Genomic DNA, 92,928 nt, shown 5'->3' with positions numbered 1-92,928 from the left:
ATTTGCCCCAACGCCCCTGCGCCCGCCTTCACCGGCCCGCGCAGGGGCGTTTTGTATTTACAAGCCCCCACTTCCCCGCTTACCCCCGCCGACAACCGGGCGCCGCGGCGCATGGGGCAAGGGTAATTACTTGCCCATGCAATTAATCTTAGAGTATGTGGCCACTTTGCCGGGCAAAAATGGCAGGGACTTTTTTATATCTAGCTTTCTTATCCCTAATGAAATTGGAAGCTCTAGTGTATAAATCATAAGAGCAGGATATATCCTAATTGCCAGCGCTAATATAGTTTGGTGACAGTACCTACTTGCAGCGAAGAAACCATGCATGTCAAGGCTTTTTGAAGCAGAGTGATGGTGCTGGAGCTTTGTAGTAATTACGTCGTTTCTGGTGCTGTTTTCTGCTGGTTTTGTAAGGATGACTGCAAATGGAGGTATTCTGTTTCCAGTTTAACATAGTTAAACTGTTTCAGCATCTTCAATCATTTAGACGAAAAAAAACCCGCGCCAAGGGTGCGGGTCTTTCTGAGCTATGAAAACAAACTTAGTTGTCGGCAGCAGTGGCTACTAGCGAGCTGCAACCGATAACCGAATCAAAGGTGGGGCATTTCGCAATTGGATAAAGGCGCATTTCGGTGAGTTGAGGGATTGGCACGGCGAACGGTAACTTTATCTGGATGCAAAGCACAACACTGACTTTCCGTTATTAAATGGTTTACACCAGATTCAAGCGGCCCAATAGCCCGGCTTTATAGGAACTGCCGATGGGAACCCGTACCGGCGTACGCGATAAACTCGTGTCCCGTACGCCGTCTAGCAGAGCCGAATCTGCTTCAATGGTCATGATGCGGTCGAGGCGGACAATGTATTTACGGTGCACGCGGGCAAAATCCCGGACGGGTAGTTTGGTTTCGAGGTCCTTCATGGTGCCGTAAACCGTAAACCGCTCGCGGGTTGTATGTAGGTTGACGTAATCCCCCAAAGCTTCCACATATTGAAGGTCGGCAGTGGCAATGCGCACCAACCGCTGGTCTTGCTTGACGAAAATTTCCGTGCGGTTATTGGCATAAAGTGCATCGCCGTCGTTGTTGGCCATGCGCAGAACCCCATCCAGCTTTTGTCGCTCATCTTCGAGTTGAATGCGAATGCGGCGTAGTTCCAGATGGGCCATGACTTGCCGGGCCAAGATGCGCAGGGCTTCGCGCTGGTCCTCGGTGAGCTCGCGTGGTACCGTGTCTAGCGCGCACAGGGTGCCCAAGGGCTGGCCTTCGGGCGAGAGCAATGGCGCGCCAGCATAAAAACGAATGTTTGGGTCGCCGGTAACGAGTGGGTTTTGGGCAAAACGTTCGTCGAGTGCGGCATCTGGTACTTCATAGATGTCGTCGGCCCGCATGGCGTATTGGCAAAAAGCGTACTCGCGGGGCGTTTCTTTGGCCTCCAACCCTACTTTGGCTTTAAACCATTGCCGTTCGCCATCGATTAGGGATACCAACGACATGGGTGTGCCGCAGATGAAGGCGGAAAGTTGCGCCAAGTCGTTGAAGACTTGTTCGGGGTCGGTATCCAGCACTTGGTAGCTGTGAAGCGCCTCCATGCGTTCTGGCTCATTTACTTGGCGTAGGGTGGCGTCGGCCGGCGTCGTGCGCATCGATAATTTCACAGCGTATTTAGAAGTGTAGCGGTTTAGTTCTGACCCAATTAAGGCAAGAAAGCACTCGATGGGAGCTTAGCAAAACTACGTGATGAATTGAAGGCAGAGGGAATATATTGGGCCGAACTGCAAACCTAGCCCTGCCAACAGGGTCAATTTCCCGGTTAATGAACGTGCAAGCCCTGCTAAAACCTTACTAAAGGGTATCTTTGGAACTCCAAAAGACGTTCGACTTCGTATACCTTCCTTTATCAACCTAACCGGGCCCCATGCCCTTCTCCTCATGCTTCATTCGTTGTTTCTAATTGGCAGCTTCGGTACAACTGAAATTCTGCTCATCGTGTTTGTAATTGTGTTGTTATTCGGGGCTAAACGCATTCCGGAGCTGTTTAAGGGCATGGGGCAGGGCGTGCGCGAGTTTAAGGACGCCAGCAAGGTGGCCGAAAACGAGCAGCCGCAGTACCGCGACCAGCCCGTGGCGCCGCCCGTGCAGCCCCCTTACCAACAGCCCGGTGCGCCCCAGCAGAGCTACCAGCAGCCGGTGCCTCCCGTGTACAACTCCAACGACCCCAACAACCAGCCGCGCTAATCCGCGCATTCCTGACTCATGCAAACCCCTTTCATCCTGTTTTTAGGCGACATCGGCGGCTCGGAGCTCATGCTCATCATGGTCGTCATCCTCATTTTTTTTGGGGCTAATAAAATTCCAGAGCTGGCGCGGGGCTTGGGCAAAGGCATCCGCGAGTTCAAAGACGCCAGTACCGAAATCCGGCGGGAGTTTGAGCAAGCCGGCCAGCCCGCACCTACGAACTATGCCCAGCAGCAACAACCCGTTTATGATGCGCACAACCAACCAGCGAGTTCGCTGCCTTCGGCTCCGGTAGCGGAAGCGGGCTCGGGCTTTGACCCGTGGGCGGCACCAGCTACCGCCTCGGTATTGCCCACCGCCGATGCGGATTACGCCGCCGTGCCCAACAACCAAGAGCCCGCTCCTCCCGTTGCGCCGACTTTGCCCCCCAACTTGGCGCCGGAAGGCACCCAGCCCCGGCAGCCGTACATTCCGGCTGCTCCGAGTCCTAACGTATAATTAATGCCGTATCGGGCACCTAATCTGCAAAACAGCTTGAAGCGTTTTCATTCTTTATCCGAAGTTCGTAACGAGCTGGCGGCGGGCACCACGTCCTGCCGTCAGCTCGTTGAGTATTACCTGGGCAACATCGAGCGCCAGCAGCACCTCAACGCATTCTTGGAGGTATGGCCCGATGAGGCCCTCGCCCAGGCTGACGCTGTTGATGCCAAGCTGGCGGCCGGCACGGCTGGGCCGCTGGCGGGCATGGTCATCGGCCTCAAAGACGTGCTGGCTTACGCGGGACACTCGCTACAAAGCAGTAGCCGAATGCTGGACGGTTTCAAGTCGCTCTTCACGGGCACGGCCGTGCAGCGCCTGCTCGATGCCGACGCCATTCTTATTGGCCGCCAGAACTGCGACGAGTTTGCCATGGGCGGCTCGAACGAGTCGTCCTTTTTTGGGCCGGCCCGCAATGCGGCCGACCCCGAGCGGGTGCCCGGTGGGTCGTCGGGTGGCTCGGCTGTGGCCGTGCAGGCTGATATGTGCTTGGCGTCTATCGGGTCCGATACGGGCGGTTCGGTGCGCCAGCCGGCGGCTTTTTGTGGCGTCATCGGCTTCAAGCCCACGTACTCGCGCATTTCCCGCTACGGCTTGGTGGCTTTCGCCTCTTCCTTTGACCAGATTGGGCCCATCACCCGTTCGGTGCAGGACGCTGCGCTGTTACTGGAGGTAATGGCCGGTCCCGACGGCATGGACAGCACGGCCAGCCAGCGCGAAGTGCCGGCCTACAGCCAGCAGCTCACGCCGGCGGCGCATTACCGCATCGGCTACATTGCCGACGCCATCGACAACGAGGGCTTGAATCCGGAAATCAAGTCGGCTTTGGAAACCCAGCTTGATATACTGCGCGGCCAGGGCCACGTGGTGGAAGCGGTGGATTTCCCTTACCTGGATTTCATGATTCCGACGTATTATATTCTCACCACGGCCGAGGCCAGTTCGAATCTGGGCCGCTTCGACGGGGTGAAATACGGCTACCGGGCTGCAGACGCCACCGATTTGGAGTCGTTGTATAAGAAAAGCCGTTCCCAAGGTTTTGGCGCGGAAGTGCAGCGTCGCATTTTGCTCGGCACGTTTGTGCTCAGTGCGAATTACTACGATGCCTACTACACCAAAGCCCAGCGCGTGCGACGCTTAATAAAGGATAAAACCGACGAGCTATTGCGCCAGTTCGATTTCCTAGTGCTGCCCACCACGCCGACCACCGCCTTTAAGATTGGCGAGAAGCAGGACCCGGTTTCGATGTACTTGGCCGATATTTTTACGGTGCAGGCCTCGCTGGCGGGCGTACCCGCTATTTCCGTTCCGATAGGGGAGGACTCGGCCGGCTTGCCCATCGGCTTGCAGGTAATGGCCGGCGCTTTCCGCGAAGCCGATTTGCTGGCCTTTGCCGGCGTGCTGACGGAGGAAGTGGTAGCTTAATAAGCAGGTAAGATACCGCCAACAGCAGGGCCTCCTACAAATAGAGGCGGTCCTGCTGTTGGCGGTATTTGCATGTTGTTTCTGCTATTTCTCATCTGCGATACACGGCCTAAAGGTGTTTGAAATCGTGGCTGACGGCGGCTTTTGGGTACTGGCTCCATCGGAAATCGGCGAGAGCCTAAACGTTTGGCTTCCTTCGTAATTCAAAACGGGTTTGACGTGCAAGGACTGCCTCGGTATATCCTTTTCTCTAGAAACATCAATCGTTACCTATACAAGTTCTTTACCCTTGCGCTATCTTAGTGCTATGAAGCAAGGGATTAAGCATGTAAAAACCTCCCGGCACAGACGGCTTTGGCTGGTGCTGGTGCTGCCTTGGCTGCTGTTTAAAACGACAGAGAGTAAGGCCCAAGGGGTACCGGAATCCAAGTCGGCAGACCCGGTAAATTCCACAATGCCAGCTTTGTTGGGCGACACGCTGCGTGTGCGATTGGAGTTGCAGCCCGATTCGTTGGTGGCCGTGCCAGTAGACCCCATGGGCATTGATTCGGCCCGGCTAGAATGGCTGCGAACGCCACCTACCCTGCGCGACTTAGTCTGCGACCGGGTGAGCTGCTTCGAAACCGACGTGCCCCACCAATTCAATAATTCGGTGATGGCCTACGTGACGCTGTTCACGGCTCGCAACCGGAGCTACATGCAACGCGTGCTAGAGCGTGAGAACTTGTACTTCCCCATTTTTGAGAAATACTTGGCGCAGTATAATCTGCCCATCGATTTGAAATACTTGGCCGTGGTGGAATCGGCCCTGATTCCGACGGCGAAGTCGCCAGTGGGCGCAACTGGCCTTTGGCAGTTTATGGGCCCCACCGCCGGCGACCTGCGCCTGAAGCGGGACGAGTGGGTGGACGAGCGCATGCACCCAGAAAAGGCTACCGAAGCCGCCTGTAAGCACCTGCGCTACCTCTACGGCGTGTTTCACGATTGGGAGTTGGTGCTGGCCGCCTACAACTGGGGCGCCGGCAGTGTACAGCGCGTGATGCGACGTACTGGCAAAAAAACATTCTGGGAGTTGTACCCCCATATGCCGGCCGAGACGCGCAACTATGTGCCCACCTTCACGGCTATCATGTACAGCATGAAGTACGCCGAATCGCACGGCCTGCGCACCGATAACTTAAACTACCAGCACGCGGAGCCGATGGATACGTTGGGCTTACGGGGCCAAGCCTTTGACTTGCGGCGCCTGAGCCAGGCCTGCGGCTACGACGATTCGCTGTACCTCGCCCGTTTCAATCCGGAGTTGCGGCGGGCGGCTCTGCCCGCTGGCTATCGGCCCTACGTGGTGCGGTACCCGGCGGCGGCGGCCGTACATTTGGGCGATGTGGACCGCGCGACGCTGCTTGATTATTGCCAGCCCGCGGCCGCTTTGCCGCAGCAACTGGCGTTTATGCCGCCGCGTTTGGACGGTGTGGAACCTTGGCTGAGCCGGCCGCTTCTGGCGGCTACTGAAGGGCCACGCACCCGCAGCGAGGCCGAAGCACCACGCTTTCGGCGGGTGCCGCACAAGGTGCGGCGCGGCGAAACCCTAGCCGGTTTGGCCGAGCGCTTCGAGGTGAGCCAGGCCCAGCTGCGCCGCTGGAACGACCTGCCCAAAGGCCGCGCGCTGAAGCCAGGGAAACAACTCGTGATATTCGTGCCGCAGCCAGCAGCGGCGCCGAGCAAGCAAATGGTCCCTGCGGAAGCGCCAGCTGCAATTGCCGTGGTGCCGCGCTCTGTGCGGCCCACCATAGCTCCTGAGGTGGCTGCCGCTCGCCAGGCCCAGGCCGATGCCAATGCCCGGGAAGTAGCGCGGATGCAGGAAATAGCTCGCCAGGAAAAAAATCAGGAGGCCCGCCTGACAGCAATTCGTCAGCGCCAAGCTATTCACCAAGCGGCGGCGGAAGCGCAAGCCCGCGTGGCTGCCCGTCGCTTGGCGCAGGTGCAGGGCGCCGAAACCAAACGGAGTGAAACCAAAGCGGCCGCTGAGGTGGCTGGCGAAGTGGCCAGCGAGCCCGCGTCGGCTACGGGGAATGAAGAAATGACGTACACCGTGCGCAAAGGCGACAACCTCACCAAACTTGCCCGCGACCACAAAGTGAGTGTGGCGCAAGTAACGGAGTGGAACGGCCTTGATTCGGAAACCTTAGTTGCTGGCCAGCGGCTGGTGTTCCACGCGCCGGCTGAAAGCGATGGCGTGCCGGAGGTAGCTGCCCGAAAGAAACCCAACGCCACCACCAAAACCGCCGCCGCGCCCCGCGCTACGGAGTTGGCCAAGGAATTGGCGTCGCCAAAGGTGCACTTGGTGCAACGCGGCGATACGCTGTTCAATATTTCGCGCCGCTTCGGCGTGAGCGTGAAAATATTGCGCGAAGTCAACCACCTTACTTCCGACGAAGTGAAGCTGGGCCAAAAGCTGTTGGTGCCCCAGGGATAAGAAAAACACGACGGCCGGCGACCTCCGTACTACCGCTTGGTCGACTGGCTTATGAGGCACGTCGCAGCAACTGGAGATAAAATAAACACGGCCTTGCTGCGCATTTCGCGCTAATTTCGCCTATACGGCCGCGCTGCCTGCGCGGCCGTTTCTCTTTGCCACGCTTTTCGATGCTGAAAACAAGCCAACAAGACGCCCTCAACTACCACTCCCAAGAGCCCGCGGGCAAGCTGGAAGTGGTGCCCACCAAACCCATGAGCACCCAGCTCGATTTGGCGCTGGCTTACTCGCCCGGCGTCGCCGAGCCGTGCAAGGCCATTGCCGCCAATCCGGATGACGTGTACAAGTACACGGCCAAAGGCAACCTAGTGGCCGTGATTACCAACGGAACCGCGGTGCTGGGCTTGGGCAACATTGGGCCGGCGGCATCCAAGCCGGTGATGGAAGGCAAAGGTGTGCTGTTCAAGAAGTTTGCCGGCATTGACTGCTTCGATATTGAGATTGACGCCACCGACCCCGACGAATTTATCCGCATTGTGAAAGCCCTGGAGCCCACGTTTGGCGGCATCAACCTGGAGGACATCAAGGCGCCGGAATGCTTTCGGATTGAAACCGAGCTGCGGGAAAAGATGAACATCCCGCTGATGCACGACGACCAGCACGGCACGGCCATCATCACCTCGGCGGCGCTGTTGAACGGGTTAGAAATCGTGGGCAAGAAAATCGACGAAATCAAGCTCGTGGTGAGCGGCGCGGGCGCGGCGGCCGTGTCGTGCCTGCGGCTGTACCTGGCCCTGGGCCTGAATAAGGACAATGTGGTGGTGTTCGACAAAGACGGCATCATCAACGCGGCCCGCACCAATCTGGACCCGATTCAGATGCAGTTTGCCACCACCCGCACCATCACCACGCTGGACGAGGCGATGGAAGGCGCCGACGTCTTTCTGGGCTTGTCGGCGGCCAACGTGTTGCCCGCCGGCCTGCTGCTGCGCATGGCGGGGCAGCCCATGGTGTTTGCCCTGGCCAACCCCGACCCCGAGGTGAGCTACCAACTGGCCATGGCCACGCGCGACGACCTGATTATGGCCACCGGCCGCTCCGACCACCCCAACCAGGTGAACAACGTGCTGGGGTTTCCCTACATTTTCCGGGGAGCCTTGGACGTGCGCGCCACCGAAATCAACGAAGCCATGAAGCTGGCCGCCGTGCATGCGCTGGCCGAGCTGAGCAAAGAGGCCGTGCCCGAGATGGTGAACAAGGCCTATGGCGACAACACCCTGGCTTTTGGCCCGAACTACTTGATTCCGAAGCCGCTCGACCCGCGGCTCATTACCACCATTAGCCCCGCGGTGGCGCGGGCGGCCATGGAAAGCGGCGTGGCCCGTTTGCCCATTGAGGACTGGACGGCCTACGAAGACCAGCTCCGTGCCCGCCTCGGCGTGAACCAGAAGCTGATGAACCGCATGACGTCGGCGGCCAAGGCCAACCCCAAGCGGGTGGTGTTTGCGGAAGCCGACAACTACAAAATCCTCAAAGCAGCCCAGATTCTGCGCGACGAGGGCATTGCGCATCCCATTTTGCTGGGGCCGCAGGAAGCCATCGAAACCATTGCCCGCGCCAACAGCCTGGATTTGGAGGGCTGCGAAATCATCAACATCCTGAAACAGGACGAGAAGCGCGCCGAGTACGCCGCCCTGCTGTACCAGAAGCGCCAGCGGCGCGGCATGACGCTGTACGAAGGCCGCCGCCTGATGCGCGAACGCAACTACTACGCCGCCATGATGGTGGAAACCGGCGAGGCCGACGCCTGCATTACCGGCCTGACCAAGGACTACGGCAAGAGCATCATTCCCTCGCTGCAGGTCATTGGCACCGAAGAAGGCGTGCGGCGCGTCGCGTCGATGTACATCATTCAGCACAAGAAAGGCCCTTACTTCTTCGCCGATACCACGGTGAACATCAACCCCACGGCCGAGGAAATGGTGGAGATTATCGGCCTCACGGCCCGGGCCGTGCGTTTCTTCGATGCCGAGCCGCGCATGGCGGTTATCAGCTACTCCAACTTCGGCTCCAACTCCGGGGTGCTGCCCGAGAAAACCCGCCGTGCGACGGAACTGGCCAAGGCCCGCTTCCCGGACCTGCTGATTGACGGCGAGATGCAGGCCAACGTGGCCCTCAGCCCGCAGCTGCTACAGGAGCATTATGGCTTCAGTCCTTTGGCCGAGAAAGGCGCCAACACACTGATTTTCCCCAACGTGGAATCGGGCAACATTGCCTACAAAGTGCTGCAGGAAATCAGCGGCACCGAAGTCATTGGGCCGGTCCTGATGGGCATGCGCAAGCCGGTGCACATTCTGCAGCTGGGCGCCTCGGTGCGCGACATCGTGAACATGGCCGCCATTGCGGTGGTGGATGCGCAAATGGGCAGCAAGGCGTTGTAGTATCGTTGCATAGCTTGGATTGAATGTCCTACTTTGCAGGATGAAGAAAATCGTTTTGCGCACACTGGCGGCCTTGCTGGTCGTTGTGGTCGTTTTGGTAGTGAACACCGTTTGGTTTAAGCCCTTTTTCATTCGGGCTTTCTATGAAAAGGTGTTTGCCCAAGTCGCCTTCGACTCGCCGGAGATGCTCTCGTCGCTGCGGCTGGTTGAAGGCCTCGGCATGCAGGGCCACAACCAGAAGTTGGACGACGCCTCCGATGCCAAAGACACCGAAACGCTGGCCCGCCTGCGCGAGGACTTGGCCACGCTGCACCGCTACGACACCACCGGCCTGCGGGGCCAGGACCGTCTCAACTACCGGGTACTCGATTGGTACATGACCAACGCGGCGGCGGGCGAGGCATTCCGCTACAACAATTACCCCGTCAACCAGATGTTTGGGGTGCAGAATGAGTTTCCGGCTTTCATGGCCAACGTGCACCAGGTGCGCAACCGCCGCGACGCCGACTACTACAACCAGCGGCTGGCGGCGATGAAAGTCAAGTTTGCGCAGGTGCTGGAGGGGCTGAAAATCCGGGAGCAGCGCGGGGTAGTGCCGCCCACGTTCGTCATCGACAAGGTGCTGGCCGAAATGTCGGGCCTAGTGGCGCAGCAGCCGGAACAGAGCATTCTGTACACCTCGCTGGCCGAAAAGCTGAAAAAAGCTGACGGCCTGGACGCGGCGGCGCAGGCCGAGGTGCTGGCCGAAACCAAGCGCCAGATTCAGGGCAGCGTGTACCCGGCCTACCAACGGTTGATAACCTACTTCACGGCCCTGCGCCCCCGCTCCACCAACGACGCCGGGGTGTGGAAATTCCCTAATGGCAAGGCCTTCTATGCCCACTGCCTGCGTAGCAGCACCACCACCAACTTCAGCGCTGCGCAGATTCACCAACTGGGCTTGCAGGAAGTAGCGCGCATCACGGCCGAAATGCGGACCATTTTGCAGGCCCAGCGCGTGCCCGGCGCCGACAGCGTGGGGCCCACCATGGCCCGGCTGGGCGAGGAAGCGCGGTTCACGTACCCCGATACCGAAGCAGGACGCACGCAGATTCTGGCCGACTACAAAACCATTCTGGCCGAAGTAGACCGGGGCCTGAGCAGTGCCTTCCGCATTCGGCCTAAGGCCGAGCTGGAGGTGCAACGCGTGCCCGAGTTCAAGCAGAAAACCTCGGCTGGCGCCTACTACGATAGGCCTGCCCTCGACGGTTCCCGGCCCGGCGTGTTCTTCGCTAACCTCTACGATGTGAAGGCCACCCCCAAATTTGGCATGCGCACGCTGGCTTACCACGAGGGCATACCGGGGCACCACTTCCAAATAGGCGTGGCGCAGGAACTCAAAGGACTGCCCACGTTTCGAACCCTGATTCCCTTCACGGCTTACAGCGAAGGCTGGGCCCTGTACGCCGAACGAGTGGCCGCGGAGCTGGGCTTTGAGCAAGACCCGTACGACAAGCTGGGCGGCTTGCGGGCCGAGTTGTTTCGCGCGGCCCGGCTCGTAGTCGACACCGGCCTGCACGACCAGCGCTGGACCCGCGAGCAAGCCATTCGCTACCTGCGCCAAACCACCGGCATGGCCGAAACCGACGTGACCGCCGAGGTGGAGCGCTACATCGTGATGCCCGGCCAGGCCTGCGCCTACAAAGTGGGCATGCTGAAGATGCTGGAATTGCGCGAGCGGGCCAAGCAGCAGCTTGGGAGTAAATTCGACCTGCGCGACTTCCACGACGTGGTGCTGCAGAATGGGGCGCTGCCGTTGGAGGTATTGGAGCAAGTGGTGGACGAATACATTGTCGCTCAAAAAGCCAGCGCATAGCCCGCCCACCCGGCCAGAAGCTTCGCGGAACCATTGCCCCGGTGCCAGCACACCCGGGCGATGGTTCCTTTTTTTAACCAATTTATTTGGCCAAAAAGCCAGTAGATTTGGGATAGAAACTGGCGGCTGTGACGTTGAGTGAGCGGGCCAGTTCCGGCTTTTTGTCTGTACTTCGGGCGCAGTTTCCGCGCCGGCCGCTTCCTGTCGGAAGCCGCCGCTTGCTTCGCTTTTATCAATTCCCTGCATGATTGCCTACCTCGACGGTAAACTCGCTTACAAAGACGCCACCCAGGCCATTGTTGACATCCTGGGCGTGGGCTACGAAGTCCGGATTTCGCTCGCCACCTACTCCAAGCTGCCGGCGGAGGGCGCGGCCACCAAAATTTACACCTACCAGCACATCAAGGAAGACGGGCAAACGCTCTACGGCTTTCTCGACCCCAGCGAAAAGGCGCTGTTTATGCAGCTGATTTCGGTGTCGGGCATCGGGCCGGGCACGGGCATTGTGATGGTGAGCAGCATGAGCGTGGGCGAAATCCGCGAGGCCATCGTGAACGAGAACGTGCGCGCCATCCAGAGCATCAAAGGCGTGGGCCCCAAGACGGCCCAACGGGTGATACTGGAGCTAAAGGACAAAATGCGCAAAGACGAACTGCTGGCCAAGGCCGGCGTGGACACCGTGCCCTTGGCCCGCCAGCACAATACCCGCCGCTCCGAAGCGTTGCAAGCCCTGGTGACCCTGGGCTTTGCGCGGGCTGCCGCCGAAAAGCAACTCGACCAGATTCAGCACAAGCACGGCGGGGAGCTGACCGTGGAGGAATTGATTAAATTTGCTTTGAAGTCGCATTAAGCCGCGGCGCCGCTTTTTTGATGCGCGCCGTCGCAATGGTTCTGCTTGGGCGCTCGGTCCCGATTACTTGCCTTCTATATAATGCCGGACCCGCCGCACGCTGTCGGGGCCGCGCCACTATCCACTTATCTGCTTGAAATTCGGTCAGAATCTACTTCCTGCGTCGGTTGTTGCAGTTGCGTCTTTGCTCACGTGGTGGTCCCAGGCCACCCCATTGGCTAGCGCCCGCCTCACCAACGCGTGGCTACGGGCCAGCCACGTGCTGGCGGCCGATACTCCGGAGCCCGTGGGCGCGGTAGTGGATACCACGGGACCGTACACGCCCAGCCGCCGGCCCCGGGTGCGGGCCCAGGACCGGCCGGGTAACCCGTTCGGGCCACGCCGCCGCGAATCGCCGCTGATTCTGCCCTTGCCCAGCAACGTGAAGCTGGACGTGACGGTTGACGACAGCCTGAAACAGTTCGACGTGAAGGAGAAAGTCGGCACCGACATTGACTACCGCGACCCCAGCGTGCTCAGCTACGAGCAATACGAGGAGTTCCAGCGCCGGGAGGCCGTGCGCGAGTACTACCGTCAGAAAGCCAAGGGCGGCGTAACCGGGCCCGCGGCGGCGGCGGGCACGCCCCAGGCCCAGCGCCTCATCCCCAAAATTTACCTCGGTCCGATAGCCAACCGTATTTTCGGCGGCAGCTACGTCGATATCCGGCCCGCGGGCTCGGTTTCGCTCAAGTTTGGCGGGCGATACAACAAAAACGAGAACCCAGCCCTGACCCTGCGCCAGCAGAGCGTGGGCGACTTTCTGTTCGAGCAGAACATCAACGTCAACCTGACCGGCGCCATCGGCACCAAGCTCAAGCTGGTGTTCAACTACGACACCAAAGCCTCGTTCGACTTCGACAACCAAATGAAGTTCGACTACGCGGGCGAGGAAACGGACATCATTCAGAAAGTCGACCTCGGCAACGTGAGCCTGCCCCTGACCAACTCGCTGGTGCAGGGCGGGCAGAACCTGTTCGGCATCAAAACCCAGCTGCAGTTCGGCAAGCTGGGCGTGACGGCCGTGGCCGCCACCGTGCGCGGCACCGCCGACGAGGTGCGCATTCAGAACGGCGCCCAGAGCCGGCAGTACGAAATCAAGGCCAGCCAATACGAGCGGGACCGGCACTTTTTCCTGTCCCAGTTTTTCCGGGAACGGTACGACCAGGCCCTGCGCAACCTGCCCACCATCCAGAGCGGCGTGACCATCACGCGCCTGGAAGTGTACGTGACCAACGACAACCGCACCACCGAAAACCTGCGCAACGTGGTGACGCTGATGGACCTGGCCGAGCCCTTGCGCCTCTACCAAGACAAGTACCGCAATGGCAGCCCAACCCCGCGCGTGCCGGCGGCTAACGAGGCCAACCTGCTCTATCAGCGGATTATTGCCGGCGGCCCATCGGCCCGAGACAATCTGGGCGTCGATAACTTCCTGCAGATAACCGAGGGCCTGGCCAAGAACATCGACTTTGAGCGGGTGCGGGCTCGAAAACTCGACCCGCGCGAATTCACGTTCAACCCGCAGCTGGGCTACGTGTCGCTGAACACGGCCTTGCTGCCCGACCAAGTGCTGGGCGTGAGCTTCCAGTACCTCTACAACGGCACGACCTACCAAGTAGGCGAAACCCAGGACGAGTACGGCAACCGGAAACAGGACGACGTGGTGTTCCTGAAAATGCTGCGGGCCAGCAACCCCGGCGTGGGCGTGGCCGACCCCAGCCGCAACCCGCAGAACCCAAACCTGCGCACCCTCAACACGCCGACCTGGGATTTGATGATGAAAAACATCTATCCCCTGAACGCCTCGCAGCTGCAGCGCGACAATTTCCAGCTGCAGATTGTATACAAGGACGACGAAACCGGGGTCGACTTGATTTCGCTGAAAGAGGGCATCAAAATCGCCAACCGGCCGATTATCGAGGTGCTGAACCTCGACAACGTGAACCCCAACAACGACCGCAACCCGGACGGCAACTTCGACTTTTTTCCCGGCGTCACCATTGACCCGGAGTTGGGCAAAATCATCTTCCCGAACGTGGAGCCGTTCGGCTCCTACCTGCGCACGCAGTTCGACCCCAGCGAAACCGAGCTGATTGACAAGTACGTGTATTCGGAGCTGTACAATCAGACCCAGAGCGACGCCCAGCAACGGCAGGAAAAAGACAAGTTTTTCCTGCGCGGGCGCTTCCAGGGCGGGGCCGGCTCCGACGAAATCAACCTGCCCGGCATTGGCATTGCGCAGGGTTCGGTGCGGGTGCGCTCGGGCTCTACTTTGCTCACCGAGGGCGTCGATTACCAAGTGTTTTACGACCAGGCTAAGGTGAAAATCCTGAACCCGGCCTACCTGAATTCGGCCAACGAGCTGCGGGTGGAATTTGAAAAAAATGCCCTAGTGCAGGTGCAGCCGCGCCGGCTGGTGGGCGTGCGCCTCGACTACCGCCTGAACAAGGACGTGAATATTGGCGGCACGGCGCTGCACTTGCTCGAGAACCAAGCCCCGGGCATCAACCGCGTAAACATTGGCGACGAGCCGGGCAACAACACCATTGTCGGGATTGATGGCAGCATTCGGAAAGACAGCCGGGTGCTCACCAAGTACCTCGACATGCTGCCTTTTGTGTCGACTAAGGAGATTTCCACCATTTCCTTCGGCGGTGAGTTTGCCAAGCTGCTGCCGGGCCGCTCGCAGCTCGGCAACGGCGAAAACGGGGTGTCGTACATCGACGACTTTGAGAATGCTCGCACGCCCTACACGTTGGGCGGTCTGGCTTCTATTCCGGCGTGGCGGCTGGCCTCGACGCCGCTGCCCGTGGGCGGCAGCACGGCGGTGGGCTTGCCCTTCAACTACCAGCGCGCCCGGCTGGCTTGGTACACCGTGGACCAGAGCTACTACACCGGCGGCCCCAACGTGCCCGGCAACATCGGCGCGGCCGACCTGACGAACCACTACATCCGCGGCATTAAGCGCGACGAGGTATTCCCGAATAAGGACTTGGGCGCCACGGGAAACGGGTACGAGTACACGTTCGACATGGCGTACTACCCCGGCGAGCGTGGCCCTTACAATTACAACCCGAACATCGACGCAGCCGGAAAGAATTTTACGGCCGCAGAGCGGCCCCAGGATAAGTTCGGCGGCATCAGCCGGGCAATCACCTTCGATACCGACTTTGACAACGCCAACGTCGAATACCTCGAGTTTTGGATGATGGACCCCTTCCTGAAGGTGACCAACCCCAGCGCGCCCGACGCGCGGGTGAACGTGACCGACCAGGACGGCAATGACGTGGCAAATACCACCGGCGGCGACCTGGTCATCAACCTCGGCAACGTGAGCGAGGAATTGCTGCGCGACAACAACCAGCACGAGTTCGAAAACGGCCTGCCTACTACCGACGACCCTTTGGAAATTGCCGAAAACAGCACCCCTACGGTGTGGGGCCGGGTCACGCGGCAGCAGTTTCTCACAGATGCTTTTAACGCCTCGCCCGGCGCCCGGCAGCGCCAGGACGTGGGCCTTGATGGCGTGAACGACGCCGCCGAAAAAGTACAACCACAGTTCGGGGCACCATTCACTGCCCTGCCCGACCCTTCGGCCGACAACTTCCGCCATCACCTCGACCCGAGCTACGACCAGAGCAACACCAAGCTGCTGGGCCGCTACAAAAACTACAACGGCTACGAAGGCAACTCTGCCGAAAACAGCCAGCTCAGCTCCACCGCTTTCCCCGACAAGGAAGATTTGAACCGCGACAACGTGGTGCAGGAAGTGGAGCGCTACTACGAATACCGCATGTCGCTGCGCCCCAGCACCGTGCCCGGCGGCGGGCTGGAAGTAGGCCAGAACTTCATCATAGATAAAGTAACGAATAAGGACGAGCGCACCAGCGGCGACGTAGTGACGTGGTACCAGTTCCGCATTCCAATTCGGGAGGGCTACACCGTGCGCGGCGCGTCGCAGGAGTTCGGCTTCAAGAACATCCGCTTCCTGCGCATGTACATGACCGGCTGGCAGCAGCCCGTGGTGGTGCGCCTGGTGCAGCCGCAGTTTGTGGCCAACCAGTGGCGCCGCTTCCTCTACCGCATTGTGGATGCCCGCCAAGGCACCCAGCCACCTGTGGGCCAGCTCACCGATGCCGATGCGTTCAGCGTTTCGACGGTGAGCATTGAGGAAAACGGCTTGGCGGCGACGGGAGTCACCGGCAAAATTCCCTACCTGTCGCCCCCCGGTATTTTGCGCGATAAGGAGTATGGCAGCACGAGTACCTCGCGCCTGCAAAACGAGCAGAGCCTGCGCCTGTCCGTCACCAACCTGCGCGACGGCTACGCCAAGGCAGCCTACAAAAATCTGAGTATTAATATGCTGCGCTACAAGCGCCTGCGCCTGTTCCTGCACGGCGACAGCGAAGACGAGAGCCTGAATAATGGCGACGTGCAGGCCTTCATCCGCATCGGTACCGACTACACGCAGAACTACTACCAGTATTCGCTCCCGCTGGCCATCACCCCGCCCAAAGCCGCAACGGCCGACGAAGTTTGGCCGGCCGCCAACCGCATCGATATTTCCTTTCAGGATTTCATCGACGCCAAATCCGAGCGCAACAAGCGGACGCCGGTTAATTTCCAAGTGCCCTATACCAAAACGCTGCCCAACGGCGCCACCATTACTGTGGTGGGCAACCCCGATTTTTCGGCGGTGCAGGGCGTGATGATAGGCATGCTGAACCCCACGGCCGACATCAACAACGGGAATACGAATGCGATTTCGGCCAATCTGTGGGCCGATGAGTTCCGGGTGTTTGACTTCGAGCAGCAGGACGGTTTTGCCGCCACGGCCCGCCTCAACGTGAAAATGGCCGACCTGGCCAACATCACCGCCACGGGCAGCTATACCAGTGTGGGCTTCGGCGGCTTGCAGGACAAAGTGCAGCAGCGCTCCCTCGACGACGCTTTCCGGGGCGACTTGCAGGCCACCGTGGCGGCAGAGAAGTTCCTGCCCGAGCAGTTCCAGCTGCGCGTGCCGGTGCTGCTGCAAATCGGCCACGAGAGCCGCACGCCCCTCTACGACCCCCTGGACCCCGATACCAAGCTGAGCCAAAGCCTGGAGAAATTCACCGACGCCAACGGCGACCTCAACCGCACGGCCCAGGCCGAGTACCGCAAGGAAGTCATCGACCAAACCACCAGCCGCAGCATTTCGGTGCTGAATGTGCGCAAGGAGCGCGGCCCCGGCAAGCCCGGAGCGGCCCCCGTCACGCCCAAGCCCTGGGACATTGAGAACGTGGCCCTGAGTTATTCCCTCACCGACCGCCTGCACACCGACATCCGCACCGACCGCGACTACACCAAAGCCTATACCGGCGCCGTGGCCTACGTGTATCAAACTACGCCCAAGAACTACACGCCGCTGAGCAAGATTAAGGCCCTGGACAATCCGTATCTGAAGATTTTTCAGGAGGTGAACTTCACGCCATTGCCGTCGCGCTTCTCGTTCCGGACCGACATCGACCGGCGCTACAACGAGCGGTTTCTGCAGCGCATTCTGGAGCCGGGCACGGTGCCCAGCTCGGCGGGCATCGCGCCGGTTATTCAGAAGTCGTTTTTCATCAGCCGGATTTACGACCTGAAATGGGACCTGACCAAAAGCCTGATTTTTGACTATACCGCCAACAACCGCGGCGTGGTGGACGAAGGCCGGGGCCGCACCATCGGCGTCAGCGACGAAGCCATCCGCAACCGCGACCTGCTCAAGGATAACCTGCTGCGGGGCGGCCGCACCACCAACTTCAACCAAGTGGCTGCCCTCACGTACCGGCTGCCGCTCGACAAGTTTCCGCTTACCGACTGGATAAGTGCCGACACCCGCTATTCGGCCAGCTACACTTGGCAGGCGGCGTCGGCCTCGTTGCGGGCGCCCCTGTTTCCCGTGCCCACCGGCGACGAGGCGCGGGACACCCTCACCACCGAGCTACGCCTGGGCAACACCGTTCAGAACAACGCCGAAATCAGCGCCAACGGCCGCATCGATTTGGTGAAGCTTTACAACAAAGTGAAGTTTCTCAATATCATCAACAACGCACCGCCGCCCACGGCACGGCCCAAAAAAGACGCTTCGGCGCAGGCGAAACCCGGGCAGCCGGGCGAGGTCTCGGCCGCTGACACCACGCGCGAAACCAATCGGTTTGTGAAAGCCGTGCTCCGCTCGCTGATGACGGCGCGGTCGCTCAACTTCACCTACGTGCGCACCAACGGCACGCTGCTACCTGGCTACCTGCCCAAAACCCACCTCTTTGGCCTCGACAACGACCTGACGGCGCCGGGCCTGCCCTTCATTTTGGGCCGGCAGTACGAGCTGCCCGACTTGTACAACCGCGCTATTAGCAACGGTTGGTACACCCAGAGCAGCGAGTACTTGAATACCCCGCTGAGCTCTTTGCTCACCGAAACCCTCACGCTCCGCACCGCCCTGGAGCCGTTCCGTGGCTTCAACATTCAGGTAGACGCCCGCCGGCAGCTGGCCCGCAACAAGGAGGTGTATTACCGCAATTTGCTGGACGAAGCAACCCTGGAGGTGGTACCCGACCCCTCAAATCCGGGCCGCTTCCTGCAGGCGCCCAGCCCGTTGCTCGGCACCGGTTCCTTCCAAACCTCTACCGTTACCATTCAAACCCTGTTTGGTGATTTGGGGGCCAACGGCGAGACGTCCAAAGCCTTCGACCGCTTCGTGCGCAACCGCGCCTTCGTGCGCCAACGCCTGGCCACGGCCAACCCCTCGCCGGGGTCCAATCCGGAAGTCGGCTACGGCTTCAACTCGCAGGAAGTGCTGGTGCAAAGTTTCATTGATGCCTACCACGGCCGGTCGTCGGATGGGTACGAGGCCGAGAAGTTCAATCCCTTCGACAAGCTGCCGTTGCCCAACTGGCGCGTCGACTACAACGGGTTTGCTGATTTGCCTTTCGTCAAACAGTACTTCACCTCCTTCACGCTCAACCACGCGTATTCGTCTACCTACAGCGTGGGGAGCTACACCACCTCCACGCTCTATGAGCCCACTTTTAACCCCGAAACCCAGTTCCCGACCCTGACCAATACCGCCGGGCAGTTTCTGCCTTACTACGTGGTGGGGCAGGTGAGCATCATCGAGCGTTTGTCGCCGCTCATCGGCATCAATTTCCAGACCGTGAGCCGGGCCACCGGCCGCCTCGAGTACCGCACCGACCGCGCCGTGGTGCTGAACACCACCAACTCGCAGGTGACTGAGCTGTACACCAACGAAATCGTGGTGGGCCTCGGTTATGCTACCAACAGCCTGCGGCTTCCCTTCAAGGTAGGCGGCGAGCAGCGCGTGCTGCGCAACAACCTCACCGCCCGCCTCGACCTGAGCATTCGCGACAACATCACCGTACAGCGCAGCATCCTCGATGTGGTGGATTTTGGCGACCCCCAAAACCCGAACCCCTCCGAAGGCCGCCCCGAAGGCCAGGTGACCAACGGCTCGAAAACCTTCCAGCTGCGGCCCACCATCGACTACCTGCTCAATACCCGGCTCAACTTGCAGCTGTACTACAGCCAGACCATCAGTACGCCGCGCATCAGCAACGCCTTCCGCAACTCCACCACCGAGGGCGGGGTGCAGCTCCGCTACAGCCTCACGCAATAGCGGCCGCCCGCAAAGAGGGGGGTAATTGCAAAGAAGCTCGGGCAAGGTTGCTTCTGGTTTAAAGAATTCGGGCTAAGCAGCCTTCCCCAAGCAAGTATTGCCTAATTTTGGTCTGGCTACCAATCCACCACCTTACCCAACCAACCCTTGCTTATGAACCTGCCCGCCACGCTGCATTATACCAAAGACCACGAATGGATTCGCGTTGAAGGCGATGTTGCCTACGTCGGCATCACCGACCACGCTCAGAAAGAGCTTGGCGACATTGTTTATGTTGACATCGATACGCTGGACAAGGAAGTAGCCCAGCACGACGTGTTTGGCACCGTGGAAGCTGTGAAGACGGTTTCGGACCTCTTCAGCCCCATCACCGGCACCGTGCTGGAAGTAAACGCCAAGCTGGCCGACTCGCCCGAAACCGTGAACTCCGACCCCTACGGCGACGGCTGGATGGTGAAAATTTCCATCGCCAAGCCCGAAGAGCTCGAAGAGCTGCTGTCGGCCGAAACCTACGGCGAACTGGTTGGCGTGTAAAGCCCCAATTCCTGCTTTCGCTTGTGCGCCGTGATGCCAGACCTCTCTCCTCACAAGCCTAAGCCGGGGCAGCCAGTGCTGCGCCCTTACGCGGCGTTGCCCCTGTTATGGGCCGCCATTGTGCTGGTGCTCACGCTCACGCCCGCCCAAGACATGCCACGCACGCCCGCTTGGGAGCTGTTGTCGTTCGACACAGCGGCCCACGCGGGCGTGTTTGTTGTTTTGGCTGGCCTCAGTTGGGTTTCTTTTTCACGGCAGCGTCGGTGGCCCCATGTGGCCCGGCACGCGGGGCTGGTAGTGCTGGTGGGCACCATTCTCTTTGGTGGGCTGATTGAAATTCTGCAACACACCATGGGCCTGGGCCGGCACGGTGACTGGACCGACTTGCTCAGCGACGCCATTGGCGCCGCCGTGGCTGTCGGCTTGGCCTCCGCCTGGGCTTGGGGTCGTAAGCGCCGGGAACGGGTGCTGGCGCCAGTGGTGTGGGCGGGCTTGGTAGGCGCTACCCTTGGGTTGAGCACCATGCCACTGCCCGGCCACGCGCAGGATATGCCGCGGGTGCGCCGCACCATTGAGAAGCTAGGGTCGCCCGCCCTGCACGGCCGGGGCTACGTGAAGCAAGGTGAACGCAAAGCAGCCGATTACTTGCGCAAGCGCTTAAAAAAACTGAAGCTGGAGCCGTTGGCGCCTGATTATACCCAGCCGTTTACGCTGGATGTAAACACGTTTCCGGGGAAAATGCGGCTATCAGTTACGCATAAGAGCGGGTCAAATAAGTCTATTATATATGAATTAATACCGGGCCATGATTTTATTGCCGCACCTGAATCTAAAGCGGCATCGCTACTGGACTCAGGTATTGCAATACTTTTTGATACGCTGTGTTTTAGCTCCTTAAGCGAACGGCAGGCTCTGCAGACACAGGTTCGCCGTTTAATGGCTAAAGATGCTGAAGGTTCGTTTCTCGTTGTCGCTGCTCGCGACGAGAAACGGTTAACTTCTCTACCCGTCACCGTTCGCCAAACCTTGGACTCATTGCCAAACCGTATAGTGTTGCGTCCTAGACTTACTGCTTCACTTGCTTCATTTCAGGCTGCGGGTGTTCGCATCGAAGCGCTGGATGAATCTGCTGTGTGGTATCCTCAAAATGAAATTATTGCGCTCCAAATTGACGCTCAACTCCAGCGCAACTACCAAACCCAGAACCTCGCGGCCATCATCCGCGGCACCGCGCAGCCCGATTCCTTCCTCGTGGTTACTGCCCATTACGACCACCTCGGCCTGATGGGCAAAAAGGTTTACTTCCCCGGGGCCAACGACAACGCCAGCGGCGTGGCTATGCTCCTGGAACTCGCCGCGCACTATGCCCGTCCCGAAAACCGACCGGCGTATTCGGTCGTTTTCCTGCTTTTCGGGGCCGAAGAGGCTGGCTTAGTCGGTTCGAGCTACTTCGTGGCCCATCCGCTGGTGCCGCTCAAACGCATCAAGTTTTTGGTGAATCTGGACCTGCTGGGCACCGGCGAGCAAGGCGCCACGGTGGTAAACGGCCGCGTGCTGGAATCTCCTTTTCGCCGCTTGGTGGCCCTCAACGAGGCGCACCGCTACCTGCCGCAGCTGGCCGCACGCGGCCGCGCCGCCAATTCCGACCATTTTCCCTTTTCCGAAGCCGGGGTACCGGCGTTTTTTATCTACACCCGGGGCGGGAGCGCCGCCTACCACGACGCGAACGACCAACCGGCGGCGTTGTCCCTGGTAGGCTTTACTGGGGCTTTTGGGCTGGTACGGGACTTTCTCAACGACCTCGGCGCGGCGAAATAAGGCGCATAAAAAAGCCTCCGCATTCAGTGCGGAGGCTTTTTTATAAGCAAAACCAGCGGGTTAGCTTAGCCTTTGGATTTCAGCGACAGCATGATTTGCTTGGCGATGGGCTCCCACTCGGGCTTCTGGCGGTCGGCGCAGTTGAAGGTGCAAATCATCAGTTTGCCTTCAACATCGGTGAAGAACACCAGCGTGTACACTTCATGGCCCATTTCCGGCTTCATGAATTCCAAGTAGCCAACCTTGCGGTTGTTGATGTTTTTGATGCCGTCACCAAACCAGGTAGCGTCTTTGTACTGCTTGTGGTAGGTCTTGCCAAACGACGCGGCGTAGATGTCAACCATGTCCTGGTCGGCATCGTTGTCGCTGTAGTTGAAGGCGAGGCTAATGAGGTTGTTGTTCGTGAAAATCACGCTCGGACGGCTCTGGGCCTTGGCGTAATTGAAGTCCATCTGCTGTTCGGTCATTACCTCGAAGCCCTTGGGAATCAAGATTTCAACCCGCTCACTGAGCACGCGCTTTTTTACCAGCTCTATTTCAGACGCCGGGTGGGCAGCCGTCAGCATTAATCCAAGAATACAGAGTAGAAATGTAAGTTTCATGCTAATGAGGATAAGGGGGTGAGTAACTAAAAAGCTATTTGATAAACCCAAGTTAGATACAATAATTAAGTATCCAACTTTCGGGTTACAAATATTGCGATTTATTTTTAAACGGTCCGAGTTAAGCCAGCCGATTCAGCAATAACTACCTAAGATTCGACCGGTTGAGAAAGTTAAATCGAACATGTTTTTACACTTCAAAACTCCTGCCAAAATGCTTTACGCAGTTGATAGTGGATGGGAAACAACGGCAAAATCCAATATCAGATTGTTTTTTTGCTCAAATTGCATCCCGAAGGGTTTGGCCAGGGGTAACGAAAGAGTTCAATAATAGACTTTTAAAGAATATTATTTAGCTGCTCTTTAATTTTCTCTAATTCTTCCTTCATGCCCACCACGAGGTGCTGCACAGTAGCATCGTTGGCCTTGGAACCGATGGTGTTGATTTCGCGGCCAATTTCCTGGGCCAGAAAACCGAGCTTTTTACCTACGGCCTCATCGGGCTGATGGATTGCTTGCTCGAAGTATGCCAAGTGGGCGGCCAGGCGCACTTTCTCCTCGGCAATGTCCAGCTTCTCGATGTAGTAGAGCACTTCCTGTTCGAAGCGGGTGGCGTTGAACTGCTCGTGGCTGGTGAGCTCGGCCAGGTGGCCGGCCAGGCGCTGGCGCACGTGCTCGATGCGCGCGGGGTCGTGCGCCTCCACGGCTGCCAGCTGCTGGCGAATGGTGGCGATGTAGCTCAGGATTTCGATGGTGAGGGTGGTGCCCTCGTCCTGCCGGAACTGCTGCATGGCGGCCAGGGCCTCGGTGAGCAGCGGCTGCAGCTCGGGCCAGGTGATTTCTTCGGCCGCGGGCTCGGCGTCGCGCACTTCGGAGGCGCTGGGGATTACGCCCGGCAGGCGCAGGGCGGCCAACAGGGTATCTTCCCCGGTGGGCAGGCCCAGGCTTTGGGCAATTCCTTTCAGCTCCTGGAAGGCAGCAATTAAGGCCTCTTTGTTGAGCGTGGCGGCGGCGCGGGCGGCCGCGGGGCGCACAAAATCTAAGTTCAGGTTGACTTTGCCGCGCAGCAACGCTTTGGCTACGGCGTTGCGGATTTCCAACTCGTGCGGCATGAGGAAGCGCGGCAGGCGCAACGTCAGGTCGAACGTTTTGGAGTTGACGGACCGGAGTTCCACGGCGGCGGTGTAGGTATCGGTTTCGCGGTGGGCCTGGCCGTAGCCGGTCATGGAAAGAAGCATCTGCGGGGGAGGGGGCTGGTTGAGGCCACAAAGAAACGACCGAAGCGGCGCGGGCGCTTGGCCGAACCATCATGCTCTGTGGCAGCGAGGGAAGCTGCGGCAGCGTGGCGCTCGAGAGCGCTGCCGCAAAGCGTCGAAACGCGGTTTGCCTGCAGGGCAGGTTTTTTGAAAAAAGCCGCAAAAGTAGGGGTTGTCTTTCCGTTCTGGAACGCCTGAGAACCTCCGTAACAATAGCATAATTCACTGGCTATGTTGCCGTAATAGGCCCCCGGTAATTTTGTGGCGTGAAACCAACTACTCGTTTTATGCGCCTCACCCTACTGGGCTTTTTAGTATTGTGGCTGAATACGTTGGCTTTTGGCCAACAGGGCACCCTGGCGGGAAAAGTGACCGATAAAAAGGCTGGCGAAGGTGTAATTGGGGCCACGGTGCTTGTCACCGGCACCACCCAGGCAGCCCCCGTGAATGTGGACGGCAGCTACACGCTGCCGCTCGACCCCGGCACCTACAACATCACGATGACCTACGTGGGCTACCAGCCGCTCACCTTCCCCGGCATTGTGATAACCAGCGGCCAAACCACCACCCTCAACGGCGTGATGGAGGAAAGCGCCACCAGCCTCACCGAAGTGACCGTGACCGGCGTGAAGCAAACCGGCACCGAAGTTGCCCTGATACAGGACCTGAAACGGAGCGAAGTGGTGGTGAGCGGCATGAGCAACGACCAGATTGTGAAATCGCTGGACCGCGACGCGGCCGAAGTCGTGAAACGCATTCCGGGCGTGACAGTGCAGAGCAACAATTTTATTGTGATTCGCGGCCTGGCCGAGCGCTACAACACGGTGCTGCTGAACGACGCCCTCACGCCCTCGGCCGAAGTGGACACTCGTTCTTTCTCCTTCGATATTCTGCCCAGCTCGGTGATTGACCGTGTGTTGATTTTCAAGTCGGGCTCGCCCGAGTTGCCGGGCGAAATGGGCGGTGGCGTGGTGAAAGTGTACACCAAGAACAGCGTGCTGGAAAATGCCACCACGGCCAGCGTTTCGGGCTGGTACCGTAGCGGCACCACCTTCAACGACTACCTGAGCAGCGCACGCTCCGGCACCGACGCCCTGGGCTTCGACGACGGCAAGCGACAGTTGCCCACCGGTGGTTCCGAAAACGAAATCGCGCCCAAGCTGGCCAACACCTGGTTTCCGCGGAGCGTAACCGCGCGGCCCGACGTGCGGCTGTCGTTGGGCCTGAACCGCAAATTCGAGATTGGGTCCAAGTACCTCAGCAACGTCACTTCGCTGTCGTACTCCAACACCCAGGAGCGCTACGACGTGACCCGCAAGCGGGTGGAGCTTTACCAGCAGGCCCCCGAATTGATGAACCTGCGCAGCGACTACAACGACAACCGCTCCCTGGCCACCACCCGGCTGGGCATTATCCACAACTGGCAGGTGCGGCTGAACGACCGCAACCGGATTGATTTTCGCAACTTCCTGAACCAGTACGGCACCGACGAGGTAATTCACCGCACCGGCGTATTCTACCCCCAGGACCAGGAACGCGACGAGTACGCTACACACTACCAAAGCCGCACCATTTACTCGGGCCAGCTGCAGGGGCAGCACACCGTGGGCAGCACCGGCCACACCAGCCTGACTTGGTCGGGCGGCTACAACTACGTGTTCCGGGACGAGCCGGACTACCGCCGCTACCAGGGCCAGCGGGCCCGTGGCACCAACGACCCCTTTCTGGTGCAAGTGCCGCTGGCCAATGCCCCCAACCAGCTCGACGCCTCCCGTTTTTATTCGGACTTGAAGGAAAATACCTACATGCTGAGCGGGCAATGGGAGCGCCGGTTTAACGGCCGCGACACCACCAGCGTGAACCAATACAAGCTGCGGGTGGGCTTCTACGCCGAGCAAAAAGCCCGGTCCTTGAACAACGACTACTTCTCCTATACTCAAGACCGCGACACCGACCCCGCGCTGCTCGCGCTGCCCATCGACCGCATTTTCGACCCGGCCAACGTGGGGCCAACCGGCTTCAAGTTTGAGCGGGCCACCCGGCCCGAGGACCGCTACAATGCCGAAAACGACTTGGTGGCCGGCTACGTGGGCGTGGTGGCGCCACTCACCGAAAAGCTCAACGTATCGGGCGGTGTGCGCCTTGAGTACAACCGCAAGTACCTCATCAGCGGCAACGACCTGGCCTACGAGGAAAAACGGTTTATTCCGATGCCTTCGCTCAACTCGACGTTCAATTTCAACGACCGGTCCTTGCTGCGCCTCGCCGGCAGCGTGACCGTGAACCGGCCAGAGTTTCGGGAAGTGGCGCCCTACATTTTCTACGACTTCAGCACCGGCACGGCCGTGACGGGCAACACGGGCCTGAAAACGGCTTCCATTTACAACGCCGACCTGCGCTACGAGTTTTACCCCTCGCGCTCGGAGCTGATTTCGGTGGGCGTGTTCTACAAGCACTTCCGCAACGCCATCGAGCAAACCATATTGGCCCAAGGCGGTGAAGCCATCAACGTGTCGTACCAAAACTCGCCGACGGCCTATGATTACGGCGTGGAGCTGGAAGCGCGCAAAAGCCTGGTGGGCCTGAGCCAAAGCGCTTTTCTGCAACGCCTGAACTTCGTGGTTAATGCCTCGCTCATCAAAAGCGAAGTGACGCTGGGCAACGACCAGCGGCAAATCACGAACCGGCCGCTGCAAGGCCAGTCGCCGTACGTGGTGAACGTGGGCACCTTCTACCAGGACGACGAGCATCACTGGCAGGTGTCGGCGCAGTACAACGTGGTGGGGCCGCGCATTGTGCTGGTGGGCGACCGCAGCGACAACTTCTCGGTGATTGACCGCCAGCGTCACATCGTGGATTTGTCGGTGACCAAGACCGTGGGCCAGCACTTAGAAATTAAAGCCGGTATTCAGGACTTGCTTAACCAGCCCGTGCGCCAGAGCTGGGACCTGAACCGCGACAACAAAATCAACCGCGGCACCCTGGAGGAAAGCACCCACTTCGGCAGCTACAAGCGCGGCCAATATTCGACGCTGGGCCTGACTTATCGCTTCTAGGCCTGGGCCCGGAAGCAACAATAAGATAACACGTAATCAATTGAATGGTAACGCCTGGCCCTTGGGTCAGGCGTTGTTGCTTCGGTCCTTTGTGGGACCAAACATCACGTATTAATTCCCTTGGTTGCTATGAAAAAGTTTATACTGTCTGCTCTGTTGGCGGTGGCCGCCGTGGCCGCTACCCGCACCGAAGCACTGGCCCAAACAGCCTGCCCGACTTCTGTGGCTCCCATCAGCGTACCGGCCGGGGTGCTGACCGGAAACATTACCTGGTCCAACACCAACATTTACCTCATCAATGGCAACGTGGTGGTGGGCCCTGGCGCTGTGCTCACCATTCAGCCCGGCACCATCATCAAAGGCGACCGCAACAGCAACGGCACGCTCATCGTGGCCCGCGGCGGGCGGCTCGAAGCCAACGGCACCGCCACGCAGCCCATTGTGTTCACCTCCAACCAGCCGGCCGGCTCGCGGGCCCGCGGCGACTGGGGCGGCATCATCATGCTGGGCCGCTCGCAGGAGAACGTGGCCGGCGACCCGCTCATCGAAGGCGTGGCGGGCTATAACTACGGCCCGGGTTTCGTGAGCGGCACCACCGGCGCCGAAAATGCGCCGGTGCTCACCGATAACTCCGGCACGCTACGCTACGTCCGCATCGAGTTTCCCGGCATTCTCATTTCGACGGGCAACGAAATCAACGGCCTGACGCTGGGCGGGGTCGGTTCGGGCACCACCATCGACCACGTGCAGGTTTCCTTTTCCGGCGACGACTCGTTTGAGTGGTTCGGCGGCACCGTGAACGCCAAGCACCTGATTTCCTACGGCGCCCTCGACGACGACTTCGACTCCGACAACGGCTTCGCTGGCAACGTGCAGTTCGGCCTAGCGCTACGCGACCCTTCGGCGGCCGACGTCTCGGATGCCAACGGCTTCGAGTCCGACAACGACCGCAACGGCTCCAACGCCACGCCCCAAACGGCGCCGGTGTTCTCCAACATGAGCTTGTTCCTGCCCTCGGCCGGTGCCGGCCAAACCTTTGCCGAGCGCCACCGCCGCGGCGCGCACATCCGCCGCAACTCGGCGCTGTCGCTGCTCAATTCCGTGATTGCGGGCCCCTACGCGCCGCTGCTCAACATCGACGCCGCGGCCGCTACCGGCGGCGGGTTCATCACCCCCAACTCGGAAACCCAGGCCACTAACGGGAACCTGGTGCTCAAAAACAACGTGTTTGCCATTGGCGGCACGCGTGCCAGCGGCTCCACGCTCACGCCCAGCAATTTCAGCGTAACCACTGGCAGCACTTTTGATTTGGCGGGCTTTGTGAACGACGCGAGTCGTGCCAACCTCACCACCACGCTGGCAAACCTGAACCTGAATCCGGACAACTTTGGCCTCGTGGACCTGGCATCGGCTGGCAACTGCGGCTTTGCGGTCAACTGCATGCCCGACTTTAGCTTGCCGGCGGCTTCGCCGCTCGTGGCTGGCGCTTCCTTCACCGATGCCAAGGTCAGCAGTGCTTTCTTCGATAACGTGGCTTACCGGGGCGCATTCGGCCCCGCTGGCACCCCAAACTGGGCGGCCGGCTGGAGCAATTTCAACCCCCAAATCACGTGCTACAACCGCCCGGGCCTCACGCTGGGCAACCGCGAAGTGGTAGCCGCTCCCCTGCAGGCGCTCACCGTATCGCCGAACCCCACCGAAGGTGCCGCCGCTACCTTGGGCTTCGAGGTGAAAACCACCACCACCGCCACGGTGCGCATCGTTGACATGCTCGGCCGCGAAAAGGCCACCATCCTCAATGCGGGCAAGCTGGGTGCCGGCCCGCACAGCCTGGTCCTCCCCAGCAACCTGGCTCCGGGCGTGTACCTGGCCACCGTTACCACCAGCGACGCCGTGCAGTCGGTGCGCTTCGTGGTAACGCAGTAAAGCCACGAGGAGCGACAATAAATAGCGGAACGCCTTATTTCTGTGATTAGGTAAAAGCCTGCCCTCTCCAAGGGGCAGGCTTTTTCTATGGCGGCGAACCGTCGCCGTACTTTGTGCCAAATCCCACTTTCTCATTTTTCTTTCCTCATTGCAAGCGCCCCGCGTTTTGATGCTGCCCAAGTGGTATCCCAACCGCTACGACGACCAGGACGGCGACTTTGTGGGGCGCCACGTGGCCGCCATCGCGGCATTTGGGGGCGTGGAAGTGGCCGTGCTTTTTGCCGCCGTGGCCCGCGGCCCATTGCCCAGCCTGATTGATGCAGAAGAAGATTTTAGCGGGGCCTGGCCCACGTTGCGCTACTACTACCGCGCCGCACCCACCGGCCTCCCGCTACTCGACAAGCCGCTGAAACTGCTGCTCTACTTCTGGTGCCTGCTGCGCGGCTACCGCCGCATTTGCCGCCACTGGGGCAAGCGGCCCGCCTTGGTGCACGTGCACGTGCTGCTGCGCACGGGTGTATTTGCCTGGGCGCTACGTGCCATGCAAAACATCCCGTTTCTCATCACCGAACATTGGACGGCCTACCTGCCAGGCCGTGCCGAAAACCTCACCTGGGTGCGTCGCCGGCTGACGCGGGCCGTGGTGCGGCGCGCGGCGGCGCTGCACACCGTGTCGGACAACCTGCGTACCGCCTTGGCCGCCTTAGGCGCAGTCAATAACCGAACGGTAGTTATACCAAACGTGGTAGATACGGCCCTTTTTCATCCTCCGGCGCATCCGGCATGGGCGGCAAGCCGGCCGGTGCTGCTGCACGTGGCCGCCTTCAACGAAGCCGCCAAGAACCTGGGCGGGCTATTGCGGGTAGTGGCCGGCTTGCGCACCCAGATTCCCGGACTCCGGCTGCGCATCGGCGGCTACGGGCCCGACGAAGCGCACGTGCGTGCCCAAGCCGCCCAATTGGGGCTGCTGGCAGACGGCACCGTCGTCTTTCTGGGCAAGCTCACTCATGCCGAAGTCGCCGAAGAAATGCGCCAAGCGGCGTGCTTCGTGCTGTTCTCAAATTTCGAAAACCTACCCTGTGTGCTGGTCGAAGCCCAGGCCAGCGGCCTGCCAGCAGTGGCCACCAAGGTGGGCGGCGTACCGGAGCTGCTGCCCGCTGATGGCCGCTTCGGGGAGTTGGTAGCGGCCGGCGACGAAGCCGCGCTGGCCACTGCCCTCCAAACCGTGCTAGCCACCACCTACAGCGCCACCGCCTTACGGGCCAATGCCGAAGCGCGGTTTAGCGTGCCAGCGGTTGGGGCGGCGTTTCGGGCGCTGTATCAGCAGGTGTTGGGGCGGCAGGGGTAGGTGTGGTCCGAGCTTTGGCGGCGTCATTCAAACGCAGCATTTTCTGTTGTTTCGGCCCCGGTGCCGACCTTGCGGCCTGCCATGATAAAACGCATTCTCCAACACTTCGCGGCTCGGGTGCTCACGGCGGGGCTGAGCTTCGTGGTGGTGTGGCTCACGGCGCGGTACCTGGGGGCGACGGGGCGCGGGCAAGTCAGCTTGTTTTTCACCGATATGTCGGGGTTGGTGCTGCTGGCCGGGCTGGTGGGCGGTTCGTCGCTTATCTACCTGGTGCCGCGGCGCAACGCCTGGCACCTGCTGCTGCCGGCTTATGGCTGGGCGGTGGTGGTGAGTGTTTTGGGCGCGACCGCAGTGGGTCTTTTGCGGCCCGCCGGCCTAGTCTACACCCTGCATTTGGGAGGGGTGACGCTGGTGCAGGTGCTGCTTTCCATCAATTTGTTCCTGTTGCTGGGCCGGCAGCGCGAGCGGACCTACAATGTGCTCATGACCGCGCAGGCCGCGCTCCTGGCTGGGGCGCTGGCATTGGCGTTTGGCCCGGGGCAGTGGCTCAGCATCACGGCGTATTACTACGCCAACTACGTGGCCTACGGCCTGCCGTGGCTCATCAGCACGGGCCTGCTGCTGCGGCTGCCCGATGCCTGGGACCGCCGCCGTCCGCGCCGCCGCGCCGCCGCCCGCGAGCTGGCCCGCCACAGCCGCGGCGCCCACCTGTCCAACTTGCTCACGTTTGCCAACTACCGCTTCGGCTACTACGCCGTGGCGTATCTGGCCGATGCCCGGTCGCTGGGCATTCTGTCGGTGGGCGTGGCCCTGGCCGAGGCCATTTGGCTGATTCCGCGGAGCACGGCCCTTATTCACTACGTGGCCCTGGTGAACGCGGCCGACAAGCGCGGCCAGACCTACGCGGCCCTGCGGGGCAGCCGGCTCACGCTCCTGGCCACGGCGGCGGCTGTGCTGGTGCTGGCAGCCGTGCCCGCGGCGTGGCTAGCGGCCGTCTTCGGCGCTGAGTTTGGGGCGGCGCACGCCGTCATTCTCGCCTTGGCGCCCGGCATTCTCATCAACGGAGCAGGCATGCAGGCCAGTACTTATTTCAGCGGCATGGCCCGCTATGGCGTCAACAACCGCGCGGCCTTGCTGGGCCTATTTGTGGCCGTGCCCACGAGCTTGGTGCTGGTGCCGCGCTTGGGCATGGTGGGCGCAGCATTGGGCATGTCGGCCTCGTACGCGGCCAGCGCCACGTACCTGCTCTGGCAGTATCAGCGGGCAATCCACGCCGACTGGCGCGATTTGGTGCCCGGCTGGGCCGATGTGCGCGGGCTGCTGCGGCGCGGGAGCAGGACCGAAGCGCTGGAAGCCGACCAATCCGAGTCGCTGCCGGCCCGGCCTTAGCCGTTAGCGGCGCACTTCTACCCAGCCTTTCACGCGGCGGTCGTCGGCATCGCGCAGCAGGTAGTAGTAAATGCCGTTGGGTACGCCCTTGGCATCCCAGTTGTTCTGGTAGTCATTGGTTTGGTACACCCGTTGGCCCCAGCGCGAAAACACTTCCAACGACGCCGGGCGGCAGCTGAAACGGGGCCGGAAGGTTTGGTTCAGCTCGTCGTTGTTGGGCGTAATGATGTTGGGCACAAATACGTCGCCAACCACCACGGGCGCAAAGCCGGTGAGGACTTCGCAGTTGCCGTAGCGGGCCGTGAGGGTAACCTTATAGGTGCCGGGTTGCTGGTAGGTGTGAGTGGGTGTGGCCTCGCTGCTGGTGGGGGTGCCATCGCCGAAATTCCACAAGTACACGGCTTTGGAATACAGCAGCACGGGCGTCAGCACAATCTTAAAAGGGGCGAGGCCCGTGTACTGCGGCGCGGCGGCGCACACGGGCAGGTTCAGGCCCACGTCTTGGGCCGAGGTGGGCGCCAGTATCACCCGCTGCGTGGCGGCCGCCTGGCAGGCGCCATCTACCACCGTGTAAGTGATGGGGAAAACCCCGCCCCGGTTGTTGGTGTCGGGCGGCGTGAAAAAGCCCGTGGCCGAAACCCCGGTGCCGCTCCACGCCCCGCCCGCCGGCGAGCCGTGCAGCTGAAACGGCTGGCGCAGGTCGGCGCAAAGCGTGGTGTCGAGCCCCACGCTGACTGCGGGCGGCCGGCCCACCACCACCTGCTGGGTGATAACGCCGCAGCCCAGCGAATCGGAAATGGCATAGGTAAGCGTGTGCGTGCCCGCCCCGGCTGCGGCGGGATTGAAGCGCCCGCCCGACACGCCGGGCCCGCTGAATGCGCCCCCAGCCGGGGTCGCGCTGAGGGTAAGGATGGGCATGGTGGTACACTGGGGTGGCACCGGGGCAAACGCCGGTACCACGGCCGGCGCCACCAAGTAGCGCACGGCGCGCGTGCTTTGGCAGGTGCCCGTGGCCTGCACCGTGTAGTTGATAAGGTACTGCCCGGCGCCCACCGCCGACGGCACAAATTGGTAACCGCCGCCCGGTAGCGCCTCCACGCCCGGCCCGCTCCACACGCCGCCCGCCGGGCTGCCGCTCAGGCTGATGTTGCCGTCGTCCACGCACACGTAGCGGCGCGGGCCGGGGTCGGCCTGCACCACCTCGAAGTTGATTTTGAAGGCGGCGTTGTTGCAGTTGGCGCTGCCGTTGCGGGTGGAGTAGCTGCCCGCGCCCGGCGGCACCGGAAAGCCTTGCGTGCCGCTGCAGCTGGCGCACACGGCCTGGTACACCACGCCGCGCTTGTCAAAGCGCGAGGTGCCGCCGTCCACGTGCTCGCCCCGGCCGCCTTGCTGGCCATAGAAAGTGCCGTATTCGAGGCTGGTCATACCGGCGGCAAATTGGGCCAGGTAGAAGTCGCTGCCGTCGGTGGTGCCCTGCATGGCGTTGCCGGTCACGGGCAGGCCGGCGGTGTTGCCGCCCAGCCAAGCGTTGTTGGTGTTACCGCCCCAGCCGCTGATGTAAACCCGTTCGCAGTCATCGACGAGGAAGGCGGTGGGCACCAGGTTGGGGCCGCCGCGGGGCCCGGCGCGGTTGCCAAACACGGTGTTGTAAATGCTAGCCATCAGGTCGGGGTCGAGCTTTTGAATAAACTGCGTGCCGCCCACGTCCCCAAATAGCCCGTCGGGGATATCAACCTGCCCCAGCGTTTGCCCGAATAAATAGGGGTGGCCCGCGGCATCAAGCTGCAAAAAATAAGCTTGGTCGTACGAGTCCGTGCCAATAAAAGTGGCGCGTTCGAGCGTCCGTCCGTCGGGGCTGATGCGGGCAGCAAAGCCGTCGGTGCCGCCCCCGGGCGCATCCGCAAGGTAGGCGCCGGTCGTGGTGGGGAAATTGGCGGAGGTGGTGCCGCCGCACACATACACCCGGCCCTGCCCGTCGCGTTGCACAGAATAAGCCGCGTCGGCGCCGGTGCCGCCCAGAAAACCGGTCCACACGGCCGCGTCCAGGGCCGGCGTCAGCTTGCTCACCAACGCATCGGCCGGGCCGCCCCGGTACGTGGGGTTGAACCCCCGGGTCAGGCCCATCAAATTAGCGGAGCTGGTGGCCGCGGCGATGTACACGTTGCCGGCGCCGTCCAGCAGCACGTCGCTGCGAAACGCGTCGCCGTAGTTAGCCCCGATGGCCCGCGGCTGGGCCACCACGCCGTCGTTGCCCGCCCCGCCGAAGTAGGTGCTGGCCAGCAGCGCGCTGCCCGTGGCGTTGAGGCGGGTGATGACGAGGTCGGACCCGTTGGGCATGAGGTAGGGCGCCTGCCCCGAGCCAAACGGGTCGAGGGCGGTGCCGCCGCCAAACCGAGACTGCATTGCCCCGGCGGTGGTTGGGTAATTTATGGACGACGTGCTGCCCAAAATCACCAGCTCATTCTGCCCGTTTACCACCAGGCTGTGCGGAAAATCGGCCTCGTTCCCGCCCAGGTAAGTGGCCCACACCCGCGATGCCGGCCCGGTGAGCTGGGTGTTGTACTTGATAATGGCCATGTCGACCACGCTGCTGAAACTGGTGCGGTAGGCGCCCGGCGTGGCCGGAAACGTCCCGCCCGAGTTGAACACAATGCCGCCCGAGTACATATTGCCCGCGTTGTCGTAGGTAGCCGTAAAGCCCCAGTTGTCGGCCGTCGAGCCGGTGAGGGTCGAAAACTGCACCGTGGGGTCAATGGTCAGGGCGCGAGACTTGTCGTAGGGTCCCAGGGCAAAGGTGATGGTGCGGCCCGTGAGTACATAGCGGCAGGCCACGGCTTGCGGCCGGCCCGCGGCGTCGAGCTGCCAGGCCTTGGGAGCCAGCTCGGTGGTGGTGCTCACCGTGGTGCTGATGACGAGGTTGCCGGCGGCGTTCAGCGCCAGGTCGCGGGCGCCGTCGTAGCGCAGGGCCACGCGGGCGGGGTTGGCGCGGGGCGCCAGCAGCACGTCGTATTCCAGGTGCTGGGTGGCGTTTTCGTAGAGGGTGAGGTCGATGCCGGGCCAGAGCTCGGTGTAGCGCAGGCGCCGGAACGCGCCCACATGGCTGGCCCAGCGGGTGGCGTCGGCGCCCACAAAATAGTTGCGCTCGCCGGCCGTGGGCCCTTCGGCGCTGAGACGCACCTGCGGGTTGGCCCGCTCAAAGTGCACGGTGTAGGCGTGGGCTGCAATATCGGCGGTGGCGGCGCCTGCGTTAGCGCCGGCTGGCCGCGCCCGGGCGCCCTCGTGGTGCTGGCTGAGCGTGGCCGGGTCCAAAAAGGTGTACGTCAAGGCATCGGCCTGCACAAAGAGCCGGCCGGCGGGCAGCGCCGCCTGGTAGCGCACGCGGCGGTCCCACTGTCCTTTGTTCTGAATAAACTCAAGGCTGGCCGCCGTCGGCTCCGAGGCTGCCGCATGCGCCGCCGTGGCCAGCAAGGTGAACACGGGCAGCATCGCCACGAAGCATCGGCAGATAGCGCGGAAAAGTGGATTCATATATAACGACTAAGGCAGAATAGGGTAGGAGAACAATTCGGGGGAGACGCTAGGGGGCGGGTGAATTCTGACGGCTAAAAACGAGGGGCCGAAGTAGCCGCCCCAGCGCGGAGTAGCCTAGGAATCCAATCAACGCCGCGGGCATAAAAATCTGCTGTGGCGCCAGTGCCTAAAGATAAATAAACTCTGCGCTCGCGGCAGCCTTGCGCCCGTTCCGCTACCTTTGGGGCCCCTGTTGCTTGTGTCGTGCGCCGTTTGTTTGCTTTCAAAATAACCTTACTCACCCTGGCGTGGCTGCTGCTGGCCATTGCCTGCCAGCAGGTGCCGGCTAGCACGTTCTGGCCCGTGGTGTTTGGGGCGCTCACCACGCCGGTGGCCCTGGCCCTGACGGCGCTGCTGGCCCTGTACTGGCTGCGGCGCAACTGGCGGGTGGCGGTGCTGCCCGTGGCGGCCTTGGTGCTCACATGGCCCCATGTGCAGCGCGGCCTGGCCCTGCACCCCACCTACCTGGGCAAGCCAGTGAAAGAGCAAAACCAGACGCTGACGAACGGCAACACCCTGCGTTCGTCGTTCCTGGTGCCGGCCTCCAAGGCCAACGTGTCGCTGCTCTCAGCCAACGTGCGGATTTTCAACGTGTATTCCCAGCTGCGCGACCCTGACAATACCTCGTCCAAGGGCTTCATTCGCTGGCTGGCCGAGAGCCCGGCCGACGTGCTGTGCCTGCAGGAATACTACAACGAGCCCCGCGGCTCGCGGTACGACAAGGAATTGTTTCGCACCGACGACCACCTGGGCCGGGGCAGCGGCCGGCACTCCTTTGTGTCGGTCACGCTCACCAATGGCATTGGGGCGGAATTTGGGCTGGCTATTTTCTCGCGGTTTGTCATTGTGCGGCGCGGCACCATTGCCTTCGGCCGCCTCACCCAAAACCACGCCATGTGGGCCGACCTGGCCCGGCCCGCCGCCCGCACGGGCCGCGCCCGCCCCGATACCATTCGGGTGTACAACCTGCACCTGCAAAGCATGAGCATGGCCGAAACCGACATTGTGAAGGCCACCGAAAGCCGGGCCGGCCTGCGCCAGAAAGCCCCCAACCTGCTCCGGCGCTTCCGCAATGGGGCCGTGGCCCGCGCCGCCCAAATCGACACCGTGCTGGCCCACATGGGCCGCTCGCCCTATCCCGTGCTGCTGGCCGGCGACCTCAACGACCTGCCTTATTCTTACGCCTACGACCAGCTGGCCGACCGCATGCAAAACGCTTGGGCTACCGCCGGCACGGGCATCGGCGCCACGTACAACGGCAAACTGCCCGGCCTGCGCATCGACCAGCAGTTTGCCGGCCCGAAGTGGGAAGTGCTGGGCTGCCGCGTGCACCGCGAAATCAAGTGGAGTGACCATTTTCCCATCGAGGCGCTGTACCAGCTGCGCTAGTCCCCCATGCAAGGGCCGGCCTGCGTAGGAAAAGAAACGGTCAGGCGACGGGCTACTGCGCTAGGGGACGAAATTTGTTGCCCGATGGCACGGGTTATCATCCACGGGGTGCGGATTTTCGTTTCTCCGTTGTTCGCTGGCGGCACTTTGGCCCCGCCGGGCGTCGTCTTTTTACTTCTGTTCCGCCTCCGCCGCGCGCTTCTTTAGGAGGTGGGCGCTTATCGTTTTCTCCCCCGCTACCTTTGCGCCATGTCGCTCTCGCTCTACAATACGCTTACCCGTAAAAAAGAAGAATTCCAACCCGTGCACGCGCCCCAGGTGGGCGTGTACCTCTGCGGCCCTACCGTGTATAGCGAAGCCCACCTGGGCAATGCCCGGGGTCCAGTTGTATTCGACGTGCTCACGCGCTACCTGCGCCACCTCGGCTACCAGGTGCGCTACGTGCGCAACATCACCGACGTGGGCCACCTGGAAAGCGACGCCGATACCGGCGAAGACAAGATGGAGAAAGCCGCCCGCGCCGCCCGCATCGAGCCGATGCAGGTGGCCCAGCACTTTGCCAACCGCTACCGCCAACACATGCTGGCCCTGGGCTGCTTGCCGCCCGACATTGAGCCCCAAGCCAGTGGTCACATCACCGAGCAAATTGGCATGATTGCCGAAATCATCGCCAACGGCTTCGCCTACGAAGTCAACGGCTCGGTATACTTCGACGTGCCGAAGTACGACGAGGCCCACCGCTACGGGCGGCTCTCGAACCGCGGCATTGAGGACCAGCTAGGCGGCACCCGCGATACCCTGGCCGGCCAGGACGAAAAGCGCAGCCCGCTGGACTTTGCCCTCTGGAAAAAGGCTGCCCCCGAGCACATCATGCGCTGGCCTTCGCCTTGGAGCGAAGGCTTTCCCGGCTGGCACCTCGAGTGCTCGGCCATGAGCCGCAAGTACCTCGGCACGCTCTCCGACATCCACGGCGGCGGGCTGGACTTGATGTTTCCGCACCACGAGTGCGAAATCGCGCAGTGCCAGGCCAGCAACACCGGCACCGACGAGTCGCGGGTGTGGATGCACAACAACATGATTACCGTGAACGGCACCAAGATGAGCAAAAGCCTCGGCAACTTCGTGCTGCTGGGCGACATGTTCAAAGGGCCGGCCGGGCCGCTCGTGCAGGGCTACTCGCCCATGGTGGTGCGCTTCTTTCTCATGCAAGCCCACTACCGCAGCCCCGTGGACGTGAGCGATGACGCCCTGCAGGCTGCCCGCAAGGGCTACCGCAAGCTCATGAACGGCCTGCGCCTCCTCGACAAGCTGGCGCCCACCAGCGAGGGCGCCGACCTGCCCGGCGACGCTGACCTGCGCAAGCTCACGGCCGACCTCTACACCGGGCTCGACGACGACCTGAACACGGCCCGCAGCATCGCCAGCCTCTTCAACCTGCTGCGCAAGTTCAACACCCTGGCCACTACGCCGGCTGCCCTAGCCGATGTATCGGCCGCGGCGCTGGGCGAGGCCGTGGCGGCTTACCGCACCCTGGTGGCCGACATTCTGGGCCTACAGGACGAGCCCCGGGCCAACGCCGAGCAGCTGCTGGCGCTCACGCTCAGCTTTTACTCCGAAGCCAAGGCCGAGAAAGCCTACGACAAAGTAGACGTGATTCGGGCCGCGCTCAAGGGGCAGGGCATCGTCATCAAAGACACCAAGGCCGGCGTGGAGTGGGCCTACAGCGAGGAGTAGGTTGCAACGGTATTTTCGGCTGTCATCCTGAGCGCAGCGAAGGACCTTCTCACGTTTATGCTCAGTTGAGTTAGTAATCAAAGTGCCTCCTGCCGCGATAAGGTCCTTCGCTGCGCTCAGGATGACAGTTCCTTATACATGCGTCTTCGCCACCTCCGCCTTCCCCTCGCCGCCCTCGCCGGTCTCGTCCTGCTCACCGGCTGCCCGGACAAGAAAACCACCGAAACCCCCGACACCACCACGGCTCCGCCGGCCGAAGCGGCGCTGCCCCCGGCCCCGGTCTTTAATGCCGATTCGGCCTACGCCTTCACGGCCCGGCAGGTGGCGTTTGGGCCGCGCGTGCCCAACTCCAAGGCGCACGTGGCGGCTGGCAACTGGCTGGTGGCCAAGTTCAAAAGCTATGGCCTGAAAGTGATGGAACAGCCTTTCGAGGCTATGACTTTTGATGGCACCTATATCAAGGCGCGCAACATTGTTGTGCAGTACCAGCCCCAGGCGGCGCGGCGCGTGGCCATCTTCGGCCACTGGGACACCCGGCCCTTCGCCGACGACGACAAGACCAAGAAGAACGCGCCCATGGACGGCGCCTCCGACGGGGCCAGCGCCGTGGCCGTGGCTCTGGAAATGGCCCGCGTGCTCAGCCAGCAGCCCGACAGCCTGGCCCCCAACGTGGGCGTCGACTTCATTCTCTTCGACGCCGAGGACTGGGGCCACGACGCCTCCACCCAGGCCGAGGTGAAGAACCTGCTCGAAGGCAGCGGCACCGATTCCTGGTGCCTGGGGTCGCAGTACTGGGCCAAGAACCTGCTGCCGAAGAACTACAAGGCTGAGTACGGCGTGCTGCTCGACATGGTGGGCGCCAAGGGCGGCAAGTTTACCCGCGAGGAAATGTCGCGCGCCAAAGCCGGCTTTGCCCTCGACAAAATCTGGCGGGTGGCCGCCCGCCTGGGCTATTCCGACTTCTTCCGTTACGAAGACACCGGCGGCATTACCGACGACCACGTGTACACGAACCAAGCCGGCATCCCCACCATCGACATCTACCACCACAACAACAGCAACAACTACTTCCCGGAATACCACCACGCCACCGCCGACAACATGAGCATCATCGACCGCAAGACGCTGAAGGCAGTGGGCCAGACGGTGTTGCAGGCGCTGTACGTGGACTAACGATGGAAAATTGGACTACTTAGGGAGGCGGGCGGCGGCCGGAGTTGCAACGCTTTGGGCCGTGCGTGCCTCTGCTCTGGGTGATTCACCTGCTTTCTACCTCCTTTTATGAAACCCCTGTTTTTGCTTAGCGGCTTGCTCGCTCTGGTTTTTGCTGCTTCGGCACAGCCTATTAAGCAGCCTCCGGTGCGTGTGGCCGACGGCACCATGTTCCGGCAGAAGGTGGCCGTGGCGCCCTACGGCGGCCAGCGCTACCGCCTCACCATGCGGGCGCAGGCCGACACCGCGGGGGGCAGCTGGGCCAGCCTGGGGATTGTGTACTACAAAGGCGGCCGCTACCTGGCCGATGCCGACCTCTACAACCAGAAGAAGCCGCTGAACCGCGTGCGCTCGCCGCGCTGGACCACGTACACCATTGCCGGGACCTTGCCCGTGGGCACCGATACCGTGCACCTCAACCCCAACGTGCACGGCAACGGGCGCTTTGCCTTCGACGACTTCCGGCTGGAAGTGGCCCAACCCGGCGACACCTGGGTATCGGTGCCGCTGACCAACGGCGACTTTGAAGCGCCCGCGCCCGCTGACTCTTCGGCTACGCGCCTGCCGCCGGGCTGGCAGCCCTACGAGCCGCGGCCAGTGGCCGGCTACACCTACCGCGTGGCCCGCGAATCTGCCGGTAACCACTACCTGCTGCTGCGCGGCACCGGCATCGTGTCCTACGGCGACAACCGTGCCGTGGGCCGCTACCAAATGGCCAACGGCGTGCGCCTTTATTACGAAACCTACGGCCAGGGCCCGCCGCTGCTACTGCTGCACGGCAATTCCTACAGCATCGGCGGGTTCAACTACCAGATTGCCGATTTGGCCCGCCACTACCGCGTCATCGCCGTGGATACCCGCGACCAGGGCAAGTCGGCCATCACCAAAGGCGTGCTCACCTACGACCTGTTTGCCGAGGACATGGTGGCGCTGCTTGACGCGTTGCACGTGCCCGCCGCCCACGTGGTGGGCTGGAGCGACGGCGGCAACACCGGCCTGAGCATGGCCCTGCACCACCCCGCCCGCGTGCGCAGCCTCGTGACCATGGGCGCCAACCTCTACGCCGACACCACGGCGGTGGAAGCAGGCATTTTAGATGAAATCAGAGAGAACCTGCGCCGCGGCCCGGCCCGCTACCGGCGCATCACCACGCTCTTGCTGGACTACCCGCGCATGAAGCCCGCCGAGCTGGCCGCCATCAAGGCGCCGGTGCTGGTGCTGGCCGGCGAGAAAGACGTCATTAAGGAAGCCCACACGCGGCTCATCGCGGCCAGCATTCCCGGGGCGCAGGTCACCATTTTGCCCGGCCTGAGCCACTTCGCCCCGCAGGAAGACCCGGCCGTGTTCAACGCGGCCGTGCTCGACTTTCTGGCCAAGCACTGAGGCGGCTGACTGGCCCGGTCACGCTCACCTCACCCCCCTGCCCCCTCTCCCGCGGAGAGGGGGAGCCACGACGGCACATAAGGCATTTCCGGTTTTCCCTCTCCGCGGGAGAGGGGGTCAGGGGGTGAGGTGACCCGTCAGGCCGTGAGTCTTCCACCCGCTTCATCCACCGTCAGCGTCACGGTCTGCCCCACTACCAGCGCCAGGTTGTCGGCCTCGTGGCCCACCGGGAAGCCGTAGGCCACCGGGAAGTCGTACATCTGCGCATACCGGTCGATGATTTCCTCGGCCGTCACGCCAAACGGAACGGTATTGTCGCGCATTTGGGAGAAGTGGCCCACCACCAGCCCGGCCAGGCCGGCCAGCTGCCCGCTGCGGTGCAGGTGCAGCATCATGCGGTCGATGTGGTAGAGGTATTCGTCGAGGTCTTCCAGAAACAGGATGCGGCCCGCGAAGCCTGCCTGCGAGGCCGTGCCCGTGATGGTCTGGAGTAGGCTGAGGTTGCCGCCTACCAGCGCGCCGGTGGCGGTGCCTAGCCGGTTGAGGGCGTAGGGCGCGGTGGCAATGGGCTCAAACGCTTCGCCGAACAAGGCCCGGCGTAGGGTTTCGAGGGCCAATTCGCCGCCGGCCTGGTGAAACAGCACCGGCATCACCCCGTGGATGCTGGCGTAGCCCAGGGCCAGGAGGTGGCTGTTGAGCACCGTAATATCGGAGAAGCCTGCCACCCACTTGGGTGCGGCCCGGAAGCCGCTGAAGTCGAGTTCGTCCACGATGCGGGCGGTGCCGTAGCCGCCCCGGGCACAGAGGATGGCGCGGATGCTGGGGTCGTCGAGCTGCTGCTGAAAATCGCGGCGGCGCAAGGCGTCGTCGCCGGCAAACTGGTGGTGGTCGCCGGCGATGCTCTCGCCCAGCACCACGGTCAGGCCCCAGCTTTCGAGGGTGGCCACGGCGGGCGCCAACTCGGCGGCTGGGATTTTGCGGGCGGTGCTGACGATGGCCACGCGCTGGCCGGCTTGCAGGGAAGGGGGGAAGACTACCGACATGGAAATAAAAAGAAAACAGCCGCAAGTAAAGCAGGGCGGGCCAGTTGCTTGGCGGCGGGAGAATTTTAACGCCGGGCTGTTAAGTTTGGATGAGCATTGCGCTAAACCCCGGCCGGGGCTTTTACGTCAAGCCCATCGGTCGGCCTCTTCTTCCTTCACTTTTCCCTTTTTTATGAAAGCTACTTTACTGTTTGTCTGGCTGCTGCTGGGCGCCGGGTATCCGGTTTTCGCCCAAAACCCCATCGACATCACGGGCGGGCGGTACTTCGACCCCATCTTCCCCACCGTCACCGTCACGCCGGGCGTGGTGTACGGCTCGGCCGTCAACTTTGCTGGGACTACGCAGCCCCTAATCATGGACATCTACCAGCCGGCCGGCGACGTGGCGCCCGAGCGGCCGGTCATCATCTTCGCCCATCAGGGCGGCTTTGTCAGCGGCAGCCGCAGCGAACAGTACATGGTGGACGTGTGCACGCGGTTTGCCAAGCTGGGCTACGTCACGGCCAGCATCGATTACCGTCTGTTCTTTTTTCCCTTCGATGTGGATAACCTGGACCGCGCGGCCTTCCGCGGCATGCAGGACATGCGGGCGGCCGTGCGTTTCTTTCGCAAAGACGCGGCTACCGACAACACCTATCGGGTAAGCCCCAGCCGCATTGTGGTGGGCGGCGCTTCGGCGGGGGCGTTCATGGCCCTGGCCGTGGGCTACCTCGACAAAGTGAGCGAAGTGCCCGCTTCCGTAAACGTGGCCGCCATGGGCGGCATCGAGGGCATGAGCGGCAACCCCGACTACAGCAGCGAGGTGCTGGCCGTGCTCAACCTGAGCGGTGCCACCGAGCGCCCCGAGCTGATTGAGGCCGGCGACGCCCCGCTCTACAGCATTCACGGCACCGACGATGCCGTGGTGCCCTACCTGGAAGGAACCGTGGGCGCCAGCCTGCCGCCCAAGTACGTGTACGGCAGCGGTCGGCTGAACCCGTATGCGACCAGCATCGGCGTGCCCAACGTTCTGCGCACCCTGGACGACGCGCCGCACATCCCGATGTACGGCACCAGCGCGGCTGCGCTGGCGTACGCCGAAACCACCTTCCGCGACATTCGCGACTTCCTGCGCCCCCTGCTCGTGCCCGTCACGCCTACCACGTACCCCAGCCTGGTTATCAGCACGCCCACCGACGTGCTGGCCGGTACCTATCAGGACATCACCATTACCGGCAGCCAAGCCACGCTCACCGGCGCCATCACCGTGTTGGGTACCCTGACGGTGCAGAACAACGGCGCCCTGAAAACCGACTGCTCCGTGGTGGAGGGTCCCGGCAACTTCGTGCTGGAGGCCGGCGGCACGCTCCGCATCTGCAGCTCCGCGGGCATTGCGGCCAGCGGCGCCACCGGGGCCATCCAGAACACCGGCACCCGCACATTCAGCACCGATGCTATCTACACCTATGAAGGCACCGCCAACCAAGTGACCGGCTCCGGCCTTCCCGCCCAGGTGCGCGAGCTGGAAATTGCCGTGCCCGCCGCCAGCGCCGTTTCGCTGACCAATGCCGTCCGCATCAGCCAGCGGCTATTGCCCACCAGCGGCACCCTGAGCAACGCCACCCGCGCCCTCACGCTGCTATCCAGCGCGGACGGCACGGCCCTGGTCGCGCCCGGAGCCGGCACCGTGTCCAACGCCTTCACCGTGCAGCGCTACATCGACCCCAGCGTGAACCCCGGCCTGGGCTACCGCCACTTGGCAACGCCCCTGGCCGCCACCACTGCCAGCCTGGCTACCGGAACCTTCTCGCCCGTGCTCAATACTGCCTACAATACCAGCGCCCAGCCCGAGCTGGTGCGCCCCTTCCCCACGGTGTTTGAGTACGACCAGCGGCGGACGCTGACTTCGCCGGCCACCAGCTATTCCTTCTTTGATAAGGGCTGGGCCGTGCCCACGGGTGGCACAGCTACCACTACGCCGCTGGAACGCGGCCGCGGCTACGCCGTGAACACGACGGCCGACCAAACGCTGGCCTTCACCGGGCCACTGACTCGCAACAACGAAGCCATTTCCGTAACCCTCACCGCGGCGGCCACGCCTCAGGCCGGCTGGCACTTAGTGGGCAACCCCTTCGCCTCGGCTTTGAACTGGGACAACGTGCCCATACCCGCCGGCATGAGCTCAGCCATGTACATTTTCGTGAGCACCAGCCAGTATGATGGCCAGTACCGGGCCTACGTGAACGGCGTAGGGCCAGCCGCTGCGGCCACCATCCCGCTGGGGCAGGGCTTCTTCGTGCGCTCCCTGGTGCCCGCGCCCATCACTCTCACCTTCCCCGTTAGCGCCCGCATCACCGACTTCGACGCCGCCAACACGGCCACCGTGCAGCGCGGCACGGCCGATGCCCGCCCCCGCCTCCGCCTCACCGTGGCCGACGCGACCAAAGCCGCCGCCACCGACGAGACGTACCTCTACGTCGAAGCCGGTGCCACCACCGGCACCGACCTGCGCTTCGATGCAGCCAAGATGCCCAACCCCAGCGGCCTGAACCTGGCCACGGTGGCTGCGGGCCAGCAGCTGGCCATCAACGGCCTGCCCGCCCTCGCGGCAGCTACAGTGGTGCCGTTGGCGCTCACTGTGCCCCGCGTAGGAACCTACGTGCTGGCCGCCGAGCAGCTAGTCAATTTCGCCCCCGGCAGCACCATTTTCCTGAATGATGCCGTGACTGGCACTCGCACCCCGCTGGCTGCGGGCACCCAGTACCGTTTTTCCCAAACTAGCCTCACCGCCGCCGGCCGCTTCACGCTGGAGCTCACTTCGTCGCCCCTGGCGGCTGCCGGTTCGGCCCTGGCGGCGCAACTGCAAGTGTACCCCAACCCGGCTTCGGGTAGCTTCACGGTGCTGTTGCCGCGGCCCGTAGGCAGCCAAGGCCAAGCCTCGGCTCGCCTGACCAATGCCTTGGGCCAGACGGTGCGCGCGCAGCAGCTTGCGGCGGCAGCCGGCCAGCCTCTTCAGGCCGAAGTGGATGTGCGCGGCCTGGCGCCGGGCGTGTACCAATTGCACCTCACCGTGGGCAGCATCCCGCTGGTGCGTCGCGTAGTGGTGCAGTAGCCCCATGGGCAGGCTGCCGCGGTAATAGCTCACCGTCAGGCTTCCGGGCCATCGGCCTCGTGGGTTCGATGCGGTAAACAGCAGCGAGTACAAACAGAAGGGCGTCATTCGTGCGAATGGCGCCCTTCTGTTTGTACTCGCCGGCTAGCCCGTACTCGTTCAGCCTGTGAGCCGCCCCAACTCCTTCACCACTGCGACAGGGCTTGTGGCCAGCTTCTGGCTAGAGGCGTTCTTAAAAAAGAACGGCTCTGCCGAACCCCCGTAGTGAGCACACTATTTTCGTGGAAGCCAAGCCTGGCTCTCGCAACGTGACTTAATGCGCGAAGGTGGGCGCGTAGAATCGCTCCAGAAAGTGGGTGATGGCCGCCGTTTCCAGCAAAAAGCCGTCGTGTCCGTAGCGCGAATCCAACTCAGCATACATAGCGCCCGGAATATGGTTGGCCAGCTCCCGCTGCTCGCCGAGCGGAAACAGCACATCGGACGTGATGCCCAGCACCAGTGTGCGGGCGCCAATGCGCCGCAGGGCCGCGGGCACCCCGCCCCGGCCGCGGCCCAGGTTGTGGGTGTCCATGGTTCGGCTCAGGGCCACGTAGCTGTAGGCGTCAAAGCGGGCCACTAGCTTGTCGCCCTGGTAGCGCTGGTACGTGCTGGCGCGGTGCTCGCGCAGCAGCTCCTCGTCGGGGTCGGTTTGGGTTTCGCCGTAGGCCGAGTAGCTGCGGTAGCTCAGCAGCGCTATAGCGCGGGCAGCCCGCAAGCCGTCGTCGCCCCCGCCGGGCTGTCCGTGCGCGTAGGTTGGGTCGGCCTCAATGGCCAGCCGCTGCGCCTCGTTGAAGGCAATGCCCCAGGCCGAGTGGCGGGCATTGGTGGCAATCACCACGAGGTGGTCGAACAAATCGGGGCGCTGCACGGCCCATTCCAGCGCCTGCTGGCCGCCCAGCGAGCCGCCGATTAAGGTGTGGATATCGGTCAGGCCCAGGTCTTGCCGCAGGGCCTCGTGTGCCGCCACCACGTCGCGAACGGTCAGGCGGGGGAAGTGCTGGAAGCGCGCCTGGCCCGTGGCCGGGTCGGCATCGAGCGGGCTGGTGCTGCCGTAGCAGGAGCCCAGCACATTGGCGCACACGATGAACCAATCGGCGGGGTCGTAGTAGCAGCCCGGCCCTACCAGGCCGGGCCACCAGCTCAGCACGTCGGCATTGGCCGTGAGAGCGTGGCACACCCAAACCACGTTGTCGCGGTCGGGACTCAGCTGGCCCCAGGTGCGGTAGGCCACGTGGGCCCCCGCCAAAATCTCCCCGCTTTCGAGGCGCAGGTCGGGGAGATGAAATATCTGGTCTTGCATGATGGTTCGATATCAGGAGCTTTTGGCCGGCGGCCCGCCAACGGCGGGCAACCGGCCGCCGGGCTATACTTCCAAAGGCTGGGCGTGCTCCAACTCGGGCTCGCCCACTGATGCGCCTTCCGCGGGGCGGGTTGCGGTGTTGGCAACGGCCTCGAACGCCTGCTGCAAATCGGCTTTGATGTCCTCGAAATGCTCAATGCCCAATGACAAGCGCAACGACGTGGGCGTGACGCCGGCGGCCAGCTGCTCCGCGTCGCTCAGCTGCTGGTGCGTGGTGGCCGAGGGCTGAATGATGAGCGTTTTGGCGTCGCCCACGTTGGCCAGGTGGCTGATGAGTTTAAGGTTGTCGATGAATTGCGTGGCGGTTTCTTTACTGCCCTTGAGCCGGAAGCTGAGCACGCCGCCGAAGCCGCGTTGCAGGTATTTGCGGGCGATGGTGTGGTAGGGGCTGCTGGCCAGACCGGGGTAGTTCACGCTTTCTACCTGCGGGTGCTGCTCCAGCCAATTGGCGATTTTCAGGGCATTTTCGACGGTGCGGTCCACGCGCAGGCTCAGGGTTTCGAGGCCGATGAGCAACTGCCAGGAATTGAACGGGCTAATGGCCGGTCCGAAGTCGCGCAGGCCCTCTACCCGCGCCCGAATGATGAAGGCGATGTTGCCAAACGGCCCGCCCTTGCCAAATACGTCGTTGAACACCAGCCCGTGGTAGCCCTCGCTGGGCTCGGTGAACTGCGGGAACTTGCCGTTGCCAAAGTCGTAGGTGCCGCCGTCCACAATCACGCCGCCCACGCTGGTGCCGTGGCCGCCAATCCACTTCGTGGCCGACTCCACCACGATGTGCGCGCCGTGCTCCAGAGGCCGGAACAGGTAACCGCCCGCGCCAAACGTGTTGTCGACCACCAGCGGCAAGTCGTGCTTGTTGGCAATGGCGGCAATGGCTTCAAAATCGGGAATGCTGTAGCTCGGGTTGCCAATAGTTTCGAGGTAAATGGCCTTGGTCTTGTCGTCAATCAGCGCCTCGAAGCTGGCCGGATTGTCGCCGTCTGCAAACCGCACCTCAATGCCCAAGCGCTTGAAAGCCACCTTAAACTGGTTGTAGGTGCCACCGTATAGGTAGGCCGTGCTCACGAAGTTGTCGCCGGCCTGCAGGATGTTATTTAGGGCAATGAATTGCGCTGCCTGGCCCGAGCCGGTAGCCAGCGCCGCCACGCCACCTTCCAGAGCCGCCACGCGCTGCTCAAACACATCGGTGGTAGGGTTCATGAGCCGGGTGTAGATGTTGCCGAACTCTTTCAGGGCAAACAGGTTGGCGCCGTGCTCGGCACTTTTGAAGACGTAGGACGTGGTTTGGAACAGCGGCACGGCGCGGGCTCCGGTGGTGGGGTCGGGCTGCTGGCCGGCGTGGAGTTGCAGCGTTTCGAAATGCAAGGGGGAAGCAGACATAATGGGGGTATGATTAAGCGTTGAAAACCGAAAAAACAAATGGGAAAAGCGCTTAAAAGCTAGTAAAGGCCATTGTTGAGCGCCGCAAAAACCCCGAAAGCCCGTGCTGAAGGAGTGGCCCCTACCGGCCGCTAGGCGCCAAAAGGGACGGCGGCGGGCCCAGCGGGCCACCAAAAAATCCAGAAAGAGGGGAGGGGGTGCCTAAGCCGAAATCAGCTTAGCAACAACACGGGCACCAACAGCACATTCGCATTCGGGCCGGTCGCGGGGCGAGGCCGGGGCCACTTGGGGCCACAATGCAAAAAACCGAATCTGCGGCGCGCAAAGCAGCCGGAGCATTCGGCACAAAAAAAGCGGAAGAGGGAGCGTTTTCCATGGTACTCGATTCATATTCCCCGCCCTGGCCTGCGCCGGAGTGGGTAGGAATTGGCACCTTTCGCGCGGTCGAAGGTTGCCAGCGGGTCACGGAGCCTAGTCTCTCGCCGCTTCTCTATAAAACATAAAACTTCCCCGCCGCGAGCGGGGGAGTACCTTGTTGGTGAGGCAAATGTAAGCGCGAATTTTTTTTATGGGCAAGCAGCAGCCCATAAAAAAAAGTTGCTGCCGAGCTTATGGGCATGCCCACGGAGCCCGCTTGGCATGCTGCGTCCCGAAGCAACGGAACACTGCCAGACAAATTATTTGCGCTAGGGGCAACGCTGCGCCGGCTAAGTAGAGCGGGCGTACCGAGCCGCGTTCAAAACCCCTAAAACACAAAAAAGCCACCCTGAAACAGAGTGGCTTTTCTCACCTTTTTTCTGCAAAAAAGTACCTAGAGACTAGGTAGGGTCAACACCTGTCCCACTTCGATGTGGTCAGGGTTGTTGCCGATGAGGTCCTTGTTGGCCTCGTATATCTGTGGCCACTTGGCGGCGTCGCCGTAGTGGTTTTTAGCAATTTTTGAAAGCGAGTCTCCACTTACCACGGTGTACGAATTACCAGTGGCAGCCGGATTGGCAGCGTTACCAAAAAAATCGGTAGCACCGGTACCTGTTTTTGCGGCGGGCTCTACGGGCTTTTGCTCGCCTTTGTCGCTGAGGAAATCAAGAAGTCCCATGGAAAGTTTCAAATTAAATGAAAAAAATAGCCAGCCGGCACCGGCCAAGCTAACAAAGCACCTATACGGGCAAGCTGAAGCGGGGTTTCGTTGTAAACTCTTTTGCCTGTGGGCCGTAAGCCGACGAGCCCACTTTGCTGGGCTTTGTCATTCTCTTCTTTCACCAAAACCTTGTTCCAATGAAAACCCAGTCGCTTTTTTCGCTTCGTTATTTCGCCAGCCTGCTGCTGATGCTGTCGCTATTTGTTACTGCCTGTGGCAGCGACAAAGGAAAGGTAGAAGGCGTTAATATGCTATATGGCACCGATAGCAAGGTGTGGAAAACAGCCAAAGAAACCGACACCAGCGGCGACAAAGTGAAGCAGACCGATGCTCAGAAACAAGAGGAGCTACGCATTTTTGCCAACGGTACCTACAACATGACCGGGGCCAGCGGCGCAGTATCGGGAAAATACACGTTTGACCAAGCCGGCAAAACCATCACCATGACCCCCGACGGCTCGGCCACCAGCAACACGTTTGCCGTGGAAACCCTCACCGACGACAAGCTCACCCTGAAGTCGGCCGATGGCGCGGCTCTCATGCTCGAAGCTGAATAAGTAGCGGCTAAAATTTGTTTGAAAAGGCCCCGGACCGTTTTGGTTCGGGGCCTTTTTTGTGTCTTTTGCCAGCTGGTTTCTCGGTGAAAAAGCACCGGCGGGGGTAGTTTGCACTCCTTCCGGGCAAGCTCAATTCCCGGTACAACTTTTTTCTGCCGCCCATGCTCACCAATTTCAAAGGCTTTATCGGCCTTTTTTTGTGTTGCGGTCTGTTGTTTTCGGCCCGCGCCCAAGCGCCAGCTTCGCTGCCCGTGCATGTGGTGCGTAGCATCGACCCCGCCGATGCCGACTTCCAGGACCTGGAATTTCTGTTGCAGGAAATTGGCCCGGCGCGCGTGGTGATGCTCGGCGAGCCCACCCACGGCGAGGGCAACGTGTTCGAAGCAAAGGCAAGGCTGATTCGCTTCCTGCGGGAGAAAATGGGCTTCACCACGCTGGCCTTTGAGAGCGGGTTTTACGACCTGCGCAAGGCCCAGCAGGCGCTGGAGACTGGCAATTCGGCCCAGGAAGCACTGGGGAACAGCGTGTTTGGCGTCTGGACCAGCACCCAGGAATTCCAGGCCGTGCTGCCGCTGGTAGGCTCCGGCAAACTGCGCGTAGCCGGCTTCGACCCGCAGCTGTTTAGCGAAGGCTACGCCGGCGATTTGGTGGACGATTTGCAGGTATTTCTATCGAAAGAAAAGGGTGGAGCCGCGCTGCATTACGACTATCTCGAGGAAGTCATCAGCTTCATGGGCGAGCATTTCATGTTTCTGCCTTCCACGCAGTTGGCTGATTTTGAGAAGGAAATGGCCAAGGCGCAGCGCTTGGTCGACAAAGCCGCTGCCAGCACCAACGTTGCGCGCCGCGCCGATGCCGCCTTTTGGCAGCAGTGCCTGCGCAGCCTGCTGGCCCAGGCCCGCGACTACGAAGCCCACGATTCCGGTACCAAGGACGAGAAGGAATTCAAGGCCGCCGACAGCAACCCGCGCGACGCCCAGATGGCCGACAACCTGCTCTGGTACTTGCGGGCTCACCCGCAGGAAAAGGTGATATGCTGGGCCGCGCTGCCGCACCTCGCCAATAAAGTAGAGGCGCTGAATGATGTGGAAATCCAGACTTTCCGCCCGATGGGCCGCGCCGTGAAAGCGGCGCTGGGCCCCGACCAAGTCTATATTCTGGGGACGCTGGCCGGCGGCGGCACCCACGGCTTTGCCGGCATGGGCGGCTACCAGCCTGTGCCACCGCCAGCCGCCGGCACGCTGGAGGCGGAACTGCTGGCGCAGGGCGCCGAGTTCAGCTTCGTGAGCCTGAAGCACGACGCGCCCGGCCGCGCCCTGACCACTTATGCCTTTGAATACAAACCCCTGACGGGGCCGTGGAGCGAGGTAGTGGACGGCTTCCTGTTTCTGCGGGCCGTGAACCCGCCGCACGGAGCCAAACTGGTGCCCAACGCGCCCGCACCTCCCGCCGATACCGCCGCCCTGGCCCGCGCTATACCGGGGGCCATCAACCCGGCGGCGCGGCCCCAACGCGTGCGCCCCGGCACGGCTGGCCAAACGATACGCGGCACCGTGCTCGACCGCAAAACCAGTCAGCCGGTGCCCTATGCCTCGGTGTCGGTGCCCGGCCAGGGTGTGGGCACCGTGGCCGACGGGCAGGGACGTTTTGCGCTGCGAGTGATTGGGACGACGGCGCTGCAAATCAGCAGCGTAGGCTACGCCACAGCGGCGCTCACGCCCAAGCTCAGTGGCGAACCGCTCACGGTGCGTTTGGTGCCCGCGGCTTATGAACTACAAGACGTGCAGGTGCGCGGCGAAAGCTTGGACCCGCGCCGCATCATGAAAAAAGTGCTGGCCGCTTTGCCCACCAATTATGAGCAGGAGGACTATGCGGCCGAAGTATACACGCACCGCCGGCTCAGCCATTTCGATACCCTGCGCTACGATGGAGAGTACGTAAGTCGAGTTTTCGAGCCGGCCGGCCACCGCGACTTCAACGGAGGCTTTCTGATGCGCGGGCCCAGGCAGCAGCACCAAGTGCGCGAAGTGCGGGTGCGCCAGCCGCTTCCCCCGCCCGCCAAGCCGGGCGCGCTCATAAAGGGCGGCCACGGTTTTTTTACTTCCACGGCCGACCCGGTGCGTATCTCGCCGCTATTCAAAACGGGCACTTGGCGCAAATTCAACCTGCGGCTCGACAGCGTGGTGGAACGAGGCGGTGAGACGGTGTACATCATCGGGTTTGCCGTGCGGCGGCCCACCCACCGCTCCACGGGTACTTACCTGCAGTCCGGGTATTCGGGCCGGTTTTTCGTGCGCCAGCAGGACCATGCCGTCGTGCACTACGAGGCGCTGTGGGAGCTGGATACCGTGAAAATGAATGCCATTGCCCGCAAGCACCACCCGCGCCGGGATGGAATTTCCCAGCTCTACACCAGTGTGTATGCCGACGACCGCACCGACCACGTGGTGGACTACGCCCGCGGCGCCAACGGCCGCTACCACGTGAGCCGCAGTGCCGCCCAGGGCCTAAGCGTGGGCCGGGTGCTGCGCGGCAACCGCCACTTTCACACCCAGATGTCCGTTGAGCAGTATTTTACGGTGGTGCCAGCGTTGGCCCCAACCTTGGAAACTGCTCCTACTAATGCGGCTTCCGAATTTGAGCAATTGGGGCATACTGTCTACCATCCCCAGTTTTGGGACCGCTACCAACTTCCTACCCTAACTCTTAAAACTCCCGCACCAGCCGCCGCTAAACCGTAATGGTTTTGGCGGGCCGCTTGATAAACACCCGCGCCACCCAGCGGGGCAAAAACACCATGCCCAGCACCAGGTATAGGTAATACGTCACTACCCGGTACAGCAGCACCATGAAGCTGGTCATGGTGGCGGTGCCAATGAAAGAGCCAAAAAACGTGGGAAACGCGCCTTCGGCAATGCCCGCGCCGCCCGGCGTGATGGCCAGCAAGAGGATGACTTTGTAGGTGATGTTGCGGGCGAAGATGAACAGGAACGTACCCGCATCCATGGGCACAAACGCGGCAATGAGGCAGCCGATAATGGCGTAGCGGGCCGTCCAGACAAAGGCCGTGCTCACGGCGGCGTGCCACCAGTAGCGCGGCCCGTTGCCGCGCAGCTGCATCGAGGCCAGTACCATTTCCTGCCCGTGCCGGTAGGCCTTGCGGCGCCAGCGGCGCAGAATGGGGAGGGAAAACAGCCGCACCAGCAGCCGCCGCACCGCCCACGGATTAACGAAAATGGCGTACAGCATCAGCCCCGCGTAGAGCGTCACAAACACGTAGCTCACGCCAAACGCCACCCGCAGCGTGGCCACAAAGCCCGTTTGCAGCGCCTCGTGCGGGTAGAGCCCGGCCCCGGCTATCAGCACCACCAGCGGCACCATCAGCACGTAGTACAGGTTGTCGAGCAGGGCCGTAACCATGATGTAGGCCAGGCCTTTGCCCAACGGAATGCCTTCCTTTTCCAGAATAAACGGCGCCGCCGCCGTGCCGCCCTGCCCCGAAGGCAAGACGCAGGAAGCAAACTCCCAAATCATGATGACGTCCAGCGACTGCCGGTAGGTCAGCTCGTCCTCGGCAATGTGGCGAATGCGGTAGATGTAGCCCAGGTCGCGGGCCACCAGCACCAGCAAGGCCACCAGCAGCCAGCGCCAATCGGCGTTTTGCAAGGGAGCCAGCTCGCCCGGCTTGTAGCTGCGATAGAACAGAAACGCGACCACGCCCAGGCCAATAACGACGGGCAGAATGAGGCGCGACGGCCGCAGTCGCTGCAGGAAATTCTCGTCGTTTTTGGACAGAGTAGGAAGCTTATCGGGCATAGCAGGGAAAGACGGCAGCTTAGCAAAAGTAGGACGTAGCCTGCTGGAATGAATACTCAGCACGAGCTGGAAACAAGAACGCCATGCTCCGCAGCGCGGGCATGGCGTTCTTGTTTCCAGCTCCGATGCCCTTAGGGGCGGCCGCCGGTGCTGCCGGCCGGCGTGATGCCGCCGGGCGTGGTAGTACCGGGTGAAGGCGCGTTGGCCGGGTTGTTAATTGGGTTCACGGGCGTGTTCAACGGCGCGGCGGGGCGCTGCTGGGTCGCCGGGGTGGCGGGCTGTACCGTGGGCAGGGGCTGGGCCGGAACCGTGCCTGGCAGCGCGGCCGGTAGGGTTTTGGTCGAGTCCGTAGTGGTGCTGTCGGTTGGGGCAGTCAGGGGCTGGGTACCGGGCTGAGCAGTTGGCGCCGTTCCAGCAGGAGCGCCGGGAGCACCGCCTGGGCGCGTGCCGGGAGCGCCAACCGGGCGGACACCGGCCGGGGCACCACCCGCTGGACGAGCACCGCCGCCGCCACCGCCGCCACCTGCCGGGGCTTCCCCGCCACCTAAGTCACCGCCGCCACCGTCGCCTTTCAGGTCATCGTTGTTGATGCCGCGCCGGCGTCGCGGGCGCTGGTCGGCCGAAAGCTGGCCGATGCGGTAGCTGAAATTCACTTGGAAACTCAGCTGGCGCCGCTCGTTGATGCTATTTTGAGTTAGCAAGGGGGTGCGAATTTCGTTGCGAATTTTGATGGACGGGGTCAGGAAGTTTTGAGCGCCGAAGCCGAAGCTGCCTTTTTTGTTGGCGAATTCGCGCCGCACGCTTAGGCCGTAGAAGCCGAAGCCGCTCTGCTCGCCCTGCAGCTCCACCTGGCGGCCACGGTAGAAGCCAAAGGCCTGCAGGCCCCACAGGTCGGTGATTTTGTACGAGCCAAACAGGCGGCCGCTGGCCACAAAGCCCTTGTTCGAAGCGTTGTAGAGGCGGTCGGCCACGTTGTTGCGCAGCACGGCGTAGTACACGTCGATGCCGCTGTTGAGGCTCAGCTTCTTGCCGTTAAGCGAAGCAAACACGTTGCCGCCGTAGGCGTTTTCCTCGCCAATGTTGCCGAAGCTCACGAGCTGCGCCCCGGGCACCAACTGGGCTTCAGGACCCAGCTGGGCGTTGAGGGCAGTGCGCAATTCCTCGGGCAGGGGGCTGCGCACCGACTGGATAGAGCCGGTGGTGTTGCGCACAAAGGCCGAGAAGTTCAGGTTGACCTGCTTGACCAGCGTGCTATAGCCCAACTCGTAGTTGTTGGTGAATTCGGGCTGCAGCTCAGGGTTGCCCTGGCTTACAATCAGGGAGTTGGAGAACTGCGGGGCCGGGTTCAGGAACTGCAGCGAGGGGCGCTGCAGGCGGCGGTTGTAGGCCAGTTTCACCACGTTGCCGTTGGTGAGGCGCCGCGAGAGGTTCACGCCGGGCACCAGCGCCCCATAGGCGGGAATGCTTACCACCTCGTCGGTGTTGTTAAAGTCGGCCGTGATGGTCGTGTACTCGTAGCGTAGGCCGGGCTTCAGGGTGATATTCTTGGGCAAGCTCACCGTGTAAGTGGCATAGGCGGCCGCTACATTCTGCCGGTAGTTGAAGCCGTTGTTGAGGGCGCCGCCCGTGGCCCGGGTAAATGCGCCGTCGGAACCGGGTGCCGTGAACAAGGCAAAGTCGCTGCTCACCTTGCGCAAAATGTCCTTGGCGCCGAACTCCAGCAGCTGGGTTTTGCCTACCGGCGACTGGTAGTCGGCCTGGACCGTGAATTCTTCGTTGGCGCTGGGGTTTTCGTTGCGCAGCCGGCTGGTGGTGTTGAAGTTGTTAACGTCCAGAATCGAGTTCGTGAAATCGTTCTGGCGGTCGTTGCGGCTGTACTGCGTCAGCAGGCTGAATTCCTGCTGTGGCTTCTCAAACAGGTGGGTGAAGTTCAGGCTGGCGTCCACCGAATTGGACCGGTCCTCCACGTCCACGTTGCGCACATCCAGCGGCAGGCTCGACGAGGAGAGCAGGTTGGTGCGGGTCAGCCGGTCCTGCTGGGAGTTCGACGCACGCAAGCCGTAAGTGAACGACGCCTGCAGCGAATTTTGCTTATTGATGTCGTAATCCCAGGCCAGGGCGGTGCGTCCGCCGCCCTGGTTCTGGCGGTTTTGGGCCGTTTGCAGCGTCGAGCGGATGTCCGAAGGGTTGCTGGGGCTGATGGTCGTCTGGCGGTTCTCGAAGCCACCGCGGATATTGTAGCCGGCCCGGCCGCCCGCGTTCAGCGAGAAGCCCATTTTGCCGGTGCGGTAGCTGCCGTTCAGGCCCAGGTTGGCGCTGCGGGTGCCCGCGCTCACGTCCACGCCCAGCGTGCCGCCGCGCAGCGTATTGGTTTTGGTAATGATGTTGATAATGCCGCCCGAACCTTCCGCGTCGTACTTGGCCGAAGGCGAGGTGATTACCTCCACGCTCTTAATCTGGTCGGCCGGAATCTGGCGCAGCGCGTCGGCAATGCTGCTGGCCGCAATGGCCGAAGGCTTGTTGTTAATCAGCACCCGGATGTTGGAGCTGCCGCGCAGGCTCACGTTGCCGTCCAGGTCCACGCTCAGCAGCGGCACCCGGCGCAGCACGTCGGAGGCGTCGCCGCCCTTGGCGGTCTGGTCGTTTTCGGCGTTGTACACCGTGCGGTCTACCCGCTCCTCAATGAGGGGCTTTTGGGCCACCACCACCACTTCGCCCAGCTTTTGGGCCGAAGTGGCCATGCTCACCGTGCCAAGGTCAACGGGACCGCCGGCGGGCACTGCCACGCCAGTGCGCTCCTCGTTCTTGTAGCCGATAAAGCTGATTTGGACCGTGTAGCTGCCGGCCGGAATGCCCGCTAGGATAAACTTGCCGTCGTCGCCGGCTACGCCGCCGTTCACCACTTTGCCAGCGGCATCCAGCACGGCCACGGTAGCATACGACACCGGCTTGCCCGTGCCCGCCTCCGAAACGGTGCCGGTGATGCGGCCGGTAGCGGCCCGTGCAGTGGTCGGCGCCGAAGGGGCTGCCGGACGGGCGCCCGGGCTTTGCTGGCCCGCGGCCAATTGGGTGGTGCCCATTAAGGCAGCCAGCAAGACAGCAGTAGCTGGTAAATTCTGTTTCATACAATACATAGCGGCCAAAGTGCCACAATTCGAGCCGGAGGTTGCATCCGGCACCCTTCTTTTGACTTTATAAACGATGTAACCGCAAACTGGTCCATTCGGCTTGCCGATACGCAAAGGTCCCCCCGAACGCCGGCCTCAACCCCATAAACTAGATTATCAACCCGCGAACCCCGACAAACGGCCGGATTCTCCCGGTTGTCACAACCGCTGTTCGCGCCGCGTCGTACCTTTGCCGAGGTTCGCTAATCTTTTAGCGGGTCAGACGGTTACACTCCGTCACCATCCCACCGACGCTGCCCTGATGATAGTTGAACCCGGCCCGCTGCTCGCCGCGATTGATTCGCCCGACGACCTTAAAAAGCTTGCTCCTGAGCAATTAGTGCAACTCAGCACCGAACTCCGGGACTTCATCATCGATTCCGTGAGCATCTATGGCGGGCACTTCGGCGCCTCGCTGGGGGTGGTTGAGCTGTCGGTGGCCATGCACTACGTCTTCAATACGCCCTACGACCAGCTGGTGTGGGACGTGGGCCACCAGGCCTACGGACATAAAATTTTGACCGGCCGGCGTGATAAATTTCCGACCAACCGCCGCTACCACGGCATGTCGGGTTTTCCCAAGCGCAGCGAGAGTGAGTATGATGCTTTCGGGGTGGGCCACAGCAGCACGAGCATCGGCGCGGCCCTGGGCATGGCGGTGGCTTCGGACTACAAAGGGGAGAAGGACCGCCAGCACATTGCCGTAATCGGCGACGGCGCCATGACGGCGGGCATGGCTTTCGAGGCCCTGAACCACGCCGGCGTGGCCAATTCCAACCTGCTGGTTATCCTCAACGACAACTGCATGAGCATCGACCCCAACGTGGGCGCGCTCAAGGAATACCTCACCGACATCACCACCTCCCGCACCTACAACAAGGTGCGCGACGAGCTCTGGAACGTGCTCGGCAAGCTCAGCAAGTTCGGCCCCAACCCCCAGCAGATTGCCCGCAAAGTAGAGGCCGCCATGAAGGCCACCCTGCTCAAGCAAAGCAACCTGTTTGAGGCGCTGAAATTCCGCTATTTCGGTCCCGTCGATGGCCACGACGTGCAGCACCTCGTCACCATCCTCAACGACCTGAAATCCATTCCCGGCCCCAAAATCCTGCACTGCGTGACGGTGAAGGGCAAGGGCTACGCGCTGGCCGAGAAGGACCAGACTTTGTGGCACGCGCCGGGTTTGTTCGATAAAATCACGGGGGAGATTTACAAAAAGACCCCCGACAAGCCGCAGCCACCCAAGTACCAGGACGTGTTCGGCCACACCATGGTGGAGCTGGCCGAGGCCAACGACAAGGTGATGGGTGTGACGCCGGCTATGCCGTCGGGCTCGTCGCTGAACATCATGATGGCCGCCATGCCCGACCGCGCTTTCGACGTGGGCATTGCCGAGCAGCACGCCGTCACGTTCTCGGCCGGTCTGGCCACGCAGGGCCTGGTGCCGTTCTGCAATATCTACTCCTCGTTTATGCAACGTGGGTACGACCAGGTGGTGCACGACGTGGCCCTGCAAAACCTGCACGTAGTATTCTGCCTCGACCGCGCGGGTTTCGCCGGCGCCGACGGCCCCACCCACCACGGCTGCTACGACCTGGCCTACATGCGCTGCATCCCCAACATCGTGGTCTCGGCCCCGATGAACGAGCAGGAGCTGCGCAACCTGATGTACACCGCCCAGTTGCCCGAAAATGCCGGCCCGTTCAGCATCCGCTACCCGCGGGGCGAGGGCGTGATGCCGCAGTGGCGCACGCCGCTGCAGCGCGTGGCCATCGGCACGGGCCGCGTGGTGCGCGAAGGCGCCGAAGGCGGCGTGGCCATCCTCAGCATCGGTCACATCGGCAACTACGCGGTGAAGGCCACCGAAACCCTGGCCGCCGAAGGCCTTGACGCCGGCCACTACGACATGCGCTTCTGCAAGCCGCTGGACGAGGAAATGCTGCGCGACATCGCCCGCCGCTACCGCGCCATCGTGACCGTGGAAGACGGTTGCCTGCCCGGCGGCTTCGGCTCGGCGGTGCTCGAATTCCTCACCGACCACGGCTTCCACCTGCCCGTGCAGCGCCTCGGCATCCCTGACCGAGTAGTGGAACACGGCTCGCAGGACGAGCTGTACAAGGAGTGCGGCTTCGATGCCGCCGGTATCGCCCAAGCCGTGCGCGACCAGAATGCGAAAGTGGCCGTTAGCAACCTAGCTACGCTGCTCCTCTAGGCTGCTGGCCGCGTTTTTAGCGAAAAAAGAAGCCCCCGTAGCGGATGCTGCGGGGGCTTCTTTGTGTTGATAAGCTGCTATTTCGCTCTGCGTGATGGTGTTTCATGTCTGTTCACCGCACCGCCTTGTCCAGCACTAGGGCCACGTCCTTGGTCGATACCTTCTGACCCGTTTCAGCGGCGCGGTAGATGGCCTCGAGCAACTGCACGTCGCGCAGGCCCATTTCGCCGGGTACGCGGGTAGGCTTATTGTTTATGATGCAGGCGGCGAAGTCGTCCATTTGGGCGGCTTGCTGGTTCACATTGTGAATGTTCATTACGCCCTGGCTGGTGCGGCCCTGGATGCCGCCATAGCCAAAGGCGGGTGCTAGTTCCGCCCAGCCTGTGGTCGCATCGGCGCGCAGGCGGCTGGCCATGTTTTCAGCGTAGGTGGTGCGGCAGTCGGCCACGGCACCGTCAGCAAATTGCAGCTGCCAGTTCACGCCCGCTTCCACTTCCTTGAAGAGCACAGGGTCGGGTTTGGCGGTGAATTTCGCCGTGACCGATACCGGCACTTGGCCTTTGGTGTAAAGGCAGCCCTGCAGGCAGTAGATGCCCATGTCCAGGAGCGGGCCACCGCCGCCCAGCGCTTTGCTCACGCGCCAAGGCGTGTCGTTGTTAAATTTGAAACCATTGTCGGCCACCAAGTGCTTAACCGGGCCAAACACCTCCTGCTGGCCCAGGCGCATCATTTCGCGGTGGTGGGGCTCGAAGTGCAGCCGGTAGCCGATGCTAAGCTTTTTGCCGGCTTTTTGCATGGCCGCAATCATACGCCGGGCGTCGGCCGCTGTCGTAGCCATGGGCTTTTCGCAGATGACGTGCTTGCCGGCCTGCGCCGCCCGCACCACGTACTCGGCGTGCAAGGCGTTGGGCAGCACCACGTACACAACGTCGATGGCGGGGTTGTCGATTATCCGGTCGAAGGTCTGGTAATTATAGACGTTCTGGGTCGGGATGTTGTATTGCCGCTGCCATTGCACCGCTTTGGCGGGCGTACCCGTCACGATGCCCGCCAGGCGGCACCACTTGGTTTCCTGCAGGGCCGGGGCCAGCAGGCCGGTGCTGTATTTGCCCAGGCCCACCAGGGCCACGCCCAACGGCCGGGCGGGCAAAAGCTCATCGGCCAGCCCGCGCCACGGGTGCGCCCACGCCGCCGACCCCAGGACCGTGGCACCGGCTGCCAGCGAGAGATGGCGAAGAAATTGGCGGCGGGAAACAGCAGACGAGTCCATGAGGCAAGGCAGTGAATTCCTCTGCACTTACCGCCTTTGGCCCCAACGGGTTATGGTTGAGCCGGGCCCGCGTGGGCCCGGCCGCTGCTACCAAAGCCGGATGTCGGTAATGCCGGCCGGGATGGGCGGTTGGTCGCTGAAGCCCAGCACGCACCAATCGGGCTGAATGCCAAAAGTGCCGCCTTGCAGCACGTAGCTAATCCAGCGGGTGATGGTGCGACCGGTGAATTGCTCATTTTCGGGCTCGACTTCGCGCAACAGCAGCAGGTCGCCCACCTGAAAGCTGCGGTCGTTTTCGCGCACGTCAAACGGCTTGTTGCCGGCTTTGACGGCCGCAAAGCAGGAAGGCCAGATTTTTAGCTCGTGGGTTTGGTGCTGGGTTGGGTTGGAAATTTGAAACTGAGGAACAAATTGTTCGGCAAAGGCAAGATTCGTAGTCATCGGAATGGTCGCTAAGAATAAGATAATAGCCCCCCAAGCGTACCGCCGCGCACTGCGCGGGCATCGGCGACTGGGCAAAGGCGCCATAGGCGGCGCAGGTCAATAAGGAAGATAGTCAAAAGGTAATAAAATAATTCGGTGCAAGAGTGTTTAACGGCAAGGTAATCAGGATGGTTCACGCAGTGATAAACAAAGTGGAAACAGGGAAAGTAATATTCAGCAACTGCGTGCGAATCAAGTCCCAAACGATTTTTTAGCACAGTGTAGGGCTTTTCCTCTGCCTCTGGGGTCCCGCCGGGTTAGTTCAATCCTACTTTGCCCTTCACCGACTCAAGAATCTTCGCAGAATCAAAGCCTACGCCGTTTTTAAATACGATTTCCATCTGGCGCACCTGCCGGATATCCTTTTCCAGGTCGCCATTGATGAGCACAAGGTCGGCCTGCTTGCCGGCTTCGATGGTTCCAATCTGTTTCTCGCGGCCGAGGTAAATGGCGCCATTTAAGGTGCTTATCTTGATGGCTTGTACCGGCGTGAACCCCGCTTCGACGAGCAGCTCGAGTTGGCGGCGGTTGGCGTAGCCGGCCACGGTGCGGCCCGCGCCAGTGGGGTCGGTGCCGGATACGAGCAGGCCGCCGGCCTCGTAAAACTGCTTTTCCCACGCCATTTCTTTCTTGAAAAGCCGCAGGCTGGCCGTGTCCTTGCGCTGGTTCTGCTTCCAGGTGGCCATTTCGCGTTCCTGCAATTGCGGAATCAGCGCTTCCAGCCCGCCGCCCAGCACCACTTCACGGTCGGTGTAGGGCTCGAACACCGGCAGGGTAGAAGTCAGGGCCACTTTCTTGCTCACTAGGAAGTTGATGAGGCTTTTCATCTCGGGGCTATTCTGGGGCAGGCGCAGCAGGCTTTGGCGCACATTGGGCTCGCAGGCGTCCGCCACCTTGTTGGCCACAAAATCCGCGCTGGCCATAAAGCCGTGCTCCAAGTTATCTATCCCAATTTCGGCCGCCTCGCGGTAAGTGATGGAGCACAGATGGCCCGTGATTTTTAGATTGCGTGGGTGGGCTTCCCGCACCACGGCGGCGAGGTCGGCGCGGGTGGCGTGCATGTACATCTTAAAAGAGGTGCATCCCTTATCGGCCCAAAACCGGGTGGTGGCGGCCGCGTCTTCCGGGCCTTTCACCGTGTTCAGGGCTGGGATATCCATGCTGGGCTCTTCAATATAAGGCGCCGTCACGTCCATATCCGGCCCGATGAGCTTGCCTTCGCCCACCAGCCGTTTGATAGCCAAATCCGTTTGGGGCTCAATGCTGCCTGCCGTGCGGATGGTGGTGACGCCCCCGGCCAAGTACAGGCGCGGGAAGGAGTAAGGCATCTGGGCGATGTTGAAAAACGGGCCCGCCGGCATGGTGTAGTACAGGTGCTCGTGCAGCATCACAAAGCCTGGAATCAGGGTTTTGCCCGCGCAGTTGATGACCTGGGCCCCGGCGGGTACCTTCACTTTTTTCACAGGGCCCACTTGCGTGATGCGGCCATTTTGCAGCAGCACCGTTTGGTGGAGCAGGGCCGGGCGGCCGGTTCCGTCTATCACCTTGGCATCGGTCAGGGCCACGCTGGGGGCATTCACTGCAATGAACTCCTGCACCTGCGGCGTGAACTGCTGGGCTTGGCCGGGCCCAAGGGCAAGGAACAACAAACTGGTAGCCAAAAGCCGAAAACTGATAGAAAAAGGTGTCCGGTGGAGGAAAGCTAAAATCATTAAAGAGAGTTTGACCAACAGATTGGAGTTTGCAATTTGATAATAATTAGGTTGCCAGTGCTTTTTTAGAAAAAACCCAGATTCTGGTATAGCCCTTTTCCTACGGTTACCCAACTGGCATGACGTTTAAATACAGAGTAGCAGCTTAAGGCGAATAGATAGGATAAGTAACCGCTGAAAGCGGTTGAATGCCCTGTTTCGCGTACTAGTTGTTCAAGCGTGGAACCAAAGAGAATAATCCAGTAGTTAGATGGTTCGATAATGTGTCTGCAGTATATACTACAAATCGAATCAGTCTGATTCATGGATTATTTCGACATTGGAAGTTGATTTACTGGGCCTTTTTTGAGCGTTTCCAGAAGAATTTGAGGCTCTCGGCCAATGTAATCCAACAATGATTTGTATGTTTGTATTGGTTTAGAATGTTTTGCGCTGTTAACCTTTAACTATTTACCATTTTGAAAACACTACTTACTTTTTTGAGCGGCATTTTATTGCTGCTCGGTTCGACAACGGTTGGGTACGCACAAAACTGTTCGGGTCAATTTTCTGTATTTTATCCGGGCCCAAATTCTACTACTCTCAGTCAGGATTTTAACAACGGCACAACATCAGCAACACCCGGCTTGTATTGCCCTGTTAATGGTGGTGGGGCCACCATATCATTCGTTGCGAATTCCATAAGCACCTTAACCCTAAGGCGAAATAGTGATGGAGTGGTTGTCAACACGCTATTCTTCACACAAGCAGATTTCAATGCGGGACCTGCTCAGAACACTTCCATTACTAAGTCCATCACTCTGCCTGCTAATCTCACCTCAGAGACATACACTTTCCAATCAACTTCGACTGGATGCAACGGAGCTAATAACAAGCAAATTACTGCTCAGCTTGCGCTTGCACCTTCGCTGACAGTAACTGCTACTGTTGGCGGCGTGGTTAGCACTAACCCAGTCGTATGCCCGGGAACTCAGGTAACAATCAAAGCATCAGGTGCTAGCACTAACACTTCGTATATTCTGCTTGCCAATGGTGTGCAGGTCGATAGCAATACTAGTGGTACCTTTGTAGTAACTCCGCAGGTATCAACTACTTACACAGTCAACACAACGACTGCTGCCTGCGGAAGCAATGTAGTTTCTCAGAACATCACAATTCGGGCAAGAGAAATAACTGCTACTGCTAGCCCAGCAGCTATTTGTTCAGGTCAGTTTTCTGACCTCACGGCTTCCTTTACCAATGTGCCCGCAGGCGTTACCCCAACTTACTCTTGGCGCAACACATCGACTGGAGCAACCTCTACTGCCAATCCCTACCGAGTAACTCCTGCTGCCACGACTACTTACGAGCTGACTGCCAACGCTGGCTGCGGCGCGGTAGTTAGACTTGTGACCGTAACTGTGGGCACCCCGGTTTTAACGATTACTCCCAGTGCAGCGAATGTTTGCTCGGGCACTTCAACGCTCCTAACCTCGACATTGGATAGGACTGTTGCTGGTACAACCTACTCATGGAGTGTTGTGCGCGCTGACAACACATCTGCCAACGGCATCGCTAGCGGTTCTACTTACACCGCCACGCCGACTCAAACTTCAACTTATACTTTGACAGTTAATGTGCCCAACTGTGGCTCAGTAAGCAAGTCAGTCGTTATAACTGTTGAAGCCTCTACTCTGACTCTGTCGCCAAGTGCGGCCAACATTTGCGTAGGCACTTCTACCACGCTTACCGCTGTATCGAATAAGACTAATGCTGCCTACAGCTGGACTGCTACCAGCGGTGGAGTGACAACTACGTTGCCCCAAACTACCTCCTCAATAAACGTAAGTCCGGCTACAACCACTGTCTATGCTGTGACTGCCACCGTAGCCGGTTGTAATACGTTAACTCGGTCGTCAACCATCACCGTGAATCCAACAGTAACAGTGACGCCCTCGCAATCAATACAAGCTGGTCAAACCAGAGTGTTGACCGCTACTGGTGGCTCGAGCACCGTCTACAATTGGACGGCTACTGTTGAAGGCGGGACTGCTACTCCGCTGGCTCCTGGCGCAAGCATCACGGTTTCTCCAATGTATACTACTACGTATACCGTAACGGGAACCACTGCTAACGGCCAATGCAATACGGCAAGCACCACCATCACCGTGGTACGTCCCTTGCCCGTTGAACTCATCAGTTTTGATGCGGCCTGGGTTGGTAAAACACCCGTGCTCACTTGGGCAACTGCTTCGGAAAAGAACAATGCATACTTTGCCATTGAGCGTAGCTTGGATGGTGCTGCATTCCAAACGATGGGCAAGCGCGAGGGTGCCGGCACCACCAGCGCACGTACCAGCTACCAGTTTGCTGACGGCAGCCTGGGCCAAACGGCAGCTACTACGGCATACTACCGCTTGCGGCAGGTCGATACCGATGGCACTACTACCTTCTCGCAGGTTCGCTCCGTGCAGATTGTAAGCGTGGTTTCGCAGGAGTTCAAAGCCAATGTATTCCCGAACCCTTACGACAACAAGGTAGCCGTTCGGGTCAACTCGCTTGGCACTGACGCAATCAGCTTCACTGTCCGTAACGTTCTCGGCCAAGCGGTACTCACCAAAACCCTGACCACCACAGCCGGCGAGCAAGACGTTGAACTGTCTGAAGCAACGGCGTTGCCCCGTGGCATGTACTACATCACCGTACGCCAGGGCAACGAGCAGCAGGTGCTGCGCATGAGCCACCGCTAGACCGGCACAAACCACTTGCATAGAAAGACCAGCGCCATTACGGTGCTGGTCTTTTTTATTTGGCGCGATGGGTTAGTGGCGTAAAGCGCTGGGTTGTTGACGAGGCCGTGTAGCTGATTAGTGTTTTTAGCACGCCGCCAGTTACCCGAGCGCAAAGGTTTGCAGGCCGCAACAAAAGCTTGGATGCAAGTGGCAAATATGGATTACTTGGCAAAACGCTGGAAGGGATTGCGGCAACACTTGCGTAGTGATAGGGCATTGAAGAAAGAAAATCTCAGGAGTCCCGAAATCGATTGAGAAAAAACAATCGATAAATTGATAATTCCAGTAAATTGCAGTAACATTGTCTAACTGCTGACTGATACATCGCCTGCGGTTTCAGTGGATTGATTAGTATTATTTGGGTAGAATATGCCCTAAACAAGCTTTCGGACATGTTTACTAGCCTGTTTAAGCGCAAAGATTTAGTAGCGCAGTCTCCCGGTTTTCTCTCTCCAGCATAACGAAATCGCTCTTTTTTGCGCCCGTTTACACAATCGATTGTGTTTGTTCTCACCAATTCCCACAATGTTTTATGAAAAAGTCAGTACCCAAAATGCAAGGGCTAGCGGTGCCAGCCTTGCTCGGGGGCTTGCTGCTGCTGCCCATGGCGGGCCAAGCGGTGGCTTCAGCACCCGAAAACCTAGCGGTGTCCATGCTGCAAGCAGCCGATACCCCCATCACCGGTCGTATTACCGATGAGAAGGGCGCCGGCATTCCGGGCGTAACCGTACTGGTAAAAGGCACAAGCAACGGTACCCAAACCGACGCCGACGGACGCTACAGCATCACGGCCCCGGCAGATGCGACGTTGGTGTTCTCGTTTGTGGGCTATACCTCGCAGGAGGTGGCAGTGGGCGGCCGCACGGCCATCGATACGCAGTTGCGCGCGAGTGCGCAGGGCTTGTCGGAGGTAGTGGTGGTGGGCTACTTGGCGCAAGACCGCCAGAACCTGACCAGTGCCGTGAGCGGCCTCGATGTGTCGGAGGCCAGCAAAACGCCCGTCCCCAGTGTGGCGCAGCAGATTCAGGGCCGTATCCCGGGGGTTTTGGTGCAGGGCGGCGGGGCTCCTGGCGCTTATCCAGTGGTCACGATTCGGGGCATCGGCACGCTGGGGCTTGCCGATACAGGCCCGCTTTACGTGATTGACGGCCTCTGGCCGGCTGACCCGCGCAATCTGGTGCCTTCTGATATCGAGAGCCTAAACGTGCTGAAGGATGCGTCTTCGACGGCCGTGTACGGTTCTCGCGGCGCCAACGGGGTCATCCAAATTACGACCAAAAAGGGCAGTGCTGGTACGCCCACCATCCGCTTCAACGGCGTGGTGGGGGTGGACCAAGTGCGCAAAAAATACAACCTTACCAATGCTGCTGAGTGGGCGCAGCGGGCGCGGGTGGCATACCAGAATGCGGGCATTGATATTCTCAATGCCGGCCAGAACAGCTTGTCTGGCGCGGTGCCGGTATCCGAAGGCGGTACTTTCGACCCCAGCATTGACACTGACTGGCAGGACGAGTTTTTTCAGACCGGCCGCCGCGAAAACTACAACCTCAGCTTTAGCGGGGGCAGCAAGGGCGACAAAAGCTCCAGCAACTTTCTGGTATCGGGTGACTACTTCCATCAGGAAGGCATTGTGAAAGGACCGGATTACAAGCGCTACAGCCTGCGCCTGAACTCGGGCATGAGCCGAGGTCGGTTCCGGTTTCAGGAAAACTTTCAGCTGAGCCGCATCGACGCGACGCTGCTCAACGGTGCGCCGTTCATCGACGTGCTGACCATGATTCCGAGCATCCCGGTGCTTGACTCTACCAATGAGGGCGGCTTTGGCACCGGCTCGACCCGGCTCAATACTTTTGCAACCAACCCCGTGGGGGCCCAGCAGCTGCTGCGCAGGCGACAGTCCGAGAACCGGGTGCTGGGTAACATCAGCGCTGACTTCTCGATTTTCGACTTTCTGACTTATCGCCTCAACCTGGGCGTCAATGCCTTCACGTATGCCAACGACGACGCCCAGCAAACTGGCATCATCCGGCAGAACACCCGCATCACGGCGGCGACGCTTAATGAGTTTCTGGGCTATGGCGCCCTGGTACAGGCCGAGAATACGCTGAATTTCACCAAAGCCTTCGGTGACCACCGCGTCAATGCGCTGGTGGGCTACTCCGAGCAGCGCTCCCGGGAGCACAACGTGCAGGCCGGCGCTTCCGGCTTCACGTCGCGGCCCCGCTACTTCTTTGAGTTGAGTGCCGGCACGGAGAAAGGCGCCATTCTGGGTACCAGCTCCGAATACGCCATTCGCTCATTTTTCACGCAGGCTACCTACGACTACAAAAACCGCTATCTGCTTTCGGTAAGCGGCCGCCGGGATGCCTCGTCGCGCTTTGCCCCTCAAAACCAGCGGGCCGATTTTGGTGCGGCCTCCATCGGCTGGCGCATCAGCGAAGAAGACTTCTTCAAGTCAGCCCTGCCGCAGGTCAACAATCTGAAGCTGCGGGCCAGCTACGGGGTGCTGGGCAATGAGAATCTGTTCAACAACTACCTGCCCTACGCAGTGGTCGCACAGAACGTGAACTATGTCATCGGCACGGGGCAGCAGATTGTGAACGGGGCCACCCAGATTCGCATCAACAGCCCGGACGTGCAGTGGGAAGAGCGCGCCACGCGCAACATCGGCCTCGACCTAGCACTGCTGGATAACCGGCTGAATTTCTCGGCCGACTATTACATCGCCGACACCCGCAATGCTTTGATTAGCGTGCAGGTACCAACCTATCTGGGCAACTTTGAAGGCGACCCCATTCAAAACGGCGGGGAACTGCAAAACAAAGGCCTGGAGGTCGCGCTCGGGTTTCATGAAAACCGGAGCGCCTTCACCTACGGCGCTGACTTTACGCTGACCACCGTGCGCAACCGCATCACCAAAGTATTGGACGAAGGCCAGGCCATTGGCGGGGGCGATGGCCCCACCCGCTCGCAACTGGGCCACTCGGTAGGCGAGTTCTATTTGATTCAGTTCGACGGCATCTTCCAGACCCAGGAGGAAGTAACCAATCACAAATCCTCAGACGGCACCGTGATTCAGGCCTATGCCTCGCCCGGCGACGTGCGCTACAAGGACCTCAACGACGACGGTAAAATTGATAACGCCGACCGGGCATTCTCGGGCAGCGCCATCCCGAAACTGCAGCTGGGCCTGAACCTGAACGCCGGCTATAAGAATTTCGATTTGTCCCTATTCTGGCAGTCTGCTACAGGCAACGAGATTTATAACGTGGCCAAGCGGGCCCTGGAAAGCTACAACGGCCCCAATAATTACGACGCCGACGTAACGCCCTGGTCGCCGGCCAACCCCTCCACTACTACTCCCCGCCTGCTCCAGGGCGGCAGCCCTAACGCAAATTTGGCCGCTGCTGCGGCTCAGAACTCGCTGGCCAACTCGACGCGCTGGCTAGAAAGCGGCAACTACCTGCGCCTGAAGAACATTCAACTGGGCTACACCATCCCGAAGAACCTGACCAGCCGGGTACCGAGCCTGGGCACCGTGCGCGTCTACGTGACGGGCACCAACCTGCTGACCTTCACCGACTATTCGGGCTTCGACCCCGAAACCGGTGGCACGGGCTTCTACAGCCGCGGCATCGATGACAGCTCGTACCCCAACACGCGCACCGTGGTGGGCGGCTTACAGGTCAACTTCTAATCTTGTTCGGGAGCCGCCAGGCGCTTGCACGGCGGCTCCTATAAAACCGTATTTATAGCTAAGACATGAAAAGCAATAAGCTGATTACCCTGCTCTGTGCCGGGGCCCTGATGCTGACCGCCACCACCGGCTGCGACAAAGATTTGCTGGATAAAACGAACCCGAACGCACCTGCCTCGGCGGATTTCTGGAAAACGAGCGACGATGCCGTGCGGGGCGTGTATGCCTGCTACGCCGGCCTGCAGCAGTTTGCGGTGTATTACCGAAGCTGGCACTTCATGGCCCACCGTTCGGATGAGAGCTACAGCCAGAGCCCGTTTGTGGAACTGGCTAACTTCACGCGCTTCATCACGCCTGACAACAACTTCTTCATCTCGTCTTTTGCCTGGAACGACTACTACCGCACCATCTTCCGCACCAACCAAGTGCTGACCAATGTGCCCGGTATTCCCATGGATGAGACGCTGAAGAAGCGCCTGCTGGCCGAAACCCGCTTCATCCGGGCGCTGTCGTACTTCGACTTGGTGTATTTCTTCGGGCGGGTGCCGCTGATTACGGTAGAGTCGAAGGTGAACACCCGCGTACCGCAGGCCACGCAGGCTGAAGGCGAGGCCCTCATCATTGCCGACCTGCTGGCGGCCATACCAGACCTGCCGCTGGCCCGAACCTACAGTGCGTCGGAGAAGGGCCGCGTGAGCCAGGGCGCAGCGCAGGCATTGCTGGCGCGGGTGTACATGCACCAGCAAAAGTTCGCCGACGCGGCGCAACTGTTTGATACTATCATTAAATCGGGCGAGTATTCCCTGGTTCCCAACTACCTCGACAACTTCACCGACACCAACGAGAACAACTCGGAGTCGGTGTTTGAAGTCCAGTTTACGGGCGCCGTGCTCGAAATTGGCCAGGGCCAAGACAACGCCGCATCATCTGAGAGCCACGACCGGCCCAACTTCTTTGGCCCTCCCGGCCCCACGTTTGCCGACGTGCAGCCCCGCCTCTGGCTGCTGAACGAGTACAACGAGTTCACCGTGAGCAACCCCACCCGAATTGACCCACGCCGCGACATCAGCATCATCAGCAACCGCAACCCGGACCGCTTTTACGGGCGTACGTTCGCGGAATGGGGCTGGAACCCCAACCAGCAGTACTGGCGCAAATACCTGAACGACCGCACCCGCGAAAACGAGAACTTCACCTCAGGCATCAACCACCGCGTGATTCGCTACGCCGACGTGCTGCTGATGCAGGCCGAAGCACTGACCGAACTGAACCGCACCGCCGAGGCGCTGCCGTTGGTGAACCTGGTGCGCACCCGTCCTTCGGTAGACCTGGCCCCGCTCACGGGCACGTTCACTGCCGCCACGTTGCGGCCTCTTATCCGCAGCGAGCGCGCTAAGGAGCTGGCCGGCGAAGGCACCCGTTGGTATGATATTCTACGCTGGGGCCTGATGGATACTCAGGCCGGTATCGACGAGCTGAAAACCCGCGATGCTGACTTCGGCAACTTCCGCCTCGGCATCTCGAAGCTGTTGCCCATTCCGCAACGCGACATCGACATCGACGGGGGCATCACCCAAAACCCTGGCTATTAATTTGAAAAGGTGGTGAGCAAATGGCCGTCCTGGGCTGCAACCCAGGGCGGCTATTTTGTCCCAATAGCTGCGCTAATTTTGAAAATTAATAAGTTGATGATAATCCAACTCCCTTCTTTTGTTCACCGTGCACTGCTTGCGGTGATGCTGGTGGGAAGCTTTGGGTGCAACAAGAACAGTGCACCAGCGCCGCCAGTGCCTTCGCCGCCGCCGGTGGTGGTCAGCACCACGTTTCAAAACCCGTTGCTGCCCAGCGGCCCCGACCCGTACGTGGCCCAAAAAGACGGCTACTATTACTACATGCACACGCTGAACAACCAGCTGCGCATCTGGAAAACCAAGAACATGTCGGGCCTATCGCTGGCGCCCAGCACCGTGGTCTGGACGCCGCCGGCTAATGGCGCGGCTTCGGGTAACTTGTGGGCGCCGGAGCTGTTTTTTCTCGACGGCAAATGGTACATCTACTACACCGCCGGCCCCACCGGCACCAATCTAGGCCTGCAGCGCACCTGGGTGCTGGAAAATGCCAGCGCCGACCCTACGACCGGAACCTGGGTTGACAAGGGCCGCATTTATAACCCCACCGCCGACTTCTGGGCCATAGACGGGACCGTGCTGGAGCAGAACGGCAACCGCTATTTCCTCTGGTCTGGCCACGACGGCCTGAACGGCATTCAGCGCATCTACATCTCGCAGATGAGCAACCCCTGGACCCTGACCGGGCCGCGCGTGGAGCTCACGAGCCCACAGTACGCCTGGGAAAACGTGGGCCCGCCCTACGTCAACGAAGGCCCGGAAATCATCAAGCACGACAATCAGACCTTTTTGGTGTACTCGGCAAGCTTCTGCGCCTCCGATAGTTACGCCCTGGGCTTGCTCACGGCCTCAAGCACGGCAGACCCCCTGATGCCGAGCTCCTGGACGAAGTCGGCTCAGCCCGTATTCTCGCAGAACCCCGCCGCCCGCGCCTACGCTACTGGCCACAATTCCTTCTTCAAATCGAAAGACGGCAAAGAGGACTGGATTATTTACCACGCCAATTCCAACCCCGGCGAAGGATGCGTGGAACGGCGCAACCCGCGCATGCAGAAGTTCACCTGGAACTCCGACGGCACTCCCAATTTCGGGGTGCCCGTGCCCATCAACACTGACATCATAAAGCCCTCGGGCGAATAGTTGCTTTTCATTCGATTCCTTTCCCAAACCCACCTACCATGCGCAGTCCTTCCCGGTTCACCAGCGAATACCCTCTGTGGCGCCAAGTGCTGCGGCGTAGACTGACCGGGTTGGTGCTGCTACTGGCAATGACTTGGGCGGCTCCCCAGGCCCAGGCACTGCAAGGCGCTTTTGGAGCGCACGACCCGTCGACCATCGTCAAAGACGGGAATAAATACTGGGTTTTCACCACCGGCCAAGGCATCTACGGCATGTACTCGACCGACCTAGTTAATTGGACGCCGGGCCCGCGGCCCGTGTTTCCCAACAACACGTTTCCCAGCTGGATAACCGCCAAGGTGCCGGACTTTAAAGGGCTTTTCTGGGCGCCGGAATGCGTGTTCCAAAACGGCAAATACTACCTCTATTATTCCTGCTCCACCTTCGGCTCGAAAGTGTCGGCCATCGGCCTGGTCACCAACGTTACCTTGGACCCCGCCAGCCCCAGCTACAACTGGGTTGACCAGGGCGAAGTGGTGTCGAGCAACAACGGCAGCGCCGCTAACGCCATCGACCCGGGCATTTTCCGGGATGCCAGCAACAACGGGTGGATGACCTACGGCTCGTTTTTCGGCGGCATTCGCAACGTGCAGCTCGACGCGGCTACGGGCAAATTGATGGCCGGCGCCACCCAATACGCCGTGGCCAACGGCGGCGTGGAAGCCGCTTACGTGAAGCAGAACGGCGCCTATTATTACCTGTTCATCAACCGCGGCGCGTGCTGTCAGGGCGCCGCCAGCACCTACTACATTCAGGTAGGCCGCTCCCTGTCGCCGAGTGGCCCGTTCCTGGATAAGAACGGCACCGATCTGAACAACAACGGGGGGACCACGCTGCTTAGCGCTTCGGGCCGCTACCGCGGACCCGGTCACACCGGCATTTTTGAGGAAAACGGCACCTCGTATTTCACCCACCACTACTACGATTCGTACGACCGCGGCAATCCAAAGCTCGGCATTGGCAAGTTGACTTGGGACGCGGCCGGCTGGCCCGTGGTGACCCGCGACTGGCTGGCCCCGGCGGCTACGGCCGGCGCGGCCGTGCGCTACGTCGTGTCGGCCGGCCCGGCAGCTACGGGGCTGGTGTGGCAGGCGCGCGGCTGCACGGGGGCCGCGGGCGAGGCCATCGAGCAAGCTGCCCGCACGGGCAGCACCTGCCAGCAGTGGGACTTCACGGCGCTGGGCAACGGCGATTACAAAATTACCAGCGCCGTGGGAGGCCAGGCCGTCGGTGTGGCCGGCTGCTCCGATGCCAACGGCGCGCTCCTGCAACTGGGCTCCTACAGCGGCCAGGAGTGTGAGCAGTTCCACATCGACCGCGCAAACGACGGCAGCCTCGTATTCTCGTCCCTCAATGGAAACCGGGCGGTGGAAGTACCCCTGGCCTCGGCCAACCCCGGCGTGCAACTTGCCCTGTTCGACTACAACGGCTGTGCCTGCCAGCGCTGGTTTCTGACGAATTCTACCGTGACTGCCACGGCCTCCCGCACCACCCTGACGGGCATCAGCATTTACCCCATTCCTGCCTCCCGCGGCACGTTCACGCTGGACCTGAGCGGCCGTAAAGCCGCCGGCGCGGTAACGGTGGAAGTCCTCGACCTGCAAGGCCGTGTGGTGTACCGCCGATTGGTGCAGAACCCCGAGGCTACGGTGGCGGTGGAGGCCGGCTTGCTGCCGGGCCTGTTCCTGGTGCAGGTGCGCCAGGGCACCGGGCTGTTCACCCAGAAACTGACCGTTCTGTAAGCTTTTCATTCTCTTCGTCATCCGCCCGTTTTTCCCAATCTCCTTTTCTCTTCTCATGATTAAGTCTTTTCGTTTAGGAACTTTGGCCGTACCCGTTACCAGCTTGCTGCTGCTAGCGGCCTGCGGGTCTAACAAAACCGCCGACCAAACCACGACCGAGGCCGGGGCGTCCGCCGCGGCCGATTCCACCCAAACGAATACCAGCGCCATGCCCACGTCCGCATCATTTGGCAAGACCACCGATGGCACCGAAGTGCAACTCTTCACCCTCACCAATGCCAATGGCGTGAAGGCCAGTATTACCAATTTCGGCGGCATTCTCACCAGCCTCATGGTGCCCGATAAGGACGGGAAGATGGGCGATGTAATCCTTGGTTTTGACAACGTGAGCGGCTACCAGAGCCCCGAGTTTCTGAAGTCCGGCCCGTACTTCGGCGCATTGATTGGTCGCTACGGCAACCGCATCAAGGACGGCAAATTCACCCTCGACGGCAAGACGTATAACCTGGCCAAAAACAACGGCCCGAACACCTTGCACGGCGGCAAAGTAGGCTTCGATAAAGTGGTGTGGACTGCCGAGCCAATGTCTTCGGCCGACGGCCAGAGCCTGAAGCTGACCTACCTGAGCAAGGACGGCGAAGAGGGCTACCCCGGCAACCTCAACGTGACCGTGGTGTACACCCTCACCAACGACAACGCCCTGCGCATTGACTACACGGCCACCACGGACAAGGCCACGCCCATCAACCTGACCAACCACGCCTACTTCAACCTGAACCACGGCGCCGGCAAGGACATTCTGGGCCACGAAGTAACCCTGCCCGCCGACCGCTACACCGTGGTGGATGCCACCCTCATTCCGACCGGCGAGCTGCGCCCCGTGAAGGGTACGCCCTTCGACTTCACCACGCCCCACGCCATCGGCGAGCGGATTGCGCAGGTGCCCGGTGGCTACGACCACAACTGGGTGCTGAACAACGCCGCCACGCCCCAGCACGCCGCCGCCATGGTGTACGAGCCCGTGAGCGGCCGCACCATGGAAGTGACCACCGACGAGCCCGGCATTCAGTTCTACACCGGCAACTTCCTCGACGGCACCCTGAAAGGCAAAGGCGGCACGGTGTACGGCAAAAACGCCGGCTTCTGCCTCGAAACCCAGCATTTCCCCGATTCGCCCAACCAGCCCAAGTTCCCCAACACGGTGCTGAAGCCGGGCGAGACGTTCCATTCCGTGAGCAGCTACAAGTTCGGCGTGCGGAAATAACCCCAGTGAAGAGTGGGGAACGAAGGGCGGGAAGCCAGTGGTGGGAACCTCTTGCCTGCCCTTCGTCCTCACTTCTTCAAGACTTATCCCTCTAACACTTATTCTATTTCACCTGTGGAACAACAAGCCGCTACTCCCGCCTACGTCATCGGCGTTGACTACGGCACCGACTCGGTGCGCGCCGTGCTCGTGGACGCCCGCACGGGCGCCGAAACGGCCCAGGCCGTGCACAACTACGCCCGCTGGAAAACCCTGCAATTCTGCAACCCGGCCCGCAACCAGTTCCGCCAGCACCCGCTCGACTACATCGAGGGCCTGGAGGCCGTGGTGCGCCGCGTGGCCCAGCAAGTGCCCGCCGCCCACATCCTGGGCTTGGCCGTGGACACCACCGGCTCCACGCCCGGCGCCGTGAACGAGCAGGGCGTGGCCCTAGCCCTCACCCCCGGCTTCGAGAATAACCCCAACGCCATGTTTGTGCTCTGGAAAGACCACACGGCCCTGGACGAAGCCGCCGAAATCAACCACAAAGCCCGCACCTGGGGCGGCGAGGATTACACCAAGTTCGAAGGCGGCATCTATTCCTCGGAGTGGTTTTGGGCGAAAATCATGCACGTGGTGCGCGAAGACGCTGCCGTGGCCCAAGCCGCGCACTCCTGGATGGAGCACTGCGACTGGCTGACCCTGATGCTGACCGGCGGCGACCTCGCCAGCTTCAAGCGCAGCCGTTGTGCTGCGGGCCACAAAGCCATGTGGCACGAGAGCTGGGGCGGCCTGCCCTCCGAGGAATTCCTCACCCACCTCGAGCCCAAGCTAGCCGGCCTGCGCGACCGGCTGTTCCACGAAACCTACACCGCCGACGAAGTAGCCGGCCGCCTCACCGAAGAGTGGGCCCAGCGCCTCGGCCTGACCACCAACACCGTGGTGGCCGTGGGCTCGTTCGACGCCCACGCCGGCGCCGTAGCCGGTGAAATCGAAGCTTATTCGATGGTGAAGGTGATGGGCACCAGCACCTGCGATATTGTAGTGGCGCCGATTTCCGAAGTAGGCAGCCACCTCGTGGCCGGCATCTGCGGGCAGGTCGATGGCTCCGTAATTCCCGGCATGCTGGGCCTGGAAGCTGGTCAATCAGCTTTCGGTGACTTGCTGGCCTGGTTCCGCCAGATTCTCGAATGGCCCTTGCAAAATGTACTTTCGAATTCTAAAGTGCTGACGCCGGAGTTGCAAGCTGCCCTGCGCGACGAAATGAGCGACCAGCTGCTGGTGCAGCTCAGCGAAGCCGCCGCGGCCGTTGACCCCGCCGAATCCCACGTATTGGCCCTCGATTGGGTGAATGGCCGCCGCACGCCGGATGCCAACCAAGCCCTGAAAGGTGCCATCATGAACCTCACCATGGGCACCAACGCGCCCCAGATTTTCCGGGCGCTGGTGGAGGCCATCTGCTACGGCTCGAAGCAAATTGTGGAGCGGTTTGAGCAGGAAGGTGTTCCTATTAAGCAAGTCATTGGCATTGGTGGCGTGGCCAAGAAGTCGAAGTTTGTGATGCAGACTTTGGCCGACGTGCTGAACCGTCCCATCAAAATTGCGGTGTCGGAACAGGCTCCGGCTTTGGGGTCGGCCATGTATGCCGCCGTGGCTGCGGGCATTTATTCCGATGTGCTGACGGCCCAAAAAGCAATGGGCAGCGGTTTTGCCGAATCCTATGAGCCCAACCCCGACCGCGTAGCCGACTACCAGGCTCGCTATGAGCAGTACCAAGCCTTCGGGCGGTTTGTGGAAGCTACCACGCTGGGTAGTAGCGTGGTCGTACCCGGTAGGGACTCTGCGAGTCCGCGTTTACACGACACTCAGAACGACTCGCCCAAGCGCGGACTCGCAGAGTCCCTACCGGGTACGACCACGCTACAGCACAGCCACCAAGCTCAATGAGCCAATACCAAGACCTGAAACAGGCGTGCTACGACGCCAACATGCAGCTGCCCAAGCTCGGGCTGGTGCTCTTCACCTTCGGCAACGCCAGCGTGGTCGACCGGGAGCGAAGCGTATTCGCCATCAAGCCCAGCGGCGTGCCCTACGACACGCTGAAAGTCGAGGATATTGTCATCCTCGACTTCGCCAACCACGTGCTGGAAGGGGAGAAGCGGCCGTCGTCCGATACCAAAACCCACGCCGTGCTCTACAGCCACTGGGACCACATCGGCGGCATCGTGCACACGCACTCCACCTACGCCACCTCGTGGGCGCAGGCCCAGCTCGATATCCCAATTCTAGGCACCACCCACGCCGACCACCTCACCGCCGACATTCCCTGCGCCCCGCCCATGGACGACGCCATGATTGCCGGCGACTACGAACACCAGACCGGCTGGCAAATCCTCAACGAGTTCCAGCGCCGCGGCCTCTCGCCCTCGGAAGTGGAAATGGTGCTGCTGGCCAACCACGCTCCCTTCACCTGGGGCAAAACCGTGGAAAAAGCCGTGTACAACAGCGCCGTGCTCGAAGAAGTGGCCCGCATGGCTTACCTCAGCTGCACATTGCGCCCCAACGTGCCGCGCCTCAAGGATGCCCTCATTCGCAAGCACTACGAGCGCAAGCACGGCGTGAATTCCTACTACGGGCAGTCGTGATGTAGCGCGGACTTTTAGTCCGCGTCAGACCAATGCAGGCGCGGACTAAAAGTCCGCGCTACTTTTTGACCAATTTAGATTAACGATTGTGTAAGCTTCGGCTTTCCCTAATTCCACCCTTCCATGATTGACATTTCCCACTACGAAGCCTGGTTTATTACTGGTAGCCAGCACCTCTACGGCCCCGAAACCCTCGAGCAAGTGGCCCAGCACTCGCAGCAGATTGCCGCGGAGCTTGGCACAAAGTTGCCCATCAAAATAGTGTACAAGCCGGTGCTGACCGGCCCGCAGGAGATTTACAAGCTCATGCAGGAGGCCAATACCACCGAAAACTGCGTGGGCCTGATTGCTTGGATGCACACGTTTTCCCCCGCCAAAATGTGGATAAACGGGTTGAAAATCTTGCAGAAGCCGCTGGCACATTTGCACACGCAGTTCAACCGCGACATTCCATGGGCCGACATCGACATGGACTTCATGAACACCAACCAATCGGCGCACGGCGACCGGGAGTTTGGCTTCATCGGCACGCGTATGCGCTTGAATCGCAAAGTGGTGGTGGGCCACTGGCAGAGCGAGGCGGTGCACAACAGCCTCAGCATCTGGAGCCGCGTGGCCTCGGCTTGGGCCGACTGGCAGGGCGCCAAGTTCGTCCGCTTCGGCGACAACATGCGCTACGTGGCCGTGACCGAAGGCGACAAAGTGGAAGCCGAAATCAAGTTTGGCTACTCGGTGAACACCTACGGCATCGGCGACTTGGTGGCCGTTATCAACGAAGTGAGCGACGAGCAGGTGAACGAGCTGCTGAGCACTTACGAGCAGGAGTACGAGCTGGGCGATGACCTGAAAGACGGTGGAGCCAAGCGTGACAGCCTGCGCGAGGCGGCGCGCATCGAAGCCGGCATGCGCAAGTTCCTGCAGGACACCGGCGCCAAAGGCTTCACCGATACTTTCGAGGACCTGCACGGCATGGCCCAACTGCCCGGCATCGCCACGCAGCGGCTCATGGCCGAGGGCTACGGCTTTGGCGGCGAGGGCGACTGGAAAACGTCGGCGCTGGTGCGCGCCATGAAGGTAATGGGCGCCGGCCTGCCCGGCGGCAACTCCTTCATGGAAGATTACACCTACCATTTCGCGCCCGGCAACGAGCAGGTGCTCGGCTCGCACATGCTGGAAATTTGCCCCACGATTTCGGAAGGCAAGGTGAAAGTGGAAGTGCACCCGCTGGGCATCGGCGGCAAGGCCGACCCCGCCCGCCTGGTGTTCAACTGCCCCGCTGGCCCGGCCCTGAACGCCACCATCGTGGACCTCGGCAACCGCTTCCGCATGATTGTGAACGAAGTGGAAGCTGTGGCCCCGGAGCAGGACCTGCCCAAGCTGCCCGTGGCCCGCGTGCTCTGGAAAGTGAAACCCGACCTCGCCACCGGCGCGGCCGCTTGGATATTGGCCGGCGGCGCCCATCACACCGGCTACAGCCAAAACCTTACCGCCGAATACCTGGAAGACTTCGCCGAAATGGCCGGCATCGAATTCGTGATTATCGACGCCGACACCAAGCTGCGCACCTTCAAAAACGAGCTGCGCTACAACGAAGTGGCCTTTCGCGGCTAAGTAATCCAGAGACCACCCAGACCAAAAAGGCCGTCATGCTGAGCGCAGCCGAAGCATCTCTACCGCTTTGTTCGCTTAAGTGAATTACTACTGCGGTAGAGATGCTTCGGCTGCGCTCAGCATGACGGTTTTAATAAATTTCTGATAAGCATAACCGCTTAAATAACAACCAACTCCCACCCCAAACTCCTGCATGCGCAATCAACTTACTACGCTTGACATCCTGGTTTTCCTGCTGTACTTGGTCGGCGTTTCGGCTTATGGCTACTACATCTACCAGAGCAAGAAAAAGGCCGAGCAAAGCACCAAGGACTACTTCCTGGCCGAAGGGTCGTTGACGTGGTGGGCCATTGGCGCCTCCATGATTGCCTCCAACATCTCGGCCGAGCAGTTCATCGGCATGTCGGGCTCGGGCTTTAAGGTGGGCGTGGCCGTGGCAGCTTACGAATGGGTGGCGGCCATTGTGCTCATCATCGTGGCCGTGTTCTTCATGCCGGTGTTTTTGAAGGAGAAAATCTTCACGATGCCGCAGTTTCTGGAGCAGCGCTACAACTCCACGCTGAGCTTGATTATGAGCATTTTCTGGCTCTTTCTCTACGTGCTGGTCAACCTCACGTCGATTCTCTACCTCGGCGCGCTGGCGCTCAGCAACCTGGTGGGCGGCGATACTTTCCACGTCATCATCATTCTGCTGGCCATTTTCTCGCTGCTCATTTCCATTGGCGGCATGAAGGTGGTGGGCTACACCGACGTGGTGCAAGTGGTGGTGCTGGTGGTCGGCGGCTTGGTCACCACTTACATCGCCCTCACGCTGGTGAGCGACCGATTTGGCCTCGGCGGCGGCGCCATCTCCGGCTTCAACGCCCTGATGGACAACGCCGGCGACCATTTTCACATGATATTCCCGAAGCCCACCGTGGACACGCCGCAGGTGGAAGTGGACAAGTACTTGTCTCTGCCCGGCATCGCCATGTACCTGGCCGGTCAGTGGATTGTGAACCTCAACTACTGGGGCTGCAACCAATACATCACCCAGCGCGCCTTGGGTGCCGATTTGCACACCGCCCGCACCGGTATTCTGTTTGCCGGCATCCTCAAGTTGCTGATGCCCGTGATTGTGATGCTGCCCGGCATCGCGGCTTATGTGCTCTACAAAAACGGCGGCTTACAGGCCGAAATGTCGTCCACCGGCTCTTTTAATGCCGACAATGCCTATTCCGCCATCCTCACCTTCCTGCCCAACGGCCTGAAGGGCCTGAGCATGGCGGCGCTCACGGCGGCCATCGTGGCGTCGCTGGCGGGCAAGGTGAACTCCATCTCGACCATCTTCACCCTCGACATCTACAAGCGCTACCTCAACCCCGAGGCCACCGAGAAAAAGCAGGTGTGGGTGGGGCGTATTACCATCGTGGCGGCCATCGTCATCAGCATTGCCCTGACGTGGAAGGACCTGCTGGGCATTGGCGGCGAGGGCGGTTTCCAGTTCATTCAGAAGTACACGGGCTTCATCTCGCCCGGCATCCTGGCCATCTTCCTGCTGGGCATGTTCTGGAAGCGCACCACGGCCACGGCGGCCATTGTGGGCGTGCTGGCCGGCTTCGCTATGTCGGTGTTCTTCAACAACTACGCCCCGGCCGTGCTCGGCCCCGAAACGCTACTCTACACCGCCTTTCCCAACGGGAACGGCGCCTACGAAATCCCCTTCTTGGTGTGCATGGGCCTCTCGTTTGTCATCACCATGCTCATCATGATAGCCATTAGCCTGGTGGGCCCGCGGGTCAATCCCAGGGCCATTGAGTTGCAGCCCGGCCTGTTCCGGGTGAGCCGCCAGACGCTAGTGCTCATTGTTATTATCCTGCTGCTCATCACGGCGCTCTACACGAAATTCTGGTAACGCTTAAAACGAACTAAGGCCGTCATGCTGAGCGCAGCCGAAGCATCTCGCTCGCATCGTTGCAACGATTGAGTTACTACCACACGCGAGATGCTTCGGCTGCGCTCAGCATGACGGCCTTTTTGAATGACCGTCCTTTTTGACTAGACTAGAAATAGAACCTTGATATTCCCGCTCATGACTATGAATCCCACCCTTCGCATTTCAGCCCTCGCCCTGTTGGGCCTGCTGCCTGGCACTGCCGCGCTGGCCCAGACGGCCGCTCCCGCCACCATCACCGTGCAAGTGAACAAGCCCGGTGACGCGGTGTCGAAAAACATGTACGGCCTCTTCTTCGAGGACATCAACTTTGCGGCCGACGGCGGCCTGTACCCCGAACTGGTGAAGAACAAGTCATTCGAAACCGACGACCACCTCATCGGCTGGAAGGCCATTCGCGGCGCGGCCGGTCTGGAAAGCTACCTGGTGTCGACCGACCGGCCCATCAGCAACGCCAACAACCACTTCCTGCGCCTGAGCGTGAAAACCGCTGGCCCCGATGCGGCTTTCGTCAACGAAGGATTCCGCGGCATGGGCGTGAAGGAAGGCGCCGAGTACACCTTCTCCTTCTACGCCCGCAAAGGCCCCGGCAACGTGGGCGGCGTGAACGTGACGCTGGAACAAAGCGGCCGTGGCGGCCCCGGCCCCGAAACGCCCGGCTCGGGCAAGGCCCTGGCGCAAGCCCAAATTACCGGCCTCACCACCGAGTGGAAGAAGTACAGCGTGGTGATGAAACCGTCGGCCACCGCGGCTAAAGCCCGCTTGAAACTGGCCGTGGAAGGCACCGGCACGCTCGACATCGACGTGGTGTCGCTGTTCCCGAAAGACACTTACCTGAAGCGCGAAAATGGCCTGCGCCCCGACCTCGTGCAGCTGCTCAAGGACATGAAGCCCGGCTTCCTGCGCTTCCCCGGCGGCTGCATTGTGGAAGGCCGCACCCTGGCCCAGCGCTACCAGTGGAAAGAAACCATCGGCGACGTGGCCTCGCGCAAGCCGCTGATTAACCGCTGGAACACCGAGTTTATCCACAAGTTTACCCCCGACTACTACCAGTCTTTCGGCCTCGGTTTCTTCGAGTATTTCCAGCTGTCGGAAGACATCGGCGCCGAGCCGCTGCCCATTTTGAACGTGGGCATGGCCTGCCAGTTCAACTCGGCCGAGCTGGCGCCCATCACCAGCAGCACGGCCAAAGGCCCGAATGCGGCCGGCCAGGGCGACGAGCCCACGCTGGAAACCTTCATTCAGGACGCCATTGATTTGATTGAGTTTGCCAACGGCCCTGCCAGCAGCCCCTGGGGCGCCAAGCGCGTGGCCATGGGCCACCCCGCGCCTTTCAACATGAAGATGATTGGCATCGGCAACGAGCAGTGGGGCCCGCAGTACCTCGAGCGCTACGAGCCGTTTGCCAAGGCCGTGAAGGCGAAGTACCCGAACATCCAAATCGTATCAAGCGTGGGCCCGGCCCCCGACGGCGACCTGTTCGACAAAGCCACGCTGAAAATGCGCGAGCTGAAGGCCGAATTCATCGACGAGCACTACTACGCCAAGCCCGAGTGGTTTCGCCAGAACGTGGGCCGCTACGACAACTACCCCCGCACCGGCGCCAAAATCTTCGCCGGTGAGTACGCCGCCCAGAGCGTGGCCATTGCCAGCGAAAACAACAAGAACAACTGGGATTGCGCCATCTCGGAAGCCGCGTTTATGACCGGCCTGGAGCGCAACGCCGGCGCCGTGGCCATGGCCTCCTACGCCCCCATGCTGGCTCACGTTGATGCTTGGCAGTGGACCCCGAACATGATTTGGTTCGACAACCTGACCTCCTACGGCACCGTGAACTACTACGTGCAGAAGCTCTACGCCCTCAACAAAGGCACCAGCGTGCTGCCCGTGGCCATGCCCGCCAACGCCAAAAACGGCACCGACAACCTCTTCGCCAGTGCCGTAGCCGACGCTCCCACCGGCGACGTCATCGTAAAGCTGGTGAATTATTCTACCACGCCCCGCGCCGTGAAAGTGAACCTAGCTGGCGCCAAGAAAGTGGGCAAAAACGGCACCGCCTTCGTGATGGCCAGCGACGACCTGAACACCATGAACACCATTCAGGAGCCCACCAAACTCACGCCAAAAGAGGAGAAGTTCTCGGTGTCGGGCTCCACGGTGAGCTACACGCTGGCTCCGAATTCCTTCACGGTGCTGCGCATTCCGGGGAAGAAGTAGGGCAGAGAGCGGCAATAAAGCCGCACCCGAAGAACGTCATGCTGAGCGCAGCCGAAGCATCTCGCGTGCCGTCACTAATCCACCCGATTGAGTTACTACCCCACGCGAGATGCTTCGGCTGCGCTCAGCATGACGTTTTGGTTTTAAACGGACTTTAAGAAGCGGGAAGCACCCCCATGAAACCAGCTCAACGACTGCTTGCATTGGCCGCTTTTGTAGGAAGCCTTGCTCCGGCCCACGCCCAAAAAGCCGCGCCCAAAACCGATTTCCACCAGTGGGCGGCCACGCCGCCCATGGGCTGGAACAGCTGGGACTGCTACGGCCCCACCGTGACCGAAGCCGAGGTGAAGGCCAACGCCGACTACATGGCCAAAAACCTAAAAAGCAGCGGCTGGGAATACGTGGTGGTAGACATCCGCTGGTACGTGGGCAACGACACGGCCCATGGCTACAATGAGAAAAACCCGGACTTCAACATTGACCAATACGGCCGTTTCGTCCCGGCTGTGAATCGGTTTCCCTCAGCGGCGGGGGGCAAGGGGTTCAAGCCGCTGGCGGATTATATGCACGCCAAGGGCCTGAAGTTTGGCATTCACATCATGCGCGGCGTGCCGGTGGCGGCGGTGCATCGCAAGATGCCCATCCTCGGCAGCAAGGCCACAGCGGCCGACATCTACAGCAAAGACGGCCAAGCCGGCTGGCTGCACGACATGTACACCGTGGTGGCCGGCCGGCCCGGCGCGCAGGAGTATTACGATTCGCTGTTCAAGCTCTACGCGGCCTGGGGCGTGGATTTTGTGAAGGTTGACGACCTGTCCTCACCGTACCACGCGCCGGAGGTGGAGATGATTCGCAAGGCCATCGACCGCTCGGGGCGAAAAATCGTGCTCAGTACCTCGCCGGGCGAAACACCCATTGCCCAAGCCCAGCACGTGGCGGCCCACGCCAACATGTGGCGCACCGTGGGCGACTTCTGGGACAGCTGGGAGCAGCTCAAGGAGCATTTCGACGTGTGTGAGCGGTGGGCTCCGCACATTGCGTCCGGCGCCTGGCCCGATGCCGACATGCTGCCGCTGGGCCGCCTGGGCATCCGGGCCGAGCGGGGCGACGACCGCATGACCCGCTTCACCCGCGACGAGCAGTTCACGCTGATGACGCTGTGGAGCATCTTCCGCTCGCCGTTGATGTTTGGCGGCGACTTGCCCAGCAATGACGCCTTCACGCTGAGTTTGCTCACGAACAAAAACGTGCTGGCCATGCACCGCAACAGCACCCGCAACCGCCAGCTTTTTCGCCGCGACAACCTAGTAGCCTGGACCGCCGACGACCCTGCCACCGGCGATAAGTTCCTGGCCCTTTTCAACGCCCAGGACCAGGAGCTGGCCCCCGAAAGCGAAGCTGCCTGGGCCAGTGGCCCCGTAACCCGCGAAACGCCCGGCCAAAGCAAAGCGGCCGACATCGACATCACCGGCGCCACCAAACTCTACCTGAATGTGCGCAACGGCGGCGACGACATTGCCTGGGACCACGCCGATTGGCTGAATCCAATACTGAGCGGTGGCGGCAAAATCACGCCGCTTACTACCGTGCCGTGGAAGAGTGCCACGGCCGGCTGGGGCCAAGCCACCATCAACAAAAGCGTGTCGGGCGCGGCCTTGCTGGTAGGAGGGAAGAAGTATGACGCCGGCATCGGCACGCATTCCAACTCCATTATTGAGTACGACTTGCCCGCCGGCTACACGCGCCTTTCCACCACGGTGGGCCTCGACAATGCGGGCGCCGCGCAAAACACCGGCGGTACGCTCAGCTTCCTGGTATTCACCAAAAACCCCTACCGCCCCGCGCCTGCCGATTCGGTGCGCGTGCCCGTGACGCTGCAGGAACTGGGCGTGGCGGCTGGCGCCACCGTGCAAGACCTGTGGACGGGCCAACATATGGGGCCGCTCACGGGTGATTTTGCGCCTTACATCCGCCGGCACGGCGCCAAGCTGTACCGCATTTCAAGCAAGAAGGCCGCTAATAAATAATAGCTATCAGGAGGCTTGATGCCTTCGTGATTATTTGATTTTCCAGTTTAATATGAAAATGCGTTTGCCTATACTATTGCTGGGAATCAGCTGCTTCGTGGCTGCTTGCCAGAAGGACAAGCCTGCTCCGTTCGTGGTGCCGGATAATCAGGTAGTATTCCGCAATCCCATTGTTAAGGCAAAATTCACGGCCGACCCGGCGGCGCTGGTGCACAACGGCCGGATGTACATCTACACCGGCCACGACGAGGCCGCTACGGGCCAAAACCAGTACGTGATGAACGAGTGGCTGTGCTATTCCTCGAGCGACCTCGCCACGTGGACCGAGCACCCGGTGCCGCTGCGCGTAACGGACTTCAGTTGGGCGCGCGCCGATGCCTGGGCCTCTCAGGTGGTGGAGCGCAACGGCAAGTTTTACTGGTATGTGAGCGTGGACCACCGCACCGTGCCCGGCAAAGCCATCGGCGTGGCGGTGGCCAATTCGCCCACCGGCCCGTTTGTGGATGCCCGGGGCACGGCGCTGGTGACCAATGCGATGACGACGGCCGTCAACACCTTTTTCGACGACATCGACCCCACGGTTTTGGTCGATGATTCGGGCCAGGCCTACTTGTATTGGGGCAACACGGCCTGCTACTACGCCAAGCTCAAGGCCAACATGACGGAGCTCGACGGGCCTATCCAAACCATCAGCCTGCCCCAGTTCACGGAGGCGCCTTGGGTGCACAAGCGCGGCAAGTGGTACTACCTCTCCTACGCCACCGGGTTTCCGGAGCGCATTGCCTACGCCATGAGCCGCAGCCCCGAAGGCCCGTGGGTGTACAAAGGCATTCTGAACGAACTGGCTACCAACTCTAATACCAACCACCAGGCCCTGCTCGATTTCAAGGGCAAATGGTATTTTGTGTACCACAACGGCGCTCTGCCCACCGGCGGGGATTTCCGGCGCTCAGTCAGCATCGATTACCTGAACTACAACGCCGACAGCACCTTGCAAAAAGTGGTGATGACGCCCAAAGGCGTGGACCCCGTTCAATAAGTGACGCTTCCATGTTTTATCTCCGTGCTTTTCTCTGTTTAAAAGCTGTGCGGAATACTCCTGGCCAATCAATGTGTATAACTATGAAAACCGTACTTTCCACCATTCTGGCCGCCGGCTTGCTCAGCACGTCCGGAGTGGCACAAACCGTCAAGCGCAGCGACTACCCCATTCAAGCGGTGCCCTTTACGAAGGTGACTCTGACCGATAACTTCTGGCAGCCGCGCCTCAAGACCAACACCACCGTCACCATTCCGGCGTCGTTTCAGCGCTGCGAGGCCACCAACCGGGTGAAGAATTTTGAGATGGCGGCCGCCAAATCGGGCAAGTTTGCGACGGTCTTTCCCTTCGACGATACCGACATTTACAAGACGTTGGAAGGCGCCGCGTACTCGCTCAGCCTGTACCCAGACAAGGAGCTGGCGGCCTACCTCGACGTGCTGATTGACAAGGTGGGCAAGGCCCAGGAGCCCGACGGCTACCTCTACACCGCCCGCACCATCGACCCCGCCCACCCGCACCCCTGGGCCGGCCCGGAGCGCTGGGTAAACGAGCGGGAGATGAGCCACGAGCTCTACAACTCCGGCCACCTCTACGAAGCCGCCGTGGCCCACTACCAGGCCACCGGCAAGAAATCCCTGCTCAACATCGCTCTCAAAAATGCCGACCTCGTGTGCTCCGTATTCGGCTCCGGCAAGCGCAGCGTAGCGCCCGGCCACGAAATCGTGGAAATGGGCCTCGTAAAGCTCTACCGCGTGACCGGCAAACCCGAATACCTGAGCACGGCCAAGTTTTTCTTGGATGCGCGGGGCCAGTACAAGGGCTATGACCCCAAGAGCCCCGACCCGTTCAAGAACGGCTCGTACTGGCAGGACCACAAGCCCGTGGTGGCGCAGGCCGAGGCCGTGGGCCACGCCGTGCGCGCCGAATACCTCTACTCGGCCATGGCCGATGTGGCCGCCCTCACCGGCGACAAGCAGCTGCTGACGGCCGTGGACAGCATTTGGAACAACATGGCCAGCAAGAAAATATACGTGACGGGCGGCACCGGCGCGGTGCCCGGCGGCGAGCGGTTCGGCCGCAACTACGAGTTGCCCAACGCCACGGCCTACAACGAAACCTGCGCCTCAGTGGCCAACATCTACTGGAACCAGCGCATGTTCCAGCTGCACGGCCACGCCAAATACGCCGACCTGATTGAGAAAGTGCTCTACAACGGCCTGCTCTCGGGCGTGGGCCTCGATGGCAAGTCGTTCTTTTACTCCAACGCCATGCAGATTAAGAACAGCGCCAGCTTCGCCCAGACCGAGCCGGCGCGGGCGGGCTGGTTTGAGTGCTCGTGCTGCCCCACCAACCTGGCGCGGCTGTTTCCGTCGCTGCCCGGCTACGTGTACGGCCAAAACGGCCGGGACATTTACGTGAACCTGTTCGTGAGCGGCAGCGCCAATTTGGCGGTGCAGAACAAGCCCGTGCGACTCACCCAGGCCAATAATTACCCCTGGAATGGCGACCTGAAATTCACCGTCGACCAAGCTTCTACTTCCGATTTCAACCTGCTGGTTCGCATTCCGGGCTGGGCCCGCGACGAGGCCATTCCGTCGGATTTGTACCGCTTCGCCCAGCCTTCGAGCGCGAAAGTTGTCATTAAAGTGAACGGCAAGCCAGTGGCGTACCAGTTGAAAAACGGCTATGCCGTGCTGACCCGCAAGTGGAAGAAAAACGACGTGGTCGACATGAGCCTGCCGATGGAAACCCGCACCGTAGTGGCCCACCCCAACGTGCAGGACAACGTGGGCAAAGTGGCCCTGCAGCGCGGCCCCGTCATCTATTGCGCCGAGTGGAAGGACAACGACGGCAAAGCCACTAACATCATAGTGCCCACCGGCACCGCCTTCACCGCCGCCTTCAAGCCCGACGTGTTGAACGGCATCACCGAGCTGACCGCCACCGTGCCCGTGGTGAAAGTGGACGGCGCCAGCAACACCATCAGCACCGTGAAGCAAACGCTCACCGCCATTCCGTACTACGCCTGGGCCAACCGTGGCAAGGGCGAAATGACGGTCTGGTTCCCGCAGCAAGTGACCGATGTGGATTTGGTGACCCGCCAAGCCGTGGAAGCGACGCACGCGAAGTAATTGGCAAATGCAGCTCAATTAATAAAGGTCGTTATGCAGAGCGCAGCGAAGCATCTCGCGTGTGGTAGTAAGCCAATCGTTAGGGTTAGTGGTGGCACGCGAGATGCTTCGCTGCGCTCTGCATGACGTTCTGTTTTTGCTTATTCTCAGATAACACATGCGCCTTCGCTACTTCTGTTTCTTCCTTCTGCTCATGCGTTTCGTACCCGCCATGGCGCAGTCCACGCCTCCTATTCACATCGAGACCGAGCACGTGAGCTTGGTGCTGGCCGTGGGTGATAAGCAGCATGTCTACCAAACTTACCTGGGCCCTAAGCTGGCTGCGGCCGACCACCAGTTGCTGCCGAACCGCCATGAAGCCTACGTGACCGCCGGCACCACCAACCTGTTCGAGCCCGCCATTCGCGTCATTCACACCGATGGCAACCCGTCGCTGGACCTAGCCTTTGCTGATGTGAAAGTGCAGAAGCCGCTCGGCAATGTGCGGGGTGATGCTACCACAACTACCGTGCACCTGCGCGACCCGAAATACCCGGTGGACGTGCTGCTGCACTTCACGGCGTATTTCAAAGAGGACGTCATCAAAACTTGGACGGAAATCAAGCACCGCGAAAAAAAGCCGGTGGTGCTCACCAGCTACGCCTCGGCCATGTTGCATTTCGACGCCCATAAGTACTGGCTGACGCAGTTTCACGGCGACTGGGCCGAGGAAGCCAAGCAGGTGGAAAGCCAGCTCACCAGCGGCATCAAAATCATCGATACCAAGCTGGGCACTCGCGCCGGCTGGTACCAAACGCCGAGCTTCTTCCTTGGCCTCGACCGGCCCGCCGAGGAAACCACCGGCGACGTGCTGGCCGGCTCCCTGGCCTGGACCGGCAACTTCCGCTTGGCTTTTGAACTGGACAACCAGAATTCTTTGCGAATGTCGGCCGGCATCAACCCGTACGCATCGGAATACACGCTGCCAGCCAATCAGGCCTTCGTGACGCCCGAATTCATCTTCACCTACAGCACTACCGGCAAGGGCCAGGCCTCGCGCAACCTGCACCGCTGGGCGCGCCGCCACGGCGGCACCCTCGACGGCCTCCAGCCGCGCCTCACGCTGCTCAACAACTGGGAAGCCACGTTTTTCGATTTCAATGAAGCCAAGCTCGACGGCCTGATGGGCGACGCGGCCAAACTCGGCGTCGACTTGTTTCTGCTCGACGACGGCTGGTTCGGCAACAAATACCCGCGCAACGGCGACGCGCAGGGCCTCGGCGACTGGCAAACCACCAAAACCAAGCTGCCCAACGGCGTGGGCCACCTCGTGCAAACCGCCACCAAGGAGGGCATCAAATTCGGCATCTGGTTGGAGCCCGAAATGGTGAACCCCAAGAGCGAGCTGTTCGAAAAGCACCCCGATTGGACCCTGAAATTGCCCAACCGCCCCGACGACCTCTACCGCAACCAGCTGGTGCTCGACCTGACCAACCCCAAGGTGCAGGACTTCGTGTACCAGACCGTGGACGAACAGCTGAGCCAGGGCGTAGCCTACGTGAAGTGGGACTGCAACCGCATGATTAGCAGCGCCTACTCGCAGTATCTGGGCCGCGACCAGTCGCGCCTCTACGTCGACTACGTGCGCGGCCTCTACAAAATCCTGGAGCGCGTCCGCCAGAAGTACCCGCACCTGCCCATGATGCTCTGCTCCGGCGGCGGCGCCCGCGCCGACTACGGCGGTCTGCGCTACTTCACCGAGTTCTGGGCCAGCGACAACACCGATGCTTTCGAACGCATCTTCATCCAGTGGGGATTCTCGCAGTTTTTCCCCTCGAACACCATTGCCAGCCACGTTACCAACTGGAACCGCAGCCACAGCCTGAAATTCCGCACCGACGTGGCCATGATGGGCAAGCTCGGCTACGACATCGAAGTGGAGAAAATGACGCCCGATGAGCTGAAATTCAGCCAGCAGGCCGTGAAGGACTACAAGCGCCTCAGCCCCGTTATCTGGCAGGGCGACTTGTTCCGCCTGCGCTCGCCCTACGAGGGCAACCAAGCGTCGTTGATGTACGTGGACGAAGCCCAGCGCCAAGCCGTGCTCTACGGCTACAACCTGCACACCCGCTTCCTCGAAACCGTGCTGCCCGTGAAGCTCCAGGGCCTCGACCCCGCCAAGCGCTACAAGCTCACCGAAATCAACCTCATGCCCGGCCAAAAATCCGAGCTGGCCGCCAACGGCCAAACCTATTCCGGCGACTACCTGATGAAAGTGGGCGTGATACTCAGCGACCGCGAAGCCAAGCCCCTCACCAGCCACATTCTGGAGCTGGTGGCGGAGTAACGCTTTCGAAATTATTATCGGAACGACGCATTCAGGCCGTCATGCGGAGCGCAGTCGAAGCATCTCTACCTCGGAAGTAATTAATGCGGCCTCAACGAAGCGGGAGAGATGCTTCGACTGCGCTCAGCATGACAGGAATTTTTACCATGATGCCATAAGCAAAGCCCCACTAAACACAGCAGGAGCATGAAAACCTCTCTTTCTAATTTCACCGCTGCCCGTGCCCGTTTCTGCGGCCTTGTGTTGTCACTGATAGCTGCTTCAGCTTCATCTGCCTTCCCCCAGACCCCGCCGGCCGCTGTTGCCATCACCGTCGATGTGAAGAAGCCTATAGGCCCCATGCAGCCGCTGTGGGCCTACTTTGGCTACGACGAGCCCAACTATACGTACATGAAGGACGGCCAGAAGCTACTCACCGAGCTGGCGGCCCTCAGCCCCGTGCCGGTGTACGTGCGGCCCCACAACCTGCTCACCACCGGCGACGGCACGCCTGGCCTGAAATGGGGTTCGACCAACGCCTACACCGAAGACAAACACGGCCAGCCGGTATACGACTGGACCATCGTGGACCGCATTTTCGACACGTACATTAAGCGGGGCATGAAGCCCATTGCCCAAATCGGCTTTATGCCCGAGGCCATGTCCGTGAAACCGGTGCCGTACCGCCATTACTGGAAACCCGGCGACAATTACAACGACATTTACACCGGCTGGGCTTACCCGCCCAAAGACTACAAAAAGTGGGGCGAGCTGGTGTACCAGTGGGTGAAGCACAGCGTGGCCCGCTACGGCGCCGCCGAGGTGAAAACCTGGCGCTGGGAGCTCTGGAACGAGCCCAATATTGGCTACTGGAAAGGCACCCCGGCCGAGTACAACGAACTCTACGACCACACCGAAGCCGCCGTGCACCGCGCCCTGCCCGAAGCCCTCCTCGGCGGCCCAGAAACCACCGGCCCGCGCTGGGATAAAGCCGCCGATTACCTGCGCGGCTTCCTGGAGCACTGCCGGAGCGGCAAGAACTACGTCACCGGCCAAACCGGCACCCGCCTCGACTTCATCACCTTCCACGCCAAAGGCGCCCCCAAGCTGGTGGACGGCCACGTGCGCATGAACATGGGCACCCAGCTCGACGACATCACCGAGGGCTTTAAAATCGTGGCCTCGTTTCCCGAGTACAGCAAGCTGCCCATCATCATCGGCGAAAACGACCCCGAAGGCTGCGCGGCCTGCGGCGTGGCCACCAACCCCGAAAACGCCTACCGCAACGGCACCATGTACTCCAGCTACACCGCCGCCGCCTACGCCCGCCTCTACGAGTTGGCCGACCTCTACAAAGCCAATGTACTCGGCGCCGTGAGCTGGTCCTTCGAATTCGAAAACCAGCCCTGGTTTGCCGGTTTCCGCGACCTCGCTACCAATGGCGTCGACAAGCCCGTGCTCAACGTTTTCCGCATGTTGGGCAAGATGACCGGCCCGCGCGTAGCCGTCGCCAATCCCACGGCCCTCACCCTGCCCGACATTCACAACCAAGCTCAAACCCAGCGCGCCGACATCAGCGCCCTGGCTTCGGCCGACCCCCACTCCGCCTCCGTGCTGGTGTGGAACTACCACAACGACCAGTTGACCGCTCCGGCCAGCGAGGTAGAGCTCACCCTGCGAGGCGTGCCCGCAAATGCCAAGCTACAGCACTACCGCATCGACAACGAGCACAGCAATTCTTATACCGCCTGGCAAGCCATGGGCTCGCCCCAGCAGGTGACGGCCGTGCAGCGCAAGGCGCTGGAAAAGGCCGGCCAACTGGCCTTGCTGAAGGGTTCGCCTTCTACAGTCAGCGCCAAAAATGAGCAGACAGTGCTGCGGTTTTCGTTGCCGCGCCAGGGCGTTTCCCTGCTGCGCCTGACGTGGTAGCGTGGCCGGGCGCGGCAACGAAAAAAGCGGTCGGGCCCGCTAGCCGCCGCGCCTCTTGTGGGCATCGTTGGGCCCCACCCGCCAGTCCCGGCCGGCCCCGCAGCTTTTCCTGTAACAGACGCCTGAATGAGGTGCTGGGGCCTCGTCAGGTGCTTGGCTTTGGGAATACAGAGCCAGCGCGACGGCTCGCCGGCCACCGGCTTCCCCACAAACTTTGCTCCTGGCTGGGCGTTGTACCCGAGGCAAACCACCCGCCCGAGCTACAAGCTGCATGAAAATCCTGTACTGGCTGCGCAACGACCTGCGCCTGCATGACAACGAAGTCCTGGCCGCGCTCCCCGCGCACACCGAAGCCCTGCTGCCCGTGTTCTGCTTCGACCCCGCCACCCTGGGGCCCGACCGCTATCTGGGCCTGCCGCGCCTGGGCCCGCACCGCCTGCCGTTCCTGCTCGAAACACTGGCCGACCTGCAGCGCCGGTACGCGGCTTTGGGCTCTGGCGTCCACTTCGTGTTCGGCAACCCCGCCAACGAGCTGCCTCGGCTGGCCCGCGAGCTGGGCCTGAACACCGTGTGGGCCAGCGCCGAACACCCGCACGAAGAAACCACCGCCGAAACCGACCTTGCCGCCGCCCTAGGCCGCGGCATTCCCCTGCGCTTCTTCGAGACGCTTTCGCTGCTGCACCCGCACGATATGTCCATTCCCGTGCGGCAGCTGCCACTCTCATTCAGCAAATTTCGGTTCGATGTAGCAGTGCACACGCCGGTGCGCCCGGCCCTTACCGCCCCGCGCCAATTGCCGCCGCTGCCCGCCGGCGTGGTACC

The 92,928-nt window shown here is 61.1% G+C and carries 52 protein-coding genes and 1 riboswitch (1 of these 53 cut by a window edge); of the genes, 39 read left to right on the top strand and 13 right to left on the bottom strand.

Annotated elements, in window-relative coordinates; all coding sequences use genetic code 11:
* Positions 1-712: 712 nt before the first annotated feature.
* Positions 713-1,657: a GAF domain-containing protein gene (locus tag I2I05_RS14360; protein ID WP_196282962.1), complete on the bottom strand. Its 945-nt coding sequence runs from the start codon at positions 1,655-1,657 to the stop codon at positions 713-715.
* Positions 1,658-1,931: 274 nt separating this feature from the next.
* Here I2I05_RS14360 and I2I05_RS14355 point away from each other — a divergent pair, with 274 nt between their 5' ends.
* The 10 genes from I2I05_RS14355 (at position 1,932) to I2I05_RS14310 (ending at position 21,872) form a co-directional block, all read left to right on the top strand.
* A complete protein-coding gene (locus I2I05_RS14355; protein WP_196282961.1) occupies positions 1,932-2,237 on the top strand; it encodes a Sec-independent protein translocase subunit TatA/TatB in 306 nt (101 codons plus the stop codon).
* 18 nt (positions 2,238-2,255) lie between these two features.
* Positions 2,256-2,735: a Sec-independent protein translocase subunit TatA/TatB gene (tatA, locus tag I2I05_RS14350; RefSeq protein WP_196282960.1), complete on the top strand. Its 480-nt coding sequence runs from the start codon at positions 2,256-2,258 to the stop codon at positions 2,733-2,735.
* Between the two features lie 36 nt (positions 2,736-2,771).
* Positions 2,772-4,199, top strand: a complete 1,428-nt coding sequence (gene gatA / locus I2I05_RS14345; RefSeq protein ID WP_196282959.1) for an Asp-tRNA(Asn)/Glu-tRNA(Gln) amidotransferase subunit GatA — start codon at positions 2,772-2,774, stop codon at positions 4,197-4,199.
* Between the two features lie 454 nt (positions 4,200-4,653).
* Entirely contained in the window at positions 4,654-6,675 is a 2,022-nt protein-coding gene (locus I2I05_RS14340) for a LysM peptidoglycan-binding domain-containing protein (protein ID WP_196282958.1), read from the top strand.
* Between the two features lie 170 nt (positions 6,676-6,845).
* Positions 6,846-9,116, top strand: coding sequence for an NADP-dependent malic enzyme (locus I2I05_RS14335; RefSeq protein WP_196282957.1), 2,271 nt, complete (start codon positions 6,846-6,848; stop codon positions 9,114-9,116).
* A 40-nt stretch (positions 9,117-9,156) separates the two neighbouring features.
* Complete coding sequence (locus tag I2I05_RS14330; protein WP_196282956.1) at positions 9,157-10,971, top strand: DUF885 domain-containing protein; 1,815 nt, start codon at positions 9,157-9,159, stop codon at positions 10,969-10,971.
* 244 nt (positions 10,972-11,215) lie between these two features.
* Positions 11,216-11,821 carry a Holliday junction branch migration protein RuvA gene (gene ruvA, locus I2I05_RS14325; RefSeq protein WP_196282955.1) on the top strand — a complete coding sequence of 202 codons (606 nt, stop codon included), beginning with the start codon at positions 11,216-11,218 and terminating at the stop codon, positions 11,819-11,821.
* A 133-nt stretch (positions 11,822-11,954) separates the two neighbouring features.
* Entirely contained in the window at positions 11,955-19,520 is a 7,566-nt protein-coding gene (gene sov, locus I2I05_RS14320) for a T9SS outer membrane translocon Sov/SprA (protein WP_230688343.1), read from the top strand.
* A 153-nt stretch (positions 19,521-19,673) separates the two neighbouring features.
* Positions 19,674-20,054, top strand: a complete 381-nt coding sequence (gene gcvH, locus I2I05_RS14315; protein WP_196282954.1) for a glycine cleavage system protein GcvH — start codon at positions 19,674-19,676, stop codon at positions 20,052-20,054.
* Between the two features lie 33 nt (positions 20,055-20,087).
* Positions 20,088-21,872 (top strand): VanZ family protein, encoded by a 1,785-nt coding sequence (locus I2I05_RS14310; RefSeq protein ID WP_230688353.1) that lies wholly within the window; start codon positions 20,088-20,090, stop codon positions 21,870-21,872.
* Positions 21,873-21,937: 65 nt separating this feature from the next.
* Here the strand turns inward: I2I05_RS14310 and I2I05_RS14305 are convergent, their stop codons facing one another.
* Together I2I05_RS14305 and I2I05_RS14300 are read right to left on the bottom strand one after the other, a co-directional pair.
* Positions 21,938-22,474 carry a hypothetical protein gene (locus tag I2I05_RS14305; protein ID WP_196282952.1) on the bottom strand — a complete coding sequence of 179 codons (537 nt, stop codon included), beginning with the start codon at positions 22,472-22,474 and terminating at the stop codon, positions 21,938-21,940.
* A gap of 338 nt (positions 22,475-22,812) precedes the next feature.
* Positions 22,813-23,712, bottom strand: a complete 900-nt coding sequence (locus I2I05_RS14300) for a YicC/YloC family endoribonuclease (RefSeq protein WP_196282951.1) — start codon at positions 23,710-23,712, stop codon at positions 22,813-22,815.
* 305 nt (positions 23,713-24,017) lie between these two features.
* Between I2I05_RS14300 and I2I05_RS14295 the strand changes: the two genes are divergently transcribed.
* From I2I05_RS14295 to I2I05_RS14280, 4 genes are all read left to right on the top strand, one after another.
* A complete protein-coding gene (locus I2I05_RS14295) occupies positions 24,018-26,786 on the top strand; it encodes a TonB-dependent receptor (protein WP_196282950.1) in 2,769 nt (922 codons plus the stop codon).
* Between the two features lie 129 nt (positions 26,787-26,915).
* Positions 26,916-28,712 carry a T9SS type A sorting domain-containing protein gene (locus tag I2I05_RS14290; RefSeq protein WP_196282949.1) on the top strand — a complete coding sequence of 599 codons (1,797 nt, stop codon included), beginning with the start codon at positions 26,916-26,918 and terminating at the stop codon, positions 28,710-28,712.
* A 148-nt stretch (positions 28,713-28,860) separates the two neighbouring features.
* Complete coding sequence (locus I2I05_RS14285) at positions 28,861-30,060, top strand: glycosyltransferase (protein ID WP_196282948.1); 1,200 nt, start codon at positions 28,861-28,863, stop codon at positions 30,058-30,060.
* 81 nt (positions 30,061-30,141) lie between these two features.
* On the top strand, positions 30,142-31,449 hold the full coding sequence (locus I2I05_RS14280; protein ID WP_196282947.1) for a lipopolysaccharide biosynthesis protein: 1,308 nt from the start codon (positions 30,142-30,144) through the stop codon (positions 31,447-31,449).
* Positions 31,450-31,452: 3 nt separating this feature from the next.
* Here the strand turns inward: I2I05_RS14280 and I2I05_RS14275 are convergent, their stop codons facing one another.
* Entirely contained in the window at positions 31,453-34,977 is a 3,525-nt protein-coding gene (locus tag I2I05_RS14275) for a DUF7948 domain-containing protein (protein ID WP_196282946.1), read from the bottom strand.
* A 246-nt stretch (positions 34,978-35,223) separates the two neighbouring features.
* Here I2I05_RS14275 and I2I05_RS14270 point away from each other — a divergent pair, with 246 nt between their 5' ends.
* From I2I05_RS14270 to I2I05_RS14255, 4 genes are all read left to right on the top strand, one after another.
* Positions 35,224-36,408, top strand: coding sequence for an endonuclease/exonuclease/phosphatase family protein (locus I2I05_RS14270; protein ID WP_196282945.1), 1,185 nt, complete (start codon positions 35,224-35,226; stop codon positions 36,406-36,408).
* Positions 36,409-36,657: 249 nt separating this feature from the next.
* Positions 36,658-38,142: a cysteine--tRNA ligase gene (cysS, locus tag I2I05_RS14265; protein WP_196282944.1), complete on the top strand. Its 1,485-nt coding sequence runs from the start codon at positions 36,658-36,660 to the stop codon at positions 38,140-38,142.
* Between the two features lie 138 nt (positions 38,143-38,280).
* On the top strand, positions 38,281-39,315 hold the full coding sequence (locus I2I05_RS14260; RefSeq protein ID WP_196282943.1) for a M28 family peptidase: 1,035 nt from the start codon (positions 38,281-38,283) through the stop codon (positions 39,313-39,315).
* A 108-nt stretch (positions 39,316-39,423) separates the two neighbouring features.
* Positions 39,424-40,737 carry an alpha/beta fold hydrolase gene (locus I2I05_RS14255; protein WP_196282942.1) on the top strand — a complete coding sequence of 438 codons (1,314 nt, stop codon included), beginning with the start codon at positions 39,424-39,426 and terminating at the stop codon, positions 40,735-40,737.
* A 137-nt stretch (positions 40,738-40,874) separates the two neighbouring features.
* Here the strand turns inward: I2I05_RS14255 and I2I05_RS14250 are convergent, their stop codons facing one another.
* Entirely contained in the window at positions 40,875-41,780 is a 906-nt protein-coding gene (locus I2I05_RS14250) for a S66 peptidase family protein (RefSeq protein ID WP_196282941.1), read from the bottom strand.
* A 172-nt stretch (positions 41,781-41,952) separates the two neighbouring features.
* On the opposite strand from I2I05_RS14250, the gene I2I05_RS22155 reads away from it, so the two are divergent.
* On the top strand, positions 41,953-44,871 hold the full coding sequence (locus I2I05_RS22155; protein ID WP_196282940.1) for a T9SS type A sorting domain-containing protein: 2,919 nt from the start codon (positions 41,953-41,955) through the stop codon (positions 44,869-44,871).
* 313 nt (positions 44,872-45,184) lie between these two features.
* Here I2I05_RS22155 and I2I05_RS14240 read toward each other — a convergent pair whose 3' ends face one another.
* The 3 genes from I2I05_RS14240 to I2I05_RS14230 all read right to left on the bottom strand — a co-directional run bounded on the left by I2I05_RS14240 (position 45,185) and on the right by I2I05_RS14230 (position 48,749).
* Entirely contained in the window at positions 45,185-46,210 is a 1,026-nt protein-coding gene (locus I2I05_RS14240; RefSeq protein ID WP_196282939.1) for a homoserine O-acetyltransferase family protein, read from the bottom strand.
* A 63-nt stretch (positions 46,211-46,273) separates the two neighbouring features.
* Positions 46,274-47,653: an O-acetylhomoserine aminocarboxypropyltransferase/cysteine synthase family protein gene (locus tag I2I05_RS14235; RefSeq protein WP_196282938.1), complete on the bottom strand. Its 1,380-nt coding sequence runs from the start codon at positions 47,651-47,653 to the stop codon at positions 46,274-46,276.
* Positions 47,654-48,036: 383 nt separating this feature from the next.
* A riboswitch (SAM riboswitch) is annotated at positions 48,037-48,152 on the bottom strand.
* A gap of 312 nt (positions 48,153-48,464) precedes the next feature.
* Positions 48,465-48,749, bottom strand: a complete 285-nt coding sequence (locus tag I2I05_RS14230; protein ID WP_196282937.1) for a LysM peptidoglycan-binding domain-containing protein — start codon at positions 48,747-48,749, stop codon at positions 48,465-48,467.
* Between the two features lie 179 nt (positions 48,750-48,928).
* Here I2I05_RS14230 and I2I05_RS14225 point away from each other — a divergent pair, with 179 nt between their 5' ends.
* Complete coding sequence (locus I2I05_RS14225) at positions 48,929-49,348, top strand: hypothetical protein (protein ID WP_196282936.1); 420 nt, start codon at positions 48,929-48,931, stop codon at positions 49,346-49,348.
* A gap of 161 nt (positions 49,349-49,509) precedes the next feature.
* Positions 49,510-52,089 (top strand): erythromycin esterase family protein, encoded by a 2,580-nt coding sequence (locus I2I05_RS14220; protein WP_196282935.1) that lies wholly within the window; start codon positions 49,510-49,512, stop codon positions 52,087-52,089.
* On the opposite strand, the gene I2I05_RS14215 is transcribed toward I2I05_RS14220, so the two are convergent.
* Both I2I05_RS14215 and I2I05_RS14210 read right to left on the bottom strand, forming a co-directional pair.
* Positions 52,079-53,164 (bottom strand): lysylphosphatidylglycerol synthase transmembrane domain-containing protein, encoded by a 1,086-nt coding sequence (locus tag I2I05_RS14215; RefSeq protein ID WP_196282934.1) that lies wholly within the window; start codon positions 53,162-53,164, stop codon positions 52,079-52,081. The genes I2I05_RS14220 and I2I05_RS14215 overlap by 11 nt on opposite strands.
* 131 nt (positions 53,165-53,295) lie before the next feature.
* Positions 53,296-56,259, bottom strand: coding sequence for a TonB-dependent receptor domain-containing protein (locus tag I2I05_RS14210; RefSeq protein ID WP_196282933.1), 2,964 nt, complete (start codon positions 56,257-56,259; stop codon positions 53,296-53,298).
* Between the two features lie 334 nt (positions 56,260-56,593).
* On the opposite strand from I2I05_RS14210, the gene dxs reads away from it, so the two are divergent.
* Positions 56,594-58,540: a 1-deoxy-D-xylulose-5-phosphate synthase gene (dxs, locus tag I2I05_RS14205; RefSeq protein WP_196282932.1), complete on the top strand. Its 1,947-nt coding sequence runs from the start codon at positions 56,594-56,596 to the stop codon at positions 58,538-58,540.
* A 112-nt stretch (positions 58,541-58,652) separates the two neighbouring features.
* Here the strand turns inward: dxs and I2I05_RS14200 are convergent, their stop codons facing one another.
* The 3 genes from I2I05_RS14200 to I2I05_RS14190 form a co-directional block, all read right to left on the bottom strand.
* Positions 58,653-59,810 carry a Gfo/Idh/MocA family protein gene (locus I2I05_RS14200; protein WP_196282931.1) on the bottom strand — a complete coding sequence of 386 codons (1,158 nt, stop codon included), beginning with the start codon at positions 59,808-59,810 and terminating at the stop codon, positions 58,653-58,655.
* A gap of 87 nt (positions 59,811-59,897) precedes the next feature.
* On the bottom strand, positions 59,898-60,251 hold the full coding sequence (locus I2I05_RS14195; RefSeq protein WP_196282930.1) for an ASCH/PUA domain-containing protein: 354 nt from the start codon (positions 60,249-60,251) through the stop codon (positions 59,898-59,900).
* Between the two features lie 299 nt (positions 60,252-60,550).
* The gene (locus tag I2I05_RS14190) at positions 60,551-61,942 is read right to left on the bottom strand and encodes an amidohydrolase family protein (RefSeq protein ID WP_196282929.1); all 1,392 of its coding nucleotides are present in this window, start codon (positions 61,940-61,942) and stop codon (positions 60,551-60,553) included.
* Between the two features lie 2,135 nt (positions 61,943-64,077).
* Between I2I05_RS14190 and I2I05_RS14185 the strand changes: the two genes are divergently transcribed.
* The 17 genes from I2I05_RS14185 to I2I05_RS14105 form a co-directional block, all read left to right on the top strand.
* Positions 64,078-64,734, top strand: a complete 657-nt coding sequence (locus I2I05_RS14185; RefSeq protein WP_196282928.1) for a T9SS type A sorting domain-containing protein — start codon at positions 64,078-64,080, stop codon at positions 64,732-64,734.
* A gap of 574 nt (positions 64,735-65,308) precedes the next feature.
* Entirely contained in the window at positions 65,309-68,473 is a 3,165-nt protein-coding gene (locus I2I05_RS14180; RefSeq protein WP_196282927.1) for a SusC/RagA family TonB-linked outer membrane protein, read from the top strand.
* Between the two features lie 65 nt (positions 68,474-68,538).
* On the top strand, positions 68,539-70,065 hold the full coding sequence (locus I2I05_RS14175) for a RagB/SusD family nutrient uptake outer membrane protein (protein WP_196282926.1): 1,527 nt from the start codon (positions 68,539-68,541) through the stop codon (positions 70,063-70,065).
* Positions 70,066-70,161: 96 nt separating this feature from the next.
* Positions 70,162-71,241: a glycoside hydrolase family 43 protein gene (locus I2I05_RS14170; protein ID WP_196282925.1), complete on the top strand. Its 1,080-nt coding sequence runs from the start codon at positions 70,162-70,164 to the stop codon at positions 71,239-71,241.
* Between the two features lie 38 nt (positions 71,242-71,279).
* Positions 71,280-73,022 (top strand): family 43 glycosylhydrolase, encoded by a 1,743-nt coding sequence (locus I2I05_RS14165; RefSeq protein WP_196282924.1) that lies wholly within the window; start codon positions 71,280-71,282, stop codon positions 73,020-73,022.
* Between the two features lie 55 nt (positions 73,023-73,077).
* Positions 73,078-74,286 carry an aldose epimerase family protein gene (locus I2I05_RS14160; protein WP_196282923.1) on the top strand — a complete coding sequence of 403 codons (1,209 nt, stop codon included), beginning with the start codon at positions 73,078-73,080 and terminating at the stop codon, positions 74,284-74,286.
* A 114-nt stretch (positions 74,287-74,400) separates the two neighbouring features.
* Entirely contained in the window at positions 74,401-76,212 is a 1,812-nt protein-coding gene (locus I2I05_RS14155) for a ribulokinase (protein ID WP_196282922.1), read from the top strand.
* Positions 76,209-76,910: an L-ribulose-5-phosphate 4-epimerase gene (locus I2I05_RS14150; protein WP_196282921.1), complete on the top strand. Its 702-nt coding sequence runs from the start codon at positions 76,209-76,211 to the stop codon at positions 76,908-76,910. The genes I2I05_RS14155 and I2I05_RS14150 overlap by 4 nt, the downstream gene beginning before the upstream one ends.
* Positions 76,911-77,033: 123 nt before the next feature.
* Positions 77,034-78,521 carry an L-arabinose isomerase gene (gene araA / locus I2I05_RS14145; RefSeq protein ID WP_196282920.1) on the top strand — a complete coding sequence of 496 codons (1,488 nt, stop codon included), beginning with the start codon at positions 77,034-77,036 and terminating at the stop codon, positions 78,519-78,521.
* 193 nt (positions 78,522-78,714) lie between these two features.
* Complete coding sequence (locus I2I05_RS14140) at positions 78,715-80,415, top strand: sodium:solute symporter family transporter (protein WP_196282919.1); 1,701 nt, start codon at positions 78,715-78,717, stop codon at positions 80,413-80,415.
* 183 nt (positions 80,416-80,598) lie between these two features.
* Positions 80,599-82,671, top strand: coding sequence for an alpha-L-arabinofuranosidase C-terminal domain-containing protein (locus I2I05_RS14135; protein ID WP_230688342.1), 2,073 nt, complete (start codon positions 80,599-80,601; stop codon positions 82,669-82,671).
* Positions 82,672-82,847: 176 nt separating this feature from the next.
* The gene (locus tag I2I05_RS14130; protein WP_196282917.1) at positions 82,848-84,698 is read left to right on the top strand and encodes an NPCBM/NEW2 domain-containing protein; all 1,851 of its coding nucleotides are present in this window, start codon (positions 82,848-82,850) and stop codon (positions 84,696-84,698) included.
* Positions 84,699-84,756: 58 nt separating this feature from the next.
* Positions 84,757-85,737, top strand: coding sequence for a glycoside hydrolase family 43 protein (locus tag I2I05_RS14125; RefSeq protein ID WP_196282916.1), 981 nt, complete (start codon positions 84,757-84,759; stop codon positions 85,735-85,737).
* A gap of 83 nt (positions 85,738-85,820) precedes the next feature.
* Positions 85,821-87,872, top strand: a complete 2,052-nt coding sequence (locus I2I05_RS14120) for a glycoside hydrolase family 127 protein (protein ID WP_196282915.1) — start codon at positions 85,821-85,823, stop codon at positions 87,870-87,872.
* A 193-nt stretch (positions 87,873-88,065) separates the two neighbouring features.
* Complete coding sequence (locus tag I2I05_RS14115) at positions 88,066-90,198, top strand: alpha-galactosidase (RefSeq protein ID WP_230688341.1); 2,133 nt, start codon at positions 88,066-88,068, stop codon at positions 90,196-90,198.
* 186 nt (positions 90,199-90,384) lie between these two features.
* A complete protein-coding gene (locus I2I05_RS14110; protein WP_196282913.1) occupies positions 90,385-92,106 on the top strand; it encodes a GH39 family glycosyl hydrolase in 1,722 nt (573 codons plus the stop codon).
* A gap of 271 nt (positions 92,107-92,377) precedes the next feature.
* Positions 92,378-92,928 carry the 5' end (the start) of a DASH family cryptochrome gene (locus I2I05_RS14105; protein ID WP_196282912.1) on the top strand. Its footprint extends 766 nt past the window's final position, so only the first 551 of its 1,317 coding nucleotides appear in the window; it begins with the start codon at positions 92,378-92,380; the stop codon falls past the right edge of the window.

The organism is Hymenobacter jeongseonensis (assembly GCF_015694725.1).
In the GTDB taxonomy this organism is placed as follows: Bacteria; Bacteroidota; Bacteroidia; order Cytophagales; family Hymenobacteraceae; genus Hymenobacter; species Hymenobacter jeongseonensis.
The sequence above is the reverse complement of the archived record's forward strand: the minus strand, read 5'-3'. Positions and strand labels throughout refer to the sequence as shown.

Excerpts from the sequence above, each read along its gene's own strand:
- I2I05_RS14125 (WP_196282916.1), top strand. The coding sequence starts at position 84,757 with ATGCGTTTGCCTATACTATTGCTGGGAATCAGCTGCTTCGTGGCTGCT.
- I2I05_RS14330 (WP_196282956.1), top strand. The coding sequence starts at position 9,157 with ATGAAGAAAATCGTTTTGCGCACACTGGCGGCCTTGCTGGTCGTTGTG.
- I2I05_RS14275 (WP_196282946.1), bottom strand. The coding sequence starts at position 34,977 with ATGAATCCACTTTTCCGCGCTATCTGCCGATGCTTCGTGGCGATGCTG.
- I2I05_RS14280 (WP_196282947.1), top strand. The coding sequence starts at position 30,142 with ATGATAAAACGCATTCTCCAACACTTCGCGGCTCGGGTGCTCACGGCG.
- I2I05_RS14115 (WP_230688341.1), top strand. The coding sequence starts at position 88,066 with ATGCGTTTCGTACCCGCCATGGCGCAGTCCACGCCTCCTATTCACATC.
- I2I05_RS14215 (WP_196282934.1), bottom strand. The coding sequence starts at position 53,164 with ATGCCCGATAAGCTTCCTACTCTGTCCAAAAACGACGAGAATTTCCTG.
- I2I05_RS22155 (WP_196282940.1), top strand. The coding sequence starts at position 41,953 with ATGAAAGCTACTTTACTGTTTGTCTGGCTGCTGCTGGGCGCCGGGTAT.
- I2I05_RS14335 (WP_196282957.1), top strand. The coding sequence starts at position 6,846 with ATGCTGAAAACAAGCCAACAAGACGCCCTCAACTACCACTCCCAAGAG.
- I2I05_RS14220 (WP_196282935.1), top strand. The coding sequence starts at position 49,510 with ATGCTCACCAATTTCAAAGGCTTTATCGGCCTTTTTTTGTGTTGCGGT.
- I2I05_RS14255 (WP_196282942.1), top strand. The coding sequence starts at position 39,424 with ATGAAACCCCTGTTTTTGCTTAGCGGCTTGCTCGCTCTGGTTTTTGCT.
- I2I05_RS14165 (WP_196282924.1), top strand. The coding sequence starts at position 71,280 with ATGCGCAGTCCTTCCCGGTTCACCAGCGAATACCCTCTGTGGCGCCAA.
- ruvA (WP_196282955.1), top strand. The coding sequence starts at position 11,216 with ATGATTGCCTACCTCGACGGTAAACTCGCTTACAAAGACGCCACCCAG.
- I2I05_RS14230 (WP_196282937.1), bottom strand. The coding sequence starts at position 48,749 with ATGGGACTTCTTGATTTCCTCAGCGACAAAGGCGAGCAAAAGCCCGTA.
- I2I05_RS14160 (WP_196282923.1), top strand. The coding sequence starts at position 73,078 with ATGATTAAGTCTTTTCGTTTAGGAACTTTGGCCGTACCCGTTACCAGC.
- I2I05_RS14260 (WP_196282943.1), top strand. The coding sequence starts at position 38,281 with ATGCGTCTTCGCCACCTCCGCCTTCCCCTCGCCGCCCTCGCCGGTCTC.
- I2I05_RS14355 (WP_196282961.1), top strand. The coding sequence starts at position 1,932 with ATGCTTCATTCGTTGTTTCTAATTGGCAGCTTCGGTACAACTGAAATT.
- I2I05_RS14300 (WP_196282951.1), bottom strand. The coding sequence starts at position 23,712 with ATGCTTCTTTCCATGACCGGCTACGGCCAGGCCCACCGCGAAACCGAT.
- I2I05_RS14200 (WP_196282931.1), bottom strand. The coding sequence starts at position 59,810 with ATGGACTCGTCTGCTGTTTCCCGCCGCCAATTTCTTCGCCATCTCTCG.
- I2I05_RS14340 (WP_196282958.1), top strand. The coding sequence starts at position 4,654 with ATGCCAGCTTTGTTGGGCGACACGCTGCGTGTGCGATTGGAGTTGCAG.
- araA (WP_196282920.1), top strand. The coding sequence starts at position 77,034 with ATGATTGACATTTCCCACTACGAAGCCTGGTTTATTACTGGTAGCCAG.
- I2I05_RS14235 (WP_196282938.1), bottom strand. The coding sequence starts at position 47,653 with ATGTCTGCTTCCCCCTTGCATTTCGAAACGCTGCAACTCCACGCCGGC.
- I2I05_RS14240 (WP_196282939.1), bottom strand. The coding sequence starts at position 46,210 with ATGCAAGACCAGATATTTCATCTCCCCGACCTGCGCCTCGAAAGCGGG.
- I2I05_RS14170 (WP_196282925.1), top strand. The coding sequence starts at position 70,162 with ATGATAATCCAACTCCCTTCTTTTGTTCACCGTGCACTGCTTGCGGTG.
- I2I05_RS14175 (WP_196282926.1), top strand. The coding sequence starts at position 68,539 with ATGAAAAGCAATAAGCTGATTACCCTGCTCTGTGCCGGGGCCCTGATG.
- I2I05_RS14195 (WP_196282930.1), bottom strand. The coding sequence starts at position 60,251 with ATGACTACGAATCTTGCCTTTGCCGAACAATTTGTTCCTCAGTTTCAA.
- I2I05_RS14120 (WP_196282915.1), top strand. The coding sequence starts at position 85,821 with ATGAAAACCGTACTTTCCACCATTCTGGCCGCCGGCTTGCTCAGCACG.
- I2I05_RS14290 (WP_196282949.1), top strand. The coding sequence starts at position 26,916 with ATGAAAAAGTTTATACTGTCTGCTCTGTTGGCGGTGGCCGCCGTGGCC.
- I2I05_RS14295 (WP_196282950.1), top strand. The coding sequence starts at position 24,018 with ATGCGCCTCACCCTACTGGGCTTTTTAGTATTGTGGCTGAATACGTTG.
- I2I05_RS14150 (WP_196282921.1), top strand. The coding sequence starts at position 76,209 with ATGAGCCAATACCAAGACCTGAAACAGGCGTGCTACGACGCCAACATG.
- I2I05_RS14140 (WP_196282919.1), top strand. The coding sequence starts at position 78,715 with ATGCGCAATCAACTTACTACGCTTGACATCCTGGTTTTCCTGCTGTAC.
- cysS (WP_196282944.1), top strand. The coding sequence starts at position 36,658 with ATGTCGCTCTCGCTCTACAATACGCTTACCCGTAAAAAAGAAGAATTC.
- dxs (WP_196282932.1), top strand. The coding sequence starts at position 56,594 with ATGATAGTTGAACCCGGCCCGCTGCTCGCCGCGATTGATTCGCCCGAC.
- I2I05_RS14310 (WP_230688353.1), top strand. The coding sequence starts at position 20,088 with ATGCCAGACCTCTCTCCTCACAAGCCTAAGCCGGGGCAGCCAGTGCTG.
- I2I05_RS14305 (WP_196282952.1), bottom strand. The coding sequence starts at position 22,474 with ATGAAACTTACATTTCTACTCTGTATTCTTGGATTAATGCTGACGGCT.
- I2I05_RS14180 (WP_196282927.1), top strand. The coding sequence starts at position 65,309 with ATGAAAAAGTCAGTACCCAAAATGCAAGGGCTAGCGGTGCCAGCCTTG.
- I2I05_RS14225 (WP_196282936.1), top strand. The coding sequence starts at position 48,929 with ATGAAAACCCAGTCGCTTTTTTCGCTTCGTTATTTCGCCAGCCTGCTG.
- I2I05_RS14135 (WP_230688342.1), top strand. The coding sequence starts at position 80,599 with ATGAATCCCACCCTTCGCATTTCAGCCCTCGCCCTGTTGGGCCTGCTG.
- tatA (WP_196282960.1), top strand. The coding sequence starts at position 2,256 with ATGCAAACCCCTTTCATCCTGTTTTTAGGCGACATCGGCGGCTCGGAG.
- gcvH (WP_196282954.1), top strand. The coding sequence starts at position 19,674 with ATGAACCTGCCCGCCACGCTGCATTATACCAAAGACCACGAATGGATT.
- I2I05_RS14110 (WP_196282913.1), top strand. The coding sequence starts at position 90,385 with ATGAAAACCTCTCTTTCTAATTTCACCGCTGCCCGTGCCCGTTTCTGC.
- I2I05_RS14250 (WP_196282941.1), bottom strand. The coding sequence starts at position 41,780 with ATGTCGGTAGTCTTCCCCCCTTCCCTGCAAGCCGGCCAGCGCGTGGCC.
- I2I05_RS14130 (WP_196282917.1), top strand. The coding sequence starts at position 82,848 with ATGAAACCAGCTCAACGACTGCTTGCATTGGCCGCTTTTGTAGGAAGC.
- I2I05_RS14185 (WP_196282928.1), top strand. The coding sequence starts at position 64,078 with ATGTATACTACTACGTATACCGTAACGGGAACCACTGCTAACGGCCAA.